Annotated in this window: 108 protein-coding genes, 2 tRNA genes, 1 pseudogene and 2 riboswitches (2 of these 113 running past the window's edge); of the genes and pseudogenes, 66 read left to right on the top strand and 45 right to left on the bottom strand. The window is 68.1% G+C overall.

Going from position 1 to position 112,429, the window contains the following annotated elements; translation table 11 throughout:
- The 5 genes from I0K15_RS06440 to I0K15_RS06420 form a co-directional block, all read right to left on the bottom strand.
- A protein-coding gene (locus I0K15_RS06440; protein ID WP_196104571.1) for a DUF6493 family protein crosses the window boundary here: on the bottom strand, positions 1-1,820 show its 5' portion. The gene continues 871 nt to the left of window position 1, outside the view; 1,820 of the gene's 2,691 nt are visible here — the first part of the coding sequence; the start codon lies at positions 1,818-1,820; its stop codon lies beyond the left edge, outside the window.
- The gene (locus tag I0K15_RS06435) at positions 1,807-3,132 is read right to left on the bottom strand and encodes an SWIM zinc finger family protein (protein WP_230374315.1); all 1,326 of its coding nucleotides are present in this window, start codon (positions 3,130-3,132) and stop codon (positions 1,807-1,809) included. The genes I0K15_RS06440 and I0K15_RS06435 overlap by 14 nt, the downstream gene beginning before the upstream one ends.
- A 174-nt stretch (positions 3,133-3,306) precedes the next feature.
- On the bottom strand, positions 3,307-3,912 hold the full coding sequence (locus tag I0K15_RS06430) for a class I SAM-dependent methyltransferase (protein ID WP_196105391.1): 606 nt from the start codon (positions 3,910-3,912) through the stop codon (positions 3,307-3,309).
- A gap of 29 nt (positions 3,913-3,941) precedes the next feature.
- Positions 3,942-5,177, bottom strand: coding sequence for a BtaA family protein (locus tag I0K15_RS06425; RefSeq protein ID WP_196104569.1), 1,236 nt, complete (start codon positions 5,175-5,177; stop codon positions 3,942-3,944).
- A 1-nt stretch (position 5,178) separates the two neighbouring features.
- Positions 5,179-6,003, bottom strand: coding sequence for a UDP-2,3-diacylglucosamine diphosphatase (locus I0K15_RS06420; protein WP_196104568.1), 825 nt, complete (start codon positions 6,001-6,003; stop codon positions 5,179-5,181).
- A gap of 394 nt (positions 6,004-6,397) precedes the next feature.
- Positions 6,398-6,613: riboswitch (cobalamin riboswitch) on the top strand.
- Between the two features lie 78 nt (positions 6,614-6,691).
- On the opposite strand from I0K15_RS06420, the gene I0K15_RS06415 reads away from it, so the two are divergent.
- From I0K15_RS06415 to cobJ, 7 genes are read left to right on the top strand one after another with little or no spacing between them, the layout of a single operon-like run.
- Positions 6,692-7,105, top strand: coding sequence for a DUF1636 family protein (locus tag I0K15_RS06415; protein ID WP_230374314.1), 414 nt, complete (start codon positions 6,692-6,694; stop codon positions 7,103-7,105).
- Positions 7,102-8,136 (top strand): cobalamin biosynthesis protein CobW, encoded by a 1,035-nt coding sequence (gene cobW, locus I0K15_RS06410; RefSeq protein ID WP_196104567.1) that lies wholly within the window; start codon positions 7,102-7,104, stop codon positions 8,134-8,136. The genes I0K15_RS06415 and cobW overlap by 4 nt, the downstream gene beginning before the upstream one ends.
- A 15-nt stretch (positions 8,137-8,151) precedes the next feature.
- The gene (gene cobN / locus I0K15_RS06405; protein WP_196104566.1) at positions 8,152-11,421 is read left to right on the top strand and encodes a cobaltochelatase subunit CobN; all 3,270 of its coding nucleotides are present in this window, start codon (positions 8,152-8,154) and stop codon (positions 11,419-11,421) included.
- Positions 11,418-12,536 (top strand): precorrin-3B synthase, encoded by a 1,119-nt coding sequence (cobG, locus tag I0K15_RS06400; protein ID WP_196104565.1) that lies wholly within the window; start codon positions 11,418-11,420, stop codon positions 12,534-12,536. Before cobN ends, cobG begins: the two co-directional genes overlap by 4 nt.
- A complete protein-coding gene (locus I0K15_RS06395) occupies positions 12,536-13,165 on the top strand; it encodes a precorrin-8X methylmutase (RefSeq protein ID WP_196104564.1) in 630 nt (209 codons plus the stop codon). The genes cobG and I0K15_RS06395 overlap by 1 nt, the downstream gene beginning before the upstream one ends.
- Entirely contained in the window at positions 13,162-13,902 is a 741-nt protein-coding gene (locus tag I0K15_RS06390) for a precorrin-2 C(20)-methyltransferase (protein ID WP_196104563.1), read from the top strand. The genes I0K15_RS06395 and I0K15_RS06390 overlap by 4 nt, the downstream gene beginning before the upstream one ends.
- A complete protein-coding gene (gene cobJ / locus I0K15_RS06385; RefSeq protein WP_196104562.1) occupies positions 13,899-14,651 on the top strand; it encodes a precorrin-3B C(17)-methyltransferase in 753 nt (250 codons plus the stop codon). Before I0K15_RS06390 ends, cobJ begins: the two co-directional genes overlap by 4 nt.
- Here the strand turns inward: cobJ and I0K15_RS06380 are convergent.
- A complete protein-coding gene (locus tag I0K15_RS06380; protein WP_196104561.1) occupies positions 14,624-15,379 on the bottom strand; it encodes a cobalt-precorrin-6A reductase in 756 nt (251 codons plus the stop codon). The genes cobJ and I0K15_RS06380 overlap by 28 nt on opposite strands.
- Here I0K15_RS06380 and cbiE point away from each other — a divergent pair.
- The 7 genes from cbiE (at position 15,378) to cobF (ending at position 21,544) form a co-directional block, all read left to right on the top strand.
- A complete protein-coding gene (gene cbiE / locus I0K15_RS06375; protein WP_196104560.1) occupies positions 15,378-16,574 on the top strand; it encodes a precorrin-6y C5,15-methyltransferase (decarboxylating) subunit CbiE in 1,197 nt (398 codons plus the stop codon). The genes I0K15_RS06380 and cbiE overlap by 2 nt on opposite strands.
- Entirely contained in the window at positions 16,571-16,936 is a 366-nt protein-coding gene (locus I0K15_RS06370) for a cobalamin biosynthesis protein (protein ID WP_196104559.1), read from the top strand. The genes cbiE and I0K15_RS06370 overlap by 4 nt, the downstream gene beginning before the upstream one ends.
- Positions 16,933-17,709, top strand: a complete 777-nt coding sequence (gene cobM / locus I0K15_RS06365) for a precorrin-4 C(11)-methyltransferase (RefSeq protein ID WP_196104558.1) — start codon at positions 16,933-16,935, stop codon at positions 17,707-17,709. The genes I0K15_RS06370 and cobM overlap by 4 nt, the downstream gene beginning before the upstream one ends.
- Entirely contained in the window at positions 17,702-19,018 is a 1,317-nt protein-coding gene (locus tag I0K15_RS06360; RefSeq protein WP_196104557.1) for a cobyrinic acid a,c-diamide synthase CobB, read from the top strand. The genes cobM and I0K15_RS06360 overlap by 8 nt, the downstream gene beginning before the upstream one ends.
- Entirely contained in the window at positions 19,015-19,734 is a 720-nt protein-coding gene (cobA, locus tag I0K15_RS06355; protein WP_196104556.1) for a uroporphyrinogen-III C-methyltransferase, read from the top strand. The genes I0K15_RS06360 and cobA overlap by 4 nt, the downstream gene beginning before the upstream one ends.
- Before the next feature lie 51 nt (positions 19,735-19,785).
- A riboswitch (cobalamin riboswitch) is annotated at positions 19,786-19,994 on the top strand.
- Between the two features lie 58 nt (positions 19,995-20,052).
- A complete protein-coding gene (locus I0K15_RS06350; protein WP_196104555.1) occupies positions 20,053-20,730 on the top strand; it encodes an energy-coupling factor ABC transporter permease in 678 nt (225 codons plus the stop codon).
- Between the two features lie 61 nt (positions 20,731-20,791).
- The gene (cobF, locus tag I0K15_RS06345) at positions 20,792-21,544 is read left to right on the top strand and encodes a precorrin-6A synthase (deacetylating) (RefSeq protein ID WP_196104554.1); all 753 of its coding nucleotides are present in this window, start codon (positions 20,792-20,794) and stop codon (positions 21,542-21,544) included.
- On the opposite strand, the gene I0K15_RS06340 is transcribed toward cobF, so the two are convergent.
- The 4 genes from I0K15_RS06340 to I0K15_RS06325 all read right to left on the bottom strand — a co-directional run bounded on the left by I0K15_RS06340 (position 21,541) and on the right by I0K15_RS06325 (position 25,167).
- Complete coding sequence (locus tag I0K15_RS06340; protein ID WP_196104553.1) at positions 21,541-22,395, bottom strand: metal ABC transporter permease; 855 nt, start codon at positions 22,393-22,395, stop codon at positions 21,541-21,543. The two genes, cobF and I0K15_RS06340, sit on opposite strands and share 4 nt — an antisense overlap.
- The gene (locus I0K15_RS06335) at positions 22,395-23,285 is read right to left on the bottom strand and encodes a metal ABC transporter permease (RefSeq protein WP_196104552.1); all 891 of its coding nucleotides are present in this window, start codon (positions 23,283-23,285) and stop codon (positions 22,395-22,397) included. The genes I0K15_RS06340 and I0K15_RS06335 overlap by 1 nt, the downstream gene beginning before the upstream one ends.
- Complete coding sequence (locus tag I0K15_RS06330) at positions 23,282-24,172, bottom strand: manganese/iron ABC transporter ATP-binding protein (protein ID WP_196104551.1); 891 nt, start codon at positions 24,170-24,172, stop codon at positions 23,282-23,284. The genes I0K15_RS06335 and I0K15_RS06330 overlap by 4 nt, the downstream gene beginning before the upstream one ends.
- A gap of 89 nt (positions 24,173-24,261) precedes the next feature.
- The gene (locus tag I0K15_RS06325; RefSeq protein ID WP_196104550.1) at positions 24,262-25,167 is read right to left on the bottom strand and encodes a metal ABC transporter substrate-binding protein; all 906 of its coding nucleotides are present in this window, start codon (positions 25,165-25,167) and stop codon (positions 24,262-24,264) included.
- A gap of 254 nt (positions 25,168-25,421) precedes the next feature.
- Here I0K15_RS06325 and I0K15_RS06320 point away from each other — a divergent pair, with 254 nt between their 5' ends.
- The 5 genes from I0K15_RS06320 (at position 25,422) to I0K15_RS06300 (ending at position 29,001) form a co-directional block, all read left to right on the top strand.
- Positions 25,422-26,696, top strand: a complete 1,275-nt coding sequence (locus I0K15_RS06320; protein ID WP_196104549.1) for a hypothetical protein — start codon at positions 25,422-25,424, stop codon at positions 26,694-26,696.
- Positions 26,693-27,442, top strand: coding sequence for a COG3904 family protein (locus I0K15_RS06315; RefSeq protein ID WP_196104548.1), 750 nt, complete (start codon positions 26,693-26,695; stop codon positions 27,440-27,442). Before I0K15_RS06320 ends, I0K15_RS06315 begins: the two co-directional genes overlap by 4 nt.
- A gap of 142 nt (positions 27,443-27,584) precedes the next feature.
- Entirely contained in the window at positions 27,585-28,244 is a 660-nt protein-coding gene (locus tag I0K15_RS06310) for a MotA/TolQ/ExbB proton channel family protein (RefSeq protein ID WP_196104547.1), read from the top strand.
- Positions 28,244-28,624, top strand: a complete 381-nt coding sequence (locus I0K15_RS06305) for an ExbD/TolR family protein (RefSeq protein ID WP_196104546.1) — start codon at positions 28,244-28,246, stop codon at positions 28,622-28,624. Before I0K15_RS06310 ends, I0K15_RS06305 begins: the two co-directional genes overlap by 1 nt.
- A 53-nt stretch (positions 28,625-28,677) precedes the next feature.
- Entirely contained in the window at positions 28,678-29,001 is a 324-nt protein-coding gene (locus tag I0K15_RS06300) for an ExbD/TolR family protein (RefSeq protein WP_230374313.1), read from the top strand.
- A 97-nt stretch (positions 29,002-29,098) separates the two neighbouring features.
- Here the strand turns inward: I0K15_RS06300 and I0K15_RS06295 are convergent.
- The 11 genes from I0K15_RS06295 to I0K15_RS06245 all read right to left on the bottom strand — a co-directional run bounded on the left by I0K15_RS06295 (position 29,099) and on the right by I0K15_RS06245 (position 40,996).
- A tRNA-Thr gene (locus tag I0K15_RS06295) sits at positions 29,099-29,174 on the bottom strand.
- 45 nt (positions 29,175-29,219) lie between these two features.
- The gene (locus tag I0K15_RS06290) at positions 29,220-30,794 is read right to left on the bottom strand and encodes a heme biosynthesis protein HemY (protein WP_196104544.1); all 1,575 of its coding nucleotides are present in this window, start codon (positions 30,792-30,794) and stop codon (positions 29,220-29,222) included.
- 20 nt (positions 30,795-30,814) lie between these two features.
- Positions 30,815-32,401 carry a COG4223 family protein gene (locus tag I0K15_RS06285; protein WP_196104543.1) on the bottom strand — a complete coding sequence of 529 codons (1,587 nt, stop codon included), beginning with the start codon at positions 32,399-32,401 and terminating at the stop codon, positions 30,815-30,817.
- Between the two features lie 44 nt (positions 32,402-32,445).
- Entirely contained in the window at positions 32,446-33,162 is a 717-nt protein-coding gene (locus tag I0K15_RS06280) for a uroporphyrinogen-III synthase (protein ID WP_196104542.1), read from the bottom strand.
- Complete coding sequence (gene hemC, locus I0K15_RS06275) at positions 33,155-34,078, bottom strand: hydroxymethylbilane synthase (protein ID WP_196104541.1); 924 nt, start codon at positions 34,076-34,078, stop codon at positions 33,155-33,157. The genes I0K15_RS06280 and hemC overlap by 8 nt, the downstream gene beginning before the upstream one ends.
- A gap of 45 nt (positions 34,079-34,123) precedes the next feature.
- Complete coding sequence (locus I0K15_RS06270; RefSeq protein WP_196104540.1) at positions 34,124-35,041, bottom strand: DUF5996 family protein; 918 nt, start codon at positions 35,039-35,041, stop codon at positions 34,124-34,126.
- Between the two features lie 523 nt (positions 35,042-35,564).
- Complete coding sequence (locus tag I0K15_RS06265; protein WP_196104539.1) at positions 35,565-36,452, bottom strand: haloalkane dehalogenase; 888 nt, start codon at positions 36,450-36,452, stop codon at positions 35,565-35,567.
- Positions 36,449-36,976 carry a DUF3291 domain-containing protein gene (locus I0K15_RS06260; RefSeq protein ID WP_196104538.1) on the bottom strand — a complete coding sequence of 176 codons (528 nt, stop codon included), beginning with the start codon at positions 36,974-36,976 and terminating at the stop codon, positions 36,449-36,451. Before I0K15_RS06260 ends, I0K15_RS06265 begins: the two co-directional genes overlap by 4 nt.
- A gap of 3 nt (positions 36,977-36,979) precedes the next feature.
- Positions 36,980-37,387, bottom strand: a complete 408-nt coding sequence (locus I0K15_RS06255; RefSeq protein WP_196104537.1) for a hypothetical protein — start codon at positions 37,385-37,387, stop codon at positions 36,980-36,982.
- A gap of 9 nt (positions 37,388-37,396) precedes the next feature.
- On the bottom strand, positions 37,397-39,652 hold the full coding sequence (ptsP, locus tag I0K15_RS06250) for a phosphoenolpyruvate--protein phosphotransferase (protein ID WP_196104536.1): 2,256 nt from the start codon (positions 39,650-39,652) through the stop codon (positions 37,397-37,399).
- A gap of 207 nt (positions 39,653-39,859) precedes the next feature.
- Entirely contained in the window at positions 39,860-40,996 is a 1,137-nt protein-coding gene (locus tag I0K15_RS06245; protein ID WP_196104535.1) for a carboxylate-amine ligase, read from the bottom strand.
- Between the two features lie 286 nt (positions 40,997-41,282).
- Between I0K15_RS06245 and I0K15_RS06240 the strand changes: the two genes are divergently transcribed.
- Positions 41,283-41,861, top strand: coding sequence for a hypothetical protein (locus I0K15_RS06240; RefSeq protein WP_196104534.1), 579 nt, complete (start codon positions 41,283-41,285; stop codon positions 41,859-41,861).
- A 32-nt stretch (positions 41,862-41,893) separates the two neighbouring features.
- On the opposite strand, the gene I0K15_RS06235 is transcribed toward I0K15_RS06240, so the two are convergent.
- From I0K15_RS06235 to I0K15_RS06215, 5 genes are all read right to left on the bottom strand, one after another.
- On the bottom strand, positions 41,894-43,144 hold the full coding sequence (locus I0K15_RS06235; protein ID WP_196104533.1) for an aspartate kinase: 1,251 nt from the start codon (positions 43,142-43,144) through the stop codon (positions 41,894-41,896).
- 61 nt (positions 43,145-43,205) lie between these two features.
- Positions 43,206-43,844: a LysE family translocator gene (locus I0K15_RS06230; protein WP_196104532.1), complete on the bottom strand. Its 639-nt coding sequence runs from the start codon at positions 43,842-43,844 to the stop codon at positions 43,206-43,208.
- Between the two features lie 29 nt (positions 43,845-43,873).
- The gene (locus I0K15_RS06225) at positions 43,874-44,497 is read right to left on the bottom strand and encodes a YdeI/OmpD-associated family protein (RefSeq protein ID WP_230374312.1); all 624 of its coding nucleotides are present in this window, start codon (positions 44,495-44,497) and stop codon (positions 43,874-43,876) included.
- Between the two features lie 97 nt (positions 44,498-44,594).
- On the bottom strand, positions 44,595-45,275 hold the full coding sequence (locus I0K15_RS06220; RefSeq protein WP_196104531.1) for a regulator of G-protein signaling domain-containing protein: 681 nt from the start codon (positions 45,273-45,275) through the stop codon (positions 44,595-44,597).
- Between the two features lie 208 nt (positions 45,276-45,483).
- Positions 45,484-45,894 (bottom strand): DUF1178 family protein, encoded by a 411-nt coding sequence (locus I0K15_RS06215; protein WP_196104530.1) that lies wholly within the window; start codon positions 45,892-45,894, stop codon positions 45,484-45,486.
- A 121-nt stretch (positions 45,895-46,015) separates the two neighbouring features.
- Here I0K15_RS06215 and I0K15_RS06210 point away from each other — a divergent pair, with 121 nt between their 5' ends.
- The 8 genes from I0K15_RS06210 to I0K15_RS06175 all read left to right on the top strand — a co-directional run bounded on the left by I0K15_RS06210 (position 46,016) and on the right by I0K15_RS06175 (position 55,126).
- Positions 46,016-47,317 (top strand): sensor histidine kinase, encoded by a 1,302-nt coding sequence (locus I0K15_RS06210; RefSeq protein ID WP_196104529.1) that lies wholly within the window; start codon positions 46,016-46,018, stop codon positions 47,315-47,317.
- Between the two features lie 132 nt (positions 47,318-47,449).
- Entirely contained in the window at positions 47,450-48,439 is a 990-nt protein-coding gene (locus I0K15_RS06205) for a substrate-binding domain-containing protein (RefSeq protein WP_230374311.1), read from the top strand.
- A 137-nt stretch (positions 48,440-48,576) separates the two neighbouring features.
- Positions 48,577-49,953, top strand: coding sequence for a phosphate ABC transporter permease subunit PstC (pstC, locus tag I0K15_RS06200; RefSeq protein ID WP_196104528.1), 1,377 nt, complete (start codon positions 48,577-48,579; stop codon positions 49,951-49,953).
- A gap of 13 nt (positions 49,954-49,966) precedes the next feature.
- The gene (gene pstA / locus I0K15_RS06195; protein ID WP_230374310.1) at positions 49,967-51,745 is read left to right on the top strand and encodes a phosphate ABC transporter permease PstA; all 1,779 of its coding nucleotides are present in this window, start codon (positions 49,967-49,969) and stop codon (positions 51,743-51,745) included.
- A gap of 38 nt (positions 51,746-51,783) precedes the next feature.
- Positions 51,784-52,572: a phosphate ABC transporter ATP-binding protein PstB gene (pstB, locus tag I0K15_RS06190; RefSeq protein ID WP_422394012.1), complete on the top strand. Its 789-nt coding sequence runs from the start codon at positions 51,784-51,786 to the stop codon at positions 52,570-52,572.
- A gap of 28 nt (positions 52,573-52,600) precedes the next feature.
- Positions 52,601-53,299 carry a phosphate signaling complex protein PhoU gene (gene phoU / locus I0K15_RS06185; RefSeq protein ID WP_196104525.1) on the top strand — a complete coding sequence of 233 codons (699 nt, stop codon included), beginning with the start codon at positions 52,601-52,603 and terminating at the stop codon, positions 53,297-53,299.
- 12 nt (positions 53,300-53,311) lie between these two features.
- The gene (gene phoB, locus I0K15_RS06180) at positions 53,312-54,025 is read left to right on the top strand and encodes a phosphate regulon transcriptional regulator PhoB (protein WP_196104524.1); all 714 of its coding nucleotides are present in this window, start codon (positions 53,312-53,314) and stop codon (positions 54,023-54,025) included.
- Between the two features lie 156 nt (positions 54,026-54,181).
- Entirely contained in the window at positions 54,182-55,126 is a 945-nt protein-coding gene (locus I0K15_RS06175; protein WP_196104523.1) for a TRAP transporter substrate-binding protein, read from the top strand.
- A 306-nt stretch (positions 55,127-55,432) separates the two neighbouring features.
- Here the strand turns inward: I0K15_RS06175 and I0K15_RS06170 are convergent, their stop codons facing one another.
- On the bottom strand, positions 55,433-56,011 hold the full coding sequence (locus I0K15_RS06170) for a GcrA family cell cycle regulator (protein WP_196104522.1): 579 nt from the start codon (positions 56,009-56,011) through the stop codon (positions 55,433-55,435).
- Positions 56,012-56,151: 140 nt separating this feature from the next.
- On the opposite strand from I0K15_RS06170, the gene I0K15_RS06165 reads away from it, so the two are divergent.
- A complete protein-coding gene (locus I0K15_RS06165) occupies positions 56,152-56,961 on the top strand; it encodes an ABC transporter permease (protein WP_196104521.1) in 810 nt (269 codons plus the stop codon).
- Positions 56,962-57,004: 43 nt separating this feature from the next.
- Here I0K15_RS06165 and I0K15_RS06160 read toward each other — a convergent pair whose 3' ends face one another.
- The gene (locus tag I0K15_RS06160; RefSeq protein WP_196104520.1) at positions 57,005-57,442 is read right to left on the bottom strand and encodes an NUDIX domain-containing protein; all 438 of its coding nucleotides are present in this window, start codon (positions 57,440-57,442) and stop codon (positions 57,005-57,007) included.
- 98 nt (positions 57,443-57,540) lie between these two features.
- On the opposite strand from I0K15_RS06160, the gene hslO reads away from it, so the two are divergent.
- Positions 57,541-58,593, top strand: a complete 1,053-nt coding sequence (hslO, locus tag I0K15_RS06155; RefSeq protein ID WP_196104519.1) for an Hsp33 family molecular chaperone HslO — start codon at positions 57,541-57,543, stop codon at positions 58,591-58,593.
- Positions 58,594-58,938: 345 nt separating this feature from the next.
- On the opposite strand, the gene I0K15_RS06150 is transcribed toward hslO, so the two are convergent.
- Both I0K15_RS06150 and I0K15_RS06145 read right to left on the bottom strand, forming a co-directional pair.
- Positions 58,939-59,460 (bottom strand): DUF4329 domain-containing protein, encoded by a 522-nt coding sequence (locus tag I0K15_RS06150; RefSeq protein ID WP_196104518.1) that lies wholly within the window; start codon positions 59,458-59,460, stop codon positions 58,939-58,941.
- Positions 59,457-59,966: a DUF4329 domain-containing protein gene (locus tag I0K15_RS06145; protein WP_196104517.1), complete on the bottom strand. Its 510-nt coding sequence runs from the start codon at positions 59,964-59,966 to the stop codon at positions 59,457-59,459. Before I0K15_RS06145 ends, I0K15_RS06150 begins: the two co-directional genes overlap by 4 nt.
- A 38-nt stretch (positions 59,967-60,004) precedes the next feature.
- Between I0K15_RS06145 and I0K15_RS06140 the strand changes: the two genes are divergently transcribed.
- From I0K15_RS06140 to I0K15_RS06130, 4 genes are all read left to right on the top strand, one after another.
- Positions 60,005-60,628 carry a CoA pyrophosphatase gene (locus I0K15_RS06140; RefSeq protein ID WP_196104516.1) on the top strand — a complete coding sequence of 208 codons (624 nt, stop codon included), beginning with the start codon at positions 60,005-60,007 and terminating at the stop codon, positions 60,626-60,628.
- A complete protein-coding gene (locus tag I0K15_RS06135; RefSeq protein ID WP_196104515.1) occupies positions 60,618-61,772 on the top strand; it encodes a CCA tRNA nucleotidyltransferase in 1,155 nt (384 codons plus the stop codon). The genes I0K15_RS06140 and I0K15_RS06135 overlap by 11 nt, the downstream gene beginning before the upstream one ends.
- Before the next feature lie 71 nt (positions 61,773-61,843).
- A complete protein-coding gene (locus I0K15_RS21025) occupies positions 61,844-62,452 on the top strand; it encodes a LysE family translocator (RefSeq protein WP_230374309.1) in 609 nt (202 codons plus the stop codon).
- Positions 62,449-63,042: a LysE family translocator gene (locus tag I0K15_RS06130; protein WP_230374308.1), complete on the top strand. Its 594-nt coding sequence runs from the start codon at positions 62,449-62,451 to the stop codon at positions 63,040-63,042. The genes I0K15_RS21025 and I0K15_RS06130 overlap by 4 nt, the downstream gene beginning before the upstream one ends.
- 54 nt (positions 63,043-63,096) lie before the next feature.
- On the opposite strand, the gene I0K15_RS06125 is transcribed toward I0K15_RS06130, so the two are convergent.
- The 3 genes from I0K15_RS06125 to hemF form a co-directional block, all read right to left on the bottom strand.
- On the bottom strand, positions 63,097-63,669 hold the full coding sequence (locus I0K15_RS06125; protein WP_196104513.1) for a hypothetical protein: 573 nt from the start codon (positions 63,667-63,669) through the stop codon (positions 63,097-63,099).
- Between the two features lie 21 nt (positions 63,670-63,690).
- Positions 63,691-63,879, bottom strand: a complete 189-nt coding sequence (locus I0K15_RS06120) for a hypothetical protein (RefSeq protein ID WP_196104512.1) — start codon at positions 63,877-63,879, stop codon at positions 63,691-63,693.
- Between the two features lie 67 nt (positions 63,880-63,946).
- The gene (gene hemF / locus I0K15_RS06115; protein WP_422394006.1) at positions 63,947-64,828 is read right to left on the bottom strand and encodes an oxygen-dependent coproporphyrinogen oxidase; all 882 of its coding nucleotides are present in this window, start codon (positions 64,826-64,828) and stop codon (positions 63,947-63,949) included.
- Positions 64,829-64,940: 112 nt separating this feature from the next.
- On the opposite strand from hemF, the gene I0K15_RS06110 reads away from it, so the two are divergent.
- The 3 genes from I0K15_RS06110 (at position 64,941) to I0K15_RS06100 (ending at position 70,807) form a co-directional block, all read left to right on the top strand.
- Entirely contained in the window at positions 64,941-67,067 is a 2,127-nt protein-coding gene (locus I0K15_RS06110; RefSeq protein ID WP_196104510.1) for a Hint domain-containing protein, read from the top strand.
- A 69-nt stretch (positions 67,068-67,136) separates the two neighbouring features.
- Positions 67,137-68,972, top strand: a complete 1,836-nt coding sequence (locus I0K15_RS06105) for an ABC transporter ATP-binding protein (RefSeq protein ID WP_196104509.1) — start codon at positions 67,137-67,139, stop codon at positions 68,970-68,972.
- Positions 68,969-70,807 carry an ABC transporter ATP-binding protein gene (locus I0K15_RS06100; RefSeq protein WP_196104508.1) on the top strand — a complete coding sequence of 613 codons (1,839 nt, stop codon included), beginning with the start codon at positions 68,969-68,971 and terminating at the stop codon, positions 70,805-70,807. The genes I0K15_RS06105 and I0K15_RS06100 overlap by 4 nt, the downstream gene beginning before the upstream one ends.
- Before the next feature lie 42 nt (positions 70,808-70,849).
- On the opposite strand, the gene I0K15_RS06095 is transcribed toward I0K15_RS06100, so the two are convergent.
- The 3 genes from I0K15_RS06095 to I0K15_RS06085 form a co-directional block, all read right to left on the bottom strand.
- Complete coding sequence (locus I0K15_RS06095) at positions 70,850-73,360, bottom strand: methyl-accepting chemotaxis protein (protein WP_196104507.1); 2,511 nt, start codon at positions 73,358-73,360, stop codon at positions 70,850-70,852.
- Positions 73,361-73,427: 67 nt separating this feature from the next.
- Complete coding sequence (gene gltX, locus I0K15_RS06090) at positions 73,428-74,759, bottom strand: glutamate--tRNA ligase (RefSeq protein WP_196104506.1); 1,332 nt, start codon at positions 74,757-74,759, stop codon at positions 73,428-73,430.
- Positions 74,756-75,256 (bottom strand): hypothetical protein, encoded by a 501-nt coding sequence (locus I0K15_RS06085; protein WP_196104505.1) that lies wholly within the window; start codon positions 75,254-75,256, stop codon positions 74,756-74,758. Before I0K15_RS06085 ends, gltX begins: the two co-directional genes overlap by 4 nt.
- Before the next feature lie 75 nt (positions 75,257-75,331).
- Here I0K15_RS06085 and I0K15_RS06080 point away from each other — a divergent pair, with 75 nt between their 5' ends.
- Together I0K15_RS06080 and I0K15_RS06075 are read left to right on the top strand one after the other, a co-directional pair.
- Positions 75,332-75,736, top strand: coding sequence for a metallopeptidase family protein (locus I0K15_RS06080; protein ID WP_196104504.1), 405 nt, complete (start codon positions 75,332-75,334; stop codon positions 75,734-75,736).
- 160 nt (positions 75,737-75,896) lie between these two features.
- Complete coding sequence (locus I0K15_RS06075) at positions 75,897-77,819, top strand: PBP1A family penicillin-binding protein (RefSeq protein WP_196104503.1); 1,923 nt, start codon at positions 75,897-75,899, stop codon at positions 77,817-77,819.
- Positions 77,820-77,829: 10 nt separating this feature from the next.
- Here the strand turns inward: I0K15_RS06075 and I0K15_RS06070 are convergent, their stop codons facing one another.
- On the bottom strand, positions 77,830-78,213 hold the full coding sequence (locus I0K15_RS06070; RefSeq protein ID WP_196104502.1) for a hypothetical protein: 384 nt from the start codon (positions 78,211-78,213) through the stop codon (positions 77,830-77,832).
- Positions 78,214-78,286: 73 nt separating this feature from the next.
- Entirely contained in the window at positions 78,287-79,096 is an 810-nt protein-coding gene (locus tag I0K15_RS06065; RefSeq protein ID WP_196104501.1) for a lytic transglycosylase domain-containing protein, read from the bottom strand.
- A gap of 275 nt (positions 79,097-79,371) precedes the next feature.
- Between I0K15_RS06065 and I0K15_RS06060 the strand changes: the two genes are divergently transcribed.
- The 18 genes from I0K15_RS06060 (at position 79,372) to I0K15_RS05975 (ending at position 96,432) form a co-directional block, all read left to right on the top strand.
- The gene (locus I0K15_RS06060) at positions 79,372-79,575 is read left to right on the top strand and encodes a Flp family type IVb pilin (protein WP_196104500.1); all 204 of its coding nucleotides are present in this window, start codon (positions 79,372-79,374) and stop codon (positions 79,573-79,575) included.
- A 183-nt stretch (positions 79,576-79,758) separates the two neighbouring features.
- A complete protein-coding gene (locus I0K15_RS06055) occupies positions 79,759-79,950 on the top strand; it encodes a Flp family type IVb pilin (RefSeq protein ID WP_196104499.1) in 192 nt (63 codons plus the stop codon).
- Between the two features lie 112 nt (positions 79,951-80,062).
- On the top strand, positions 80,063-80,893 hold the full coding sequence (gene cpaB, locus I0K15_RS06050) for a Flp pilus assembly protein CpaB (protein WP_196104498.1): 831 nt from the start codon (positions 80,063-80,065) through the stop codon (positions 80,891-80,893).
- Between the two features lie 157 nt (positions 80,894-81,050).
- Entirely contained in the window at positions 81,051-82,469 is a 1,419-nt protein-coding gene (locus I0K15_RS06045; RefSeq protein ID WP_196104497.1) for a type II and III secretion system protein family protein, read from the top strand.
- On the top strand, positions 82,456-83,085 hold the full coding sequence (locus tag I0K15_RS06040) for an OmpA family protein (protein ID WP_196104496.1): 630 nt from the start codon (positions 82,456-82,458) through the stop codon (positions 83,083-83,085). Before I0K15_RS06045 ends, I0K15_RS06040 begins: the two co-directional genes overlap by 14 nt.
- A 135-nt stretch (positions 83,086-83,220) precedes the next feature.
- Positions 83,221-83,835: a TadE/TadG family type IV pilus assembly protein gene (locus tag I0K15_RS06035; RefSeq protein ID WP_196104495.1), complete on the top strand. Its 615-nt coding sequence runs from the start codon at positions 83,221-83,223 to the stop codon at positions 83,833-83,835.
- Positions 83,817-84,563 carry a TadE/TadG family type IV pilus assembly protein gene (locus tag I0K15_RS06030; RefSeq protein WP_230374307.1) on the top strand — a complete coding sequence of 249 codons (747 nt, stop codon included), beginning with the start codon at positions 83,817-83,819 and terminating at the stop codon, positions 84,561-84,563. Before I0K15_RS06035 ends, I0K15_RS06030 begins: the two co-directional genes overlap by 19 nt.
- Positions 84,564-84,581: 18 nt before the next feature.
- Complete coding sequence (locus I0K15_RS06025; protein WP_196104493.1) at positions 84,582-85,796, top strand: CpaE/TadZ family protein; 1,215 nt, start codon at positions 84,582-84,584, stop codon at positions 85,794-85,796.
- 30 nt (positions 85,797-85,826) lie between these two features.
- Positions 85,827-87,269 carry a TadA family conjugal transfer-associated ATPase gene (locus I0K15_RS06020; RefSeq protein ID WP_196104492.1) on the top strand — a complete coding sequence of 481 codons (1,443 nt, stop codon included), beginning with the start codon at positions 85,827-85,829 and terminating at the stop codon, positions 87,267-87,269.
- The gene (locus I0K15_RS06015) at positions 87,269-88,231 is read left to right on the top strand and encodes a type II secretion system F family protein (protein ID WP_196104491.1); all 963 of its coding nucleotides are present in this window, start codon (positions 87,269-87,271) and stop codon (positions 88,229-88,231) included. The genes I0K15_RS06020 and I0K15_RS06015 overlap by 1 nt, the downstream gene beginning before the upstream one ends.
- A 2-nt stretch (positions 88,232-88,233) precedes the next feature.
- Complete coding sequence (locus I0K15_RS06010) at positions 88,234-89,241, top strand: type II secretion system F family protein (RefSeq protein WP_196104490.1); 1,008 nt, start codon at positions 88,234-88,236, stop codon at positions 89,239-89,241.
- Positions 89,234-89,821 carry a tetratricopeptide repeat protein gene (locus tag I0K15_RS06005; protein WP_196104489.1) on the top strand — a complete coding sequence of 196 codons (588 nt, stop codon included), beginning with the start codon at positions 89,234-89,236 and terminating at the stop codon, positions 89,819-89,821. The genes I0K15_RS06010 and I0K15_RS06005 overlap by 8 nt, the downstream gene beginning before the upstream one ends.
- The gene (locus I0K15_RS06000) at positions 89,818-90,666 is read left to right on the top strand and encodes a tetratricopeptide repeat protein (protein ID WP_196104488.1); all 849 of its coding nucleotides are present in this window, start codon (positions 89,818-89,820) and stop codon (positions 90,664-90,666) included. The genes I0K15_RS06005 and I0K15_RS06000 overlap by 4 nt, the downstream gene beginning before the upstream one ends.
- A gap of 1 nt (position 90,667) precedes the next feature.
- A complete protein-coding gene (locus tag I0K15_RS05995; RefSeq protein ID WP_196104487.1) occupies positions 90,668-91,153 on the top strand; it encodes an A24 family peptidase in 486 nt (161 codons plus the stop codon).
- Between the two features lie 4 nt (positions 91,154-91,157).
- The gene (locus I0K15_RS05990; RefSeq protein WP_196104486.1) at positions 91,158-92,480 is read left to right on the top strand and encodes an ATPase; all 1,323 of its coding nucleotides are present in this window, start codon (positions 91,158-91,160) and stop codon (positions 92,478-92,480) included.
- Positions 92,477-93,259 (top strand): crotonase/enoyl-CoA hydratase family protein, encoded by a 783-nt coding sequence (locus I0K15_RS05985; protein WP_196104485.1) that lies wholly within the window; start codon positions 92,477-92,479, stop codon positions 93,257-93,259. Before I0K15_RS05990 ends, I0K15_RS05985 begins: the two co-directional genes overlap by 4 nt.
- The gene (locus tag I0K15_RS05980) at positions 93,256-94,032 is read left to right on the top strand and encodes an NAD(P)-dependent oxidoreductase (protein ID WP_230374306.1); all 777 of its coding nucleotides are present in this window, start codon (positions 93,256-93,258) and stop codon (positions 94,030-94,032) included. The genes I0K15_RS05985 and I0K15_RS05980 overlap by 4 nt, the downstream gene beginning before the upstream one ends.
- A 9-nt stretch (positions 94,033-94,041) precedes the next feature.
- Positions 94,042-96,432 (top strand): ligase-associated DNA damage response DEXH box helicase, encoded by a 2,391-nt coding sequence (locus I0K15_RS05975; protein WP_196104484.1) that lies wholly within the window; start codon positions 94,042-94,044, stop codon positions 96,430-96,432.
- A 75-nt stretch (positions 96,433-96,507) separates the two neighbouring features.
- Here I0K15_RS05975 and I0K15_RS05970 read toward each other — a convergent pair whose 3' ends face one another.
- Both I0K15_RS05970 and I0K15_RS05965 read right to left on the bottom strand, forming a co-directional pair.
- Positions 96,508-97,191: a M48 family metallopeptidase gene (locus tag I0K15_RS05970; protein WP_196104483.1), complete on the bottom strand. Its 684-nt coding sequence runs from the start codon at positions 97,189-97,191 to the stop codon at positions 96,508-96,510.
- Positions 97,184-98,425: a polyhydroxyalkanoate depolymerase gene (locus I0K15_RS05965; RefSeq protein ID WP_196104482.1), complete on the bottom strand. Its 1,242-nt coding sequence runs from the start codon at positions 98,423-98,425 to the stop codon at positions 97,184-97,186. The genes I0K15_RS05970 and I0K15_RS05965 overlap by 8 nt, the downstream gene beginning before the upstream one ends.
- A 181-nt stretch (positions 98,426-98,606) precedes the next feature.
- On the opposite strand from I0K15_RS05965, the gene I0K15_RS05960 reads away from it, so the two are divergent.
- On the top strand, positions 98,607-98,936 hold the full coding sequence (locus I0K15_RS05960) for a TIGR02300 family protein (protein WP_196104481.1): 330 nt from the start codon (positions 98,607-98,609) through the stop codon (positions 98,934-98,936).
- Between the two features lie 61 nt (positions 98,937-98,997).
- A tRNA-Ala gene (locus I0K15_RS05955) sits at positions 98,998-99,073 on the top strand.
- 37 nt (positions 99,074-99,110) lie between these two features.
- Here the strand turns inward: I0K15_RS05955 and I0K15_RS05950 are convergent.
- Positions 99,111-99,569 carry a GFA family protein gene (locus tag I0K15_RS05950; RefSeq protein ID WP_196104480.1) on the bottom strand — a complete coding sequence of 153 codons (459 nt, stop codon included), beginning with the start codon at positions 99,567-99,569 and terminating at the stop codon, positions 99,111-99,113.
- A 237-nt stretch (positions 99,570-99,806) separates the two neighbouring features.
- Between I0K15_RS05950 and I0K15_RS05945 the strand changes: the two genes are divergently transcribed.
- The 5 genes and pseudogenes from I0K15_RS05945 (at position 99,807) to I0K15_RS05925 (ending at position 106,707) form a co-directional block, all read left to right on the top strand.
- Positions 99,807-101,174 (top strand): HlyD family secretion protein, encoded by a 1,368-nt coding sequence (locus tag I0K15_RS05945; RefSeq protein ID WP_196104479.1) that lies wholly within the window; start codon positions 99,807-99,809, stop codon positions 101,172-101,174.
- Complete coding sequence (locus I0K15_RS05940) at positions 101,171-102,760, top strand: glycosyltransferase (RefSeq protein WP_196105386.1); 1,590 nt, start codon at positions 101,171-101,173, stop codon at positions 102,758-102,760. Before I0K15_RS05945 ends, I0K15_RS05940 begins: the two co-directional genes overlap by 4 nt.
- A gap of 176 nt (positions 102,761-102,936) precedes the next feature.
- Positions 102,937-103,275, top strand: a pseudogene (locus tag I0K15_RS05935) (cupin domain-containing protein); the annotation flags it as partial.
- 199 nt (positions 103,276-103,474) lie between these two features.
- On the top strand, positions 103,475-104,863 hold the full coding sequence (locus tag I0K15_RS05930; protein WP_196104477.1) for a nucleotide sugar dehydrogenase: 1,389 nt from the start codon (positions 103,475-103,477) through the stop codon (positions 104,861-104,863).
- A gap of 29 nt (positions 104,864-104,892) precedes the next feature.
- Positions 104,893-106,707 (top strand): calcium-binding protein, encoded by a 1,815-nt coding sequence (locus I0K15_RS05925; protein WP_196104476.1) that lies wholly within the window; start codon positions 104,893-104,895, stop codon positions 106,705-106,707.
- A gap of 195 nt (positions 106,708-106,902) precedes the next feature.
- Here I0K15_RS05925 and I0K15_RS05920 read toward each other — a convergent pair whose 3' ends face one another.
- A complete protein-coding gene (locus tag I0K15_RS05920) occupies positions 106,903-107,517 on the bottom strand; it encodes a response regulator transcription factor (protein ID WP_196104475.1) in 615 nt (204 codons plus the stop codon).
- Positions 107,518-107,686: 169 nt separating this feature from the next.
- On the opposite strand from I0K15_RS05920, the gene I0K15_RS05915 reads away from it, so the two are divergent.
- Positions 107,687-108,193 (top strand): putative pterin-binding protein, encoded by a 507-nt coding sequence (locus I0K15_RS05915; RefSeq protein WP_196104474.1) that lies wholly within the window; start codon positions 107,687-107,689, stop codon positions 108,191-108,193.
- Positions 108,194-108,225: 32 nt separating this feature from the next.
- A complete protein-coding gene (locus I0K15_RS05910) occupies positions 108,226-110,727 on the top strand; it encodes a hybrid sensor histidine kinase/response regulator (RefSeq protein WP_196104473.1) in 2,502 nt (833 codons plus the stop codon).
- On the opposite strand, the gene I0K15_RS05905 is transcribed toward I0K15_RS05910, so the two are convergent.
- The 3 genes from I0K15_RS05905 to I0K15_RS05895 form a co-directional block, all read right to left on the bottom strand.
- Positions 110,724-111,254: a YceI family protein gene (locus I0K15_RS05905; protein WP_196104472.1), complete on the bottom strand. Its 531-nt coding sequence runs from the start codon at positions 111,252-111,254 to the stop codon at positions 110,724-110,726. The genes I0K15_RS05910 and I0K15_RS05905 overlap by 4 nt on opposite strands.
- Positions 111,255-111,317: 63 nt before the next feature.
- A complete protein-coding gene (locus I0K15_RS05900) occupies positions 111,318-111,959 on the bottom strand; it encodes a YceI family protein (RefSeq protein WP_196104471.1) in 642 nt (213 codons plus the stop codon).
- A gap of 162 nt (positions 111,960-112,121) precedes the next feature.
- Positions 112,122-112,429 carry the 3' portion of a CaiB/BaiF CoA transferase family protein gene (locus I0K15_RS05895; RefSeq protein WP_230374305.1) on the bottom strand. It continues 745 nt past the right edge of the window, so 308 of the gene's 1,053 nt are visible here — the last part of the coding sequence; the start codon falls outside the window, past its right edge; its stop codon occupies positions 112,122-112,124.

Below are 112,429 nucleotides of genomic sequence, written 5' to 3'. Positions count from 1 at the left end.
AGCGCGGCATCGCTTTCGGGTGTCACAGCGGCGCCCAGCGCGAAGGCGAAAGCGCGCTCTGGCTCCGATGTGCCTTCGAGCCGATCCAGGGCGGCCTGCCGACCCTCGGAGCTCAAGCGCATCAGGGCGAGCGCCAGGTCGCGGCGCGGGATCGAAGCTCCACTATACGCCGCCAGGCGCTCGACCAGATCGGCAGGGTGAACGCGGCCACTCGTGTCGGATGGCAGGGACAGGAGCGGCCCGGACAGGCCAGCGCGCAGGCCGGCGAGCACATCCTGATTGCGACGGGCGAAGACCCAAGTGAAGCCGTCACGGGAGATGCCGTCGTGACACCCCTTGGGAACACGACCGGCCATGGTGTCATCGATGGTCTTCCCCTCCACCCACGCAACACCGGTCGCTGCGAGCGCCGTTCGGAGCTCCACATCACCGGGCCGCTCCAGCAACTGGCGGCAGCGCTTGGCGACGGGAGAGAGCTTGTCACTCGCCAGAGCCTCGACGCCGAACCGGGCGATACCATCGACGGCTCGTTCGACCGTGAAGGGATCGCGGCAGTTCTCCAGCACTTCGAGGAAGAGTGTGATCGCGTCGTCCACCGTCTGCACCGGCTCGATCTGAATGGCCGTAGCGCCTTGAGCGGCGGCAGACGGCAGCGGTTCCGCTGGCTCGCGGAGCGCCGCGCCGACCATCGCGGCAAGGCGGGGTCTTAGCGAGGGCGCAACGGCGTCGAGATGGGCCGCGAGGATCACCTGAAGCTCCGGATCCTGCACGGCATTCAGCCGCTCGATCAGGTCGAGCGCCCGGGCCTGAACGTCCGCGGCCTCGGAAATCAGCGCAGTCGCTGCCAGCCTTGCAACCTCGGACGCGCGATCCGGCGCCCGCTTCACAACCGAGGCGAGGATCTGCATCGCGCCCGTCACGGTGGATTTCTGCCGCGCCTGCAGCGCCGGGCCGATCTCGGCCAGCACGTCGTCGGCCTCCAGCCTGCCCGCCTTCTCCAGCACCTTTAGGGCCTTCAGGACGAAGGACACCGTCGGCGGGATCGGGCTGGAGACCAAACGCAGATAGCGCGCCGAACGCTCGGTCATTTCCTCGAGCGAGGGATCGAGCGCAGTGTGAAAGCGCGAGTACCAACCGGCGCGAAACTGCCCGAAATCGCGCTCCAGCGCGTCGAGCGAGGCGTCGAGCACGCGCGACCGGTCGAGCGTTCCGGCGCGGCTCATGTCCAGCAGAACGGTCGCCCACTGATGCTCCGGCTGGGTATACTTGTCGACCGCGGCGAGGCTGAGATCGCCGCCCCCCTCGACCTCGAAGAACCGCCAGACATCGTGGCTCGCGAAACGCGGCTCCTCTGCGGCGAGCCGCGCACCGCCGCCGTGGGCGTAGTAGCCGAGGATGAGGTGGTCGGTCTCGGGCCGGGTGCACAGCCCCTCCCGCCAGAGCGGAGCGACCTGCCAGACGAGATAGGCGGAGCCCTCGATCAGGTCGGCAACGTAGCGGTCAAGCCAGCTCGGCCGCAGTGCCCGCATCACCTCGACCAGATCGATCTCGCGCGGCAAGCTGTGAAAGCCGTAGGGCTTCAGCTCGGACGGGGTGCCCGTAGCCAGCATCGCGATCCGCAGCGCGTCGTGGTCCCGAATATTCGGCGGTGCTGGAGTCTTGGCCGCGAGGGAGAACTCGGCACGCCAATACGCCTTCCATAAGGCGTTGACGGGCTTGGAGAGCTTCCGCCGCGTCGCCTCGTCCACGGCTGCGAAGCGCGTCAGCGCGGTTGCTGCCTTCGCCGTACTTGCGAGTTCGAGCGCCTCATCTTCCGTCACGTCCGGCCTCCATCGCCATATCGACTGCGAGCGCGTGCTTGCAGGGCCCGCGCGCTGTCTTGTGCTTCGCATGCCAGGGGCAGGTGCAGCTCAGAGCGTCCCCGGAGAGGCGCAACTCGTGGACCACACCGTCGGATGTCACCTTCGCGCTGTCGGTGCCGAGCTCCACCGCGCCCGCTTCGACTAGCGCCCGCGCCGCCTTCAGCCGCGGGTTGAGGCGCTCCATCCGGTCGAGGCGGAAGGGTAGCACCCGGTGGAAATAGGCCCCGGTCGCGAGGTCGAAGCCGACGAGCCCTTCGGCGGCGGCCCGCGCCAGCGCCCGGTCCAGTGTGTCCGCCGCGAGTCCCGTCGCCTCCGCCAGCTCCGCCGGAACAAGTCGGTCCTGCCAGTGGAACTGGGCTCGGAGTGCCGCCACGTCGCTCTCATCAGCTCCGGCGAGGTCCGACAGGAGCCCCCCGTCGCCCGAGAACCCGCGCCACGGCTCGGCATTCAGAACGAGAGTGAGCCGCTGGGCGCCGAGGACGAGTACCCAAGCGGTGCTGCCCGTTGCATCGTCGATCCAGATCTCCATCTCGTCCGCGAAGGGCATCAGCGGCTCGAGCACGCGCAGCCGGTGCCCGCCCCGTAGCGGTACTGCCCCATCGGACTGCCGGGCGGATGTGCGCAGACCGCTCGCGGTCACCGTGATCCACTGCAGGTGGTCGGTCTTGGAACGCGGTTGGGCCCGCAGGAACCGGTGCGCAGCGATGCGCGGCACGTTCGCGGTACGGCGCATCCGCACGAGGTGGACCTGCACTTCGCCGAAGCCGCGGATCCAGCGGAGGGGAAGCGGCACCTTGCGCTCCACGACCGCAGCACTCTCATGCGAGATGCCGACGCTGTCCTCCCCGATCGTGATATCGAGGGTGCTGTCTCGGCGGACACGTGCGAGGGCGGCGCGAAGCTCGGGGCCGAAATCGACATTCGTGGTCCCGTTCCGGTGCTCCGCCACGTCGAGCGCATCGTCGCCGAGGTCGAGCCGGATATAGGCGCTGCAACAGGCGGAGAACCCCTCGAACCGCACCGCACCGGGGCTGACAGTCGCCACGGGATCCGCCTCGCGCAGGATCCGCGCGAGCATCGCGGGCGGCACGTAGAAGCGGGAGCCCACGATCTCGGACACCGCGCGCAGGCTTCGGGCCGTGACATCGGGAGAGAGCGCCCTTGTGACCAGAAAACCTCGGGGAACATCCGACGCGTCGCCCTCGCTCGCGAGCCGCAGCCACGTGCCGGAGGAGGTGGCCTCCAGCTCGGAGCGCGTGCGGTAGGTCAACCGGTGTTCGAGCATGGACGGATCCGTTCGGCGGCAATGACGACCCGGATCTCAGACCAACTTGACCGATCGCGCAACGACGCGAAGCACGTTGAAAGCATTTAGAAACTCGCCGTCGCTTGCGCACAACAACGCGGTTGCGCGGCGCGGTTTTCGAAGGGCCCGATCGAGCCGTCAGCGGGCGAGCACGGCGCTCCACGCATAGCCGCGATAGAGCGGGCGGAAGGTGCAGGTAACGCCGTGGCGTGCGGCGAGGTCAGTCAGCACCGCCTCCATGTCGCCGCGCGGCGTGACGTGGAACTTGGCGAGCCAGGTGCGGAGGATGCTGCGGAACCAGGCCGGCAACCGCGCCTGATCGCCGAAATCGACGATATGCAGCCGACCGTCGGGGCCGAGGTGGCGCAGCGCCTGCTCCACGGCGGCAGGCCAGTCGGGGATCATCGACAGCGAATAGGACAGCACGATCCGGTCGAAACGCTCGACGCCGAAGAGTACGCTGCCGTCAAAGGTGCAGGCGTCCGCGGCAGCGAGCCGCGCCCGGTCGCCCAGCTTCACCTCGGCCGTCCGCAACATCTCCCGCGAGATGTCGAGGCCGTAGAGCGAGACGCCCGGATAGCGCGCCCCGATCCGGGCGAGGTTCCGCCCGGTGCCGCACGCAACCTCCAGCACCGTCTCGCCCTGCCCCGGTGCCAGATCCTCGATCAGAGTGTCGCGGCCGAGCAGGAAGTAGCGCCGGGTCAGGTCGTAGAACCGCCGCTGATAGCGGTAGGTCGCGTCCATCAGGGCGCCGTGGGAGAGGCTCTGATCGCTCACACCTTGGCTCCGAGGCGGTAGAGATGCACGCCGCCATAGATGGCCGAGCGGTCGGCGCGGAAGGCGGCTGCGGAGGCCTCCGCATCGTAGTGCCACTGCCCCAGTACCGCCGGATCAACGCGGCCCGGCAGGATGTCGGCGGCTCCGCCGGTGCGGAAGATCACTCGGGCCCCGGGCCGGGCGGTGCGGGTGATCTCGGACCAGAGGGCCGTGAGCTGCGCGTCGGTCATCCAGTCCTGCGCGTCGAGCAGGACATAGACGCTCTTGGACTCCGCGGGCTGTTCGGCCAGCAGATCGGTGAGGCTTCGGTTATGGACCTGCACGTGCGCCGCGCCCTTGCGAACTGTGCCAAACGCCTCCCGCTCCAGATAAGGCGGGACGGAGCGAGGCTCCTCCCGCTTGTAGCCACGGTTGAAGGCGGCCCAGGCGAAGTAGTTCTCCGCAATCGGGAAATCGCACATCAGCCGCCGCACCCGCTCCCGCAGCACCGGCATAACATTGCCGTCCCCGTCGGCGGCGAGCTTGTCGTATTGCGCCGGCGGAATGCCGAGGCCGAAGAGCGAGGCGCGCCGCCGCCCCAGCCAGCGCACCGCGCGCTTTTCGAAGAGCGGGGCGACCTCCGCTTCGAAGACCTCCCGCTGATCCTCGAGCGTCTTAGCAGACAGCACCCGCCGCAGGTCCGCGCCGCCGAGCCGGGCGAGGAGATGCGCGAACCAAAGCGTCCGGCCGAGCAGGCCGTAGGCGTAGAAGTTGTTGGCGAACATGTTGATGTTGCGCCCGCGCAGGCTCCGCCCTTCCCAGTAGGCCCGTGCCTCCGTATCGAGCCGCGGAGCCAGCTCCTCGTCATAGGTGCGCACGTTCGCGGCCCGATCCGCGTGGCCGAAGAAGCGGTAGAACGTGTCGAAATCCGGCAGGTGCCGCGCGCCCGCGAGCTTGAGCCGCAGCAGCGCCACATGGGCCGCCGACAGGTCCACCGCAGTGATTGAGCGGGGCTCGGCGGTCAGGTAGGACATCACGTTGCAGCCGCCCGAAGCGATGCAGACCATATCGTCCCCACGGGTGAGATCGAGCGCGGCCATGTCGGCCACCGGATCCTCCCAGATCTGGGCGTAGACGAGGCCGCGGAACAAGCGGGAGAAGACGCGCTCCAACAGCCCCTCGCGGCTGAGTGCTGCGTTCTGGTGGACGGCGGCCGCGCGGGTCGCGTCCATGTCCGCGGTCTGGATCGTCATCTCAAGCCTCTTCCTTCTGTCTCGTGCGCCGGCGCTTCACCCGGCGGCCCTCGCTGTCGCGCGGGGCGTCCGCCACCGCCTGCCGCCGCCGGTGGCGCGCGGCCCAGTCGAGCAGGCGCAGCGAGCCGTCCTCGCGCTCGATCACCGCCGTGCAGCTCTCCACCCAGTCGCCGGTGTTGACGTAGAGCAGCCCGTCCATGTCCGCGATCCGCGCGGAGTGGATGTGCCCGCAGACGATGCCGTCATAGCCGCCGCGCCGCGCCTCGTCAGTCAGCACGGTCTCGTACTCGCTGATATAGCTGGTGGCGTGCTTCACCTGCGCCTTCGCCCATTTCGAGAGCGACCAGTACTGCCCATTCCAGAGCCGCCGCGTGTAGTTCACCCAGGTATTGAGCCAGAGCGCCGCGTTGTAGGCGCGATCGCCGACATGGGCGAGCCATTTGGCGTGCATCACGATCGCATCGAACTGATCGCCATGGGTCACCAGCAGGCGGAGGCCCGAGGCGGTCACGTGATCCGCCCGCTCCACGACCTCGATCCCGCCGAAATGCACGCCGTAATAGGATCGCACCATCTCGTCGTGATTGCCGGGAATGTAGAGGATCCGGGTGCCCTTCCGCGACTTTTCCAGCAGGGCCTGCACCACGTCGTTGTGGCTCTGCGGCCAGCGCCAGCCGCGCCGAAGCTTCCACCCGTCGACGATGTCCCCGACGAGGAAGATCGTCTCCGCATCGTTGCCGTTCAGGAAGTCCAGAAGGAGCTCCGCCTGGCAGCCGCGCGTGCCCAGATGGATGTCCGAGAGAAAGATCGTGCGATACCGCGCCATGACCCCCAACCGATAGCTGTGCGCAACCTATGGCTGTGATATGACGGATCAATGACATCCCGGGCGCCATTGCAAGGGCCTCACGAGGAGTTTGGGTGGGGCCTTCTGAACAGCGGACCGGCACGGATCCGGGTGGTGGGCGGTCGGGCGCGTCGGCCTCCATCCCTTTGAGCATCTTGCAGGAGCTCCGAGACGCTCCAAGCAACAATGCGGCCGAGTACCGGCCGAGATCGGCACCTGTGACGCGGAAGCATCAGTATGTGTGCAACCTCTTCTCCTCTGAAAACGGGCTGACGTCACAATTCTCCGCCCGTCGCGCGGCAAACACTCGTCCCGCGCTGCCCGAACCGTACGTTCCAGCCACCGACTCTTGTTGACAAGGCTCCGTCCGACCGGCGATCTAGGCTTTGCTGGTGCCTGTTTGACGCAGGTGAAAAGGGAATGCCGACCGCGGGCCATTTCGCCCAAGGAAACGCAGCCGCCCCCGCGACCGTGACCGGAGAGGGGTCCTCGCACCACTGACCATGAGGTCGGGAAGGTTGGACCGCCGACGGAGCCCCAGGCTCCGACATCCGCAAGCCGGGAGACCTGCCAGCCGATCGATGCCAACCGGACGGGGTGCTCCGGTGACGGGCTGCCGCCGAACCGGCCCGCCATCCTGACCCTGGCCCCCTTTTGAGGGACCATGATGACGACTTCCAACCAAGCCGAGGGCGCGATGCTGACGCCCGTCGAGGTGCTGGTCTGCACCACCTGCCGACAGGAGGGCGCCGTACCGGCCGAGGGCGAGACGCGCCCCGGCGCCATCCTGCTCGACCGCCTTGCGGGGCGCGATGCGCCCGAGGGCGTGACCGTCCGCGCGGTCGAGTGCCTGTCCAACTGCTCGCGCGGCTGCACCGTGGCGCTGCGCGGCGAGGGGCGCTGGACCTATGTCTACGGCAATCTCGACCCCGAGGCGCATGCCGACGTGGTGCTGGAGGGGGCCGCGCTCTATCGCGCCGCCGCCGACGGCCTCGTGCCCTGGCGCACCCGCCCGGAGCACTTCCGCAAGAACTGCATCGCCCGTATCCCGCCCCTCACCCTGCCGGAGGCCGCCGAATGAGCACGCTCGAAAAACTCCCCGTCTCCGTCATCACCGGCTTTCTCGGCTCGGGCAAAACGACCCTGATCCGGCATCTGCTCGAGAACCCGCAGGGTCGCCGCCTCGCCGTCGTGGTCAACGAGTTCGGCGATGTCGGCGTCGATGGCGAGATACTGAAGGGCTGCGCCGATGAGAACTGCCCGGCGGAGAACATCCTGGAGCTCGCCAACGGCTGCATCTGCTGCACCGTGGCCGACGACTTCATCCCGACGATCCAGCAGCTCATGGCGCTCGACCCGCGGCCCGATCACATCCTGATCGAGACGTCGGGGCTGGCGCTGCCGAAGCCCTTGCTGAAGGCCTTCGACTGGCCCGACATCCGCTCCCGCATCACGGTCGACGGGGTGATCGCGCTGGCGGATGCGGAGGCGGTGGCCGCGGGCCGCTTCGCCCCCGATGTGGACAAGGTGGAGGCCCAGCGCCTCGCCGATGACAGCCTCGATCACGAAACGCCGCTGTCGGAGGTCTTCGAGGACCAGATCTCCTGCGCGGACATCGTGCTGCTCACCAAGACCGACCTTGCCGGCGCCGAAGGCATCGCGAAGGCGAAGGGCATCGTGGCGGAGGAAGCGCCGCGCACCCTGCCGGTGATCGAGGTGGCCGAGGGCCGCGTCGACCCGCGCGTGATTCTGGGGCTGGAGGCGAAGGCGGAGGACGACCTCGATGCCCGCCCCTCCCACCACGACACGCCGCACGACCATGACCACGAGGAGTTCGACAGCATCGTCGTCGACCTGCCCGAGCAGACCGATCCGCAGGCGCTGGCCGAGCGCATCGCGAAGATGGCCGAGGAGCAGAACATCCTGCGGGTGAAGGGCTATGCCGCCGTCGCGGGCAAGCCGATGCGTCTGCTCGTCCAGGCGGTGGGCGCCCGCGTGCGCACGCAGTTCGACCGGCCCTGGGCCGCGGATGAGGCGCGGCAGGGACGGCTCGTCGTCATCGCCGAGCACGACGACATCGACCGCGCGCGCATCACCGCCGCGCTGACGTAAGGACGGCCCGCACCCATGCATGTCATCTTCCGCGAGAGCCACGGGCTGGAGGAGACGGAGACGCCCACCGATCTGGGGCAGAGCCCCGCGGATCTGGTGGTGCTCTCCTTCTCCGACAGCGACCTCGGCGCCTTCGCGGCGGGATGGCACCGGGCGCGGGAGGGCGGCAGTCCGCTGCCGCCGCTGCGGCTCGCGAACCTCGCGGCGCTGAAGCATCCGCTCTCGGTCGACACCTATGTGGAGAACACGCTGGATGGGGCGAAGGGCATCCTGATCCGCCTGATCGGCGGCGTGCCCTACTGGGCCTATGGTCTGCAGCAGGTGCAGGCGCTGGCGCGGCAGAAGGGGATCGCGCTTGCGGTGCTGCCCGCGGACGGGCGCGAGGATGCGCGGCTCGATGAGGTCTCGACCCTGCCGCGTTCCACCCTGCGCCAGCTTGCGCAGCTGTGCGACACCGGCGGGCCGGTCGCGGCGCAGGCGGCGCTGGCCCAGTTGTCGTTGGCCGCGGGGCTCTATGCCGGGCCGGTGCGTGGCGCGAAGGTGCTGCCCATGGTCGGCGGCTGGACGCCGGAGTACGGCGCGGGCTGCCCGGCGGTGGCACTGATGAGGGCGGGGAAGCGGCCGCGCCTGCTCCTCACCTTCTACCGCGCCTTCGTCTCGGCGGCCGATCTCGACCCGATCCGCGCGCTCTTCGCCGCGTTCGAGGCGCGGGGTTTCGCCGTCAGCGCCCTCTTCGCGCCGTCGCTGAAGGCGCCCGAGGCCGCCCGCTGGATGAAGCGGCAGGTCGAGGCGCTGGCCCCCGTCGCGATCGTCAACGCGACCTCCTTCTCGGGCAAGGGGGAGGACGGCACCTCTCCGCTCGACGCGGCCGGCGTGCCGGTGTTCCAGGTGGCGCTCGCGACCTCCACCCGGCAGGCGTGGGCAGAGGCGGAGCGTGGCCTCTCCCCCGCCGATCTCGCCATGCATGTCGTCCTGCCGGAGGTGGACGGCCGCCTCCTCACCGGTGTCGCCTCGTTCAAGGAGCCGGGCACACGCGACCCCGATCTCGAATTCGAGCGCTACGCCCACCGGGCCGAGGCCGCGCGGATCGAGGCCGTCGCCGATCGCGTCGCGGGCTGGGTCAGCCTGCGCGGCGGGGCGAAGCGCCCGGCGCTCGTCCTCTCCACCTATCCCGGCAAGCCGTGGCAGATGGCCCACGCGGTCGGCCTCGACGCGCTGGCCTCCGCCGAAGCCATGCTCACCGATCTGGGCGCGCCGGGCGGAGCGCCGTTGCAGAACGCGCTGACCGAGACGCTGAGCTGGCCGCTGGAGGAATATCGAGCCGCCCTCGCCACCCTGCCGGAGCCCCTGCGCGCCGATCTGGAAGCAGTGTGGGGTGCGCCGGAGCATGATCCAGCGGTGCGCAACGGCGCCATCCACTTCGCCGCGGTCCGCCGGGGCGATGCGCTCGTCGCCCTCCAACCCGAGCGCGGCACGCCGGAGCTGCGCGCGGACGAGTACCACGACCTCGCCCGCACGCCGCGGCACGGCTACGTCGCCTTCTACCTCTGGCTCCGCCACGCGATGGGCTGCGATGCGCTGGTCCATATCGGCGCCCACGGCACGCTCGAATGGCTGCCCGGCAAGTCCGTCGCCCTGTCGGACACCTGCTGGCCCGAGGCGCTGACCGGCCCGCTGCCCGTCATCTATCCCTTCATCGTCAACGATCCCGGCGAGGCGGCGCAGGCCAAGCGGCGCGTCGGCGCGCTGACCCTCGGCCACCTGCCGCCGCCCCTGCGCGAGAGCGGGACGCCCGAACGGCTCGCCCGGCTGGAGGCGCTGCTCGACGAGTTCTCCAACGCCGACGGGCTCGATCCGAAGCGGCGCGACCGGCTGCAGGACGACATCCGCATCGAGGCGCAGGCGGCGGGCGTCGAGGAGGATCTGGGGATCGAGGCGACCTCCTGCCCGGCCGAGGCGATCACCCGGATCGACCGCTTCGTCTGCGATATCAAGGAGAGCCAGTTCGGCGACGGGCTGCATGTCTTCGGCCGCGGGCCGACGGCGAAGTCCGCGCTTGATGCGGCCCCCTCTGCGGCGGCCGAGCGCGCAGCCCTTGCGGATGCGCTGAGCGCCCGCCGCGTCGCCCCCGGCCCCTCCGGCTCACCCTATCGCGGGCGGAGCGACGTGCTGCCGACGGGCCGCAACCTCTTCACCACCGATCCGCGCGCCATCCCGACCCGTGCGGCCTATGCCCAGGGCGTCACGCTGGCCGAGGAGCTGCTGCGCCGCCACGTTCAGGACGAGGGCGACTGGCCGCGCGGCCTGATCGTGGACCTCTGGGGCTCGGCCACGATGCGCACCGCCGGAGAGGAGTTCGCGATGGCGCTCCACCTCCTCGGCGCGAAACCGGTCTGGGACAAGGGCTCCGAGCGGGTCTCGGGCATCGAGATCCTGCCGCTGGCCGAGATCGACCGCCCGCGCATCGACGTGACGCTTCGTGTCTCGGGCCTCTTCCGCGACGTGTTCCCGACGCTGTCCGCACTGTTCTCGCAGGCCGTGCGGGCACTTGCCGCGCGGGACGAGGCGCCGGACTACAACCCCTTCGTCGGGAGGGACGAGGCGCGGGTCTATGGCCCGGCGCCGGGCTCCTACGGGCTGGGGATGGGCGCCACACTTGAGGACTATTCCGACGCGGCGCGCCGCGCGGCGGGCGAAGCCTGGCTCGCCGCCTCCGCCTGGGCGCTCGATGGGCAGGAGCCGCGGCGCGATGCTGAGGGGATCGCGGCGCGGGTGGCCGAGGCGGACGCCTTCGTTCACCTTCAGGATCTGCCGGAGACGGACCTCCTGCTCGCCTCCGACTACGCAGCGCATGAGGCGGGTTTCGCCGCCGCGCAGGCGATCACCGGCGGGCAGGCACGGCTCTACCACGTGGACGCGACCGATCCGGAGCGGCCCCGTGCCCGGCTGCAGGCCGAGGAGATCGCCCGCGTGGTCCATGCGCGCGCGAGCCATCCCGGCTGGCTCGCCGGCATGACGCGGCACGGCTTCCGCGGCGCGGCGGAGATCGCGGCGACGCTCGACCACATGGCCGCCTTTGCGCATCTGGCAGGCAGCGTCGCGCCGCATCTCTTCGACCTCTACCACGACGCGACGCTGGGCGACGCCGAGATCCGCGCCTTCCTCGCCGAGGCCAATCCGGGCGCGCTGGCGGCAATGGAAGAGCGCTTCGCCGCCCTGCTCGACGCGGGGCTGTGGCAGACCCGGCGCAACTCGATCCGCGCCGGGCTGGAGCGGTTGGCATGACCCGGCCCGAGGCGAAGGGCTGGTGCCCCGGCGCGTACCGCCCGATGATGTCGGGCGACGGGCTGATCGTGCGGGTGCGGCCGCTGGTGTCGCGCCTGTCCGCCGAGCAGGTGCTGGGGCTCTGCGCCGCGGCGGAGCGGCACGGCTCCGGCGTCATCGAGGTTACGGGCCGCGCCAACGTCCAGCTCCGCGGTGTGCGGGAGGAGACGCATCCGCCGCTCCTCGATGAGCTGATAGCGCTCGGGCTGCTGGACAGCGATCCGGTGCTGGAGCACCGCCGGAACATCGTCGTGACGCCGTTTTCCACGCAGGGCGACGCGGCGGAGGCGATGGCGCTTGAACTGACGACTCGTCTTGAAGAATTGCCCGAGTTGCCCGCGAAGTTCGGCTTCGCGGTGGATATCGCTGAGGTGCCGGCCGAGCTCTCCGCCGACATCACTATCACGCGGACGATTGGAGGCAGGCTGCTGGTGCTGTGCGCCGGTGCCGAGGGCGGGATCGAGGTGACGCGCAGCAATGCCATCGACACGGTCGTCGCGCTCACCCATCGCTTCGTCGAGACCGGCGGCGTGGCGGCCAAGCGCATGGTCCACCATGTCGCACAGATGGGTGAGGTAGGCACCACCCCACCCCGCCCGTCCGGCCAGCCGCCAGCTATCGGTGATACGCCAAGCGGCGCGCTGATCGGCCTGCCCTTCGGTCAGGTCACGGCGGCGCAACTGCGCGAGCTGATGGAGCTGACCAAACCCGCCGCGATCCGCACGACGCCGTGGCGGATGCTCCTGCTGGAGGGCACCCCAGCCCGCGCCGTCCCCGGCTTCATCACGGAACCCGACGACCCCTTGCTGCGCGTCGACGCCTGCCCCGGTGCGCCCTTCTGCACGTCCGCCACCGTCGAGACGCGCGGCCTCGCCCGCCGCCTTGCCGGCCGCACCACCGGAACCCTCCACGTCTCCGGCTGCGCCAAGGGCTGCGCCCGACCCCGGCCCGCCGATGTCACACTGGTCGGGCGCGACGGTCGTTTCGATCTTGTGCGCGGCCAGCGTCCGTGGGATGCGCCCGAACGGACCGGCCTTACGCCGGGCGAGCTGGACGAGCTTTTCGAGACGCCTTGATGCCATACGCTTACGAGACCGACGGGGCCGCGATCTACGCCGAGTCCTTCGCCACCATCCGGGCGGAGGCGGAGCTCGCCCGCTTCGACCCGCTCGACGAGCAGGTGGCCGTGCGCATGATCCACGCGGCGGGGATGGTGGAGCTCGCACCTCACATCCGCTTCTCCCCCGGCTTCACCGCGGTGGCCCGCGCGGCACTGGAGCAAGGTGCTCCGATCCTCTGCGATGCGCGGATGGTGAGCGAGGGCGTGACACGCAAGCGCCTGCCCGCCGGCAACGAGGTCATCTGCACCCTCCACGCGCCCGGCGTGCCGGAGCTGGCACAGGAGATCGGGAACACCCGCTCCGCCGCAGCGCTGGAGCTGTGGCGGCCGCATCTCGCCGGTGCGCTGGTGGCGATCGGGAACGCGCCGACGGCCCTCTTCCACCTCCTCAACATGCTGGAGGATCCGGACTGTCCGCGTCCGGCGGCGATTATCGGCTGCCCGGTGGGCTTCGTCGGAGCGGCGGAGTCCAAGGCCGCGCTCTGGGCCGATCAGCCGGTGCCCTGCTGCGTCGTAGACGGGCGGCTCGGCGGCAGCGCGATCACGGTCGCCGCGATCAACGCCGTGGCGAGCCGCGCCGAATGAGCACGCTCAAGCATCCGGGCACGATCCACGGCGTCGGCCTCGGCCCCGGCGATGCCGACCTGATGAGCGTCCGCGCCGACCGGCTGGTCCGCGGCGCACGCCATGTCGCCTTCTTCCGCAAGAAGGGCCGCCCCGGTCAGGCCCGGCGGATCGTGGAGGGGATGCTGGCCGAGGGCGCAGTCGAGTTCCCGATGGAGTACCCGGTCACGACCGAGATCCCGCTGCACGACCCCGAATACAACCGCATCCTGTCCGCCTTCTACGCCGAGTGCGCCGCGCATCTGCGCGCGCTGGCGGAGCGCGGTGAGGATGTCGTGGTGCTCTGCGAGGGCGACCCGTTCTTCTACGGCTCCTTCATGCACCTCTACACCCGCCTGTCGCCGGGCGTGCCGGTCGAGGTCGTGCCTGCGATCACCGGCATGTCGGGCGCGTGGACCGCGACGGGGCAGCCCGTGACCTGGGGCGACGACGTGCTGACGGTGCTGATGGGCACCCTCGGCGAGGACGAACTGGTGCGCCATATGGCGAGCGCCGACGCCCTCGTCGTCATGAAGATCGGGCGCAATATCGACAAGGTGCGCCGCGCGCTGGAGCGGGCCGGGCGGCTCTCGGCAGCGTGGCTCGTCGAATACGCCACCATGCCGAACCAGAGCGTGATGCCGCTCACCCAGGCCTGCGAGCGCGTGACGCCCTATTTCTCCATCATCATCGTCCACGGGCAGGGGCGGCGGCCGTGAGCGGCTGGCTCGCCGTCGCGGGGCTCGGCCCCGGCGCGGACGCGCTCGTCACACCCGAGGTGACGGCGGCACTGGCCGAGGCGACCGACGTGATCGGCTACATTCCCTACGTGGCGCGTGTGGCTCCGCGGCCGGGGCTCGAACTGCATCCCAGCGACAATCGGGTGGAGATCGACCGCTCCCGCCATGCGCTGGAGCTTGCGGCGGCGGGTCGGCGGGTCGTCGTCGTCTCCTCCGGCGATCCCGGCGTCTTCGCCATGGCCGCCGCGGTGTTCGAGGCGGTGGAGGCGGGACCGGCGGGCTGGCGCGACCTCGATATCCGCGTGCTGCCCGGCATCACGGCGATGCTGGCGGCGGCAGCCCGGGCGGGCGCGCCGCTGGGCCACGATTTCTGCGCGATCAACCTGTCGGACAACCTCAAACCGTGGGAGTTGATCGAGAAACGGTTGCGCCTCGCCGTCGAGGCGGATTTCGCGATGGCCTTCTACAACCCGCGTTCCAAGGCGCGGCCGGAGGGGTTCGGAAAGGTGTTGGATCTGCTCAAGGAACGCTGCGCCGACACCCGCCCCGTCCTCTTCGCCCGCGCCGTCTCGACACCCGAGGAAACGCTGCGCGTCGTGCCACTGCCCGAGGCGCAGCCCGGGATGGCGGACATGCGCACCATGGTCATCGTCGGCTCCAGCCAGACGCGGGTGATCGCGCGGGATAGTGTGCCCTTTGTCTACACGCCGAGATCGGTGGTGACATGATCGAGCCAGGCGAGGACTTCGGCCACGGTATGCGCCTCGCGCCGGGCCGGCACCGGCGGTCGGGCGATCATGACGATCGGCAGTCCCAGCGCGCGGGCCGCCTCGATCTTGGCCACGGCGCCGGAGCCGCCGGCATTCTTCGCCACGATGCGCTCGATGCGATGCTCCCGCAGCAGGACGATGTCGCCTTCGGTCTTGAACGGTCCGCGGGAGATCACGGCGTGGTGCTTCGGCAGCGGGATCGGCTGCTCCGGCGGATCGACGAGCCGCAACAGGTAGTCGTGCTGCGGCTGCGCAGCGAAGGCGGCGAGGTGCATCCGGCCCACGGCGAGCATCACGCGCTGCGGCGGTCCGGCGAGGGCCTCGACGGCGGCGGGCAGATCCGCAACCTCGGTCCAGCGGTCGCCTTCGGTGGACTGCCAGGGCGGGCGGGTGAGCGCGATCAGCGGCACGCCGGCCGCCGCGCAGGCCGCTACGGCATTGCCGCTCATCTGCGCGGCGAAGGGATGGGTCGCGTCCACGACCTCGGTGATCGCATGCTCGGTGAGGTAGCGCGTCAGCCCCTCCGTCCCGCCGAAGCCGCCGACGCGCACTGGAACGGCCTGCGGCGCGGGTCGTGCGACGCGGCCCGCGTAGGAGAGCGTCGCCGGAATGCCGCGCGCCGCCACCGCGTCGCAGAGCGCGCGGGCTTCGGTCGTACCGCCAAGGATGAGAACGTGTCGCGTCATGGATGATCCCTGGCTCACTCTTATCGGGCTCGGCGAGGACGGGCCACAGGGTTTGACATCCACCGCGCGCGAGGCGCTGGAAGCGGCGGAGGTCGTGATGGGCCCGCCCCGCCACCTGGCGCTGCTGCCGGAGCTCGCAGCCGAGCGGATCGAATGGCCGGTGCCGTTCGTGGACGGGCTGCCGCTGCTGGTGGCGCAACGCGGGCGGCGGGCGGTGATGCTCGTCTCCGGCGATCCGTTCTGGTTCGGCGCAGGGCGCGCGGTGGCGCGGACGCTGGAGCGCGGCGAGTGGCGCGCGCTGCCGGGGCCGTCGACCTTCTCCCACGCGGCCGCCCGGCTCGGCTGGCCCTTGGAGGACACGCCCTGCCTCGGCCTGCATGCCGCGCCGCTGACACGGCTTCGGCCCCATCTGGCGCCGGGCCAGCGGGCCCTGGTGCTGCTGCGCGACGGAGCGGCGGTGGCCGAGCTGACCGCCTGGCTGACAGAGCTGGGGTTCGGGGAGAGCACGCTGCACATCCTTGAAGCGCTCGGCGGCCCGCGGGAGCGGGTGCGAAGCACAACGGCCGCAGCCTTGACGCTGACCGACATCGCGCACCCCGTTGCCGTGGGTCTGGAGGTGGCCGGCGACGGGATCGCTATCCCCGCCGCCTCCGGCCGTCCCGACGCGCTGTTCGAGAGCGATGGGCAACTCACGCGCCGTCCCGTGCGAGCGCTGACGCTCTCCGCCCTCGCGCCGCAGCCCGGGGAGCATCTGTGGGACATCGGCCTCGGCGCGGGGTCCATAGCGATCGAGTGGCTCATGTCGCACCCCGCCTGCACCGCCACGGGGATCGAGGCCGACCCCGAGCGCGCCGCCCGTGCCCGACGCAACGCCGATGCCCTCGGCGTCGACCGGCTCCGGATCGTGCAAGGACGCGCGCCGGACGCGCTGCGAGACCTGCCGAAGCCGGACGCGGTCTTCATCGGCGGTGGCCTCAGCGAGGAGATGCTGCGCCACCTCTGGACCACGCTCCCGCCCAGCACCCGCCTCGTCGCCAACGCCGTGACGCTGGAGAGTGAGGCGCTGCTCACCCGCTGGCAATCGGAGGTCGGCGGCGAGCTGATGCACATCGCCCTGTCCAACGTCACGCCCGTCGGCGGCAAGCGCGCCTGGAAAGCCGCCTACCCCATCGTCCAGTGGAGCGTGACCCGATGATCGTAGCCGGCTTCGGATTTCGCGGGGCGGCGACGCGGGCCTCGCTGGAGCAGGCGCTCGCAGCGGCGGGCGGGCCGCCTATCGACCTGCTCGCGGCCCCGGAGGACAAGGCGGACGCCGCCTGCCTCACCGACCTCGCTGCCGCATTAGGCCTGCCGGTGTGCAGCATCGACGCCGCGACGCTCGCGGCCATCGACACACCGACGCAGGCCGAGCGCGTGCTGGCAGCCCGCGGCACCGGCAGCGTGGCGGAGGCCGCGGCACTGGCCGCCGCTGGTCCTGGCGCAACGCTCATCAGCGCCCGCCGGATCTCCGCCGACCGGCTCGCCACCTGCGCCATCGCTTCAGGAGACCCCAGATGACCGTTCACTTCATCGGCGCCGGGCCCGGCGCACCGGACCTTCTGACGCTGCGCGGGCGCGACTTGATCGCGTCCTGCCCTGTCTGCCTCTATGCCGGATCGCTGGTGCCCGAGGAGATCCTCGCCCACTGCCCCGCCGACGCGCGGATCGTGAACACGGCACCGCTCGACCTCGACGCCATCGTGGCGGAGTGCAAGGCGGCGACCGAGGCCGGGCAGGACGTCGCCCGGCTCCACTCCGGCGACCTCTCCGTCTGGTCCGCGATGGGCGAGCAACTGCGCCGCCTGCGGGCCGAAGGCATCCCGGTGTCAGTGACGCCCGGCGTGCCCTCGTTCGCCGCCGCGGCGGCCGCGCTGGGGGCGGAACTCACGCTGCCCGGCCTCGCGCAATCGGTGGTGCTGACGCGCACGCCGGGCCGCGCCTCCCGCATGCCGGAGGGGGAGAGCCTGACGAACTTCGCGGCGACGGGGGCGACGCTCGCCATTCATCTGTCGATCCACAACCTCGCGACCGTCGTCGCCGACCTGACGCCCGCCTACGGTGCCGACTGTCCGGTGGCCGTCGTCTACCGCGCGACCTGGCCCGATCAGCGGATCGTGCGGGCGACGCTCGCGACCATCGAGGGCGCCATGGATGCGGGCATCGAGCGGACCGCCCTGATCCTCGTGGGCCCAGCGCTGAGCGGCGAAGGCTTCGACGAGAGCTGCCTCTACGCCCCCGACTACGACCGCCGGTTCCGGCCGCGCAGCGCGACGGGGGCGAGCGATGCGTAACCCGCCGGGCCTCCTCGTCTCGGCCCCCGGCTCGGGGACGGGCAAGACGACGGTGATGCTGGGCCTCCTCCGCGCCTTGGCGGAGGACGGCCTCACTGTGCAGCCGTTCAAGAGCGGGCCGGACTACATCGACCCCGCCTTCCACCGCGCGGCGGCGGGCCGGGACTCGTTCAACCTCGACACCTGGTCGATGATGCCCGGCCTGCTCGACACCATCGCGGGTGCGGCTCAGGCCGCGGATATCGTGGTCGCGGAAGGGTCCATGGGCCTCTATGACGGCGTCGCGACGGACGGGGAGACCGGGCGCGGCTCCAGCGCGGAGCTTGCCCTGCGCATGGGATGGCCCGTGGTGCTGGTCCTCGATGTCGGCGGGCAGGCACAGTCGGCGGCCGCCGTCGCACTCGGCTTTCAGCGCTACCACCCCGAACTGCCCTTCGCCGGCGTCATCCTCAACCGCGTCGCGAGCCCGCGGCACGAGCGGCTGATCCGGCTGGGGATGGAGGAGGCGGGCCTCACCGTGCTCGGCGCCCTGCCGCGGCGCGGCGACCTCACGCTGCCCGAGCGGCATCTCGGCCTGATCCAGGCGGTGGAGCATCCGGAGCTCGACGCCGCGATCGAGACCTATGCGACTTTCCTGCGCGAGCATGTCGACCTCGCCGCGATCCGTGCGGCAGCGACGGGCGGTGACCGGGCGCTGACCGCAGGCACGCTCCCGAAGCCACCGGCCCAGCGGATCGCGCTGGCTCAGGATGCGGCGTTCTCCTTCACCTATCCGCATCTCTTGGAGGGCTGGCGGCAGGCGGGGGCGGAGCTCCTGCCCTTCTCCCCCCTCGCCGACGAAGCGCCAGACGCGCAGGCCGATCTCGTCTGGCTGCCCGGCGGCTATCCGGAGCTCCACGCCGGACGGCTCGCCGCTGCCACGACCTTCCGCGCCGCGCTGCGCAGCCATGCCGAGACGAAGCCCGTCCATGGCGAGTGCGGCGGCTACATGGCGATGGGTGCGGCGCTGATCGACAAGGAGGGCGTGCGGCACGAGATGGCGGGGCTGCTCGGCCTCGTCACCAGCTACGAGAAGCGCAAGTTCCATCTCGGCTACCGTCACGCGACACTGCAGGCGCCGCTGCCGGGCTTCGCCGCCGGAGCGACGCTGCGCGGTCATGAGTTCCACTACTCCACCATCCTCGACCAGCCCGACGCGCCGCTGGCCGAGGTGCGGGATGCGAACGGCGACGTGGTGCCCGAGACCGGCTCCCGCCGCGGGCAGGCCACCGGCACCTTCTTCCACCTGATCGCCGAGGCGACGTCGTGAGCGGGTTCGTGAGCTTCGTGGGCTCCGGCCCCGGCGATCCGGAGCTTCTGACGCTGAAGGCCGTGGACCGGATGAAGCGGGCCGACGCGATCCTGTTCGACGACCTCTCCTCGGGGCCGATTCTGGCCCACGCGCGGGCGGGGGCCGACCTCGTGGGCGTGGGCAAGCGGGCGGGCCGCCCCTCGCCCAAGCAGGATCATGTGAGCCGCCTGCTCGTCGAGTATGCCTCCACCGGCATCCGGGTGGTGCGCCTGAAATCGGGCGATCCCGGCGTCTTCGGCCGGTTGGAGGAGGAGATCGTGGCGGTGCGCGCCGCGGGCATCCCGTTCGAGATCGTGCCCGGCGTCACCTCGGCCACCGCCGCGGTCGCCGCCGCCGGCATCCCGCTGACCCGCCGCCTCACCGCGCGGCGGGTGCAGTTCGTCACCGGCCACGACGTGATGGGCCGGCTGCCCGACGACGTGAACGTGCAGGCGCTCGCCGATCCGAATGCGACCACCGTAGTCTTCATGCCCAAGCGGACCTTCCCGGCGCTCGCGCAGCTTCTCTTCGAAGCGGGGCTCCCCGAAAACGTGCCCGCCCTGCTGGCCGAGAACGTCAGCCACCACGACCAGAAGCTCACCCGGCTCAGTGTCGTGGAGCTTGCCCGGCGGCTGGGCGAGGAGATGTCGGAAGTGCCCGCCCTCATCCTCTTCGGTTCGCTCGCGGACGGCTAGATCCTGCGTCAACCTGTCCATCCGCTGCTTGACCGGGCCTTCCGATGGGCCTTAACTGATCTCGCTTCTGGTGCCCCGATCCGCATGGACCGGGGTGAAACGGGAAGCCGGTAGACCGCCCTGCGGTCGAAGCCGGCGCTGCCCCCGCAACGGTATGCGAGAAGACCGAGGCCAAGAGCCACTGTGCACACGCATGGGAAGGCGGCCCAGGTGGAGAGACACTCGCGAGCCCGGAGACCGGCCAGAGGTGTGCGGCACGCGTCGCGCTGGTTGAAACAAACGCTGCACGGGGTGTTGCAGCACCGAAAGGACAACATCATGCACATCGAACCCGGCGTCGTGGACGGCGCGAAACTGGCGCTCAGCTATGCGACCGCGGCAGGGGCGGCCGCCTATACCGGCAAGCTGGCCGTGGACTGGCTGAAGGAGCGTTCGCTCGTCTCGCTGGCAGGGGCGACCGCGGCCTCCAGCCTCGCCGTCTTCTTCTTTTTCGAGGTTCTGCCTAAGTTTCCCGTCGGCGTGTCGGAGGTGCATTTCATCCTCGGCTCCACGCTGTTCCTGATCTTCGGCGCTCTGCCCGCCGCGCTGGGTCTGGCGATCGGGCTGCTGGCGCAGGGGCTGCTCTTCGCGCCCATCGACCTGCCGCAATACTTCATGAACGTGACCACGCTGCTGGTGCCGCTCTTCGCCGTGCAGGCGCTGGCGAAGCGCATCATCGCGCCGCACACCGCCTATGTGGACCTGAAGTACGGCCAGGCGCTGGCGCTCTCGACCGCCTATCAGGGCGGTGTCGTGACCTGGGTGGCCTTCTGGGCCCTCTACGGTCAGGGCTTCGGGGCGGAGAACCTAATGGCCATCGGCACCTTCGGTGTCGCCTACATGCTGGTCATCATCGTGGAGCCGCTGGCCGACCTCGCCGTGCTGGCGGGCGCGAAGGCCGCGCGGAACCTGGAGCGGAGCGGTCTTCTGACGCCGCGCCTCTACTCCGCGGCCTGAGCCGGGCCATGCGCTCCCGAGGGGCCGCATCGCCGGCCCCTTTTTGCTGTCTGGACGCATCATGATCGACCTCTTCCTCGTCGGCATCGGCACCGGAGATCCGGAGCATCTGACCCTCGGCGCCATTCGCACGCTGGAGGGCGCGGACCTGATCCTGCTGCCGCGCAAGGGGGGCGAGAAGGCGGACCTGCTCGACCTGCGCAAGACGATCTGCACCGATGTCCTGCGCGCATCCGTGCGGGTCGCCGAGTTCGACATGCCGGTCCGCGATGCCTCGGGCACCTATCTCGACGGGGTAAACTCGTGGCACGACGCCATCGCCGCGGAGTGGACCCGGCAGATCGAGGCGCACCTGCCCGGCGGCTCCGGTCGCGTGGCGCTGATGGTCTGGGGCGACCCGTCGCTTTATGACAGCACGCTGCGTATCGCGGAGCGGCTGTCGGCGGCGGGGACCCAGGTTCGCACCCATGTCGTGCCGGGGATCACGAGCCTCCAGCTGCTGACGGCGGCCCATGCAATCCCGCTCAACACGCTCGGCGGCCCGGTCACGATCACCACCGGCCGCAAGCTGCGCGAGGGCGGATGGCCCTCGGGGGCGGAACGGATGGCGGTGATGCTCGACGGCGACTGCGCGTTTCTGGAGCTGCCGCGGGACGGCCTGCACATCTGGTGGGGCGCCTATCTGGGCATGGCGCAGCAGATCCTCGACGCCGGGGCGGTGGCCGAGTGCGGCGCCCGGATCCGGGAGGCACGCGGCACGGCCCGCGCCGAGCACGGCTGGATCATGGACACCTACCTGCTCGAATACCGCTAGGCGGCGGGACCCGCCACACGCCGCCGCGACATGCGGCGCGTCAGCCTTTGCCGCCGGACGAAAGCCGCGATGAACACCGCCGTCAGGATCAGCACGATCGTCGGCGCCGGGGCGGAGTCGAGGAAGAAGCTCGCGTAAGTTCCCAGCAGCATCGAGCCCATGCAGACGAGCACCGACACCCACAGCATCGTCGCGAAGCGTCGGACCAGCAGGAACGCGATCGCACCCGGCGCGATCAGCAGGCCGATGGCGAGGATCAGCCCCGCGGCTGCGAGCGTCGCCACGATGGTCAGCGACAGTGCTGCCAGCAGCCCGTAATGCAGCCAGTTCACCCGCAGCCCCGACGCCTGCGCCTGCGCCGGATCGAAGCTGTGGAGCACCAGATCCTTCCACTTCAGGAGCAGCGCCGCCCCCACGCCCAGCGAGATCAGCCCGGCGGTCAGCAGCTCATGCGGCTCCACCCCCAGCATGTTGCCGAACAGGATGTGGTCGAGATGCGCATTCGTCTCGACCGAGACGTAAAGCACGATCCCCACCCCGAACATGCCGGAGAAGACGACGCCCATCACCGTGTCCTGCTTGACCCGGCTGTTGGTGGCGAGATAGCCGGTCGCCAGCGCACAGGTCATGCCCGCGGCGAAGGCGCCAAGGATCAGCGGGAACCCCAGGATGTAGGCGAGCACGATGCCCGGCAGCACCGCGTGGCTGACCGCATCGCCCATCAACGCCCAGCCCTTCATCACGAGAAAGCAGGACAAGAGCGCCGTGGGCACCGACACGATCATCGAGATGTAGAAGGCGTTCTGCATGAACGGGAAGCGGAACGGCATCATCAGCGTCTCAAGGTCCATCAGAGCGCCTCCTCCGGCCGTCCCACGGGTTCCTCGGGGCCGCTCCGCAGCGCTGCGTCGGCCCTGCGCCGGGCCGCGAGCAGGCCATGTTTCGGCGCGAAGACGAACGCGATCAGGAACACCAGCGTCTGCAACGTCACGATGATCCCGCCCGTGGCCCCGTCGAGGAAGTAGCTGATGTAGGCGCCGGTGAAGCTGGTCAGCGACCCGATGGCGACCGAGGTCGCGATCAGCCGCGGGAAGCGATCGCAGAGCAGGTACGCCGTCGCCCCTGGCGTCACCACCATCGCGATGACGAGGAACGCGCCCACCGTCTGCATCGCCGCAACGACCGAGGCGGACAGCAGCAGAAAGAACACCGCCTTCAGAAGCTGCGGACGCAGGCCGATGGTCCGCGCGTGGTTCTCGTCGAAAAAGGTGACCATCAGGTCCTTCCACTTCGCGAGCAGCACCGCCAGCGAGACGAAGCCGATGATGGCGAGCTGCAGCGTATCCTCCGGCGTGATGGCGAGGATGTTGCCCATCGTGATCGTCTGGATCGAGATCGAGACCGGGTTCACCGACGCGATAAAGAGCCCGAGCCCGAAGAACGAGGTGAAGATCAGCCCGATGATCACATCGACCTTCAGCCCCGACCGCTCCGACAGGAACAGCATCGCGCCCGCGGCGAGCCCCCCGGCGATGAAGGCGCCCAGCGCGAAGGGCAGACCCAGCAGGTAGGCGCCCGCCACCCCCGGCACGACGGAATGGGCGAGCGCGTCGCCGATCAGGCTCCACCCCTTCAGCATCAGGTAGGCCGACAGGAACGCGCACACCCCTCCCACGAGGGCGGAGACCCACATGGCGTTGGTCATGTAGCCATAGGTGAACGGCTCCAAGAGGACGCTCACGGATCGTCCCTCCGCTGCGTCTTCTCCCCGTACTGGACGAAGGGGCGCTCGTCGTCGGTGAAGATCGTGACCTCGCGCTCGTCCTCGTCGTCGTGCAGGGTCGCGCCGCCGATAGTAAAGTGGCGCAGGACGCCACCAAAAGCCGCCTCCAGGTTCTCCCGCGTGAAGGTCGTTTCGGTCGGGCCGTAGTTCAGCACGGTGCCCTTCACGAGGACCGTGCGGTCGCAGAACTCTGGCACGGAACCGAGATTGTGGGTGGAGACGAGCATCACCCGCCCCTCGTCGCGCAGCTCCCGCAGCAGGGCCACGATCTGCTCCTCGGTCTTCACGTCGACGCCGGTGAACGGCTCGTCGAGCAGGATCACCTGCCCGTCCTGAGCGAGGCTGCGGGCGAGGAACACCCGCTTGCGCTGGCCGCCCGACAGCTCGCCGATCTGGCGCTTGCGGTAGTCCTGCATGTTGACCCGCTGCAGCGCCTGCGCGACTGCGGCGTGGTCCTTCGCCGAAGGGCGGCGCAGGAAGCCCATATGGCCGTAGCGGCCCATCATCACCACGTCCTCGACCAGCACCGGGAAGGCCCAGTCCACGTCCTCCGACTGCGGCACGTAAGCGACGAGGTTGCGGGCCAGCGCCTCCTTCACGCCGAGGCCGAGGATCTCAATCCGGCCTTTCGCGGCTGGAACGAAACCCATGATCGCCTTGAAGAGGGTCGACTTGCCGGCGCCGTTCACACCCACCAGCGCGGTGACCGTGCCGCGCGGGATCTGGAAGCTGGCATTCCACAGCGCCGTGTGGCCGTTGCGGTAGGTCACCGTGACGTCGCGCGCGGCAAGGCCCGTGCCCGCCGCCTCCGCCCTGTCCCGCCTGTCGGCCCGGGAATCCAGCATCTCGTCCCTCTCCTTCAACCGGGGTGGCCCGGTACGGCAGAACCCGCGGCATCGCGCGCCGCGGGTCCGGTCTTCATGTCATCCGTCGCTCAGTTGGTGGCCGTGGCCAGCCCCTCGGCAACGGTCGTGGAGGTTACGCGCAACAGGTCGAGATAGGTCGGCACCGGCCCATCCTCCGTACTCAGCGAATCCACGTAGAGCACCCCGCCATAGCGCGCGCCGGTCTCCCGCGCGACCTGCTCCGCCGGGGCGGTGTTCACGGTGCTCTCGCAGAAAACCACCTCGATATCGTTCTCGTTCACCCCGTCGATCACGGCGCGGACCTGCTGCGGCGTGCCCACCTGATCGGCGTTCATCGGCCAGAGGTAGAGCTCCTGCATGCCGAAGTCGCGGGCGAGGTAGCTGAAGGCGCCCTCGCAGGTCACCAGCCAGCGGCGATCCTCCGGAATGGTGGCGACGATCTCGCGCAGCGGCTCGATGGTGGCGCGCAGCTCGTCCTTGTAGGCCTCGGCATTGGCCGCATAGATCTCGGCATTCTCCGGATCGTGTTCGGAGAACGCGGCGACGATGTTGTCGATGTAGACAATCGCGTTGTCGAGGCCCATCCAGGCATGCGGGTTCGGCAGGCCTTCATAGCTGCCCGAGGCGATCGGGATCGGGTCGATGCCCTCGCTCAGCGTGGCCGACGGGATGTCGCCGAGATTGGCGAGGAACTGCTCGAACCACAGCTCCAGGTTCATGCCGTTCCACAGGATCAGGTCGGCTTCGGAAGCCCGCACGATGTCCTGCGGCGTCGGCTCGTAGCCGTGGATCTCCGCCCCCGGCCGGGTGACCGAGACGACGTCCGCCGCCTCCCCCGCCACGTTCGAGGCCATGTCGGCCAGCACCGTGAAGGTCGTGACCACGGTCAGACGGTCGTCGTCGGCTTGTGCGCCCGTCGCGAAGGCCGCGCTCAGGGCGGCGATGGCGGTGGCGGTCAGAAGTCGGCGGGGCATCGGGGTCTCCTGCAAAAACGGGTCCTGTGGCATCTGTAAATGCAAATCACTCTCAATAGTCAAGCCGTGTTGCGAGTGGTTCTCATTTACGGCTCTGCATCTGCGTAGATAGAACCTGCCCGCCCGTCGGAAAGGGCCATGCGACATGCGGACCTCAAATCTTCGCGGGGCCGTGGGGCGCGCGCCGGAAGCCCTTCGTTAACCTTGTCTTCCCGCCCGGCGATGACCATCCTTGCCGCCGAGGAGGACCGCGCATGAGCCGTGACACCAGGGGCCTGCGCCATGCGCGCGAGGTCGAGACCCATCTCGGCTGGCTCGACAGCTTCACTTCCGCGGCACTCGGCGTGCTGGCGGTCGCCTCGGGCATCTACACCTATCTGGGCGTGCGCGGCCTGCTCGACGACGGCGGCGCGCTGTCGCTGTTCGCGGCCGTCGCCTACAGCGCCGCGGTCTCGACCGGCATCTTCGTGTTCTGGTCCTACCTGATGCGCCTGCTGCCCGCGATGCGGACGGCGGCGACGCGGATGTGGCTGGTCCTCGCCATGGTGGTCGGCTCCGGCGCGATCGTCGCCATGTCCTCCTGGCTCAACGCCGCCGCGCTGGCGGGGTCGGCGGCGGTGGAGCAGCACCTCGCGCGCACCGTGCAGGACTACCAGGCGTCGCTGGAGCGCGCCCACGAGATCACGCTGCAGGGCCAGGCGCTCGGCCTCGATGTGGGGCGCACGCGGCAGAGCTTCGAAGACCTGTCGCAGCAGGAGGCGGGCGGTGGCCTCTCCGGCCTCGCAGGGCGTGGCGCGGTGTTCCGCGTCCTCACCCAGAAATCCGACGAGCTCGGCGCGCTCGAGGAGCTGATCGCCGCGCAGGAAGCCCCTGTCGCCGCCGCCTTCGCCGAGGGCAACGCCATCCTCAGCCGGATGCGCGCGCTGACCGTTGCGCCCGGCCCGGTGGAGGATCGCGCCGTCGAGTTCTCCGAGGAATCGGTGCGTCTCGCCGGCGTCATCACCGAACTGCGCCAGCTGTCCGTCGCGCCCCTGGTGGACCGCGCGGCCCGCGACCTCGCGCAATCGGTGGTGCTGCCCCGCCTCGATGCGGGCGACGCCGGCGGGCAGGCCGCGCAGCAGGCCACAATCACTTCGCTCCTGGAAGTGCTGGCCCAGCGGGCTGAAACCCTGCAGGCGGCCGCCTCCGAAGTGCTCGCCCTCGAACCGGCGGCCGAGGTCGTCTACACGCCGATCTCCACCGCCGACGCGGTCATCCGCTACGCGCGCAACTTCGCGCCCTCCTGGGCCGGGGCCATCGCGATCGACCTCCTGCCCGCCGTGCTGGTCCTGATCGTCGCCGTCGCCCAAGCCGCCATCCGCGCGGGCCGCGACCCGGCCGAGCCCGAGGATGCGATGACCGTCGCCGAGCTACGCGCCGCGGTCCTCGCCCTGCGAGAGGTCGAGGCGGCGGAGCTCAGCAGTCCCCCGGCGCCCACCTACCGCGACGAGCCGCCGTTGCCGCATCCGGGCCGCGAGGCCGCCGAATGAGCGACGCGCCGGACCGGCATCCCAACGCCACCCGGCGCACGCTGCGTTGGCTGCTCGGCGCGCAACTGATGCTGGCCGGGCTGCTGATCCTGGTGGAGATCGCCCCGACAATCCCGCGGCTGCTGGCGCCGTCGTCCCTGCCGGAGCTCGACCTGCCGACGCGGCCCGGCGACCAGACCCGGCGCTACCGACCGCGCAATCCCTCCAACCCGGGGCCGGGCATCGACCCCGACATGCCGCGCCGCCTGCTCGCCGAAGAGATCACGGTGGACGGCCGCCCCGCCCTGCAACTGCGCGGCGCGATCTCGCCGGGCGACGGCGCGCGGATCGTCGAGGAGCTCCGGCGGCTGGAGCCCGACCTCGTGACCCTCGAGAGCCCTGGCGGCAGCGTCTCCGACGCGCTGGAGATCGGCCGCACCATCCGCGGGATTGGGGCCGAGACCCGGCTCGCGGACGCGAGCATCTGCCTCTCCGCCTGCCCCTACATCTTCGCAGGCGGCACCGCGCGGCAGATCGCGGACAGCGCCCGCCTCGGCGTCCACCAGCACAGCTTCGGCGAGTCGACCATCCTGCCCGCCTTCCTCGCGGTCGAGGATGTGCAGCGCGGGCAGGCCGGCGTCCTCGCCTATCTCGACGATATGGGGGTCGACCTCAGGATCATGGGCCCGGCCATGGCCACCCCGGCGGACGAGATCTACATCCTAACACCCGACGAGCTGACCGACTGGAACGTCGTGACGCAGTGAGGTCGCGATGCACGCTTGCCTGCTCCCCTCCGCAGGCCTATAAATCCAACAGATTTCATCGGAATTGGCCGCCAGCATTTGCCAGCCCTCGCCAAGAGGAGCTGACCTGTGCCGCACCTTCACCCAAGCACCCGCCGCTGACATGGACGGCGCCCTTCAGCCCGCCAGCGACATTCTCTCGCAAGGCGGCGTCACGATCTGGATCATCGCGGCCCTCTCGATCCTCACCGCGGCCCTGATCCTGTGGAAGCTGATCCGCTTCGCCCGCAGCGGCGCTTGGGCCGGGGCGACGACGGAGCAGGCGGTGCAGCTCTGGATCGGAGGAGAGCCGGAGGCAGCACAGCAGCTCCTCGCCAACCGCCCCGCCCTCCGCACCCGGCTCGCCACCGCCGCGATGGCCGCCCGGATGAACCCCGCCTTCTCCCCCGACGACGCGCGGGAGGAGACGGAGCGTGTCGCCCGCGCCGCCCTGATGGAGGCCCGCTCCGGCCTCCGCGCGCTGGAGCTGATCGCCACCATCGCGCCACTCCTCGGCCTGCTCGGCACCGTGCTCGGCATGATCGCCGCGTTCCAGGCGTTGCAGGAGGCGGGCACCCGCGCCGATCCCGCAGCCCTCGCCGGTGGCATCTGGGAGGCTCTGCTGACCACCGCCGCCGGGATGGCCGTGGCGATCCCGGCCTCCATGACGCTCACCTGGTTCGAGAGCATCGTGGAGCGGGTGCAGTCGGATATGGAGGATGCGGCGACCCGCATCTTCACCCACACGCCGCCCCGCCTCGCCACGCTCCGGGCGGCGGAGTGATGTTCGCCTTCGCCGCACCACGCATCCGGCGCAAGCCGAGCCTCACGCCAATGATCGACGTGGTGTTCCTGCTGCTCGTCTTCTTCATGCTCGCGGCCCGCTTCGGTATCGACAGCGCGATCCCGCTCACCCTCGGCGGCACGGCGGGGGAGCGCTACTCCGGCCCGCCCCGCCTGATCGACGTGCTGCCGGGGGGGCAACGGCTGAACGGGCGGCCGGTGGAGGGAGACGAGCTGGGCGCCGAGCTCCACCGCCTCACCGACGCGCCGAGTGACACGATCGTGCTCCGCCCGCGCGACGAAGCACCGTTGCAGCGGATCGTGGAGGTCATGGAGATGCTCTCCACCGCCGGCTTCGACACGCTCGTCCTGGTCGAATAGCGATGCGGTTCCGATGCTCTGCGAAACGCTCCCGTGCCGAGAGCGTCGTGCCGATGATCAACGTCGTATTCCTGCTGCTGATCTTCTTCCTGATGACCGCGCAGATCGCCCCTCCGCCCCCGCTCGAAGTCGAACTCCCCTCGTCAGACAGTGACGAGGCGGCGGAGGGTCCCGCCACGCTCTACCTCGCCGCCGACGGCACCCTGGCCTTCCGAGAGGCGCGCGGCGACGCGGTCTTTGCGACCCTTGCCGCCGAACCTCCCGAGACCCTCCTCATCCGCGCCGACGCCGCCGTCCCCGCCGCCCGCATCGCCGAACTCCTGCCGCGCCTCGCTGCGGTCGGCATCACGGAAACTGCAATCGTAACGACCCGCTGACAAAACAACGCAGCTCCCGGGCGCTTCCCGGGCCGACCTGATGCCGGCTGGGGCAGCAGACTTCCGGCGAAACCCTAACGCAGAATACTGGAGGGAGTGGTGCCGCTGAAGGGACTCGAACCCCCGACCCCATCATTACGAATGACGTGCTCTACCAGCTGAGCTACAGCGGCGACGGAGGCCTGATTAGCGATTGCCGGGCGGGCGTGCAAGGGCAATCAGGCGGTTTTCGCGGCCTCTTCGCGCGGGCGATCGGCCATGGCCTCCTGACCGGCGAGATCGGTGCTGTCCTCGGCGGCCACCGTGTCGATCACCGTCTCGTCGCGGGGCTGCACCACCGGCTCCGCTGGTTCGGGCTCCGGCTCCGCGACCACCTCCGCTTCGTCCTCGGGCTCGGCTTCCGGCGCGCTGTCGAGCAGCATGCCGCTGACCACCGGCAGCATCGCGCCGGCCGCGGCCTGCGTCGTCGGGCTCTCGGGGAGGTCGAGCCAGTCGATCGTGTCGAAGCTGTCGCAATTCGAGCAGACGGCGGACCAGTGGGGGTGCACCGTGCGGCAGGTGTTGCAGGTCCATTGCGGGCCGCGCGGCGCGGTAAGCGCCTTGGCGAGCCAGCCGCGAACCACCTTGTCCTCGGCCCCTTCGCCGCGCTCGATCGCCGCCATGATGGCGAGCGCCCGCGTTGTGGGCTCGACCTGCGCGAGGTCGCCCATCGCGCGCCGGGCCGCCGGAAAGTCCTCGTCGGCAATGGCGAGCTCGGCGCGGAGCATCCGCGTCTCCGCATGTTCGGGCTGCGCCTTGAGGAACGGGTCGAAGCGGGAGCGGCGGGCCGAAGGCGTCTCCTCAGACTCCAGCTCGGCAAAGGCGGCGGCGAGCTCCGGATGCGGGGCGAGCTTCCACGTCTTCAGGAGCGCGCGTTGTGCGGCCCGCGGGCTGTTCTGGTGCTGATGGACCTTGGCCACCGCCACCGCCGCGGGCACGTGGCCGGGCGCGAGGCGGTGCGCCTCGACCGCCGCGTCCTTCGCCGTGTCGTAATCGTCCTTGGCGAGCGCATCCTGTGCGGCCGCGAGGTTCAGGATCGCGTCGCGGCGCTGGGCCACGTCCTTGGGCAGAGCGCCGGTGCGGACCTGCTGCGCCAGCGTGCGCCGCGCGCCGTCCCAGCGTTCCTGCTCCGCCTGCAGGGTGAAGAGTGTGGACTGCAGTCCCTGGTGCTTCGGCTTCAGGTCGAACGCCTTCTCCGCGAGCTTCAGCGCCGTCTCCGTCTCACCCTTCGCGAGCCGCTGGCGCATCAGGCCGTGCACACCGACGAAGCGGGTGCGCTGATCGCCGAGCATCGCCTTGTACTGCTCCTCGGCGGCGAGCCGGTCGCCCGCCTCCTCCGCTGCCTGTGCGGTCACGAGTTGCGTCAGCTCCGGCCGGTCGAGCAGGCGGTCGGCCTTGCGCGCCTTTGCCAGCGCCCCACGCCCGTCGCCCGAGGCGTTCAGCATCATGGCATCCGCGAGCGCCATGAAACCCCGCCGCTCCCGCGAGCGGTCGAAGAAGCGCGACAGCGCCGTCTCGTCCCCGGTGATGAAGCGCAACAGCGCGATTAGGAACCCGGCGAGCTGCTGGATGACGACGAAGGCGATCATCGCAAGGACCAGCAGTACCAGCACCTCGATCGGGGCGAAGGGATATTCGCGCCCGCCCAGCGTGACGGTGAGCCCGCCGTCCTGATCCATCACGGCGATGACGCCGAAGGCGGCCGCCGTGACCAGGGCGACGAACAGGACGATCTTCAAGAGCGACCAGAGCATGTTTTCCCGTTCCTCCCGGATCAGTTCACGGCGTCGAGGCGTTCGACCAGCATGCGGTAGCCACCCAGCGCCTGCGCGCGGGCCTGAAGCTGGCCGAACCAGGTCTGAAGCTCCGCGGCGGCGGGCGGCGGCAGGGCGCTTGCCTCCTCCAGTGCGGCGTCGAGATTGCCCTCGCGCAGCCGCGCCTCGACCCGTGACAGGATGGCATCGGCGCCGTCGCCCTCGATCTCCACCAGCGAGCGGCCCGAGACGCGAGAGCGGAAGAAGGCCGACGCACTGCCGAACACGCCGTCCTCCTCGCTCGCGGCGACGTCTGCGCGCACGGCGGCGCGGGCGGGTTCGGCGAAGCCCGCGACGAGCTGCGCCTGCGTGGGCACGCCGGTCTCCGCATGGGCGGCCAGGCCCTCTGGCACCTCGGCAAGTTCCGCGATCCCGGCGAGTGCATCGGCATAGGGCTCACCGGTGTCGAGCGCGCCGGCAATGGCAATCATGTCGGTCTGCTCGGAGGCGCGGGCCACTTCGGCTTCCGCCTCCGCCCGAGCCGTCGCGATCTGCTCCTCGGCCTCGCGCACCTGGCGTTCGGCGGTGGCAGCGACCTCGTCGATGCGCTGGTTCAGCTCACCGTTCTGCGCGGCGATCCGGTCGAGCTCGGCCCGAAGGCCCGCAAGACGCACGTCGAAGGCGCCGATCTGCTCGGCATTCGCGCCGACCACGCCCAGCTCGCCCTCGGCCAGCCCGCTGATCTGCTCCTGAAGGGCTGCAAGCTCGCCCGCCAGCCCATCAAGGCGGACCTCCACCTGGCCGAGCCGCGCCTCGATCGCCTCGCTATCGGCAGCGGCCACCTGGTCGGAGACCTCCTGCACCCGCGTCGTCAGCGCCGTGATGTTGTCGGCGGTCAGCGCCTCGCTCTCGGCGACCGCACCGTCGATCTGGGCGGTGACGCCCGCCGGGGTGAGGCCGGTGTCGAGCGCGTCGATCCGCGCGTTCAGCCGCGCCTCCATATCCTCGACCTGCATCTGGGCGGCACGACGGCCGGGGGTCAGCCATTCGGCGACCGGCTCCATGCCCGCGGGCAGGTGGGGCGCTACGCGTGGCCCGCCCCAAAGCACCAGCACGCCACCCGCGGCCAGCAGGAACAGCCAGAACAGGATCCGCCCGGCGACGGAGCCGCCCTCGTCATGGTCATGCTCGTCGACATACTCCTCGGACGGCTCCGCCGCCTCATGCACCGGCGGCTCGTAATCCGGACTCGACGGATCGGAGGTTGACCGCGCATGGATGTTCGCCGCGGCTCCGCCCCAGGACGCGACGACGGGGGCGACGCGCGCGTCGCTCTCCTCAGGCGTCTCGGCCTCATCGGGTATTTCGGCCTCATGGGGCGTCTCGTCGTCCCGCAGCTCGCCCTCGGCGACGGTCTCGTCGTCCGCCTTCACCTCGTCTTCGGGCGTCTCCGGCTCCGAATCGGCCTCGACCCTCGGCGCGTCCTCCTGAGCGACAACCTCCGCATCCTCCACCGAATCCTCGCGAGGCGGCGCGGCATCCTCTCCCTGAAGGGTTTCAGGGGCTTCCGCGTTCTCTGTCTCGTCGGGGCGTTTCGGATCTGACATTGCGTTTCTGCTTTCCGTTGGGCGGTCACGACCAATAGTAGAAGCTAGCCTTGCGGCTTCTTATGCCAAGTTGTCGCGGAGTGTGCGCCGCTGCGGCGCAGCAGGGCAAGCATACCTTCGGCGGTCGGTTCTTCGGAAATGGCCGCCGCGCGGCGCGGCAGGCCCTCCAGCGGAGCCAGTGCGGCGGCACTGATCGCGAAGTGGGTGAGGGCGGCGAGGTCCCAGCCCGGCGCGATAGCCTCCCGGAACAGGAGCGCGGCCCGCGGCGAGAAATGCGCCACCGCGCTGATCGCGCCCGATGCAAGGCTCTGCGCTGCCTCATCTGTCAGCGGCACGCTCTCGGCAGTGTAGAGCGCCACCCGCGCGACCTCCAACTCCGGCAGCGCCACCACGAGGTCCCCCGCTAGATGCGCCCCCGAGACATGCAGAAGCGGTTCCTCCGGCGGCGCCGCGCGCAACGTCTCCGCCAGCTCCTCCTGCGTCCGCCCGCCGAAGGTCGCGTCGAGCCCCGCCTCCCGCGCCCGCTCCGTCGTCCGCTGACCCACGCACCAGGCGGGCAGGGCGGGGCCACAGGCGGCCTGCCACGCCTCGACCCCGTTCTGCGAGGTGAAGATCAGCCCCCGCGCGTCCGGCAACCCCTCCGGCAACTCATGAAAGACGATCCGGCTGAGCGGGGAGATCACGGCCTCCCATCCCTCCGGCAACCGCGCGGCAAAGGCCTTCGCCTGCCGTTCGGGCCGGGTCAGGAGCAGCTTAGTCAAGAAAGCCGGGTCCTGCGCGCCGCTTCAGCTCCCGCCCGGCCTCGGCGGCCATCTCCACAGCCTCCGCTGCACCGGCCGTCCACCGATCCCGATGCACGGTGCTGCCATCGGGCTTCAGGATCTCGCCGCGCAGCTCCACCGCGCTATCCACCAGCCGTGCCAGCCCGCCGATCGGCGTGCGGCAAGACCCGTCGAGCTCGGCGAGAAACGCCCGCTCCGCCCGCACGCACAGCGCCGTGTCGTCATCGTTCAGGGGCGCCAGCAGCCCGTCCAGATCCTCATCCGCCCGCTGTTCGAGGGAGATCGCCCCCTGCGCCACCGCAGGCAGCATCTCGTCGACCTCGATCGGGTTCATCAGATCCGGCGTGCCGAGCCGCACCAGCCCCGCGCAGGCGAGCAGCGTCGCCTCCGCCAGCCCGGCGTCGAGCTTGGCCAGCCGCGTCTGCACGTTGCCGCGGAACTCCACGAACTGCAGATCGGGCCGCTTCTCTGCCATCTGTGCCCGCCGCCGGATCGAGGAGCAGCCGACCACCGCCCCTTCCGGCAAATCCGCCAGCGACCCGTGCTTGCGCGAAATGAAGCTGTCGCGCACGTCCTCCCGCGGCAGGAAGGTGGTCAAAGCGAGCCCCTCCGGCAGCACGTTCGCCACGTCCTTCGTCGAATGGACCGCGATGTCGATCCGCCGGTCGAGCAGCGCCGCCTCGATCTCCTTGGTGAAAAGGCCCTTGCCCCCGATCTCGCTCAGCGGCCGGTCCTGCACCGCGTCGCCGGTGGTCTGGATCACGGTTATCGCGAAGGCGTCCTCGGGCATATCATGCGCCGCCATCAGGCGCGCGCGCACCTCGTGGGCCTGGGCAAGAGCGAGGGGAGAGCCGCGGGTGCCGATCTTGAGCGGCCGGTCTGGGGAGTAGGTCATGCCCCACCCATAGACCGCCACACCGCTCCGCCGCAATCGGGGATGTCAGGCGGGGCTGACAGCCTCCACCCGGTGCGGCGGCGCCATCGCCGCCTGCTCCCACCCGCCGAGCCGGGCCGCACCCTCGTAGAACCCGTCGAGAAAGTCGAGCAGGACGGCCGGTGGATCTTCCGCCGTCCGCATCGTCTCGTAATCGAGCAGCGCGAGGCTCCCGCCCCCCTGCGCAATGATCTCGCCATGGGGCAGGGCAAGCTCGCGCAGGCCCGCGGGCTCCGGATAGGCATAGGCGTAGAAGGCGGGCTTGCGCACCTTCGCGTCGCCCGGCCAGAACCCGACGCTCACCACCTCGTGGCTGTAGGCCTCACGCTCCACCTGGTTCTCGCTCTCCATCGGCGCGGCGCGGCCGGAGAAGCGGGTGACCACGAGGTCGAAGGAGTGCCAGAAGAGGTGCACCGGCGTCTGCTTGCCCGCAAAGCGCCCCCGCCACGTCTCGAAGATCGATGCGATGGAGCAGAGCGCCTGCCAATAGCGTGTCGCCGCCTCGGTGTCGTAGACGCGCGGTGCGGTATCCTCCTCGAACGGGATAGTGGAGGGGTGCTCGTAGGGTTTCGCCACGATCGGGACCTCGAAGCCGAGATCCTTCATCTCCGTCCGCAACCGTTCGAGAAAGCCCGCCGCACTCAGCCCCGGAATGTCGAAGCCGGTGTGCCGCCCGTCATTCGCCGTCACCCGCACCACGTGGTCGAGCAGATCTAGGTCGATGCGGAACGCCCCGTTGCCACAGGGCACCCGCCCCGTGGTTAGGCCGCGCGTGTCGGGATAGAGCGTCACGTGCCACCAGTGATTGAGCTTCGGATGCGCACCCATCCGCATCTTGCCCACGATCTGGCAGAAGAGATGCAGACTGTCGCGCGTCTCGCGCCATTCGTCATAGGGCAGGGGCGGCAGGCCGGGACGGGTCATGGGACATCTCCGTGACGGGTGGGTCTGAGGAAGATGTAGGGGCCGTCCGCCGGATTTGCCGCCTTGGTGTGATGGTGAATGGCTGTTTGGGGGGGTGTTGGGCTGCGCTTCCGGGGGCGAAAGTTGCTCCCAGATGCGCGAGTATGTCTGAAGATGAGTTCCCGCGCATTTCGTTGTTACCGCCCCGGCCCCCGAGCCGGGGCCGTCCGCCTGCTTTGGTGCCAGCGGCGAAAGACCCCGGATCAAGTCCGGGGCGGTGGAGAATGGAAGCCCCTTCCCGCCCGGCTGACAGGCCGGGCAGCGCCCGACCCTCCCCATGGGAGGGCGCTTTTGCGCCGTCGCAAGCAGCACCTCCCGCACTAGCTTGGCGCGGCTGGTGCCAGGAAGCGATGTCGAGGAGCGCCCACCCAGGGTCGGGCGCTGCCCTCCGCTTCCTGAATGGATCCGGAGGACGCCGGAACAGAGCATGCGGCGTGCTCCCGAACGCAAGCAAACGCCGACCTCTCCGCCTCGAAGTGACGCCTCAGCCCAGCTCCACCAAAGCCTCCCGCGCGATCGCTTCACCCCATTCCTGGGTGAAGTGCCCGGCTTCCGGGCGGGGCACCGGGGGCGGGCAGCCGCGGACCGTGGCGGCCATCGCCTCCATCACCTCCGCGCCGAAGACCGGGTCCTGTGCGCCATAGGTCATCCAGCTTCGGCCCCGCCAGTCCTCCGACAGGAACCGCGCGGCGCGGCGGGAGACGTCTACGCCTGCATCCTCCGGCGTTGTCGGCACCAACTGCGGAAACCGCCGCACCCCCGCCCGGTACTGCGCATCGGGGAAGGGCGCGTTGTAGGCCGCGGCCTCCGCCTCCGTCAGGTGGGGGCAGGAGCGCTGCATCAGCCGGCTGATCGAGAAATCCGGGTTCCCGGCCACGAACGCCCGCCACGCGAGGAAGCCCTCGCCTGGCGCCTCTCCGGTGGCCAGCGTCGTGTTCAGGATCAGCAGCCGGTCAATGCGCGCGTCCTCCATCGGCAGCGTCAGGCCCAGGAGCCCGCCCCAGTCCTGCACGACGAGCGTGATGCGTTTCGCCTGCAACTCCGCCAGAAAGCCCAGCAGCATCCACCGGTGGAAGTCGAAGGTATAGACCGCGTCGTCCATCGGCTTGTCCGACTTGCCGAAGCCGATCAGGTCGGGGGCGACCACCCGCTGCCCGGCCTCGACCAGCACAGGGATCATGCGGCGGTAGAGGTAGCTCCAGGTCGGCTGACCGTGGAGACAGAGCCAGACGCGATCGCCCGCGCCCTCCTCGACGAAATGCATCCGCAGCCCCTCGACCTCCGCCCAATGCGGCGCGAAGGGATAGCCGGGCAGGGCCTCGAACGCCGCGTCGGGCGTCCGAACGATCTCGCCGAACTCCGGATGGGTCATGCCGCCCCCTCCCGATGCCGGCGCCAGTCGCGGGCGAGGCGCATCGGCGCGCCCGCCGTATCGAACGCCTCCTTGAACGTGAAGGCCTGCGCCGTCGCCCCGTGCGCGTCGAGATGCGCGTGACGCGCCACCCCATCCGCCCAGGTCGGCCGCTCGTCGCCTTCATGCCACCACAGCGCGTAGGGCGGCCATTCGGGCGGGCGGAACCACTCGGCCCCGCGCTTCAGCGCCTCGGCATGCATCCCGGAATAGCTGAAGGCAAAGGCCGCCTCCATGCTCTCCCACAACGACAGGGTGGCGGGCGACCAGCCGTCGCCCCGCTCCACATACCAGCGCGGATAGACCTCCGGCCCCCAGGACGCGGGCCCCTCCGGCTCGTCCGCATAGCCCGACCGCGCGATCAGGCCCGGCGCGCGATCCACGATCTCGAAGATCGGGTCGTTCATCTCGCGAAAGCCGTCATTCGCCGGAGCATCCGCGGGGCGGACGAAGATCCCGAAGGTGTAGAGTGCGACACATGCCATCCGTCAGACCTCGACGCTGTCTTCCATTTCGACCTTCCGGGCCTCCCGCGCCGGGCGGCGCATGGAGAACCGGCCGCTCAGCGCGTGCGGCCCGAGGATCACCCAGCGCCCGGTGATGGTCCCCAGATCGGCGCTCGCCGTGCCTTCATAATGGACCAGAGCATGATGACGAAACCGCAACGTGTAGGTCTTGGAGAACGTGACCTCGCGCCCCGTCCGCTCCCCATGCAGGTCGGCGTCGAGCATCTTCGGCCCGCCCGGAACGATCGTGTTGGGCTCGACCACCTGACCGCGGATGGTTCCGTCCTCCTCCACCAGGTCGGCGGCGAAATGCACGGGGTCTGCGAGGCCGCGCGGATAGGCGTAGGTCCCGCTCCAACGTCCCGTGAGCGATGTGAACGCATCGCTCACCGTCGCGGCTCAGATCAGGCCGCGCTCGCGCAGGAAGCCCTCGACCGAGGGCCGCACGCTCTGCGCACCGCTGGTGCGGGCATAGTCGATCACGGTCCGGATCTCGTCGAGGTCCACCTGCCGCAGCAGATGCTTCACCGGCCCGATGCTCGCGGGCCGCATCGACAGCGCACGCAGCCCCATCGCGGCGAAGCACGCCGCCTCCACCGGTCGCCCCGCATCCTCACCGCAGAAGCTCACCGGGGTCTGATGCTCCGCGCAGCGCCCGACGATCTGGCCGATGAAGCTCAGATAGCTCACGTTGAGCGTGTCGTAGCGGCGGCGCACGCGCTCGTTCTCCCGATCCGCGGCGAAGAAGAACTGCTTGAGGTCGTTGCCGCCGATCGAGATGAAGTCGACGAGTTCGAAGAACGCCTCCGGCGCGAAGGCGAGGCTCGGCGTCTCCAGCATCGCGCCGACCTCGACATTCGAGGGCAGGACGTGGCCGAGCTTGCGCTCCCGCTCGATCTCGTCGAGCACCATCTTGCGCGCGGCCTTGAACTCCTCGAACTGCGCGATCATCGGGAACATGACCGAGAGCGGCCGCCCCTTCGCCCCCCGGATGAGGCTCTGCAACTGCATCCGCATCACGCCGCGCCGGTCGAGGCCCAGCCGGATCGCCCGCCAGCCGAGCGCCGGGTTCGGCTCGTCGGCCGGGCGCATGTAGGGCAGCACCTTGTCCGACCCGATGTCGAGGGTGCGGAACACCACCCGCTTGCCCTTGCCCGCATCGAGGATCCGCGAGTAGAGCGCCGCCTGCTCCGCCCGCCGCGGCACCTTGGAGCGGACGAGGAATTGCAGCTCGGTCCGGTAGAGACCCACACCCTCCGCCCCCGATCCGGTGAGCGAGGGCAGGTCGGCCATCAGGCCCGCGTTCATGTGGAGCGAGACGATGGAGCCGCAGAGGGCGGAGGCCGGCAGGTCGCGCAGCTCCGCATATTTCTGCTGCGCCTCCTCGCGCATCGCGATCTTCTCACGGAACGCGGTGCGCACGCTGTCCTCGGGCCGCAGGTGCACCAGCCCCTCATCGCCATCGACAAGGATCGTGTCACCGTCCAGCGCCTCCCGCGCCACGCGGCCGCATTGCAGGACCAGCGGGATCGCGAGCGCGCGCGCCACGATCACGGCGTGGGAGCTGACGGCCCCTTCCTCCAGCACCACGCCGCCCAGCCGCCGGCCGTAATCCAGCAGCTCCGCCGGGCCGATATTGCGCGCGACGAGGATCGCGCCATGCGGCACGCCGCCCTTCTCCGACCGCTGGCCGGAGAGCAGGCGCAACAGCCGGTTCGACAGGTCGTCGAGGTCGTGGAACCGCTCCCGCAGATACGGATCGGACATCCGCGCCATGCGCTGACGGATGGACGACTGCTCCTTCTCCACCGCCACCTCTGCGGCGAGACCCTCGTTGATGCCCTGCTCGATCCGGGCGATCCAGCTCCGGTCACGCGCGAACATCGCGTAGGTCTGCAGAACCTCCGCCGCCTCGCCCGTCTCTTCCACCGCGTCGTCGTCGAGCATGCGGTCGACCTCGCCCCGCAGCTTGTGAAGCGCCACGTGCAGCCGGGCGAGCTCCGCCTCCGGGTCGTCGCTGACGGGCTCCGCGATCACGATATGCGGGTCGTGGAGCAGCACAGGCCCCTCGGCCACGCCCTCCTGCCCCTGTACGCCCTTGAAGAAGACCGGGCCCTGGTGCGGCGTGACGACCGACGCACCGGCGGTGCCGGTGAAGGCCCCCGCCTCCGTCATCTCCGCGATCACCATCGCGATCACTTCCAGCCCGTGCAGGTCGTCGTCCGAAAATGCCCGCTCCGCCTTGTTCTGCACCACGAGCACGCCGAGCGCCTCGCCCAGCCGCTGGATCGGCACGCCGAGGAAGCCGGAATAGATCTCCTCCCCCGTCTCGGGCATGTAGCGGAAGCCCTGGGTGCGCGGGGCGTTCGCCGTGTTCACGGGCCGCCCCGTCTCCGCCACCCGGCCGACAAGACCCTGGCCGAAGCGCATCCGCGTGCGGTGCACGGCCTCCGCGTTCAGGCCTTCCGTCGCGCACAGCTCCAGCGTCCGCGCGTCCCGCCGCAGGTAGATGGAGCACACCTCCGTCTCCATCGTGGCGGCGATGACGCGCACGATCTTGTCCAGGCGCTCCTGGCCACCCTCGCGCGAAGCGAGCACGTCACGAAGCTTCTGGAGCAGGACACGGGAAGAGGCCCCGCGGGCCGGTGCGTTCATCTGCGGGCTCTCACGTTGAGACAAAGGGTGTACGCAGCACTATAACGACGTGCGGCAAAGGGCCTCAAGGCCATCCGTCCAACATCGCCGTGTCGCGGTTTCGGCGAGGACGGGCCGGTTTTCAAGGGCGCAGGGACCGCATCGACGCCAAATGCAACGCATTTGAAGCGATTAGCGGGGGTTCGCCACTGCCACGAGGCATTGCTCTCAAAGCCCCTCGCTGAAATCCGCCACCAGTGCGCGCACGACCTCCCGCAGCGCCTGCGCCCGGTCGGCGCCCGCATCCAGCGCCTCCTGCAGCACGGTTCGCTGTCGCGAAGCACTCGTTCCGCGCGCCAGGATGCCGGTGACGCTCTGCACTTCGGTAAGGCAGCCCAGCTCCTCCGCATGGGGGGCCACCAGCTCGATGAGATCGGCGATCAGCTCGTCGAACGGCACCACCTTCGCCATGCCGAAATCGATCAGCCCGTCCGTCGGCCCGTAGCGCTGGGCCCGCCAGCGGTTCTCCTCCACCAGGAACCGATCGTAGATCCGCCACCGCTGGTTCTGCCGCCGCAGCGCGCAGAGCATGCGAAAGATACTCTGAGTGAGTGCAGCGATCGCGATCGCATCGTCGAGCCGGGGCGTCACGTCGCAGATCCGCGACTCCAGGGTCGGAAAGCGGTCGGAGGGCCGCAGGTCCCACCAGATCTTGGTCGCGTCCTCGATGATCTCCGCCCCGATGATCGCGTCGATCGACCGCTTGTACTCGGCAAAGCTGGCAAAGCGCGGCGGCAGGCCCGTGCGCGGCAGGTTGTCGAACACCGTCAGCCGGTAGGAATGCAGCCCCGTCTCGTTCCCCTCCCAGAACGGAGACGACGCCGACAGCGCCAGCAGATGCGGCAGGAAGTAGGGAAACTGGTTCAGCAGATCGATCCGCAGGTCGTCATCCTCGATCCCCACATGCACGTGCATGCCGCAGATCAGCATCCGGTGCGCGACCCCGGCGAGGTCCTTTTCCAGCTCCCGGTACCGCTCCTTGTCGGTGAAGCGCTGCTTGTGCCAGTCGGCGAAGGGATGGGTGGAGACGGCAATCGGCGCCAGCCCGTACTCAGCCGCCGCATCCCGCACCCCGCGCCGCAGACCCGCCAGATCCTCCCGCGCCTCGGCCACGGTCCGGCACACACCGGTCCCGACCTCGATCTGGCATTGCAGGAATTCCGGGCTCACCTTGTCGCCCAGCCGGTCGAGGCAGTTCGACATCAGCGCCTCGGGTGCCGCCACGAGGTCCATCGTCTCCCGATCGACGAGCAGATACTCCTCCTCGATCCCCAACGTGAAGGAGGGGGTGCCGTTGTCCTTCATCCGATCTCCTTCACTGCCGCCATCATGTTCTGTCCGCCGATCAGGCCCGGGAATGGACCACAGTGCAAGGATCCGGGCTGGAAATGCGGCGCTTTGGCTCGTGAGCGGACTAGACAGTCGCGACAACTCGCCCGCGAAAGGGCGGCTCCACCGGAGATGGTCCCTGGCCAGCCTCGGCACGGCCTCGCCGACGCGCCGCCCGCGGCCTCTCACACCCTGATCACAGGCCCTTCACGGTCATCCGGTATATCGGGACCGACCCGAAGTTCGCATCGAGTTCGGCGCCATGTTCGAAGACGACGCCAATGGCAGTCTTATCGCCAGGATACCGTCGGCCGCACAGATCATAGCGGCCTACATCGTGATGGCGGGAGTGTTGGTCTCGGCCCGTGCGGGGATCAACGTCAGTGCGGCGCTCGCCGGAACGGTGCCGCCTACGACGGGCGTCGCGGCGCTGATCGACCTTCTCATCGACAGTCTCGGTGTGGATGCGCTCGTCTCGTACTTCTACGGATGGCTCATCGAAAGCCAGCGGTCACTGCCCGCGGCCTATATCGAGATTGGCTACTTCATCTTTGCACCGGTCGCACCGGCCGCGGGCGCCATCTGGTTTCGCACGCTGGTGGACCGGCTGGGCCCGCACCGACGGCCCGGCCCTGTCGCGCTCAGGATCGTCGAGTTCGCGGGGATGGTCCTGTGGTGCTTTCTCTTCGGCTGGGTGATCGCCCTTCTGGTCTGGTTCTGGCCACTCTTCGCCTACTACTTCATCTTCAGGATGACGACCTTTGATGAGGGTTCGGTGCTGATGCGGCGGCAATCCCTCAAGGGGGTCGCCATCGTCGTTCTGGGCTTTCCATCGGTATGATGCTGTAGAAGCCGCTCCGGCCGCTGGGAGCGCTACCCCGCCTTCTCCAGCTCGAACTCGTCGTGGAGGGCCTGCACGGCGAGCTCCAGGTACTTGCGGTCCACCAGGACGCTCACCTTGATCTCGCTCGTCGTGATGACCTTGATGTTGATGTTCTCGCGGCTCAGCGCCTCAAACATCCGGCTTGCCACACCCGCATGCGACCGCATCCCGATCCCGACGATGGAGATCTTGGCGACGTCCTCGTCGGTGACCATCGCCTCGTAGCCGAGCGCACCCGACGCCTTGCCATCCTCCATCGCCTTCACCGCCCGCGCGACCTGGTCCACGGGGCAGGAGAAGGTGATGTCCGTGAACCCCTCTTCCGAGATGTTCTGGATGATCATGTCCACGTTCACCCCGGCCTCGGCCAGCGGGCCGAAGACGCCGGCAGCGACGCCTGGCGTGTCCTTTAGGTTCAAGAGCGTGATCTTGGCCTCGTCGCGGCTGTAGGCGACGCCCGAGATGACATTCGATTCCATGACTTCCTCCTCGTCGCAGACCAGCGTGCCCGGCTCGTCCGAAAAGCTCGACCGCACGGCGAGCCGTACCTTGTGCGCCATCGCAAGCTCCACCGAGCGGACCTGAAGCACTTTGGCCCCCAGCGAGGCGAGCTCCAGCATCTCCTCGTAGGAGATCCGGTCGAGCTTGCGCGCCTTCTTCGTGATGCGCGGATCGGTGGTGTAGACCCCGTCCACGTCCGTGTAGATATCGCACCGCTCCGCGCCAAGGGCGGCGGCGAATGCGACGGCGGTGGTGTCCGACCCGCCGCGGCCCAGCGTCGTGATCCGCCCTTCCGCGCTGATCCCCTGGAAGCCCGCGATCACCGCGTGCGTCCCTTGCGCGAACCGGGCGTCGAGCGCCTCGGTCTCGATCTCCTCGATCCGGGCGACGCCGTGGGCCGACGAGGTCTTCACCGGCACCTGCCAGCCGAGCCAGGACCGCGCGTCGATCCCCATCTGCTGGAGCGTCAGCGCCATCAGGCCCGCCGTCACCTGCTCGCCGCTCGCCACCACGCTGTCATATTCCCGCGCGTCGAAGAAGCCGGAGCGGTTGGCGCCCGGCGCCACCGATGCCTCATCGACCCAGCCCACCAGCTCGTTGGTCTTGCCCGACATGGCGGAGACGATGACGGCCACGTCGTAGCCCGCGTCGATCTCACGCTTCACCTTGGTCGCCGCATTGCGGATGCGGTCGATGTCGGCCACGGACGTGCCGCCGAACTTCATGACGAGACGAGGCATGGAAAGGTCCCCCGGAAAACGGTCCGGCGGGTCTTAGCGGAGCCTGCGCGCCCCCGCAAGGTCAGGCCCCGCTGCGCTCCAGCGCCAGCCGCGCGCCCAGGCCCACCAGCAGCGTGCCCCCGATCAGCCGCATCCAGCGCTGCACCCGGTCCGACCGGCGCAGGCGCTGCACCACGCGCGCCGACAGCCAGACCGCCACGAGGTCGGCGGAGGCGAACATGGCGTTCACCACCGTGCCGAGGATCAGGAACTGCACCCACAGCGGGAACGCCGCCGCCGGGTCCACGAACTGCGGCAGGAAGGCGAGGTAGAAGAGCGCCGCCTTCGGGTTCAGCACCTCCACCACGATGCTGTCGAAGAAGGCCCGCCGGGCGGAGCGGGCGGGCAGGATGCCGTCCAGTTCCACCACCTCCCCGCGCCGCCGGATCATCGTGAGGCCGAGCCACACGAGGTAGATCGCCCCCGCGATCTTGAGCGCGGTGAAGAGTACCGGCACCGCGGCGAAGAGGGCGGCGAGGCCGAAGGCGGCCGCGATCACGTGCACGTAGCCGCCCATATGGATGCCGAGGCAGGCCATCAGCCCGGCGCGCCGCCCGCGCGCCACTGTCTGTGCGGCGGCATAGAGCATCGCAGGCCCCGGCATGTAGGCGAAGACCGCGGCGGCGGCGAGGAAGGCGAGCAACAGGTCGGCAGAGGGCATCGGCTACGCTTTCGTTGAGGGTGGTGGGATCAGCGCTCCATCGCGCCCTTGCCCGCGATGATCTTCTCGCGGAACCCGGCGATGCGCTTCACGCGGGTCTCCGGCCGCTTGGCCGACCGGAGGTTGATGACATAGCTCTTGCGACGGCCCGGGGTGAGACCATGAAAGGCCTCCGCCAGCTCCGGATCGCCGTCGAGGGCGGCGACCAGCTCGTCGGGCAGCTCGGGCTCGCTCGTGTTCTTCGGCGGGCGAAGACCCGCTGCGGCATATCCCTTCGCCTCGTCGAGATAGGCGCGGATCACCGCCGCCATCCCGGCAACCGCGTCGTTGGAGGTGAAGCGGATCATGTCGGCATGCTGCGTGTTCGGCCCCTGCCGTTCCAGCACACCCTCCGGATCCGTCATCAGTGCCGCATCGAAGAAGCTGAGGCGGAAGTCGTTTCGCAGCGCTCCGATGATCACGATGTTCCGGTCCGCATGCCGGTAGCAGGGATGGCCCCACCGCACCGCCTCCTCCAGACCCGCGTCCCGGCAGATCGCGCGCAGTGCGGCCAGCCCCGCCGCCCATCGCTTCGTCGAGCAGTCGGGGGTGTCGAAGCGCTCGCAGCGTCCGCATCCCTTCGCGAAATAGTCCTCGATGTCGGTGATCATCATGGGCGCACCACCGGCCGGACGGGCCGCTGCGCGTAAAGCTATCACGTCGCCCGGCGGCCAGAAAGCCGCCGGGGTCGTTGCAAGACGGCATAGCCCGTCAGTTCGGCAGCACCTTCGTCGTCTTCAGGTGTTTCTCCATCCCCGCGAACGGCACCTTGGCGCCCAGGCTGTTCGCCGGCTCGATCCGCTGGATCTTGTCATAGGCGGCCTTCGCCTTCTTGGCGTCGCCGATCAGGAAGTAGGCGGCCATCTGCTGCACGTAGATCAGCAGGTTCTTCTCCTTGATGTTCTCGTAGCCGAGGACCTTGAGCTTCTTCTTGTCGAGCTTCTTCGTCACCTCCGCGATGGCGGCGTTGATGTCGGGTGCCTGCTCCACCACCCGCGGCTTGTGCATCTTGCGGAACGCGTCGGACGCGTAGAAGCCGCTCGATCCATCGAGCCGGTCGTCCTCGATCAGCCTCATCACCTTGCCCTTCACGTCGTTGATGGCCTTGGTCATGGACGGGTCGTTCCAGCCGATCCGACCGGCTGCCACATCCGCGGCGAGATCCATGACCTCCTGACGCTCCGAGCTGGAGATGTTCACCGTAAGCCGGGCGTTCGGATCGATGAAGGTGGCGTAGAGGCGCTGGTTGCTGTCCTTCGACAGAATGAAGAGGAGATCCTCGAAGAGCCCCGATTTCTTGAGATACTCGCCGAGCGCATTGGCGAGCTTGCGGTCCCTCAGGATCGATTTCAGGTCCGTCGGGTAGCTGACGCCGTCGATTGTCTTGGTCATGTTTGCCGTGCTCCATCCCGCCGGCCCGCCTGCGCGCGCCAGCCTGTTCCGTTCACCTCGGCAGCCGCGCGGAAGCGTCTCGGTCCGGGCAGGTCGGCCCGGCTCCCCACACGCGCCGGTTGACGAGGCAGCGATGACCATGAGTGCCGCGCGGGGCGGGCAGGGTTCGGAGGATGAAGGGATTTATCCCGCCGCAGGCGGGCCCGCCTCAGTTCGTGCGGCGCGGGCCGAAGGGTAGGGGCATGACCGGCACGCCATCCTCGACGAGCGCCTTGGCCTCCTTGCCGCTCGCCTCGCCCCAGATCGCGCGCTCGTCGGCCTCGCCCTCGTGGATGCGGCGGGCCTCGGCGGCGAAGTCGCGGCCGACATAGTCGCTCTCCGCCTCGACCTTCTTGCGCAGCTCGGCGATGGCCTGCTCCGCCGGGGAGGCGGGCTTCGACAGCGGAGCGGCCTCGCGCGTCGCGACCCGCGGGGCCATCACGGCCTTCTCCACCTCGGTCGAGCCGCAGACCGGGCACGCGACATGACCGCCTGCGGCGAGCGTGTCGAACGTCTCGCTGTTGGCGAACCAGCTCTCGAAGTCATGCGCGTCGCGACATTTGAGCGAATAGCGGATCATCTCGGCCCGGCTACTGTTGAGGACCAGCGAGAGATATATGACGCGACCATGAATGCAATCCTCCTTCGCCCGGCGCCCTGCGGCGTGTAGAAGCGGAGCCACGCAACCCATTGGGGAGACCATGACCTCGCGCAACTGGATGTTCACCCTCATCATCGCCGCCTGTGCGGTGGGCGCAGCCTATGGGGCGCAGCGCGAGGCTGGGGCGTTCGGCGTGGTGCTTTCCATGTTCATCGTCGGCGGGCTCACCGCGATCGGCATCGCCGTGCTGGCACCCGAGCCCGCGGCGGAGACGGGGATCGCGAGCCCGGAGGAGAGCAAGCTGCCCACCGGCTTCGGCCGCCAGCTCCTCGACCTCATCCCCACGCCGCTGTTCCTGTTCGATGCGCGCGGGCGGGTGAGCTACGCCAATGCCGCGACACGCGCGCTCTTGCCGCGGCTGGAGCCGGGGATGCACTTCTCCCTCCTCTTCCGCGCGCCCGCCTTCGTGCAGGCGGTGACCGAGGTGATCGACGGGTCCGCGCCGCGCAATGTCAGCTTCTCGGCCCACCTGCAGGGGATGGAGGTCCAGCTCGCCGCCCGGGTCGCCACGCTGCCCACCGGGGGCGATTTCGGACCGGGCCGCCAGGTCATCGTGCAGCTCGACGATCATACGCAGCGGCTGGCGACAGAGCGCATGCGGTCGGACTTCGTGGCCAACGCGAGCCACGAGCTGCGCACGCCGCTCGCCTCCATCATCGGCTATATCGAGACGCTGCGCGGCCATGCGAAGGACGACCCCGACGCGCAGGCGCATTTCCTCGGCATCATGGACCTGCAGGCCGCGCGGATGCAGCGGCTCGTCGACGACCTCATGTCCCTCTCCCGCATCGAGATGGACGCGCACACCGCTCCGGCCGAGCTCTGCGATCTCGATGATCTGGTGCAGGAGACCGCGGACGGCATGCGCCCGCTGCTCAGCCGCACCGCCGCCAAGCTCGACGTCGATCTCGCCGGTCTGGGCGCCCAGGTCCGCGCCGATCGCCACCAGATCGCGCAGGTCGTCACCAACCTCATCGACAATGCCGTGAAGTATGGTGGCGAGGGCGTCCACGTCGCCGTCTCCACCGCTCCGCCGGACGTGCGCTTTCCCGGCATGACCGGCATCACCGTCACAGATGACGGCCCCGGCATCGCGCGCGAGCACATCCACCGCCTGACCGAGCGGTTCTACCGCGTGAACGCCAAGCAAAGCATCGAGCGTGGCGGCACGGGGCTCGGTCTCGCCATCGTCAAGCACATCCTCGCGCGGCATGGCGGCGAGCTCGACATCAGTTCACAGGTTGGACAGGGCAGTCGATTCACGATGTGGCTGCCGGTCGCGGAATATGCGGAATCTGACCTAAGGGCAGATGAGGAAGTCCGTTTAACATCAATGACATGAACTGTCATAATTCCGAAACTGGCGCTCTGTAGAACACCCGCAACCGTGAGGGACTCACGGGGTATCATGTGACCTTTTGGTCATAGACAAGTCAGGACCCGCAGAGGTCCGAAACAAGCGGAGTTCATTGCTGTGAAAATCACCAGCATCATCGCGCTCGCAACCGCCGGCCTCGTCGCCGCTGCGGCAGCCAACGCACAGTCGCGTGAGCAGATCCAGATCGTCGGCTCCTCGACCGTGTTCCCCTTCTCCACGGCTGTGGCTGAGCGTTTCGGTAACACGACTGATTTCCAGACGCCGATCGTCGAGTCCACGGGCTCCGGCGGCGGCATCCGTCTGTTCTGCTCCGGCGTCGGCGTCGAGCACCCGGACATCACCAACGCCTCCCGCCGCATGAAGGGCTCCGAGCTGGAGACCTGCATGGAGAACGGCGTGACCGAGGTCACCGAGGCGAAGATCGGCTACGACGGCATCGTCGTTGCAAACGATCGTTCGGCTCCGGTCTACAACGTGACCCGCGCCCAGCTCTACCAGGCGCTGGCCGCTCAGGGCGACCTGCCGACCATGTGGAACGAGATCGACCCGTCCCTGCCGGCGGTCGAGATCGAGATCTTCGGCCCGCCGCCGTCCTCCGGCACCCGTGACGCGTTCGAAGAGCTCGTGATGGAAGAGGGCTGCGAGGAAGCAGGCGTCGCAGATTGCGAGAACGCAGCAGAGATCCGTGACGACGGCGTCTACGTCGACGCGGGCGAGAACGACAACCTGATCGTGTCCCGCCTCGAGGCGAACCCGCAGGCGCTCGGCATCTTCGGCTTCTCCTTCCTCGACCAGAACTCCGACGCCATCCAGGGCGCCGTGGTCGACGGTGTCGAGCCGACCTTCGACGCGATCGCGTCGGCCGAGTACCCGGTGGCCCGCTCGCTTTACTTCTACATCAAGAACGCGCATGTGGGCGTCATCCCCGGCATGCAGGAGTTCGCGGACATGTTCATGTCCGAGGAGATGATCGGCGAAGACGGTCAGCTCATCGACATCGGCCTGATCCCGCTGCCCGAGGAGGAGTTCCTCGACGTGCAGAGCCAGGTGAACAACCTGACGGCCCTGCAGTCGGGCGATCTCTGAGCCGGAACCGCGTGATGCGGTTCCAACCAAATTCGCAGGGGCGCCGCATGGCGCCCCTGTCTCACTTCTGAGACTCCGGTCGAACCGGGGCAGTATGGCGGTCCGCAGGGGCGGATCGCGCGTTTTATGAGGGCAAGATGCTTCTGATAGCGTTCGTTCTGGTGATCGCTCTGTCGATCGCGGCATACGGGATGTCGCGCCAGCGCGCCGTGTCGTCCGCAGGCGGGAACCTCGCGGTCCTGCACTCGCGTCCCAGCTATCACGGCACCTACTCGATGCTGTGGGTGCTGATCGTGGGCATCGCAGTGCTGCTGATCGTGGGCGAGGGCTGGATCTTCCTCAACCGCTCGATCTATTTCGGCATCATTCAGGAAGCGCGGCCCGACGCGCCCTTCATCGAACAACAGCTCATCCTGTCCGACGCCTGGTCGATCCGGAATGGCGGCATCCCCTCGCGCACCGACGAGCTGCGCACCAGCCTTGCGGAGACCATCGGATCGCTCGACTCGTGGAGGCTTTACGTCACCTCCGCCCTCGCGATCCTCGCAGCCGGGGCGACGGCCTTCATCACGCACGGCAAGATCTCGATCGACTGGCGCGCGCGCAACCGGTCCGAGACGATCATCCGCACCATCCTCATGGTCTGCGCCGTCATCGCGATCCTGACCACGATCGGCATCGTGCTCTCGCTGATCTTCGAGACGCTGAGCTTCTTCGAGAAGCTGGGCTGGCGCATCGACAAGTTCCTGTTCGGCACCACCTGGTCGCCGCTTTCCGGCGTCAGCGAAGGCGCCATCGACCGCGAGCGCGTGGGCGCCGTCCCGCTCTTCGCCGGGACGTTCATGATCACCATCATCGCGATGCTGGTCGCCGTGCCCATCGGCCTCTTCGCCGCGATCTACCTCTCCGACTTCGCATCGAAGCGCACCCGCTCCTGGGCAAAGCCGATGCTGGAGGTTCTGGCGGGCGTGCCCACCGTGGTCTACGGCTTCTTCGCCGCGATCACCGTCGCGCCGGCCATCCGCGACCTCGGCACGTGGCTGGGCCTCGGCGTCGACAGCTCCTCGGCCCTCGCAGCCGGCACCGTGATGGGGATCATGATCATCCCCTTCATCTCCTCGCTGTCGGACGACGTGATCAACGCGGTGCCGCAAAGCTTGCGCGACGGCTCCTTCGGCCTTGGCGCCACGCGGGCCGAGACCATCCGCCAGGTCGTGCTGCCCGCCGCCCTGCCGGGCATCGTGTCGGCCATCTTGCTCGGCATCTCCCGCGCGGTGGGTGAGACGATGATCGTGGTCATGGCCGCGGGGCAGGGGGCGAACCTCACTTGGAACCCGCTGGAGGCCGTGACGACCGTCACCGTGCAGATCGTCATGCTCTACACCGGTGACACGGATCTGGAGACCGCCTCCGGCCCCGTCTTCGCGCTGGGCTTCACGCTGTTCTGCGTGACGCTGCTTCTGAACGTGATCGCGCTGCGCATCGTGCGCCGCTATCGCGAAATGTACGATTGAGGAGGCCGCAGACATGGTCGCCATGAACGAACTCAGCGCGGTGCACGGCTCGGATGCCTCGCAAAGGCGTCTCAAGAAGCGTCGCGCGGCGGAGATGCGGCTGAAGGCCTACGGCATCGCCGCGATCTTCCTCGCCGGGGCCGCGCTCGTCACCCTGATGTGGTCGGTGGTGGGCAACGCCCGCTACGCGCTCAGCGAGAGCTATATCACGCTGCCCATCGAGCTGTCGGCGGAGGAGCTGGGCGTTGACCCGTCCGATCCCTCGACCCTGCGCGGTGGCAGTTACGAGCGCCTCGTGCGCGACGAGGTGCGCGAGCGTTTCGACTATGTCGAGGGGCGCACCCTGCGCCGCGAGCTCAGCGATCTCTACTCCGCCGCCGCCGCTTTCGACCTGCGCGACATGGTCATCGCGGATCCGGACCTGATCGGACAGACCATCGACGTGCGGATGCTCGCCTCCGACGTCACCGACCTATACCTCAAGGGCGAGTTCGGGACCCTGCGCACGCCGGACACCGACGCCGATCTCGACTTCACCTTCGACGAGGAGGACAGCGTCGCGATCGAGGCATCCGCTCCGATCTTCGAGGACATCCTGCGCGACGTGCAGCGCGATCTCGTCCAGCTCTCCAACCGGCGTGAGCGTGAGGCCGGCCGGCAGGAGGCGGGCCGCGTCGAGTTCGAGCGCCGCGCCGAGGCGGCCGAGACCGAAGAGGAGCGCACCCGCAACCTTGAGGAAGCGCAACGCCGCGCCGACGCGCGCGACGCCCTGCTCGCCGAGGTCGAGGATCTGCGCGCCCGCGCCGATGATCCCGAGGGCTTCGAGGAGCTGACCGAGAACAACGAGAGCGTGCTGATCCAGGTGAACGGCGGCTGGCTGAAGGCGACCGCCGTCAGCGCCTCGACCGCCACGGCCGAGATCCTCGTCCCGCTCGCCGACCGCAACCTCGCAGGCGCTGACTACACCCTCTACGTCCAGCCGGTGCCCGCCATCGCGCGCCCGATCTCCGACGAGAAGATCGTCTGGATCGAGGAGCTGCGCGGCGACGGCGCGGTCGAGCAGGTCTTCAACTGGCGCCTCTTCTCCGCCGGCGACAGCCGCGATCCGGAGCGGGCGGGCATCTGGGGTGCCGTCGTCGGCTCCTTCTGGACGATGATCGTCACCTTCGTGCTCGCCTTCCCGGTCGGCACGCTCGCCGCGATCTATCTGGAGGAGTTCGCGCCGAAGAACCGCTTCACCGACTTCGTCGAGGTGAACATTAACAACCTCGCCGCGGTCCCATCGATCGTCTTCGGCCTGCTGGGCCTCGCCGTGTTCCTCGGCTTCTTCGGGGTGCCACGATCCGCGCCGATCGCGGGCGGGATCGTGCTCGCGCTCATGACGCTGCCCACGATCATCATCGCCTCGCGCGCCGCGATCCGGGCGGTGCCGCCCTCGATCCGGGACGCGGCGCTGGGCCTTGGTGCCTCGAAGTTGCAGACGAGCTTCCACCACGTGCTGCCGCTGGCGATGCCCGGTATCCTCACGGGCACGATCATCGGCATGGCGCAGGCGCTCGGCGAGACCGCTCCCCTGATCCTGATCGGCATGGTGGCGTTCATCGTGGACATCCCCGGCGGGATCACCGACCCTGCAACCGTGCTTCCGGTTCAGGTCTTCCGCTGGTCCGACTTCCCCGAGCGGGCCTTCGAGGCACGCACGGCGGCCGCGATCTGCGTGCTTCTGATCTTCCTCGTGCTCATGAACGCGCTCGCCGTGTTCCTGCGCAAACGTTTCGAGCGGCGCTGGTGACGCCAATGGCCGAAGAAGGACAACCCGACATGACCAACATGCGCCTCAACGAAAAGAACATCTCGAACCGCGAAGTGAAGATCGCCTCGAAGAACGTGGACGTCTTCTACGGCGACACCCACGCGATCAAGGACGTGGACGTCGACATCCTCAACAACACCGTGACGGCCTTCATCGGCCCGTCGGGGTGCGGGAAGTCGACCTTCCTGCGCTGCCTGAACCGCATGAACGACACGATCGACATCGCACGGGTGGACGGGCAGATCCTGCTGGACGGCGAGGACATCTACGACAAGTCCGTCGATCCGGTGACCCTGCGCGCCCGCGTCGGCATGGTGTTCCAGAAGCCCAACCCGTTCCCGAAGTCGATCTACGACAACATCGCCTACGGCCCGCGGATCCACGGCCTCGTCAACAACAAGGCCGACCTCGACGAGGTGGTGGAGAAATCGCTGCGCCGCGCGGCGATCTGGGACGAGGCGAAGGACCGCCTGCAGGAGCCGGGCACCGGCCTCTCCGGCGGTCAGCAGCAGCGCCTGTGCATCGCGCGCGCCATCGCAACGGCCCCCGAGGTGCTGCTGATGGACGAGCCGTGCTCCGCGCTCGACCCCATCGCGACGGCCCAGATCGAGGAGCTGATCGACGAGCTGCGGCAGGACTTCGCCGTCGTGATCGTGACGCACTCCATGCAGCAGGCCGCCCGCGTCAGCCAGAAGACCGCATTTTTCCATCTCGGCGTCATCGCGGAGTATGGTGACACCAACCAGATTTTCACCAACCCCCAGGACAAGCGCACCCAGGACTACATCACCGGGCGCTTCGGCTAGGAGTTTTTGACGGGAGGACCGGTACGCCATGGGTCCGCACATCGTTTCCGCCTTCGACGACGACCTGATCGCCGTCCAGGCCCGAATTTCCGAGATGGGAGGCCTCGCCGAGGACCTCCTGTCCTCCGCGCTCGAAGCGGTTAAGAACCGCGATCCGCAGCTCGCGCAGGAGGTCATCGCCCGCGACAAGCGCCTCGACGCGCTCGAGGTCGAGGTGGAGCGGCTGACCACCCGCGTCATCGCGCTGCGCCAGCCGATGGCGGGCGACCTGCGCATCCTGATCTCTGCGCTCAAGATGGCCTCGACGCTGGAGCGGGTGGGGGATCTGTCGAAGAACATTGCGCGGCGCGCCGTCTACCTCGCCAGCGTGCGCCCCGTGAAGATCAGCTCGTCCATCGTGCGCATGGGCACGCAGACCCTCGGCCAACTGACCGAGGTGCTCGACGCCTATACCTCGAAGGACACGGCACTCGCGGTCGCCATCTGGCGCCGCGACGTGGAGATCGACGAGATCTACAACTCCATCTTCCGCGAGGTGGTGACCTACATGATGGAGGATCCGCGGACCATCGGCCTCGGCTCGCAGCTCCTCTTCATCGCAAAGAACCTCGAACGCATCGGGGACCACACCACCCATCTCGCCGAGATGGTCTACTACATCGTCGAGGGCGAACCGCTCGGCGATGACCGCCCCAAGGGCGAACCGATCGGACTGGAAGGACTTTGAGGGGACAGCACGATGGCAAAGGTTCTGGTCGTCGAGGATGAAGAGGCGCTTTCCGAGCTTCTGAAATACAACCTCGTCAAGGAAGGCTTCACGGTCGCCGTCGCGTCGGAGGGGGACGAGGCGCTGGTGGCGGTCGAGGAGGACGCACCCGACATCATCATCCTCGACTGGATGCTGCCCAACGTCTCGGGCGTCGAGATCTGCCGCCAGCTTCGCGCGCGCCAGCAGACCAAGGACATCCCGATCATCATGCTCACCGCCCGCGGGGAGGAGGAGGACCGCGTCCGCGGCCTCGAGATCGGCGCCGACGACTACATGACCAAGCCCTTCTCCATGTCGGAGCTCGTGGCCCGGATGCGCGCCGTCCTGCGCCGCACCAGCCCGACCGTGGCGGGCGATGTCGCGACCTTCGCCGACATCTCCCTGGATCGGGAGACGTGCCGCGTGCGCCGGGGCAACCGGGACGTGCATCTCGGGCCCACCGAGTTCCGCCTGCTCGACGTGCTGATCCAGCGCCCGGGCCGCGTGTTCAGCCGCGAACAGCTGCTCGATCGCGTCTGGGGCCACGACGTCTATGTCGAGATCCGGACCGTGGACGTCCATGTCGGCCGCCTGCGCAAGGCGCTGAACCGGCGCGGCGAGGCCGACCCGATCCGCACCGTGCGGTCGGCCGGGTATGCCCTGGATGAAACATATGCCGGAGGAGCGGCGGCAAAGGCGTCCTGACATTTTGACGCCATCTTTCAAGGCGAGTTATCATGCAAAACGCTTATAAATCGTTCAGGATAACGTATGACCATCAAACGTCGTAGCCTTCTGGCCGGCAGCGCGGCAGGTATGGCCGCCCTGGCCGCTCCCGGGATCCTCCGGGCTCAGACTCAGGTGTTTCGCCTCTCATCCTGGCTGCCCCGCCAGCACACCGTGCCCTACGACATCCTCGATCCGTGGATCGAGATCGTGGCGCAATCGACGAACAACCGCGTGCAGATCGAGATCCTCGATGCGCCGCTCGGTCCGCCGCCCGCGCATCTCGGCCTCGCCCAATCCGGCGAGGCGGACATCGTCTACACCCTGCACGGCTATTCGGGGCAGGAGGCGTTCCTGCGCTCGCAGATCGGCCAGTTCTCCTTTCTCGGCGACAGCTTCGGCACCGCCATCGTCTTCTCCGACATCTACCGCAACGACCTGAACGCGGCGGCGGAACACGAGGGCGTGGAGCTTCTGGGCCTCTGGACCCACGGGCCGGGCCTTCTGTTCCTGAACGGCGTGCAGATCCGCACGCTGGACGATTTCCAGCAGCTTCGCGTCCGGACGCCCGGCGGCTACATCACCGAGATGGTGACCGAGCTCGGGGCGGAGAACCAGTTCCTGTCCCCTGGCCAGATCTCCGACGCCTTCGTGAGCGACCAGATCAACGCCGCGACCTTCCCGTGGGAGGCCGCACCCGCCTTCAACTTCGCGGACAAGGTGACCACCGGGCTCGAGATGCCGGGCGGGATCTACAATGCGACGTGGATGCTGGTGATGAACTCGGATGCGTGGAACCGCATCTCCGACCGCGACCAGCAGATCGTGCAGCAGGTCTCGGGCGAGGTCATCGGCCTGCTCGCCGGCAAGTCGTGGGACGAGGCGGATTACCTCGGCAAGCAGCGCTGTGCGGATATCGGCATGACCATCCAGCGCGCCTCCGACGAGCTGATCGCCGACTTCGCGGATCTTGCCAGCGGGTACGAGCAGCGCTGGGCACAAGCGGTCGCGGCCGAGGGCTTCGACGGCGACGGCGCGCTCGACCTCCTGCGGCGGCGCACGAGCGTGCAGCAGCTCTGAAACGGGCGGGGCGCTGTGCCCCACCTCTCGACACATGATCGCCGGGCCCGCCCCGGCGATTTTTTTGCCCGGAAGAAACGCCCGGATCGGGTCTCGGGCATGACGGTCGTGCGAGCACGCCTGTGCCAGGACGTACGTCATCGTCGGACTTGATCCGACGATCCTGATCTCAGCTGCGGGAGATGCCCGGATCAAGTCCGAGCATGACAGATGGATAGGAAAGCGCCCCGATCACTCCGCCCCGGAGCGTCATCGTCGGGCCTGACCCGACGATCTTCCACCCTCAAAGCCGCGAGAACCCTCCGCTCAGCGGCTCGCCGAGCGCCGGTCGCGGCGGGAGGACATGGGCTGGAACGCGACCGCCGTATGCGCCTCGCAATAGGGCTTGCCGGCCTGGCAGGGCAGGCCGCAGAACCAGAACTCCTCGGTCGCCGGATCGCCGATCGGCCATTTGCAGGTCCGCTCGGTGAGCTGCATCAGGTTGAGCTTGCGCGCCTTCTTCTCCACCTCGGCGAGGTTGGCCAGCGCCTCGGCACTGATCTCGTTGGCCGAGGGTTGCGGCGGCAGCGGCTGACCGGCGGTGATGATCGGCTTGCGCGGCGGCACGGGCGAGTTCGCCGGTTTCGGCTCCGGCTTCGGTGCGGCCTGCACCGGTTCCGCCTTCTTTGGCTCCGGCTGCGGCGAGGGCTCCGGCTTCGGCGCCTCGGCGGCCGGTTTCGCGGTCGAGGATGCAGCCGCGGTCCGGTTCGACAGGCCCAGGCGATGCACCTTGCCGATCACCGCGTTGCGGGTCACGCCGCCCAGCTCCTTCGCGATGACGGAGGCGGATTTTCCCTCGGCCCACATCTGCTTCAAGATCTCGACGCGCTCATCGGTCCAGGACATCGGCCGCTCCCACCTTCCAAAAACAAAAACGCGGTCCATATTGACCGCTGATCAGACATACCGTTTGGCAGAGCCCATATTATGGTCTCCGGCCGACCAGATACAAGAGCACGGCCCACCTCACCGGCCGGAAGGACATCATGGCAGAGACAGATCACCGCCCGATGGGCGAGCGTCGCTTCGGGCGCTGGAACACCCTCGGCATGCAGACCCTCGCAATGCGGGAGATCCGGCGCTTCACCAATGTCTGGACCCAGACGCTGGCGGCCCCCATGGCGACGGCGCTCCTCTTCATGCTGATCTTCGTCCTCGCCCTCGGCGACCGGCGGGGCGAGGTGATGGGAATGCCCTTCGCCGCCTTTCTCGCACCGGGCATCGTGATGATGACGGTGATCCAGAACGCCTTTGCCAACACCTCCTCGTCCATCGTGATTTCCAAGGTGCAGGGCAACATCGTCGACACGCTGATGCCGCCCCTTTCGCCGATGGAGATCATGGTGGGTTATGTCGCCGGTGGCGTCGCGCGCGGCGCGTTGGTCGCGGTCTTCGTCGCCCTCGTCGTCTTCCCCTTCGGCGGGGTCGGCGTCGCGCACCCGCTCTGGGCGCTCGTCTTCGTCCTGCTGGGCGCGACCTTGCTCAGCCTCGTCGGCATCCTCGCAGGGGTCTACGCGGACAAGTTCGACCAGATGGCCGCGATCACCAACTTCGTGGTGACGCCGCTCAGCTTCCTGTCCGGCACCTTCTACTCGCTGGAGACCTTGCCGCCGCTGATGCAGGCGATCAGCCACGCCAATCCGATCTTCTACGTGATCGACGGGTTCCGCTTCGGGATCCTCGGCGTGTCGGACTCCTCCCCCTGGTTCGGCGCGGCGGTCTGCCTCGCCGTGATCGGGGCGCTGTGGTGGGTCTGCTGGCGGTTCTTCGTTACGGGGTATCGGCTGAAGAGCTGAGCGCGCGATATGTTACAGGATCGGCACGAGCCTCGAAATCCTGTCACAGATCGAAGAGCTGCCGGACCGCGTGCCGCTCCGCCCCGACGGAGAGCATGCGGACCGCATCGCGCGCATGCATCCAGACGGGCTCGTGATCGGGTTCCAGCGGACGCGCCAGCGCCGCAACCGGCCGCGCCACGTAGAGCGAGCAGACCTTCCGCGCGTGGTACCCGTATTCCGGCATGTAGGTGAAGCGCTGATAGGCGCCGATCCGCCGCGGCGCGCCGATCCGCCAGCCGGTTTCCTCCATCACCTCGCGGTGCAGCGCGCGCAGCGGGCTCTCCCCCGGATCGATGCCGCCGCCGGGCAGCAGGAAGTCCTCGCCCGCGTTCGTCGTCTCCGCGACAAGCAGCCATGCGCCCTCCGCAATGATCGCGTAAGCGCCTGGCCTGTCGCGATAAACGGGGTCGGGGGCGGGCGGTTCTCCGAAACGGCGCATCGGCGGCTCCATGGTCCGGGGTTACATGGCGACCCCCGCCATACTATGTGGCAACCTCATGTGAAAAGGCTGGCACACCACAGAAAGGGGACCCGTTCATGAGTACCGCTGCGACGATCGCGTGGGACGACGCGATTCTGCCCTTTCAGCTCGACAAATCCGACATGCGCGGCCGCGTGGCGCGGCTCGACGCGACCCTCGACACGATCCTGGGGCAGCACGACTACCCGATGCCGGTGGCCGATCAGGTCGCGCAGGCGGTGATGCTGACCGCGCTGATCGGCCAGACGATCAAGCTGCGCTGGCGTTTGAGCCTTCAGATCCGCGGCGACGGGCCGCTGCGCCTGATCGCGACCGACTACTTCGCGCCGAAATCGGACGGCGATGCGGCCGAGATCCGCGCTTACGCGAGCTTCGATGCGGAACGGCTTGATGTGGAAGCGGATCCGTTCAGCCAGATCGGCCGCGGCATGTTCGCCATGATCATCGACCAGGGGCAGGGGATGCAGCCCTACCAGGGCATCACCCCGCTGGCCGGCGGCTCGCTCGCGAGCTGTGCGGAGACGTATTTCGCGCAGTCCGAGCAGCTTCCCACCCGCTTCGTGATCGGCGCGGCGCAGGAGCAGGGCGAGAGTGGGCTGAACTGGCGCGGCGGCGGCATCATGATCCAGCACATGCCCGAGAAGGGGATGCATGTGCAGGGCGAGGAGGGCTCGGGCGAGGGCGGTCTGCTCGCGGCCAACGACCTCATCGACAAGGATGCCGAGGAGGACTGGAACCGCGTGACCACGCTGGTCGAGACCGCTGAGCTGACCGAACTGATCGGCCCGCACGTGACGCCCGATCGGCTGCTGTTGCGCCTGTTCCATGAGGAGCAGCCGCGGGTCTTCGACGCGCAGCCGGTGCGCTTCGGCTGCACCTGCTCGGCGGCGAAGGTCGTGCAGACCATGTCGATCTACGGGCCGAAGGACATCGAGAAGATGACCACCGAGGACGGCACCGTGACCGCCGACTGCCAGTTCTGCGGGGCGCATTACGTGCTGCCGCCCAACGTGCTGGGCTTCGAGGCCGACCCGGACGAGGCTGCGGCGGCGGCCGAGGAGGCGCTGCCAAGCTGGCCGGGCCGCCCGGCGCGCAGCGCGCAGCGGTAGGTGAGCTTGGGGCGGGGCAGCAATTAGCTGCCCCGTTCGCGTTTCGAGTGCTGCGGTCAGCTGGCCGGGGGGCGCCCGGCCCGCAAAGGCAAGTGACTTCGAGAGCGGAACGGCTTCCGACTTTCCCACCCTGCGGCACCGCCAGGCCGCGCCCGTTTGGGGCTCCGCCCGTTCCCGCCTCAGACGCTCCACCGGAGCGTTTGCAGGACGGCGTTTACCCTCCCCCCGGAGGGCGCGTTGGCGGTGCCTATCGCCGAACGAGCGATGTGGATGCTTGAGGGCGCGGACCCATCACTACGGTCTCGAAAGCGCCCTCCAGGTCGGGCGCGGCCCTCGGCACTTCGCCTAGCCTTCCTCGAACCGCGCCTCCAGGGCAGGCAGGTCGTACCTTGACCGCACCGGTCCCCAGATCCCGGGTTCGAACTCCGGATCGCTGGGCAGGCAGTCGAGGCCGCAGAGCAGGGTCGCGACCTCCGTGTCGGGATCGATCCGCCAGAGCCGCCCGCCCGGCGTGGAGACATAGCCGATCGTGCCGTCGCCGATATCGCCGAGCATGTCGTCGATCGAGGGCACCTCGGCGTCGTATTCCAGCGTGAAGCTGCCATGGGTGTGGAAGGAGGCGAGCAGCTCCTCGTCCTTGCCCGGCTCGCTGTAGGTGCAGGTGTCGAAGGTGCCGCGCCGCGCGGGGCTTGCCCGCAGCTCGCCCGAGGACTGGCGGGCGATGTAGCCGCAGAACTCCACGTCTTCCTCGAAGGACTTCGTCTGGAGGCCCGCCAGCACCGCGCGGGCGAGCGCGTCCGTCTCCAGCGTCTCGGTCCCGGGCGCGCAGGCGCCCAGAGCCAGCAGCAGGACGGCCGCGCCCCTCATTCCCCGAACCGCTTGCTCAGCGAATTCAGCGTGTAGCTCTCCCGCACCGGGGCGCTGCCGCGCGCTGTGAAATTCGGGTCCTGGTAGAGGCAGCCGAGGCCGCAGAGCTGCACCGCGACCTCGCGCTGGTAGTCGAAGAACCAGATCCGCCCGCCCGGCGTCGCGATGTAGCCGTTGGTGCGCGCATCGATGTCCGAATACATGTCCTGGGTCGAGGGGACCTCGTCATCGTAGCGCTCCGTCCAGCCGCCATGGGTGTGGTAGGAGGCCGTGATGCGCCAGCCCGGCGGCGGCTCCTTGATCCGGCAGCTCGCATGGGTCCCCGGCCCGGGCACCGTCGCGCGCAGGAAGCCGCGATTGTCGTAGCCGATGAAGCCGCAATACTCCCGGCTCTCCGAAACGCTCTGCTGCTGGATGGAGGAGAGGACCTGCCGCGCGAGCGCATGGGTCGGGTTCTTCTCCTGTGCAACAGCAGGCAGGGCGAAGAGCGCGAGGACGATCGCCAAGACTTGCCAGCCTGCCCGGCGCGGGGCATCAAGCGGCGATGGATACGCCATTGTCACATCCTTCGGTTGATAACATCCGGCAGGCATTGGCCCGTGGGATCGCGGGCCCCTCATCGGACTACGACCTGAACGCCGAGGTCAAGAATTTGCTCCCGCCCGGGCGCAAACTGCGACAGGCTGCCGTACTTTGCCCCCTTGTCGAGCGCTCCGGCACGCTGAACGTGGTGCTCACGCGCCGTTCCTCGCAGTTGAAGCACCATCCCGGACAGGTGGCGTTTCCGGGCGGCAAGGTCGATCCCGGGGACGCGGATGCCGAGGCCGCTGCCCTGCGCGAGGCGCGGGAGGAGATCGGGCTGGAGCCGGGTTCTGTCGAGCTGTTGGGCGCGCTGCCGGTGCATGAGACGGTGACCGGCTTCATGGTCCATCCCTTCGTCGGCCGCATCCCGGCGGATTTCGCGCCGGTGCCCGAGGCCGGTGAGGTCGAGGAGGTGTTCGAGGTGCCGCTCGCCTTCCTGCTCGACAGCGCTAACCGCACGGTACAGTCGCGCGACTGGCGCGGGCAGGAGCGGCGCTATTACACCATTCCCTACGGCCCCTACTACATCTGGGGTGCCACGGCGCGGATCCTGCGCACCTTTGCGGACCTGATCCATGCACGTTGAAGGCTCCTGGCGGACCACCCCCGCCACCGTGCGGGTGATGTCGGTGCTGGGCGAGGCCTATTTCGTGGGCGGCTGTGTGCGCAATGCCGTGCTGGGCGAGCCGGTCTCCGACATCGATATCGCGACGCCCCTGCGGCCCGAGGAGGTCGTGGCCCGGATGGAGGCGGCGGAGCTGAAGGTCGTGCCCACGGGCATCGAGCATGGCACCGTCACCGTGGTTGCCGACAGCGTCCCTTACGAGGTCACGACCTTCCGTCGCGATGTGGAGACCGACGGCCGCCGCGCCACCATCGCCTTCGCCGATGACATTGCCGAGGATGCGGCGCGGCGCGACTTCACGATGAACGCGCTCTATGCCCGCGCCGATGGCGAGGTGGTCGACCCGCTGGGCGGGCTGGAGGATGCGCGGGCACGCCGGGTGATCTTCGTCGGCGATGCGGAGACGCGGATCCGGGAGGATTACCTGCGGATCCTGCGCTTCTTCCGCTTCCGCGCGTGGTACGGGCGGGGCGAGGCCGATGAGACGGCGCTTGCCGCGTGCACGAAGCTTGCAAACGGGCTCGACGGCTTGTCGGCGGAGCGGGTGACGGCGGAGTTCTGCAAGCTGCTGGCTGCCCCCGATCCGACGCCGGTGCTGGAGGAGATGGTGGGCGCGGGCGTCCTGAAACGGGTGCTGCCCGATGCGCAGCTCGACCTGATCGCGCCGCTGATCCGGGCCGAGGACGGCCGGGCGCCGCGCTGGCAGCGGCGGATGCTGGCGCTGAGCGGACGGCGGTCGCGGCTGCGGCTGGCGAAGCGCGATGCGCAGGGGCTGATCCTCGCCGAGGCCGCACTCGCCCGACCCGAGACGCCTGCGGTGCGCGCGCGCCGCTATGGTTCCGACATCGCCCGCGACCTGTGCCTGATGGAGGCGGCGATCCTCGGCCGGAAGCCGTCGCGCAAGGTCGAGGCGGAGATCGCGCGGGGTGCGGCCGCGAGCTTCCCATTGAAGGCCGCCGACCTGATGCCACCCTTCTCTCCGGGCCCCGAGCTGGGGGTGGAGATGGAGCGGCTGCGTACGCTCTGGCATGCGAGCGACCTCAAGCACAACAAGGCGGCTCTTCTGCGCCAGCGGCGCGAGCCCGGTCAGCGGCGCGGGGCGTGAGGGTACAAACCCGCGATTGACCGCGCGGGGCGTCCCGCGGAATGTACCGCTCCGCACGACCGGAGCCCCGCATGACGCCTGAGACCCTGATCGCCATCTTCGTGCTCGCCGCCGCGACCGTCTGGACGCCGGGGCCGAACAACGCGCTGCTGGCGTCCTCGGGCGCGCGCTTCGGGTTCCGCGCGACGCTGCCGCATGCGCTGGGCGTGGCGCTGGGCTTTCCGCTGATGTGCTTTGCCATGGCGCTGGGGCTGGGCGGGGTGTTCCTCGCCACGCCGCTGCTGGGCGAGGCGCTGCGCTGGATCGGGGCGGCGCTGCTGCTCTGGATTGCGTGGAAGACCTTCAACGCGAAGCCGCCGGGCGAGGGGGCGACGAACGCGCGGCCCTGGACGTTTCTGGAGGCGACGGCGTTCCAGTGGGTGAACCCAAAGGCGTGGCTCATGGCGATCTCGATGATCTCGCAATTCGTGACGGGCCGCGCGCCGCTGCTGGAGGCCGCCGTGGTCTCGGGCGTCTATGCGCTGGTGGGGCTGACCTCGGCGAATGGATGGGCCGGGTTCGGGGCGGCGTTGCAGCGGTTCCTGCGCACGCCGTTGCGGCTGCGGCTCTTCAACGGGGTGATGGCGGGGCTGATCGTGATGACGGTGTTCGGCCTGCTCTTCGCGGATCTGCGGCCGTGATCCTGGGGCTGATCCCGGTCGAGCTCGCGGTCTTCGTCTTTGCCGGGCTGTTCTCGCCGGGGCCGAACGTGGTGCTGCTCACGGCTTCGGGCGCGCGGTTCGGGTTCCGGGCGACCGTGCCGCACGTGTTGGGCGTCGCGGCCGGGGTCGGGGTGACGGCGGGGCTGACGGGGCTCGGGCTCGGGGCGCTGCTGCTGGCTTATCCGGCGCTGACGCTGGCCCTGCGGCTGGTGGCAGCGGGCTGGATCCTGTGGCTGGCGTGGAAGCTGTTCCGGGCGACGCGCACCAGCCGGGCGGAGGCGGGCGACCGGCCCTTCACCTTCATCGAGGCGGTGGCGTTCCAGTGGGTCAATCCGAAGGTCTGGGCGGTGGCGCTGGCGGCCTCCGCCTTCGTCGCGACGCGGGGACCGGCGGAGGCCGGGGCGGCGCTTGCCATAGCGTTTTCGTGCATCAACCTCGGCGTCTGCCTGTTCTGGTCGAGCGCGGGGCACCTTCTGGGACGCCTGCTGTCGGACGAGCGGCTGTGGCGGGCGTTCATGACCGGAATGGCGGCGCTGATGGCGGCCTCGGCGGCGCTGATCTTCGCCTGAGGGCAACGATCTTCATCCGAAGATCGTTTGGAAGAGTTTTCGGGCCGAAAACTCTTAGGCGGCGCGCAGGGCCTGCCACCACGGGTCGGTGGTCAGCGCGCGGCGCAGGGGCGTCATCGTGGTCGACGGCGCCTCCTCGATGTAGCGGTGCGCTTCGGCGAGGCTCTCGCCCTCCAGCGTGCGGAGGTAGTCCATGCCGCGCTTCACGCTGAACGGCACGCCGCGGGACAGGAGGAAGTTGGGCTCCAGGTCCGTCCAGACCGCCCCGTCATGCCCGCTCATCCGGCACCAGGCCATGACTGCTTCGTTCACCTCCGGCAGGCGGCCATGTGCGCCGTCCTGGGTGCAGCGGCCGATCAGGTCTTCCGGCGCGCGTTCCCGCCGGGCGAGGTCGCTGACCGCATCGGTGAGCCGGGCGCGGGTCGAGCGGATCGCGTGGGTCGGGCAGGCCGCGCCGTGCTGCGGGTCGAGGCAAACGACGAGGCCCATCTTCCGCTTCGGCGAGATGCGGGAGAACTCCATCGGCAGCTCCGGCCCGCCGCGCATGTGCCAGTCGCCCGCCACATGCGGCTCCAGGTTCTCGATATCCCAGATCAGGGAGCCCCAGCCGAGGATGGCGATTTTCATGATGCAGAGACAGGACCGAGACTAGACGAGGAGCTTCGTGACGGCTGTCGCGACAGCCACCATGACCGCAGCAAAGACCGTGAAAGGCACATAGAACCGCTCACGCATGATCTTGGCGGTTTCCGCATTCAGTTTTGCGGTCGTCGCAATGAGGCTCGCGATTTCCGCGCGCATCTTCTCGTCCGCGAGATCCTGCTCTTCCCGTGTCATGTGGCAACTCCTCCGTCCGTGTCGCCGCCGATCTCAAGGTAATACGCTTAAGGAAGAATTGCGATCTTCATGGCCAGGCGGCGAGGGGGGGCAGGCTCATCAGCACTGCTTCCGGGTTGTGCCCCGTTTGCAGGCCGAAAGTCGTGCCGCGGTCGTAGACGAGGTTGAACTCCGCATACCGTCCCCGGCGGAAGAGCTGGTGGGCGCGGTCGTCCTCGGTCCAGTCCTCGAACATCCGCTTCTCGACGATGGGGACGAAGGCCTTGAGGAAGGCGCGGCCCACGTCCTGGGTAAAGGCGAAATCCGCCTCCCAGTCGCCGGAGCAGTGGTCGTCGTAGAAGATGCCGCCGACGCCGCGCGCCTCGTTCCAGTGGCGGATCATGAAGTACTCGTCGGCCCATTCCTTGTAGCGCGGGTAGAGGTCCGCGCCGTGGGGCGCGCACGCCGCCTCCTGCTGCGCGTGGAAGAAGGCGGTGTCCTCGGCGACCTCCCGCATCGGGTTGAGGTCGGAGCCGCCGCCGAACCACCAGCCGTGCGGGGTCCAGAACATGCGGGTGTTCATGTGGACCGCCGGCACCTTTGGCGAGCGCATGTGGGCGACCAGCGAGATGCCCGAGGCCCAGAAGCGCGGGTCCTCCGCCATGCCGGGCATGTCCTTCCGCGCGGCCATGGCGCGTTGTGCCCCCTCGCCCAGCGTGCCGTAGACCTCTGAGATATTGACGCCGACCTTCTCGAAGCAGCGCCCGCCGCGCATCACGCTCATCTCGCCGCCGCCCGCGTCCGAGCCGTCGCCGGAGGCGCGCTCGGTCCGCTTGCGCTCGAACCGGCCCGGTGCGAGATCGGCGAAGGGGCCGGAGGTCTGCGCGTCCTCCAGAGCCTCGAACGCGGCGCAGATCTCGTTGCGCAGCTCGCGAAACCATGAGGCGGCGCGGTCCTTTTCCGGTCGCATTTCAGTGTTCATACAATCTCAGCCTTTTGCGGAAGGTGGCGTTTGCGCGGCGAAGCCCTTAAACCACGCAACCCAGTGGGATGAGAAGTGTCTGGAGTGAGTGGGGGCCGTCATGGCCACGATCGATGGGGGCGTCGGTCAGGATAGCCTGACCGGGACGGACGCCGCCGACAGCATCAGCGGAGGGACCGGATCCGACACGCTCGACGGGGCGGGTGGGAACGATACCCTGCGCGGTGACGCCGGGGGGCCGGGCGACGGGCCACCGGGCTTCCTGTTCTTCGAGTTCTTCAACTTCGCCTTCAACCCCGACACGGTCGACGACATCCCCACGAGCGGGGCGGACGCCTTCGGCTTCGTCGACGATTTCGACGTGGATGCGCTCGCAGCGCTCTACGACAGCGAGGGCAACTCCAACCAGTTCGGCATTCGCTACAAGGGCACGATCGAGATCGGGGCGGGGGATGCGGGGACCTACACCTTCTCCACCGCCTCGGACGACGGGTCGAAGGTGTTCATCGACGGAGTGGAGGTCGTCGACAACGACGGCCTGCACGGGGTGCGGACCCGCTCAGGCACCATCGACCTGACCGAGGGCACCCACGACATCGAGATCCTGTTCTTCGAGAACAGCGGCGGGGAGAGCCTCGTCGTCAATGTCTCGGGTCCGGGCACGAGCGGCACGCAGGATCTGTTTGCATCCGGCCTCGTCGGGGATCCGGACGACAATACCGAAGTCACGCCCGGCAACGACGTGCTGATCGGGGGCGACGGCGACGATCAGCTCTTCGGTGAGGAGGGCGACGATTCGTTGGCCGGGGACGACGGCGCGGCGGGCACGGGGCTGAACTTCGAGTTCTACAATGTCGGCTCGGACATCGATTCCGTGAACGACATTCCCGAGACGGGGGCCGACGCCACCGGTTTCGTCAGCGAGATCGACATCGTGGGTCTCGCCACCGCCAACGGGACGGTGTTTGCCAACGGCTCGAACCCTGAGCAGTTCGGCATCCGCTATTCCGGCGAGATCACGATCACCACCGGCGGGACCTACACGTTCGAGCTCACCTCCGACGACGGGGCGGTGATCTATATCGACGGCGTGCCCGTCGTCTCCGACGACAGCCTGCACGCGCCGCGGACGGTCAGCGACACGACCACGCTGACGCCGGGCAGCTATACGATCACCATCGAGTATTTCGAGCGGACCGGGCTGAACGTGCTGGGTGTCGCCGTCAGCGGGCCGGATACCGGTGGCAGTCTGGTGGAGCTCACCGATTCGGGGCTGGTGACCTCGACCAATCCCAGCCCGGCGGAGGGTGATGATACCCTCGACGGCGGCGCGGGTTCCGACACGCTGACCGGTGGTGCCGGGGCGGACCGGTTCGAGGCGACGAGCTTCGGCGGCGGGGCCGGGGTCGAGGACGTGGTGACCGACTTCCAGCCGCGCGTCTCGGGCGGGGACATCGTCGATTTCATCAATCTCGAGCCGTTCTTCGACCGCTTCTCCGACCTGGAGGATGCGGCGACGCAATCGGGTGCCGACCTGCTGGTGACGCTGCCCGACGGCGCGGTGATCCGGCTGCAGGACGTCACGATCTCCGACCTCGAGACGGCGAACACGGGCGTGCCGCCCTGCTTTGCCACCGGCACGCCGATCACGACGGTGATCGGGCCGCGGCGGATCGAGGAGATCGCGGTCGGCGACCTCGTCGTCACGCAGGATCATGGGCCGCAGCCGGTGCGCTGGATCGGGCGGCGGCACCTGACCGGGGCGGAGCTGCGGGCCGCGCCCGCCTTTCGCCCGATCCGCATCCGGCGGGGCGCGCTCGGCCCCGGCCGCCCGGCGCGCGACATCGTGGTCTCGCCCCAGCACCGCCTGCTGGTGCGCCGGGCCGAGCCCCTGGCGGACGGGGTCGAGATACTGGTTCCGGCCGTGCATCTGGTGAACGGATCCAGCATCCGGCAGATCGATGTGGAGGAGGTGACGTATCATCACCTCCTCTTCGACCGGCACGAGATCGTCTTTTCCGACGGACTGGCGAGCGAGAGCTTCCACCCCGGTGCTCAGACGCTTGGCAGCATGGATCACGCCGCGCGGCTCGAACTGCTCGCCCTGTTTCCGGAACTGCTGCACAAGGGCTACGGCACGACGGCTCGGCCCGAGCGGCGGGGGCGCGAGGCCCGTCATCTTGTCAGCACCCGTTGCACGAGCGCGGCTCTGCGTTACATGGGGTAGGGCGATGCCGGGTGTCAGGCCCGACGGACAGTTCGGGCTGCGCGCCCGGTAGAACGAGAGCCCGTTCCCATGTTTGGCTTTTTCGAGCGGCTGGTGGATCCCTACCAGCCCTATGCCGACCGCGACACTCCGCCGGACCGGTTGGGTCCGTTCCTGTTCGAGTACCTGCGCCCCTTCCGCAAGGTCCTGATCTACGTCACGCTGTTCACGCTCGTCGTCGCCGCGGTGGAGATCGGACTGATCTACTATGCGGGCCGGGTGGTGGACCTGCTGGAGGGCTCGACGCCGCAGACCTTCATCGCGGAGCACGGGCTGGAGCTGCTCTTCATCGCGCTCTTCATCCTGTTCCTGCGGCCGATCGCGCAGATCGTGGACACGATGTTCCTCAACCAGTCGCTGCTGCCCAATCTCGGCACGCTGGTCCGGTGGCGTGCGCACCGGCACGTGCTGCGCCAGTCGGTGGGCTGGTTCCAGGACGATTTCGCGGGCCGGATCGCGAACCGGGTGATGCAGACGCCCTCCGCGACCGGGGAGGCGACGTTCCAGGTCTTCGACGCGCTGGTCTACGCGGTGATCTACCTTGTCGGCGCGCTCGTGCTGCTGGGCGGCACCGATCCGCGGCTGATGCTGCCGCTCGTCATCTGGTCGATGATGTACATCTCGCTCTGCTTCTACGTGATCCCGCGGATCGCGCAGGCGTCCAAGGAGTTCTCGGACGCACGCTCGGCCATCACGGGCCGGATCGTGGACAGCTACACCAACATTCAGACCGTGAAGCTCTTCGCCCACACGCGGGAGGAGGAGCTGTTCGCCGGCGAGGCGATCGAGGAGGCGCGCCAGAAGTTTCAGAAGCAGATGCGCCTGATCTCCTTCATGGAGCTGGGGCTGCTGCTCATCAACGGTTTGCTGATCGTCGCGGTGATCGGTTGGTCGGTGGTGCTCTGGCAGCAGGGCACGGCCTCGGTCGGGACGGTCGCTGCGGCCTCCGCGCTGGTGCTGCGGCTCAACGCGATGACCGGCTGGATCATGTGGGCGCTGTCTTCGCTCTTCGAAAACCTCGGCGTGGTGCGGGAGGGGATGGACACCATCGCCCAGCCGATCGAGCTGACCGACAGCGACGGGGCGGCCGATCTGCAGGTGGCCGGCGGCGCCATCGCCTTTCGCGACGTGAGCCACCATTACGGCAAGGCCTCGGGCGGCTTGGAGCATGTGGAGCTGGAGATCCCGGCCGGGCAGCGCGTTGGCCTCGTCGGCCGGTCGGGTGCGGGCAAGTCCACCATGGTCAACCTCCTCCTGCGCTTCCACGATGCGGAGAAGGGCCGGATCGAGGTCGACGGCCAGGCGATCTGCGACGTGACGCAGGACAGCCTGCGCCGCGCCGTGGGCATGGTCACGCAGGACACCTCGCTGCTCCACCGCTCGGTCCGCGACAACATCCGTTACGGCACGCCCGGTGCGAGCGATGCCGAGATCGAGGCGGCGGCGCGCCGGGTCGAGGCACACGACTTCATCCTCGAGCTTGAGGATCCGCAGGGCCGGCGCGGCTACGACGCCCATGTCGGCGAGCGCGGCGTGAAGCTGTCGGGCGGCCAGCGGCAGCGGATCGCGCTCGCCCGCGTGGTGCTGAAGGACGCGCCGATCCTCGTGCTCGACGAGGCGACCTCCGCGCTCGACAGCGAGGTCGAGGCGGCGATCCAGGGTGCGCTCTACGGCATGATGGAGGGCAAGACCGTGATCGCCATCGCGCACCGGCTGTCCACCATCGCGGCCATGGATCGGATCTTGGTGCTGGACGGTGGCCACGTGGTCGAGGACGGCCCGCACGAGGCGTTGCTGGCGCAGGGCGGTCTTTACGCGCGGCTGTGGTCGCGGCAATCGGGCGGGTTCCTGGCGGTCGCCGAATGAGGCGGTTCTTCACGGAGCTGATGGACGCCTTCGCGCCCGCCGACGGGCCGCCGCCGCGCACGCTCTGGCCGTTCCTGCGCTGGGCGCTGCGGGGCTCGGGCCCGGTGATCGGCGTGGCGGCGTTGCTCGGGCTGTTCCTCGGCGTCAGCGAGGCGTTCGGTGCGTGGCTCGTCGGCTACCTCGTGGATCTGGTGGCGAGCGAGAGTTCGGACGGCTTCGTCGACCGGCATCTGTGGACGCTGGCCGGTGCCGCACTCTTCTTCATGGCGCTGCGGCCGCTGATGATGGGCGTGACCTCGGCGGTCAACTCGCTCGGCGTCATGCCCAACACCTCGACGCTGGCCATGGTGCGGCTGAACCGGCACACGCTGGGGCAATCCCTCCGCTTCTTCGAGGAGGATTTCGCGGGGCGCATCGCGCAAAAGCAGATGCAGACGGTCTCGGCCATCTCCAACATACTGAACGAGCTGGTGAACTCCGCGACCTACGCGCTGTCGGTGCTGATCGGCGCGGCGCTGCTGCTGTCGCAGGTCTCGGGCTGGCTCGGGCTGCTGCTGGGCGGCTGGTTCGTGGTCTACGCGCTCTACATCCGGGCGTTGCTGCCGCGGATCCGCAAGCGCTCCCGGGCGCGGGCGGCGGCGCGGGCGGCGCTGTCGGGCCACGTGGTCGATACGGTGTCGAACATCGCGACGGTCAAGCTCTTCGCCCACGCCACGCGGGAGCGGGACACCGCCGAGGATGCCATGGCCCGCCTGCGCGAGCGGATGCAGGATTTCGGGGTCGTGTCCGTGCAGTTCCGGCTCGGCCTCGGCGTGCTGGCGGGCGCGCTGCCGGTCATGCTGCTGGGGGCCGGTATCTGGCTGTGGCAGGGCGGGCAGGCCACTCCGGGCGATCTCGCCATGGCGGGGCTGCTAGCGACGCGGATCGGGCAGATGTCGTTCTGGCTGAGCTTCGTGGCCATGGGCGTGTTCACCAATATCGGCGAGATCGAGGACGGGATGCGCACCCTCACGCCGCCCCACGATCTGCTCGACCGGGCCGACGCCGCGGCGCCCGAGCGGGTGGCCGGCGCCGTCGCGTTCGAGAACGTGGAATTCCGCTATGGCCGGCGCGAGGGCGGCGGGCTCGACGGCCTGTCGCTGCGGGTCGCGGCGGGGGAGAAGGTCGGTCTCGTCGGCCGCTCGGGTGCAGGCAAGTCGACGGCGCTGGAGCTGCTGCTGCGGCTCCGCGATGTGGAGGCGGGGCGCATCACCCTCGACGGTGGCGACATCCGGGAGCTCACGCAGGACGGGTTGCGCGATGCGATCGCGACGGTCCGGCAGGACACCTCGATGTTCAATCGCTCCGCCCGCGACAACATTGCCTACGGGCGGCCCGATGCCACGGACGCGGAGGTCACCGCCGCAGCACAGGCCGCGCAGGCGCATGAATTCGTGATGGCGCTGCACGATCATGACGGCCGCACGGGCTATGACGCGCGGCTCGGCGAGCGCGGCGTCAAGCTCTCCGGCGGGCAACGGCAGCGGGTGGCGATCGCGCGGGCGTTCCTGAAGGACGCGCCGATCCTCCTGCTGGACGAGGCGACGGCCGCGCTCGATTCGGAGACGGAGCAGGCGGTGCAGGCCGCGCTCGAGACCCTTATGGAGGGCCGCACCGTGATCGCCGTGGCGCACCGGCTGTCGACGCTGGCCCGCATGGACAGGATCGTGGTGATCGACGAGGGCCGGGTGGTCGAGGAGGGGCGGCACGACGTGCTCCTGGCCCGCGGTGGTCTCTACGCTTCGTTCTGGGCGCGTCAGTCCGGTGGCTTCCTGCAGGCGGACGCGGCCGAATAGGGCCCGTCCGTGCGCCGATCGCCGCGCTGCCGGTTTTCCTGTTTAGTCTTGGGTTGCCGAGGCGTCGTCTTCGGCGTCCGGTTTCTGATCGCCACTTTCGTGCTCGGGCTGAACCTCCGGCCGCGGGACGAGGCGGAAATGCTCCATGCGGTTCCTCAGTTGCATTGCACTCGACTGCAGCGACTGGGCCCGCCGCGCGCCCGCTTCGGCGAGCCGCGCCTGACCTTGGGTTGCGTCGTCCATTGCCGTGATGGAGCTCGTGATCTCGGTGACCGAGGTCGACTGCTCCTGCGCCATGTCGGAGATGCCGACCATCGCCCGGTTCATGTCGTCGAGCGTGGTGGAGATGGCGGTCAGTGCTTCGTTCGTGCGGGTCACGCGGACGCTGCCGGTCTCGATATGCGCGCCGCTCTCCTTGATGAGGGCCGAGATGTCCGCGGCAGCGTTGGCAGAGCGCTGGGCGAGGTGGCGGACCTCGGCCGCGACGACGGCGAAACCGCTGCCGCTGTCGCCGGCGCGGGCCGCTTCGACGGCCGCGTTCAGGGCCAGCAGGTTGGTCTGGAAGGCGATGGAATCGATGACGGAGATGATCTCCTGCATGCGCCGCGACGCGACCTCGACCTCGCCCATGGCGACGCGGGTCTCTTCGGCCACGGCGGCCGCGGCGCGGCCCTGTTCGGCGGCGCGGGACGAAAGGTCGCGCACGTCCTGGCTGTGCGACGACGTGGTGGCGATGGCGACCGACATCTCCTCCATCGTGGCGCTGCTTTGCTGGAGGGCGGCGGCCTGCGCGTCTGCGTCTTCGGAGAGGGTGGCGGCATCTTCCGTCACCTGGCGGCTGAGCTTTGCCAATGCCTCGGCCGTGAGGTGGATGTCGCTCACCATCTCGCCCAGCGTGGCGAAGGACTTGTTGATGTCGCTTTGCAGGCGGGCGAAGGCGCCGGTGAACTCGCCCTCCATCCGGTGGGTGAGGTCGCCCGCGGCAAGGGCCGCCAAGGCGCGGGTCACGGCGGCGAGCCCCTCTTCGAAGACGGCGCACATCCGGTTGAGGGCGTGGGCGGCGTCGGCGAGATGGCCGCCGCCGGTCACATCGACCCGATGGGTGAAGTCGCCGTCCATCGCGGCGCCGACGAGATTGGTGATCTCCATCTGGAGGAGCCGGGCCTCGGTCCGGTCCTGCCATTGCAGCACGACCACGTCGATCGTTCCGTCATCGGCGAGGATCGAGCGAACCCGTAGGTCGAAATGCCGTCCGTGGCGGGTGTCGGCGAGGGCGATGTCGTGCTCCTCGCAGAAGCAGCGGTGCACGTCGGGGTTGGTCTCGACGAGGTCATGCAGCGCGCCGGAGCAGTCGTCGCCCAGAACCTCCAGCGCGCCGCGGGTGGCGTAGACCACGGCGTCCGGCGCGCTTGCGATGACAAAGACGACGCCGGAACTGTCGAGCGCGTCCTGGATGCGCCGGGCCATGCGCCCGCGCTCGTCGATGCGGCGGATGCTGCGGGCCATGTCGCCGTATTCGTCCGTCCTGTCGTCGGGGATGGTGCGGGCGGGCTGGTCCGACGCGATGTCGTTGACGGCCCGGTCGAGCCGGGCCAGCGGGACGAGCAGAGACCGCACGATGATGACGGAGACCATGATCGCCGCCGCCATGATCGAGGCGACGAGGACCAGGATGCGCGTCTGCAGCACCGACACCTTTTCCTGCCCGCGCTGCCCCGTGGCCTGCTGATCAGCGACGAGGCCCGTGACCAGCCGGTCGAGGCTGTCATGCGTCTCCTCCCGCATGAACTGCAGCGCGTTGATCTTGGTGGGGAAGATCGAGGTGCTGAGCTCGTGCAATTCGGCGAGCCGGGGCGGGATCTGCGGCAGCGCCTCGCGCAGCGTGCCGACCTCCTCGCTCAGCGACGAGGGCGCGAGCGCGCGCAGTTGCGAGACGTCGGCGGTGGCGAGGCTCAGGAGGCGCAGCACCTCCTCGTCCGCGCCGTTGACGATGGAGACGGGCTGCTCGCGCGCCAGCGCGTCGGAGAGGTGGTTGGTCAGGCGCTGCGCGATGTTCTCGAGCGCGAAGTTCTCCTCCGCCGCCGGCGAGGTGGCGATGCCCGCGGCGATCTCACGCAGCGCCTCCATCTCGGCCACGATATCGGCGGTAGAGGTCTCGATCCGGGTGCGTAGGTCGACCGCATCGGCGTAGACCGAGCGATAGGCGCCCACATCGGCGACGATGTCGCGCATCGCCGCGATCCGCTGCTCATCGAAGTCGCCGGAGATCGCGCCGGGGCCACTCTCCTCCTCGATCCGGGCGAGCTCCCGCTCCGCGAAGTCGCGCAAGGTGTGCTCGTCGGAGAGCAGATCCTGGATCGCGGCGCGGTCGGCCTCGGCAAAGTCGTCGCGCAAGGCATCGACGATCGTCATCGCCTCGACCCGCTGGAGCTGGGTTTCGAACTGTCCCTGCACGCGGCCGAGCGACGTCCGCACGTCCAGGACGAGGGCCAGCATCATCGGGATGACGACGATATAGCCCAGTGCGATCCGGCGTTTGACCGTGAGTCTCATTCGATCGGGATCCCTTCATGCCCGCATGGCAGAGGGATCCCTTAACCCCGAAGGTCTTAATCGGGGCCTAATTCGCCGGGTCGAAGGCCGGGTCGTGCTTGAGGAGCGGCATGAACTTGGCCATGTCGGGCCCGCGCTCCATGCCGGAGATCGCCTTGCGCAGCGGCATGAAGAGCGCCTTGCCCTTGCGGCCCGAGCGTTCCTTCATCGTGTTGGCCCAGTTGGACCAGCTCTCCTGCGTCCAGGGGCGCGGCGGCAGGTTGGCGAGGGCGTCCGCGATGAACTCGGCGTCCTCGTCCGCGACGAGCGGCGTGGCCCCCTCCTGCGTGATGGTCCAAAGGGGAACGGCGTCGGCGAGGACCGTCACGTTCTCCCGCGCCATGTCCCAGAAGGCCGGCGCGTCGTTACCCGTGATGCCATGCGCGGCGAGGCGGTCGGCGACGGCGTCGTAGTCGAGGCCGTGCAGCGTGCGGGCGGTCAGCGGCTTCAGGTCCTCCGCATCGAACTTGGTCGGAGCGGCGCCGAACTTCGAGAGGTCGAAGCCGTCGATCAGCTCCTGATGCGTCGTGCGCAGCTCCACCGGGTCGGCGGAGCCGAGACGGGCCATGTGGCTGAGGATCGCCATGGGCTCGATCCCCGCCGCGCGCAGGTCGCGCAACGCGAGCGTGCCGAGCCGCTTGGACAGCGCCTCGCCCTGCGGGCCGGTCAGCAGGGAATGGTGGGCAAAGGTGGGCGCGGTGTACCCCAGCGCCTCGATGATCTGGATCTGGGTCGCGGTGTTGGTCACGTGGTCGGAGCCGCGGACCACGTGGGTGATGCCCATGTCGGTGTCGTCCACCACGCTCGCCATGGTGTAGAGCATCTGCCCGTCGCCGCGGATCAGCACCGGGTCGGAGACGGAGGCCGCGTCGATCGAGATCGGGCCGAGGATCGCGTCCTCCCACTCGATCCGGTCGTGATCGAGCTTGAAGCGCCAGTGGCCGCCACGCTCGGCACGCAGGCGGTCCTTTTCCTCCTCGCTCAGCTCCAGCGCTGCGCGGTCATAGACCGGGGGCTTGCCCATGTTGAGCTGCTTCTTGCGCTTGAGGTCGAGCTCGGTCGGCGTCTCGAACGCCTCGTAGAGACGGCCGTCGGCGCGCAGCTTGTCCGCGATCTCCTCATAGCGGCCGAGGCGGGAGGACTGCGTCTCCTCCCGATCCCAAGTGAGGCCGAGCCATTCGAGATCCTCACGGATCGCGTCCTTGTACTCGTCCTTCGACCGCTCCGGATCGGTGTCGTCGAGCCGCAGGATGAACGTCCCGCCCGCCTGTCGCGCGATCAGCCAGTTGAAGAGGGCTGCGCGCAGGTTCCCGATATGGAGGTAGCCGGTGGGCGAGGGGGCGAAACGGGTGACTGTCATGGACGGCTTTCGGCTCTGAACGATTGCGCGGCCTCCATAACGGTTTCGGCCGGGGCATTTAAGTAGGAATGTGAGATCACGATGACGCCGAGCCCGCCGTTGAGCGCCATCTGGCAGCGCGCGAGGAGCGGCAGCGTCTCCGGCCGCCGCGGGGTGAGGCGCAGGCCGCCGCCGCCGCTGTCGATCACCGCGACCTCCACGATCTCCCGCCAGGGCAGGGGACCGATGGAGTAGGCGGGGACCTCGATGCCCGTCTCGTCGAGGATGAGGCTCGGCCGCCCCATCGGCCCGACGATCAGCCCGGTGAGGATGCCGCCCGCGCCGACCCCGGCCAGCGCGAGGAAGGCGGGGGCCGCGACCAGCCCGGCCCAGCCCGAGAAGACCAGCCACAGCCAGATCGGCGTGGCGAGCCCGATCAGCAGCACCAGCGCGCCGCCCGGGATCAGGAGCGCGCGGATGCCCGGCGAGGGCGTGAAGCTCATGAAGGATCGGGTCATGCCGCAGCGGAGCGCACCGCGCCCTGCGCCGTCAAGCGCCCTTGCGCGCGCACCCCGCTTGCCTATCGTCGGGACATGGACGAACCCGACATCCTGCCGCCCGGCCTCGCGGAGATCGAGGCGATGGCGCGCCGGGCGCTCGACGCCCTGCCGGCGGAGATCCGGGAGCAGTGCGGTGACGTCGCCCTGAGGATCGAGGATTTCGCGGAGCAGGAGGTGCTCGACGGTCTCGGCATCGAGGATCCGTTCGAGCTGACGGGGCTCTATGACGGCGTCGCCCTGACCGAGAAGTCGGTAGCGGATCAGCGCGAGGGGCCGGATCAGGTCTTTCTCTACCGCCGTCCGATCCTCGAGGAGTGGATCGACCGCGGCGATGTGGGGCTGGAGGAACTGGTGTCCCACGTCCTCGTTCACGAGATTGCGCATCACTTCGGATGGTCGGATGAGCGCATAATGCAAATCGACGACTGGACGCGGTGACGTAGCGTTCGGTCACACTTGGCGAAAAATCGCCGATTTTTAGCGTGGCGCAACGCCGGTGGCATGGAAATGCGTCAGTCTGAGCTATCTGCGAATGCCGTGGGGCATTTGATGCAAGTCACGGTTCTATAAAGAGATTTTCCATGGGGGCGACACGCCAATGATTATCCGCCGGTTGATCGGGGCGATCTTTCGGACCTTCTTTTTCCTTCTGATCCTGGCCGTGGTCGCCGTGGGCGGCGTGCTCTACTGGGGCCTTCGCGATCTGCCGATCGACGACATCCTGAGCCGCACCAACAGCCCGATCATCGCGCTGGAGGCGACGGATGGCACGCCGCTGGTGCGCCGCGGGCCTTCGCGTGGCGTGCCCACACCCTATCGCGACTTCCCGGAGCATCTGGTGCAGGCGGTCGTCGCGGTGGAGGATCAACGCTTCTTCTCCCACTACGGGGTCGATCCGCAGGGCATCGCGCGGGCGTTTCGGGAGAACCTGATCGAGGGCCGCGTGGTGCAGGGCGGCTCCACCATCACGCAGCAACTCGTGAAGAACGTCTATCTCGACGATGCGCAGACGCTGAAACGCAAGGTGCAGGAGGCGGTGCTCGCCGTCGTGATCGAGCGGCGGATGTCGAAGGAGGAGATCCTCACCCGCTATCTCAACAACATCTATCTGGGCGCGGGCTCGACCGGGGTGCCCGCGGCGGCGCGGCGCTACTTCAACAAGCCGGTCTCCGAGCTCACCCTGCCCGAATCGGCGATGATCGCCGGGCTGATCCGCGCGCCGTCGCGGCTCAACCCGATCTCCAACCTCGAGGCGGCGCGGGCGCGCAGCCTGATCGTGCTCGACCTGATGGTGGAGAACGGCGCGATCACGGCGGAGGAACGTGACGCCGCCCGCGCCACGGTGGTTGAGCTCGACCCGACGGAGCCGGACCTCGGCGCCGGGGGCTGGTTCACCGACTGGGTGATCGGCGAGGCGCGCGAGGTGGCGGGCGGCTTCGGCGGCGCCATGACCTTCCGCACCACGCTCAATCCGCGCCTGCAGCGGATCGCGCAAGGCGTGGTGGACGAAGCGCTCGACGAGTTCGGGGAGGAGATGGGGGTGGAGCAGGCTGCCCTTGTTGCCCTGCGCCCCGACGGCGCGATCCTCGCCATGATCGGTGGGCGCGACTACCAGGCGAGCCAGTTCAACCGGGCGACGCAGGCGGAGCGGCAGCCGGGCTCGACCTTCAAGATGGTGGTCTACTACGCGGCGCTGAAGGCGGGGTACTCACCGAACTCCATCGTCTCGGACCGGCCGGTGGCGATCGGCGACTATGAGCCCGGCAACTACAACGACCGCTTCTTCGGCGACGTGACGCTGGCCGAGGCGCTGGGCCGGTCGCTCAACGCGGCGACCGTGAACCTCGCCATGGAGGTGGGGCTGGAGAATGTGGTCGACGCGGCGCGGGAGCTCGGCATCGACGCCGATATGCTGGCGACGCCTTCGGTGGCGCTCGGCACCTCCGCGATCACGCTGCTGGACATGACCGGCGCCTATGCCTCGATCCGTGCGGGGCGCGCGCCGATCGAGCCCTGGGGCATCGAGAATTTCGAGGTGGACGAGACCGGCCGCGTCTTCCGCGTAGGGCCGTCGCGGCGGCCGCAGCACGACCTCTCCCCGGTGCTCGTCGACATCACCGGCATGCTCGCCATGGTCGTGGAGCGCGGCACCGGGCGGCGCGCGCAGCTCGAAGGGCAGTTCGTGGCGGGCAAGACGGGGACGACGCAGGATTACCGCGACGCCTGGTTCATCGGCTTCAACGCGCCGCTGATCGTGGGGGTGTGGGTCGGCAATGACGACTACACGCCGACGGAGGATGTGACGGGCGGCAGCCTGCCCGCGATCATCTGGAACCGCTTCCTGACCGAGGTCCAGACCGACGAGACCATCGATCCCGCGGAGCTCGCCGTGGCGGAAGAGGATGAGAACGCCGCACCCATCTGCAACGTCCAGCTTTGCGCGCAGACCTACCGGTCGTTCCGCGTGTCGGACTGCACCTTCCAGCCCTATTCGGGCCCGCGGCGGCTCTGCACGCGGTAGGCGCCGCGGCTCAGAGGCCGTTCGCCTCCAGCAACTGCGCGTATTCCGCCGGCGTCAGCCCCTCGGGAACGCTGGAGGCGCGCGCGACCTGCGCCTGCGTCCGTCGGATCAAACGCGCGGGCTGCACGTCGATGGTCTGGATGCTGTTGAGATCGGCCAGGCGCGGCGTGTCGAACGCCTCGCTGTCGATCAGGTCGCGGGCCTGCATCGGGGCCTGCCACGCCGTGTAGTCGAGGTTGTTGCGGGTGAGCCGCGATTCCATCCGGCGATTGTCCTCGATGAACTGCGCCGCCCGGGCGTAGGTCACCGGATCGTCGAAGCCTTGTGCCGCCACCGGCGCGCCGCCAAGCGTCGCCAGCGTGATGACTGCGGTAGAGAGGGCCTTGGTGAGCATGGGTGAGCTCCTCGTTTCGACGCCATAAGCCATTGCCTGGCCTGACGAACTAACGAACGAGCTGCCGGATCGTTCAGTCGGCCGCGGCGATTTCCGCCTCGCTTTCGCCATCGGGATGGGCCGTGACGAGATCGAGCACGCACTCGGCCCGAGGCGCCACCGGCGGGTCGAGGCACAGATCGCGCGCGACCGCGAACGCGGCGAGGACCTTCGGAACGTAGGCTCTCGTTTCGGCGAAGGCCGGGACGCCGCTGGCGCGATCGACCGCGCCTGGACCTGCATTGTACGCCGCGAGCGCCAGAATTGCATCGCCCTCATGAGCGAGGAGTTGCCGACTTAAGTAGCGTGCGCCGCCCGCGATGTTCTGCGCGGCGTCGAGCGGGTTCTCCACCCCGACTTCCCGCGCCGTCCCCGGCATGAGCTGCATGAGCCCGACCGCACCCTTCGGACTGATCGCATCGGCCCGCCCGGCGGACTCGGTGGCGATAACGGCGAGCAGCAACGCCTGGGAGAGGCTGCTGCGCGCGTAGGCCCGGTCGAGCGCCGCGCGGTTCTCCGCCGCGATCCGGGTGAGCGTCGCGGCACTGGGGCGTCCGACGGGACCTTCGGCGGCGGCGCGCCAGGCCTCCCCGAACCTCATCCGGTCGGCGGCGGCGCGCTGGGGCGACATCACCTCCCAATACCAGGGCGCTGAATCCTGCGGCCGCGTGACGGACGGGCTGGCAGGTGCGCCCCCGAACAGATCGATGACCCCACCCCGCGGCCGGTTCGCAAGCTCAGACGAGACCGACCGGAACTGGATCGACGATTGCCCCAGTGCGGGCAGGGCTGTCACTGCAATCCCAAGCGCAGTGACGAAGATGCGCAGTACTGTCCTGACCATGGTGGAAACGTCCCTTGGACAAAGCTCTTACATCTCAGCGTGTCACATACGATGACGCTACGTGAGAGTTGTTTTCCTTTTCGTCAGACTTTGAGTCGCGAGCGCCACATTCAGGCCGCATTTCCCAGGAAATTTCACCCTGCGATTGAGTTCATGGGCCTGTGGGGACGCCCAATTCAGGTCACAAAGCCTGGTTAAGAATCTCTCAGTCGCCGCTGACACAGCCAAAGGCAATCGGCGATAACGTGAAACGGGATCTCTTGGAGGGGATACAAATGTTCAAGTTCATCAGCAAGTTCCGCAAGGAAGAGTCCGGCGCCGTGACCGTGGACTGGGTTGTGCTCGCGGGCGCTGTTGTGGCTCTGGCCATCGGTGTGGTCGCAACGGTTGAGGGTGGCCTCGAGACTGCAGCAACGGGTGTGAACAACCAGCTGAGCAACGCGGTTAACACCCTGCAGGATCAGAACCTCGGCAGCTAATTTCGCGTCCCAATGTAGTCATCACCGCTTTTGTGTTTCTCACGTGGGGTTGCGGTGGCCTACATGATGCGATCCGAGTCCAATCTACCTAATTGCCGCCGCCTTGCGGCGGCAATTTTTATGAATGCTGGAGGCGGGGGCGCCAGCCGTTGAGGTCTGTGAGGCGGCATGGAGCTATCGGCCATGAAGCAAGAACTGTCTTCCTTTCTGCGCGACACGGATGGGGCGGTTACCGTCGACTGGGTTGTGCTTGCTGGTGCCGTGGTTGCGCTTGCAATCGGAACCGTCGCGATCGTGGAGCCCGCTCTAGATGAAAGTGGGCAGGTCGTGAGCGACAGAATTGAAAACACTGTGGATACCATGTTTGGATCCTAAGGCTTCAGTCTCTGTGCCGCTGGCGTTGGAGCCCTGACCGCAAGCGATCCGGTTTCAGCCCCAGCAACACAGAGCTGATCTCGCCGTCGTTCGTTACGATTTGGGGGTAGTAATGCGACTCGTCTTTCTTCTTTTCCTCGTCGCGGGTCTGGGGCTCGCCGGATTTGCCGTCCTTGCAGCGAAGCAACGCTTTGATAGCTACGAAGAGGCGCTCGCGCGCTCGCAGCAGGCAGAGCAGCAGCAGCAACAATACGTTCCTGTGGTGGTCGCACGTCGGCAGCTTGCTTACGGCGCGACGCTAACGCCGGATATGGTGGGGATCTTGAATTTTCCGCAGCAGGCGGTGAACGAGGACTGGTTCAGCTCGCGCGAGGAGATCTTTGGCGAGAGCTCGGAGCCGCGGCAGGTCCTCCGTGTCATTGAACGCGGTGAACCGATCATGAGCATGAAAATCACAGGTTTCGGGCAACAGGCGGGAATGGCCGCTCGCCTTGGTGAGGGTTTTCGGGCCTTTACGATCCGCGTCGATGTCGCATCGGGCGTTTCGGGTTTCCTAAAACCGTCAGATCGTGTGGACGTGTTCTGGTCAGGTCGCTTTCGGGGCGAGGCTGTGACCCGGCTGATCATCGAGAATCTCGAGCTTATCGCCATCGACCAAATCTCCGATTCCGATCGCAACCGACCGATGGTCGCGCGGACGATCACCGTGAAGGTAACGCCCGAACAAGCGGCGACGCTGGCCCAAGCCCAGTCGTCCGGCGCGCTGTCGCTCAGCTTGCGCGGCCTCGGGGACGAGACCGTCACCGGCGATCTGGAGATCAATCTGGATGATGTCGTGGGTTACGTAGCACCTGAGCCGGTTGCAGCACCCGCACCGGTTGAGCGCCGCACTGTAACGATCCGTCGCGGCACGGAATCCTCCGATACCATCACCGTCGACTAAGGCCCACTTCCGGGCTGTTGCTGAAATCCCATAGTAGAGTCTCCCCCTAACCTCTTGATTCTTGCCTTTTTTCGGAAATGGGGCACGATCAAGCCATCGAGACGCCTCACAAGACGGGCGTAACACTACAGGTTGTGGGTCAGGAGAATTCGGCAACATGTCCTTGGGGAAATTGATTCGAGGCGGCGTGCTCTGCATCGCAACCGTCCTCGGTACAACAGCAGCTGAGGCCCAGTCGGGAACGGTCCTCAGCGTCGTGCGCGGCGCGGTGGCGGAGAACATCGCCGTCACTGTCGACCGCGCGATTGTCGTCGAGACCTCGGTGCCGGTCAGTGAGCTCAGCCTCGCCAATCCGCGCATCGCAGACGTGGCGGTTCTCAACGAGACGAGCCTCTACGTGCTGGGCCGTGCGGCCGGCCGGACGACGCTCACGCTCATCGGCATCAACGGGCAGCTGATCACCAACGTGGAGATCCGCGTCACCCCCGACATCGCCGAGTTCAAGGAGCGTCTGGCCGACATCCTGCCCGGCGAGCCGATCGAGGTTCGCACCGCAGGCGCGGGCATCGTGCTCTCGGGCCGTGTCTCCGGCGCGCGCAAGGTTGCGCGGGCGATGGAACTCGCGAACCAGTATGCGCCCGAGAATGTCACCAACCTCATGACCGTGGGCGGCACGCAACAGGTGATGCTCAAGGTCCGCTTCGCCGAGATGAACCGCAGCGTGAGCCAGCAGCTCGGCTTCGGGATCGGGGTGGCCGCATCCGCGGGTGACTTCGGGGGCATTCTGGGTAGCGGCAGCCTTTCGGGCGGTCCTGATGCAGTGCTGAACAACGGCTCCGTCGGTGACGGAAGCCCAATCACCTTTCCGATCGGAGCGGATGCCTTCGGCGGTCTTGGTGTGGCGTTCCGAACCGGTGACGTTGCAATCGATCTCGTGATCGACGCGTTGGAGACCGACGGCCTGGTTCGCACTTTGGCAGAGCCCAATCTTATCGCCCTGTCCGGCGAAAGCGCAGAGTTCCTAGCGGGCGGCGAAGTGCCGATCCCGGTTCAGGACGAAGATGGAATCACGATCGACTACCGTCCGTTTGGCGTTCAGCTCGGCTTCACGCCGCTTGTAATCGATGACGACCTCATCAATCTGTCGATCGCGACCGAGGTCAGTGCAATCGACTCCAACGTCGTCGTGACGTCGGGCGGCACGACGGTGAATGGGTTCTCTACCCGTTCTGCGTCAACCACGGTCGAGATGCGTGACGGGCAGACCTTCGCCATCGCGGGCCTGTTGCAGGACGACTTCGCAGACAGCGTCGCGCAGGTTCCAATTCTGGGTGACATCCCGATCCTCGGCACGCTGTTCCGCTCGGCCGAGTTCCAGCGGAGCCAAACGGAGTTGGTGGTTCTCATAACGCCCTACCTGGTTTCACCGACCGATGGCGAACTGCTCGCCCTGCCGACCGATCGCGTCCGCATTCCGAACGAGCGCGAACTGTTTCTGCTCGGCCGCGTTGCGGGTGAAGGCTCCGCTATTGCATCTCAGGACTTCGAGGGGGACTATGGCTATGTCCTGGAATAAAATCTGTTTGCCTATTTTCGCCGCTGCGGCTCTGGGTGCGTGTTCCTATGACGAGGCGGGGCTCACCAGCACGTCGCCCGGCTTTGGCGAGGCTGTTGCTACGAACCACGCGGTCCAAGTGGGCTACGCCACCGAAGGCGCGCTGTTCGATGCCCTGTCCGCCCGGTTCGAACAGCAGGTTCCCACCACGGTGAACTTCGACTTCAACCGGTCGACGCTGGGCCCTGAGGCGCGTGCGATCCTTGATCAGCAAGCCAACTGGCTGCGCAACCATCCGGAAGCGCGCCTGCGGGTTGAAGGTCACACCGACCTCGTGGGCGGTGAGAACTTCAATCTCAGTCTCGGCCTGCGTCGCGCCGAATCTGCAGTGGCTTACCTGGTGAGTCGCGGCGTGGATCGGAGCCGACTCGATGCGGTCTCGACCTTCGGCGAGACGATGCCGGTTGTTGCTACGGAGCAACGTGAGCGGCTCAATCGTCGTACCGTTACCCGCGTGGCGGGTATTGCGGCGGAACTGGCGGGCAGTGGTTTCGATGGTAAACGCGCCGTCAACATCTACGATGCCTATGTCAATAAAGACGCCATCGTCGATATTGAGTTCGCTTCGGGCGAATAATCGCATCAGGACTTGCCGATGAGTTGTGTCGGCAAGTCCCTTCTTGTTCAGCTTGTTTTTTGGGCAAAAATCCGCCTATGGTTGTAGCTACTAGCGCCTGGTCCGGTGCTTGTGGCAAATGTGGGGGATCAAAAGGTGCTGAAGACACCCTTTGATCGGTTGCGGACCTTTCTCGGTGACGCGCGGGGGGCGATCACCGTCGAATTTGTGGTCACGCTGCCGATTCTATTGGCTGCGCTTGGCTTTGCCGAGCAATATGGAAATGCGATGCGGGTTCGCAACTCGATGGACGTTGCGGCGCGAGACGCTGCGCGCTTCATCTCGCGGGCGCCAATCAACGAAAACACGCGTACTGTGGATGATCAATTCATATGCACGGCGCGTCAGATTATCACGCTGCGCTTGGCCGGTCGTGTGACGCTGTCGGATGGGTCTGGTGATGGGCGATCGGCAGCAGGGTGCACAGGCCTATACACCGACGACTCGACGGGTGAGCTCTCAACGGGCCTCGACGGTGAATTTCTGTCGGACTCGATCCTCATCCTGCCATCGGAGACGGAAACGATTGTAGCCATTGTCGCTGCCGTCGAATTTCCCTTCGTCAATCTCATCGGGTTTCGCGAGAAAGACGTTTCGTTCTCGGTCACCGCGGGAGGCGCAGCCCGGATCGATTACATCGACCTCGTCGTTCGCGACATTCCGGAAGGTATAGCGATGACCGCGATCGAAACGTGGCCGAGGACGGACTGATGATCGCGCGTATTTCAGCTTTTCTGCGCCGGCTTGCCAAAGATGAGCGCGGATCGTCGACGGTCGAGTTTGTCATCATCTTTACGCCGCTGATTATGCTAATCTTCCTAATCCTGCAGGTCTCAATTTCGTACCACTGGGCATTGAGTGCTCAGAAGGGCGTCGAGATGGCAGCGCGCATGGCGTCGGTGCAGCCTCCCTTGGCAACGAATTTGGTTCAGGAGACCGGTTTGGGGACGTTTCCCATAAACCGAACGCCTGAGGATGGTTTTGAGCCAGGCGACCCGTGTGTGAGTGGGGCCTGCGCTCCGATCGCCAACGTTGTTTGCAGTGGGGCAGCTATGATTGCCGCCGTGGGTCCACTCGATCCTCTTCGTGGCACTGGCGCCGTCGCAAACGGTTGCTCGGTCGATCGCTTTCTCGATCTCTACAACGAGATTGACCGGTTCGCGTATCAGCTCGCCCATGACAGCTTCGCAGTGTCCTATGTGGACTCCGGACTGGGGAATGCGGGCCAGCCTTACATTCCGCTTATTATTCTAGCGATCAATCCAGACGAAACTCCGGTGGTGCTGAGTTTCTTCAGCGGCAACACAGCGACTTGGTCCGAGGACTCGGAGGGCAACGCAACGGCAACAATCGAGCAGCGGAGCGCCGAGCGCACCGACGTGCAGATGGACATTCCTCAGATCATCGCCACGATTGTCGCCGAAGATCTGGGAATTTGAGCGAGTACGACGTCCGAAATGGCATTGCTTAAGAAAGAGACCCGCCCTGTCGAGGCTCTGGCGGTCGCGCGCAGCATCGAGGAATTCGATCTGCTGATCGAGGATCTGGACGCGGAGTATCCGGGTGCATGGAGTTCCGCGACCCTCGACGGTGCGCCGAACGCGGTGGAGCAGCTCGACCTCGATATCGTCGATGTGCTGATCGTCGCCGTGCAGCAGGAGGACGAGAACGCGCTTGAGCCGTTCGAGACCGTGATCGCCGCCGGCAAGCAGCGCGGCATCGCCGTGCTTCTAGTGGTCGACGAGGTCTCGCCCACGACCATGCACCGGTTGGTGCGCGGTGGGGCAGACGACTTTGCACCCTATCCGATGGCCGAGGGCATCCTCGCGGAGACCCTGTCGCGGATGCGCGAGCGTCCGGCGACCCCGCAGGCTGGTGGCGGAAATGGCGCGGGCCGGAACGGGATGGTCCTGCCGGTCTACGGTGTTGCCGGTGGTGTGGGCGCCACGACCTTCGCGGTGAACCTCGCCTGGGAAATGGCGCAAGCGCCGCGCAAGGTGGATCGCAAGGTCTGCCTTATCGATTTCGACCTGCAGTTCGGCAGTGTGGCGACCTATCTCGACCTCGCCCGGCGCGAGGCGACGATGCAGCTCCTCGCGGAGCCCGAGGGCCGCGACACCGCGGCGATCGTCGACGCGATGGCGACCTACAAGAACAAGATGTCGGTCCTGACCGCCCCGCCCGAGGCAGTGCCCTACGAGATCATCGAAGGGCCGGACGTCCAGCAGATCCTCGACGTGGCGGCTGCCACCCATGACTTCGTCATCGTGGACATGCCCGGAAGCCTCGTCGGCTGGTCCAGTGTCGTGCTGGAGCGGGCGGAAACCTACTTCACGGTCATGGAGATCGACATCCGGTCGGCGCAGAACATGCTGCGCTTCCTCCGCGCGCTGAAGGCGGAGGATCTGCCGATCGAGAAGCTGCAATATGTGCTCAACCGGGCACCATCGGGGATGGGAAGCGGCAAGTCGCGGGTCAAGCGCATGGCCGAATCCCTTGGCATCGAATACAACGTAATGCTTCCGGACGGTGGCAAGGCCGTGCCCAATTCCTGCGATCAGGGCGCACCCTTGTCCGAAACGTCGGGAAGCAATGCACTGCGCAAGGAAATCCGCAAAGTCGCACGCTCGCTGGTCGAACTGGCAGATCAGCAGAAGGCGGCTCGGGTCTAGGGCAGCTCGCGGGGGGAGTTAGAGTAAGCCATGTTCTCACGCTATCAGAAGTCCGGGCAGACCGTCCGCCCGCAAGCCGCACCCGCGCTGGAGAAGAAGGCGCCGGTGAACCCGTCGGCCACGCCGGCGCCGCCGAAGATCGCGCGGCCCAAGGCCGCCTCGCCCGCTGATGACGCGGATCGTGAGCGCGAAACGCGGCGCCGCGCGCGGCTTCTCGACATCCGGATGGAGCTGCACAAGCGGCTCTTGGAGACGCTGAACCTCGCCGTCATCGACAAGGTGGGCGAGGGCGACCTGCGCCGCGAGATCAGCTCGATCGTCCGCGAGGGTCTGCGCGACCAGGGCATCGTCCTGAACGCGGGCGAGACCGAGCAGCTCAACAACGACCTCTATGACGAGGTCACGGGCCTCGGTCCGCTGGAGCCGCTGCTCAAGGATCCGACGGTCAACGATATCCTGGTGAACTCGCACCGGCAGGTCTTCGTCGAACGGGCCGGTAAGCTGCAGCTCACCGACACCGTCTTCAAGGACGAGAAGCACCTGCTGCGCGTCATCGACAAGATCGTCTCCGCCGTGGGCCGGCGCGTGGACGAGTCCAACCCCTACGTCGACGCCCGCCTGCCCGACGGCTCGCGTTTCAACGCGCTGGTCCCGCCTTGTGCGGTCGATGGCCCGCTCGTCTCGATCCGGAAGTTCTCCAAGGACAAGCTGTCGATCGACGAACTGATCGGATTCGGCGCTTTCACCGAGGAGATGGCCGCCTATCTGCAGGCCGCCGTGTCCACCCGCCTCAACATCATCGTGTCGGGCGGTACGGGTTCGGGTAAGACGACGACGCTGAACGCGCTGTCCTCCTTCATCGACAATTCCGAGCGGATCGTGACGATCGAGGATACGGCGGAGCTTCAGCTCCAGCAGGTCCATATCGGCCGCATGGAAAGCCGCCCGCCCAACGTGGAGGGCCGCGGCGAGGTCACGCAGCGCGACCTGTTGCGCAACGCGCTGCGGATGCGTCCCGATCGCATCATCGTGGGGGAGACCCGCGGTGACGAGGTCATCGACATGCTGCAGGCCATGAACACGGGCCACGACGGCTCGATGACCACGATCCACGCGAACTCCGCCCGCGACGCGGTCTCCCGTCTGGAGAACATGATCGCGATGACCGGGGTCGAGATGCCGATGATCGCGTCGCGGACGCAGATCGCGGCGGCTGTGAACCTCCTCGTGCAGGTCAGCCGTCTTCAGGATGGTTCGCGCCGCATGCTCTCCATCACCGAGCTGACGGGCATGGAGGGCGAGATCGTCTCCATGCAGGAGATCTTCAAGTTCAAGCGCATGGGCCTCAACGAGGACGGCAAGATCGAGGGTTATTTCACCGCGACCGGCCTGCGTTCCACCCATTCCGAGCGTTTCAAGCATTGGGGCTTCGAGTTGCCGAACTCGATCTACACCCCCGTGAGGACCGAGTAATGAGTTTCGAACCGCTTATCTATGCAATGATCTTCGTCGGCGTTCTGCTGAGCGTCGAAGGTCTCTACCTCCTCATCTTCGGGAAGTCCGTCCGCCTCGACAGCAAGGTGAACCGGCGTCTCGACCTTCTGGAGAAGGGCGAGGATCCCGAGGACGTGCTGGAGACGCTGCGCGCCGAGCGCGACCAGCACCGGCGCAACACCGGCATCCCGGTCATGGCACCGCTCTACGAGCGGGCGGCCCAGGCCAACATCGCCTTCACGCCCACCGGCATCATGATCGTCATCGGCGTCATGGCGGTGATGGTGTTCGTGGCGCTCACCATGTTCTCCTCCGCCGCGCTGATCCTGCGGATCGGCCTGTCGGCGCTGATGGGCTACTCCGCCGTCTATCTGTGGCTCAACAACAAGGCCAAGAAACGGATGGAGCTCTTCGAGGAGCAGTTGCCCGACGCGGTCGAACTGATCGTCCGCTCCCTGCGCGTCGGCCACCCGTTCTCCTCCTCTATCGCCATCGTTGCGCAGGAGATGCCCGACCCGCTGGGCACCGAGTTCGGCATCATCGCCGACGAGGCGACCTACGGCATGGACATCAACGAGAGCCTTCAGCGCATGTCCGAGCGGATCAACGTGCAGGATCTGCGTTTCCTTGCCGTCGCGGTGTCGATCCAGTCGCAGTCCGGTGGTAACCTTGCCGAGGTGCTCGCAGGCCTCGCGGCCGTGATCCGCTCGCGCTTCAAGCTGTTCCGCCGGGTGAAGGCGATCACGGCGGAGGCGCGCTGGTCCGGCTGGTTCCTGTCGATGTTCCCGGTGATGGCGATCATCATCATCCAGCTCGTCGAGCCGGACTACTACGATGATGTCGCCAACACGTCGATGTTCACGCCGGCCATGATTGCGGTTGGCGTCTTCCTTGTGGCCAACGTTCTGTACATGCGGGCCATGGTGAACATTAAGGTCTGATTATGCTCGACTCGCTTACCACCAGTCTCGACACGATCTACAGCTTTCTGGAAGCCGCCTTCGGTCCGCTCGGCCCGCTCTACGCCGCCGTGGCCTTCGTCTTCCTGCTGCTGGCGCTTGCGGCACCCTTCGCCCTGCGCCGTCCGGCCGACCCGATCGACAAGCTCGTTCTGGACGGCGGCGGCGCCCCGACGCCGAACGCGCCGGTGGAGAAGGTGCCCCAGTCCAATGGCCTGAAGCTCCGGCACGAGGGGCAGTCCGGCCTCGCCGCACTCGCCCCCTACCTGGAGCCGCAGGATCAGAAGGAATTCTCCGCGATCCGGCTGAAGCTGACGCGGGCGGGCTACCGGTCGCGCTCCGCCGTCTCCAGCTTCTATTTCCTGCGCGTGGCTCTCGGTGTCGGTCTGCTGGGCGCAGGTCTGATATTCTACCTGATCACCAAGGGTGAAGCGAACGACCCGATGAAGATGGCGCTCTATGTCGTCGTTCCGGGTCTGATCGGCTACATGGGCCCCAACTACTGGGTGACCCGTCGCCTGCAGGAGCGGCAGGAGGAGATCACGCAGGGTTTCCCCGACGCGCTCGACCTCATGCTGGTCTGCGTCGAGGCGGGCCAGTCGCTCGACCAGGCGATCCTGCGCGTGGCGACCGAGATCCGGGTCGGCTACCCGACCCTGGCCGAGGAGTTCGAGATCGTCGCCAATGAGATCCGCGCCGGTAAGGACCGCGTCACCGTGCTGCGCGACATGGCGGAGCGCTGCGGCGTATCCGATGTCTCGAGCTTCGTGACGGTGCTCATTCAGTCCGCGAGTTTCGGTACGTCGATCGCATCCGCACTGCGGGTCTACGGCTCTGAAATGCGCGACAAGCGCGTCATGCGCGCGGAGGAGAAGGCGAACGTCCTGCCGACCAAGCTGACGCTCGGCACGATGCTGTTCACCGTTCCGCCGCTCCTGATCATCCTCGTGGGCCCGTCGGTCTATGAGATCATTACCACGCTCGGTGGCTGATCTGCGCGTAGTGGCGCTGCTCACGGCGCTGCTCGTGAGCGGGTGCGAGCCACCCGAATTGCGCCCGTTTCCCGAAGGCACGCCCACGACCTCCTTCGATGTGGACGGGGTCGACGACCCGCTCGCCTTCGGCGACCTGTTGATGGAGCGGGGGCAGTTCGACCTCGCGCTGCGCGCCTACACCCGCGCCTATCTCGACGCCGATCCCGACGATATCGGCGCGATCGAGCTGGGGCTGGGGCAGGCCAATGCGCGGCTCGGCCGGCTGTGGCGCGCGCGCCGGCATCTGGAGCGCGCGATCTCCGCCGATCCGCGCTCCACGGTGGCGTGGAACAACCTCGGTGTGGTGCAGATGAGCCTCGGCGAGTTTCCCGCGGCCCGGAATGCGCTGGAGACGGCCTTCGCGCTCGCCAGCGGACAGGACGACGTGGTGCGGGCGAACCTCGCGCGGCTCGGCGAGCTCGAAGGTGACTTTGCGGACACAGACGCCATCACCGCGGAGGACTTTGAACTGGTGCGACGCGGGTCCGGCAGGTATTTTCTAAGCGAGGCGGTCGAAGAACCGGGAGCAGTCGAATGATCCGAGTGAAGCAAGCCGTCCTGGCGACGGCGGCGGTTGCCGCATTGGCGGCGTGTGATCGCAAGTTGGACGAGGACGCGCTGCAGCCCGTCAACGTCATCGATGCGGCCAACCTGACCGACGTGATGCTGACGAGCGCCGACCCCGATGCCGCGGTCGAGTTCTTCCGCGCGTCCCTGGTCGACGAACCGGACCGCGTCGATTTCCAGCGCGGCTATGCCGTGAGCCTCGCGCGGGCCAACCGCAACGACGAGGCCGCCATCGCGTTCGAGGAGCTGGACGAGGAAGGCAAGCTCGAACCCGTCGACCGGCTGTCCTACGCGCAGGCGCTGCTGCGGCTGGGCGAGTGGGACCGGACCGAGGCGCAGCTCTCCCTAGTGCCCGAGGCGCGGGACAACTACCGCTGGAACCTGCTCAACGCCCTCCTGTCGGACAACTACGGCAACTGGGACGACGCTGATCGCTACTATGCCGCGGCCCGCGGGCTCACCTCGCAGCCCACGCAGATCCTGAACAACTGGGGCGTCTCCAAGATGTCCCGCGGTGATCTGGAAGGCGCCGAGCGGCACTTTACCGAGGCCGTCCGCTTCGACGTGCGCGCCTTCGAGCCGAAGAACAACCTTGCCATCGCGCGCGGCCTGCAGGGCAACTATGCGCTCCCCGTCATCTCGATGACGGAGGAGGAGAAGGCGCAGATCTACCACAACCTCGCGCTCGTCGCCCTCCGCCAGGATGAAACCGACATCGCGCGCGGCCTGCTGGAGCAGGCCGTCGAAACCCATCCGCGCTACTTCGAAGCGGCGGCGGACAAGCTGGCGGCGCTGCAGTCCGTCGTGGAGCGCTGACATGACGTCCGAGACCGCCACCATCTTCCTGATGCTCGTCGCAATCCCGGCCGTGATCGTCATCTGGCAGGACCTGCGCGAGATGAAGATCTCCAACAAGCTGTCGCTGGTGCTGCTCGGCCTCTTCGCCGTGTCCGCACCCTTCCTGCTGACGGGGGAGGAGATCCTGTGGCGCGTGGTGAGCTCCGCCGTGGTCTTCGCTATCGGGCTGATGCTCTACATGATCCGGCAGATGGGGGCAGGGGACGTGAAATACGCGACCGTCATCGTGCTCTTCGTCGCCCCGCTGGACATCACCCTCTTCATGCGGATCCTCGGCGTGCTGGCGCTTGCGGGCCTTCTGACCCACCGCATGTTCGGGCGCATTCCAGCGGCTCGCGCGGCGGCGCCCGACTGGGTGAGCTGGGACCAGCCGACCTTCTCCTACGGCATGGCGCTGTCGGGGGCGATCCTCTACTACCTGACGCTCGTCGCGCTCGCGGGGTGATGTCATGAACGCGATGATCCCGCCGCCCGCGCGGCAGCCCGCCCCGCCGATGCAGCTCAGCGAGACCGGTCTCGATACCACCTTCGCGCGCGACCTGCTCATCAAGACGATCTTCCGGATGAGCCTGCAGACGCCGACGGAGATGGCGAAGGCGTGCTCCGTCGTGCCGCCGATCGTCGAGACGTTGATCGACATCTGCCGGACTGAGAACCTGATCGAGACGCTGGGCAACCGCGGGGCTTCGACCGCCGCGGAACTGCGCTACCAGCTCACCGACAGCGGCCGGGCGCGCGCGCTCGATGCACTCGCGCAGTCGGAGTATTACGGCACCTTCCCCGTCCCGCTGGAGATGTTCGAGGCGCAGAGCCGCCAGCAATCGATCGGCGAGGTCGCGATCCGGCGCGAGAAGCTGGAGGATGCGTCCAGCCACCTCGTGATGCCCGAGGGGCTGCTGGCCAAGCTCGGTCCCGCGGTGAACTCCGGCCGGTCGATCCTGTTCTACGGCCCGCCGGGCAACGGCAAATCGGTGCTGTCCGAGGCGATCCGCGACGCGCTCGGCGATGCGGTCTTCATCCCGCGCACGCTGGTGGCCTTCGGTCAGACCATCGGCCTCTTCGATCCGATCGTGCATCAGGTCGTGGAGACGGCGGATCACGATCCGTCCGGCCTGCGCGCGCGTCCGCCTTACGATCCGCGCTACGTGCTCTGCCGCCGTCCGTCGGTGATCACGGGCGGTGAGCTCACGCTGGACATGCTCGACCTCGGCTACAACCCGACAAGCCGGACCTACCAGGCGCCGTTGCAGCTCAAGGCGACCGGCGGCGTCTTCATCGTAGACGACCTCGGGCGCCAGCGGGAGAGTGCGCAGGCGCTCATGAACCGCTGGATCGTTCCGATCGAACAGCGCTACGACCTCCTCAGCCTCCAGTCGGGGCAGAAGTTCACTGTGCCCTTCGACACGCTCGTGATCTTCTCCACCAACTTCCAGCCGACCGAGCTCTTCGACGGCGCGGCGCTGCGGCGGATCTACTACAAGATCAAGATCGACCGCCCGAACCAGTCGGACTTCCTCAAGATGTTCGTGCTGATCTCCCGCAAGTTCGGGATCGAGCCGAAGGAGGAGGTGATCGCCCACCTGCTCAACAACCTCTACCCGACGCCGAACGGCCCGTTCGCCGCCTATCACGCGCCCTTCCTGATGAGCCAGATGACCTCCATCTGCGACTACGAGGGGATCGAGCGGCAGATGAGTGTCCCGCTGGTCGAACGGGCCTGGTCGAACCTCTACGTCGATGCGGATGACAGCGCCGCGAAGGGCACGGGATGACCACTGACCGCGTCACCGTCGAGATCGCCGATCGGGTCGCCCATGTGACGCTGAGCCGGGCGGACAAGATGAACGCGCTCGATCCCGCGATGCTGGAGGCGATCGTCGCGGCCGGTGAAGAGGTCAACCGCGACGACGTGCGCGCCGTGGTCTTGTCGGGCGCGGGCCGGGCGTTTTGCGCCGGGCTCGACGTGGCGAGCTTCCAGGGCCTGATGGCCGATCCCTCCTCGATCAACGAGCGGACCCATGGTCGCTCGAACCTCTGGCAGCGGGTCTCGATGATCTGGCACGAACTGCCGATGCCGGTGATCGCCTCGCTGCACGGCACGTGCTTCGGCGGCGGGCTGCAGATCGCGCTCGGCGCCGATATCCGCATCGCGCACCCCACCACGCAGATGAGCGTGATGGAGATGAAATGGGGCCTTGTCCCCGACATGGGCGGCATGGTCCTTCTGCCCAAGCTCATGCCCGCCGACATCATGCGCCGCCTGATCTACACGGCCGAAATCTTCGACGCACAGCACGCCGTGGGCTGGGGCCTCGTGACCGAGGTGGCGGACGAGCCGCTGGCCCGCGCGCAGGACCTCGCGGTGGAGATCGCGAGCAAGTCTCCGAGCGCCATCCGCGCCGCCAAGGCGCTGGCCGCGATCGCGGAAACGGATGGGCCCGAGGAGGTGCTGCTCGCCGAGTCGCGGCTTCAGGCGAGCCTCATCGGCCAGCCCCATCAGATGGAGCAGGCCATGGCCAACATGCAGAAGCGCGACCCGGTCTTCGAGTGAAGGTCGCCGTCGCGGGTTGCGGCCGCATGGGCGGCCCGATGGCGGCCGCGTTGCACGAGGCCGGGTTCGATGTAGCGGGCTTCGACGTCGTCCCGAAACTCTATCCCTTCATGACCGCGGACCTGAGCGACCGTGAGGTGATCTTCACCGTGGTCCGCGACGCGGCGGAGACCGACGCGCTCCTCTTCGAGGATCAGCGCATCGCGCGCCTGCCGCATCTCACCGACCTCGTCATCTGCTCCACCCTCTCGCCCGCCTATACACGCGCGCTGCGGGGCAGCGTGCCCGCGCATGTCCGCCTGATCGACGCGCCGATGTCGGGTGCCGCCATCGCGGCGCAGGAGAAGCGGCTCACGTTCATGTTGGGCGGCCATCCGGCCGATCTCGACCGGCTGCACCCGCTCTTCGCCGCCATGGGCACGCGCTTTCACCGTATGGGGCCGTTCGGGGCGGCGATGACGGCGAAGGTCTGCAACAACCTTGTCGCGGCAAGTTCCACCGCCGCGACCCGCACCGCGCTTGCCTGGGCCGCGGCGAACGGGCTCGACCGCGACGCCCTGCTGAAGCTGATGCATGACAGCTCCGGCCAGACCTGGTTCGGCTCCAACTTCGACACCATCGAGTTCGCCCGCGACGGTCACGCCGCCGACAACACCATCGGCATCCTCGCGAAGGACGTGGCCGCCGCCCTCGACGCCGCCCCGGAGGACGCCGACACCGCGCTCGCCGATGCGCTGATCCGCACCCTTCGCAATCTGGAGCCTCTGGATTAACTCCACCCCATGGAGTTGCCCAAGCTATTCACCGACTGGTTCGCCGGGCAGGGCTGGCAGCCCCATCCGCACCAGCTCGCGCTGCTGGAGGCGACGGACCCCGCCATGCTGCTGATCGCGCCGACGGGGGGCGGCAAGACGCTGGCGGGCTTCCTGCCTTCGCTGGTGGAGCTGAGCCAGGGGCCTCACGAGGGGATGCACACCCTCTACGTCTCGCCGTTGAAGGCGCTGGCCGCCGACATTCGCCGCAACCTGCAGCGCCCGGTGGACGAGATGGGCCTCGACATCCGCATCGAGGACCGGACCGGCGACACCAAGCAGTCCCAGCGCCAGCGCCAGCGCGTCGATCCGCCCGACATCCTGCTGACGACGCCGGAGAGCCTGTCGCTGCTTCTCTCCTACCCCGAAGCGCCGAAGATCTTCGGCGGTCTGCGCCGGGTGATCGTGGACGAGATCCATGCGCTCGCCGAGAGCAAGCGGGGCGACCAGCTTACCCTCTGCCTCGAACGGCTCGCGACACTGGCACCCGACATGCGCCGCGCCGGGCTGAGCGCGACGGTGGAGGATCCGCCCGCGCTTGCCCGCTTCCTCGGCCCCGAGACGCGCATCCTCCTCGCCGATCCCGGCCCGGATCCGGATATCCGGATGCTCCAGGCCGAGCTGCCCGCCCCCTGGTACGGACAGGGCGGCCGCCACGCCGCGCGCGACGTGATGGAGATGGTGCGCCGGCACACCACCACCATCATCTTCATCAACACCCGCGCGCAGTCCGAACTCTTCTTCCAGGAGCTCTGGGCGCAGAACCACGAGAACCTGCCGATTGGCCTCCACCACGGCTCCCTCTCCCGCGAGCAGCGGCAGGGGGTGGAGGCGGCGATGGCGAACGGTACGCTGCGCGCGGTCGTGGCCACCGGCTCCCTCGATCTCGGCATCGATTGGGGCGACGTGGACCTCGTGATACAGGTGGGTGCGCCGAAGAACGTGAAGCGGCTTGTTCAGCGGATCGGGCGCGCGAACCACCGCTACAACGCACCGTCCAAGGCGCTGCTCGTCCCCGCCAACCAGTTCGAGATCATCGAATGCCAAGTGGCCTTGGAGGCGGTGGAGGAGCGCGACCTCGACGGCGATCCGCGCCCCGACGGACCGCTCGACGTGCTCTGCCAGCACATCCTGTTGACCGCGTGCTCCGCCCCGTTCGACGCCACCGCGCTCTACAGGGAGGTGAAGCGCGCGGGGCCCTATCGGGGGCTCACCCGCGCCGCCTTCGACCGCTGCCTCGATTACTGTGCGACGGGGGGCTACGCGCTGCGCGCCTATGATCGCTATCAGCGGCTGGTGGAGCGGGGCGGGCTCTGGCAGCTCCGCGATCCGCGCATCACCCGCGACCTGCGGCTGAACATCGGCACCATCATCGACTGGAACAACCTCAAGGTCTCCTTCCGCGGCGGCAAGCCGCTGGGCGAGATCGAAGAGGGGTTCGCCGCCACCCTCTCCCCCGGCGATACGTTCCTGATCGGCGGGCAGGTCGTCCGCTACGAGGGCATGCGGGAGATGACGGTGCAGGTCACGAAGTCGCCTGGCAAGGACCCGATGATTGCGACCTTCGGCGGCACGAAACTCGCCATGTCCACCAAGCTCGCGCACCGGGTGGTGGAGTTCCTCAACGACCGCGAACGCTGGCGCGTCCTGCCGCACCACACCGCCGAATGGCTGAACCTTCAGACCGAGGTCAGCCGCATGCCCCAGGCCGACCGCCTGCTGGTGGAGACCTTTCCGCGCGGGCCGAAGTGGTTTTCCACCTGGTACGCCTTCGCCGGGCGCAACGCGCACCAGACCCTCGGCGTGATCCTGACCCGGCGGATGGAGGAGGCGGGGCTCTGCCCCATGGGCTTCGTCGCCAACGACTACGGCCTGCTGATCTGGAGCCTCGACCCGGTCAACGATCCCGGTGCGCTGATCGAGGGAAAGGACCTGCGCGAGGCCCTCGACACCTGGTTCGCCTCCAACATGATGATGAAGCGCACCTTCAAGATCCCCGCGCGGGTGGCGGGGCTGATCAGCCCGAACCTGCCTGGGCAGCGCAAGACCGGGAAGCAGGCGACCTTCTCCACCGACATCCTCTACGACACTCTGCTGCGCTACGATCCCGACCACCTGATGCTGGAGGTCACGCGGGACGAGGCGATGCGCGGCCTCGTCGATTTCGACCGGGTGGAGGAGATGCTGGCCCGCGTCCAGGGCCGCGTTGACCATGTGCGGGTGGAGCATGTCACCCCGATGGCCGCGCCCCTGATCCTCGAGGTCGGCCGCGTGCCGGTGAAGGGCGAGGCGGAGCGCCGGCTTCTCGACGAGGAGATCGGGCTGGTCCTCGCTGAAGCGGGCATCGGCGCCCCGGCCTGAACTGTCGGGTATTTGCGTATTTGGACAAAGAAGAAGCGGGCTTTCGGATTCGCCTAAATATCCACGTTGGTCCGCTCAGTCGAAGCGCCAGCCGTGGAGCGACGCACCCTCCGCCCGCAACCAGTCCCGCTGCACCTGCCAGCCGGGGTAGAGCCGTTCGACGATGGCCCAGAACGCGGGCGAATGGTTCATCTCGACCAGATGCGCGACCTCGTGGGCGGCGACATAGTCCAGCACCTCCGGCGGTGCGAGGATCAGGCGCCAGGAGAACATGAGGTTCCCCTCGCTTGTGCAGCTGCCCCAGCGAGAGCGCGGGTCGCGCAGGGTAATCCGTGTGACGGTCCGGCCCAGCTTGGCAGCATGATGATCGCAGCGGGCGGCGAGCCGGTCGCGGGCGCGGGCCTTCAGCCAGGCGGCCAGCGCCGGGCCGGGGGCGCGTCGGGGCAGCTCCAGTGTGCCGGGGCCCTGCGCCACGCCGCGCCGCGCGGCCAGCGAGACGACATGCGGCGCGCCCTCGACCGGGAGCACGGTGCCGTCCGCGATGCCGGCAGGTTGCGGCGTGCGAGAGAGGGCGGCGCGCAGCCACTCTTCGCGTTCCATCAGGAAGTCCTCGACCACGGCATCGCGCACGCGCGGCGGTACGGTCAGCACCGGGTCGCCCCCGATGGACGGGACCCGCAACGTCAAGCGCCGCGCCCGGGTGGCGCGGCGCAATTCCACGGTGATCGGCGGATCGCCGACGGTCAGGCGGTCAGGCAACGTCCGCGCGGTGCGTCGCAATGAACTCCGCGACTTTCGGCTGGATGAACTGACGCCAGCGCGAGCCGTTGAAGACGCCGTAATGGCCGACCTTCTCCTGCACGTAATGCATGCGCTTCGCCTTGGGCAGCTTGGTGGTCAGCGTATGCGCCGCCTCCGTCTGGCCCAGACCGGTGATGTCGTCCTTCTCACCCTCGATCGTCATCAGCGCGATGTCGGTGATCGCCGACGGCTTCACGATCTCGCCGCGATAGGCATATTCGCCGACCGCCAGCAGCCGCTTCTGGAACACCCGCTCGATGGTCTGGAGGTAGAACTCCGCCGTCAGGTCCATCACCGCGAGGTATTCGTCGTAGAAGGTCCGGTGCTGCTCCGCCGAATCGCCGTCGCCCTTCACCATGTTGCGGAAGTGCTCGACATGGGCGTTCACGTGGCGGTCGAGGTTCATCGACATGAAGCCCGAGAGCTGCAGGAAGCCTGGATAGACCCGCCGCAGGAAGCCCTTGTTGGGCCAGGGCACGGTGACGATCACGTTGTTCTCGAACCAGCTCAGCGGCCGCGAGGTCGCCAGCTCGTTGGGCTGCTTGGGGTTCTGCGTCACGTCGATGGGCGAGCCCATCAGCGTGATCGAGGACGGCCGCGCCGGATCCTTGCGCTCGGCCATCAGCGAGGCGGCGGCGAGCACCGGCACACCCGGCTGGCAGACGGCGAGGACTGCAGGCCGCTCCCCATCGCTGGCCAGATGCTGGCAGAACTCGATGACGTAATCCGCATAATCGTCCAGATCGAAGCGGCCCGCGGTCAGCGGCACGTCGCGCGCGTCGATCCAGTCGGTGATGTAGACGTCGTGCCCGGGCAGCATCTGCTTGACCGTGCCGCGCAGCAGCGTGGCGTAGTGTCCCGACATCGGTGCGACGATCAGCACCTTGGGTTGATCCGCATCAACCTCAGGCTTCTCGAAATGGAGCAGATTGCAGAAGGGCAGCTCCAGAACCACTTCCTCCACCACGGGGGAGGACGCGTTGCCGACATCGACCATCTCGATGCCGAAGGTCGGTTTGCCATAACGCCGCGTGGCGTTGATGAACATCTCGCAGGCCGCGGCTGTGGCCCGCGCCTGGTAGGTTTCCGCGAGCGGATTGAAGGGAGAAGTCATCAACTCCTGCCCCATCCGTGCGGCCTGCCGCATCGGCGAGATGGCGGCGTGTGTGAACTCGTAGGCGTGATACAGCATGCTGTTTTCCCATCATTGCCGCTGCGGCCGCGAAGGTGCGCCTTTTTGTCCGGCAGCGCAACATGGACCAAAGACGTGCATCCCGTTGCATTGCAGAAATGTGTCACCCAAAGCCTTTGACAACGATGTGACTGTATGGCAGAGCGCGGCAGCTTAGCATCACGCAGATGAAGGATTGACGATGCCCGAACCGGAATGGGGCACGAAACGCCTTTGCCCCAACTGTGCAACGCGCTTCTACGACCTCAACAACGACCCGACGACCTGCCCGAATTGCGGGGCGGTGCACGAGCTGTCGGTCTTTTCGCTGACCAAGGCGAAGGGCGCCCGCGCCGAAGCGGCGAAGAAGGCGAAGCCCGAGCCCGCGGAGGCCGAGGTCGATGACGCAGACGTGCTCGATGATGATGATGACGATATCGACAGCGACGACACGGTGCTCGACGACGACGATGATGACGACAACGTGTCGCTCGAGGAAATCGCCGACGTCTCGGATGACGACGACGACTGATTTTTAGCTTGCGCGCGCCGGGCGGCGGTTTTAAACCCCGCCCTGTCGCGCAGGCGACCTTGGGGCCTTAGCTCAGTTGGGAGAGCGCTTGCATGGCATGCAAGAGGTCAGGGGTTCGACTCCCCTAGGCTCCACCAAACCCCTCACCATTGAAACGCATGCCGGTAGCTGCCGCTACGTGTCGTGGTCCGGATGTTGGTGCGACACGACCGATGAGTTCCAGCGCTCGTCGGCCTCACGCTGGGCCTCGGGCTTCTCGGGCAGTGCGGCGAGGCTTTCGAAACACCGCCGTCTGTACCGCGCATTCACCTGAACCTCCGGCATCGCGCGGTCCGGATCGTCCAGCGCACCGATCGCGATCTCGATACCGCCGTCATGCTCGTAGGTCAGCGGCGTGCCGCAGGCCGAGCAGAAGCCACGCCAGTTCGTGTCCGAGCTGTGGAAGATCGCCCGTTCGCCGCGGGTCCACACCACATCCTCCACCTCGACGAGAGGCGCGAAGAGCCCGCCGAAGGCCTTCTGGCACATGCGGCAATGGCAGATGGAGGCCTTGCCGAGGCGCCCGATCCTGAAGCGGACCGCGCCGCACTGGCAGCCGCCGGACACCCCTACCGGATCCCGATCCTCTTGCATCCCGAATGCCCCCGCTGCTTCCACATTCTCAGGGTCGAGCCCCACGCCATCCGATGTCAATTCCGGCCTCACGCTCCTGTCCGCAACCGCGCCGGACCTATCCCTTCGGATAGGCGCCTCGCCTTCTGCGCCGCCAGCTACCCTCCCGCAACGCTGCATGTGATGGTTAGCGCGCCTAGAAAGGAGGTGTCCCAACCCCCGATAGGCCAGCTCATGCGCATCCGCCACGAACGCCCGATGTCCGATCTCGACTTTGCGGTCACAGCGCCGCTTGCCCTGACCCTTCCGGGCGGGCGCGAGGTCGCCGTGCGGCGCTGGACGCTCGCCTGGGCGGAGCTGGACGAGAGCTTCGACCTGCCGGTGGAGCGGGCGGAGCTCGCGATCCCGTTTCAGGGCGTCGACATCCGCTTTCCGGTCGAGCTCGCCGCGGGCGACGCGCCCGGCCGCTACGTCTTCCGCAACCTCACCGGCCGCCAGCGGGAGACGCTGGCGCTGTTCCACCGCTCGATCCTCGCGGGCAAGATGGCGGCGACCGATGAGGTCATCACCGCCCTCGACACCCCGGTCGACCTCGTCCCGATGGAGGAGACGGAGGAGGAGAAGACCGCCGCCACAGCCGGCAAGACGCCGCGCCTCTTTCGCATCATCTGGAACGTGCTCGCCTACGCGCTCGCCGCCCTCGTCATCTTCGGCGTGATCGGCGGGCAGATCTGGGGCCGGCTCAACACGATCCCGCTGGAGAACGGGCGGATCGAGGCGGCGCTCGCCCCCTACACGGTCGCCCGCGACGCTTATGTCGACGAGGTGCTCGTCGCCCCCGGCGACCGGGTGGAGCAGGGCGAGACGCTGGTCACCCTGAGCAATCCCGAGCAGGCGGGCGATCTGGAGGAGTTGCGGCGGGAGATCCGCCTGGCCGAGCGCCGCCTCGCCGAAGCCGAGCGCCGTCTCGCAGCCCATGTCGGCCGCCGCACCGACCTGCGCGGCCAGGCGGAGCGTGAGTATCGGGCCGCGATGACCGCACAGGCCGCGCCCGGCTGGTTCGGTGCCCACGACCCCGCCCGCATCGAACTCGCCTGGGCCGCGCTGATCGCCGCCCGCGCCGCCGAGCTCACCCCCGACGACCTGATCTATGACGAGCTTGCCGCGCTGGAGGAAGAGCGCGCCGCCGACCTCGCCCGCCTAAAGCGGGAGCTTGGCGCGTTGAAGGACGCCGTGGAGGCTGCGAACATCGTGGCCCTCGAAGACGGCATCGTGCGCGAGATCACCGTCGCCCCCGACCAGTTCGCCACCCGCGGCACGCAGGCGGTCATCGTCGAGGGGCTGAGCCCGCGGGAGGCGATCGGCTGGCTGCCCGCCCGCCGCGCCGCCTCGGTCTACCCCGGCATGGCGGCCGAGATCCGCTGGTCCGACGCCTCCGGCCCCCGCCGCGTCATCGCCCGCATCGCGGAGCTGACCGCCGGGCCGGACCCGCTGCGCCCGCAGGAATTCGGCATGATCGTCCGGCTCGAAACCGACCTGGAGGCGGAGGAAAGCCGCACGCTCTTCACCCCCGGCCAGCCGGTCCGCCTGACGCTGGAGCGTGACCTGCTCGGATGGCTGCGGTGAGCGCGCCCGAGACGGAATACGCCTTCGACAAGGATCTGACCGTCCGGCTGCGCGAGCTCACGAGGCCCGCCCCGACCGGCCTCGCGAAATGGCGGCCCTCCCAGCTTCTGGGCCTTGCCGCCATCGCGACCATCATCGGCTGGCTGCTGGTCCACACCGTCAACCGCTTCGTCGATCCCGCCCTGATGCGCGTGACCGTCACGCTGGGCGCGCTGGGCTTCTGGCGCTTCGGCTGGTGGTTCACCCATGCGGTGCGGGCCGAGCACTTCGCCCGCGCGATCTGGCCGCAGAAGCGCGCCGCCGCCAGCGCCCTCTGGGCCCGGGGCTGGCGCCCGCGCCGGCTCCACATCCAGATGACGACCTATTTCGAGGAGCCGGCGATCACCAAGCGGGTCATCGGCTCGATCCTTAGCCAGATCCGGCGGGAGCGGATCCCCACGACGCTCTATATCGGCACGGGCTCCGCCTATGACGAGCTCATCATCCGCCAGTTCGTCGAGACCTATGCCCAGGACATCCCAGACGACCTCGCCGAGCTTGTCTTCATCCGGCAGAACCAGCCGGGCAAGCGGATGGCGATCGGCCTGATCCTGCGGGCGATCAACCGCGCGAGCGTGCATCCCGACGACCTCGTCATCTTCATGGACGGCGACGCGCTCTATGGCGGCGACGTGCTGGAGAAGACGCTCTCCATGTTCGGGGCGGATCCGGAGCTTCAGGCGCTGACCACCAACGAGGAGGTCATCTGCTACGGCCCCAAGTGGATCGCCAACTGGCTCGACATGCGCTTTGCCCAGCGGCGCCTCGCGATGCAGAGCCACGCGGTCGCGGGGCGGGTCCTGACGCTGACCGGGCGCATGAGCGTCTTCCGGGCGAAGCACATGACCTCCGAACGCTTCATCCGCACGATCGAGGCCGACCACCTCGACCACTGGCTCTGGGGCCGCTTCCGGTTCCTGTCCGGCGACGACAAGTCGACCTGGTACCACCTGCTCAGCCGCGGTGCGAAGATGACCTACGTGCCCGACGCCACCGTCTACACCATCGAAGTCATCAAGGAGAACGGGCTGGAGCGGATGATCCAGAACTTCCGCCGCTGGTCGGGCAACATGCTGAGGAACGGCAGCCGCGCCATCGCGCTCGGCCCCCGCGCGATGCCCTTCTTCATCTGGTGGTGCCTCGTCGATCAGCGCATCGCGATGTGGACCATGCTGGTCAGCCCCGTCATGGCCGTGCTCGCCGCCTTCACCACGCCGGAATACCTGTGGTCCTGCCTGATCTGGGTGATCGCGTCGCGGGTGCTGCTCTGCCTCTTCCTTTATCGCTATTCGCGGAAGGTGGACCTGAGCTGGCCGTTCATCCTCTACCTCAACCAGGTCATCAACGCCTCGGTGAAGGTCTACATGATCTTCCACCTGTCCAAGCAGAAGTGGTCGAATCGCGGCAATCAGAGCGCGGGCGGCGGGGCCGGGCTGGTCGCGCGCATCCAGAACGCCACGGCCAAGGCGCAGCTCTACACCGCCGTCGCGGGCTTCGTCCTGGCGCTCGCGACCTATGCGGGCATCGTCCAGCTCCCTTCGCTCTAGGGACCTATCCTTTCGGACAGGAGGGGCTGCGCCTTTGCGCCCCCGCGCACTCCTCCCGGACAGAAGATCGAGGCGGTCCAGCGGGTTACAAAGCTCTTACCCAACGTAACCCGCCCCCGGAAAGGAGCACCGCCATGACCCTCGCAATTGCCATCGACAATGCCCCCGAGATCCACAGCCGCCCCTGGGGCCACTACGAGACGCTGACCCGCGGTCCCCGCTACCAGATCAAGCGCATCGTGGTGGAGCCGGGCGCGAAGCTCAGCCTGCAGTCGCATCACCACCGCTCCGAGCACTGGACCGTGGTCGAGGGCAGCGCCTTCGTCACCGTGGACGAGAACCGCACCCTGCTGACCGAGAACGAGAGCGTCTACATCCCCCTCGGCGCCGTGCACCGGCTGGAGAACCCCGGCAAGTTGCCGATGGTCCTGATCGAGGTGCAGAGCGGCTGCTACCTCGAAGAAGACGACATCGTCCGCTACGAGGACATCTACGATCGGTTCGAGGCGGCCTGACATGAAATAAAAGACCCCTCCATCGGTTACTTGACAGCCCGCGAGCCCCCTTCCTCGCGGGCTCTTTTTTTGTTTAAGATTTGAGGTATCCGAAGGGATAGTTTGCAGCGACCTTTGCGCGCCGATCTATACTTTCCCCGAAATGCCTGAGCGGCATCAAGCGGTTACACCGGTCTCCAGCAAAACAGGAGACCATCACATGCTTCATCTCGCCCCCCAGGCCACCGCCAACGCCCTTCCGCTTCACCTCGTCGAGACGAAGGCCGCGATCTCCATCGTCGGTCTCGGCTATGTCGGCGCCGTGTCCACCGCCTGCCTGTCGAGCCTCGGCCACCCGGTCATCGGCGTCGACATCGACCGCACCAAGGTCGAGAGCATCGCCGCGGGCGAGGCCCCGATCCACGAGGCCGATCTCGGCCGCCTGCTGGCCGAGGGTGTCGAAGCCGGGCTGATCTCGGCCACCGACGACCTCGCCCAGGCGGTCCGCGAGACCGACGTCACCTTCGTCTCCGTCGGCACGCCCACCGCCGCCGATGGCGGCTGCGACTACCGCTATATCGAGGCCGCGGCCCGCGCCATCGGCGAGGGGCTCACCGGCAAGGACGGCTTCCACGTCGTCGCCATGCGCTGCTCCATCCCGCCGGGCACCACGATGCGGGTGATGACCCCGATCATCGAGCAGGTCTCGGGCAAGGTCGCAGGCCGCGACTTCGGTGTCTGCTTCAACCCGGAATTCCTGCGCGAGGGCGTGGCCGTCGCCGATTTCCACGCACCGCCCAAGACCGTGATCGGTGCCACCGACCCGCGCACCGGCCGCATCATGGAGAAGATCTACGCCCCCGTGGACACCAACCCCATCGTCACCTCGATCGAGACGGCGGAGATGGTGAAGTATGTCGACAATGTCTGGCACGCGACGAAGGTCTGCTTCGCCAACGAGGTCGGGCGGCTCTGCAAGTCCCAGGGCGTCGACAGCCACGACGTGATGGACGTGTTCTGCCAGGACACGAAGCTCAACCTCTCGCCCTACTACCTCAAGCCCGGCTTCGCCTATGGCGGCTCCTGCCTGCCCAAGGAAGTGCGCGCCGTCGCTCATATCGGTGCCGAGGCGGGCGTGTCCCTGCCGCTGATCGACAGCCTGCAGACCTCCAACCGCGCCCAGATCGACGAGGCGCTGGCTCTCGTCGCCAAGACCGGTGCGAAGCGGATCGGCGTCCTCGGCCTCGCCTTCAAGCGGGGCACCGACGACCTGCGCGAAAGCCCGATCCTGGAGGTCATCGCGGCCCTCGCCGAACAGGGCGTCGAGGTCGTCGTCCATGACGAGGCGATCACCCGCGATACCCCGCTCGACGGCCAGCTCGGCTACGTCCGCCACGGCAGCCCGGGCCTGCAGAAGCTCGCCACGAGCCTGCCCGCGATGCTGCGCGACGACCTCGACGAGGTGATGGAGGCCGACGCCCTCATCGTCACCCATGCGAGCCCCGCCTACCGCACCGCCTGCGCCGCGACCGACCGTCCGGTCGTCGACGTGGTGCGCCTGTTCAACGAGATCCCGGCCACCGACGCCTATCAGGGCATCGGTTGGTGACGGGGTAAACCCAGAAAAGGAAACCAGAAATGACCATCACACCCCTCATCACCCCGCTGTTCGGGACGTCGCGGGACGACGCCCTTTACGGCACCCACCGGTCGGAGATCGCCTCCGGCCGGGGCGGCGACGACACGATCTACGCCAGCTCGGGCTCCGACATCGCCTATGGCGGCTCGGGCGACGACTACATCGCAGGCGGGCGCGGCGACGACGTGCTCTATGGCGGCGGCGGTCCGAGCTATGCGGCGAACGGCCCCCTCACCATCGCGGAGGACTACACGGGCCGCGTGACCTTCCTCAACGAGGGTGCGGGCTTCCGCAACACGCTCGGCATGTACCGCGTGGACGAGACCGGCACGATCACCGGCGTCGAGATCCTCTTCGCCAACGCCTCCGCCCTCTATTCCGGCGGCAGCCTGATCCGGGGCGAGAGCCATGTGGACGTGGAGCTCAACGCCGGGGATCGCGTCGGCTTCTTCGTCGCTTCCAACGCCTACGGTCACAACGGCAGCGCGCTGGAGACCGGTGCCTACGTGATCCGCGACGCGGCGGGCAACCCCGCGACGCTGGAGACCACGGGCCAGACGACGCTGTTCCGCGTCGCCGAGGACGGCTCGGAGACCGCGGTGCGCACGCAATACGGCACGTCGCTCTTCCACTCGGCGGCGGATCCGTCCAACGGCTACGGCCTCAACCCCGACAGCTATCCGCACACCGTGGGTCGGATCGAGGCGGAGACGGGCACCGTGATCCTCGGCTTCGAGGATCTGTGGCGCGGCGGGGACAAGGACTATGATGACGTCGTCCTCTCCTTCGATGTCGGCCAGTCCAATGCCCGCGTCTTGGATCCGAACCTCGCCTATGGCGAAGGCGGCCGCGACTGGGTCTACGGTGAGGACGGCGGTCGCTACGACGCCGACGGCAATCGGCTGAAGTCCGAGAACGACGAGCTCGACGGCGGCACCGGCAACGACAAGGTCTACGGCATGGCCGGCCACGACGATCTGTCGGGCGGCGATGGCGACGACCTCGTCAAGGGCAACTCCGGCGACGACACGCTGTCGGGCGATGCAGGCAACGACACCCTGTCCGGGGGCAAGGGCGATGACGAGCTGCGCGGCGGCTCGGGCAACGACATCCTCGACGGCAATTCCGGCGACGACTTCATCTTCGGCGGCTCGGGCGACGATGTGCTGAAGGGCTCCAGCGGCGCCGACGCCCTGTCGGGCGAGAGCGGCAACGACCAGCTCGACGGCGGCTCGGGCGACGACGTGCTGTCGGGCGGCGAGGGCAACGACGCCCTGCGCGGCGGCACCGGCGATGACCAGCTCGCGGGCGGCTCCGGCTCCGACGTGCTCGATGGGGCGAAGGGCAACGACGTCCTGCTCGGCGACGGCGGTTCCGACCGGCTGAAGGGGGGCTCGGGCAACGACACCCTGTCGGGCGGCGAGGGCAAGGACCACCTCAACGGCGGCTCCGGCGACGACCTCCTGAACGGCGGGGCGGGGTCGGATCGGGTCTATCTCGGCGCAGGCGACGACATCGCCTTCGGCGGGGCGGACAGCGACCGCTTCGTGTTCCGGTCCGAGGATCTGGATGGCGCCACCGACCGCATCGCCGACTTCCGCCATGACGGTGTCGAGCAGGACATCCTCGACTTCCGCGCGCTGTCGCTTCTGGTCGATGAGAGCGGCGCGGACTGGATGGCCCTCAACGCGTCCTTCGACGGCAACGGCGATCTCGGCCTCGACCTCGGCGAATGCACGCTGGTCATCGAGGATCACCGCGACATCGGCGAGGCGCTCTACGCGGAGGTCTTCGACTCCATCCTCTTCGCGTAAGCCGATCCGTCCGCGCGCCGGGGGGTGGCGCGGACGATGGCGCAGGTGTCCGCCCCACGGCCCGCCTGCGCAAGGCCCCGCCGCCTGCCCACGCGGCGGGGCCATCCCCGGCCCCGGAGCGCAAACGCGCCCCTTCTTCTTTGTCGAAATACGCCCGCCGGAGGCATCCGACCGCGCAATCCGCGCGCGGTGGCTTCAGAAAAGCCCCGCCTCCTTCGCGATCATCGCGGCCTGGGTGCGGTTCTTCGCCTCCAGCTTCCGGCACAGCGTCTTCACGTGCAGTTTGATCGTCACTTCCTGCAGGTCGAGCGTCCGGGCGATCTCCTTGTTCGACTCGCCGCGGCACAGCCCCTCCAGCACCTGCAGCTCCCGCGCGCTCAGCGTCTTGGCGAGCGGATGCTCGGGCCCCTCGGGCTCCTCGGCCATCAGCGCAGCCGGGATGAAGACCTCGCCCATCGCCATGAAGCGCACGGCGTTCATCAGCGAGGTCGCTCCCATGGTCTTCGGCAGAAAGCCGATAGCGCCGGCCTCCACCGCGTCCTGTGCCACCTTGCGCGGGGCCGTGCCCGACAGGATCGCTACCGTCTTCTCGCCGTTGGCATCGATGGTCTGCCGCAGCCCGTCGAGCCCGCCCATGCCGGGCATGTCCCAGTCGAGGAGCACCAGGTCGAACGGCCCGTCGGCGCCCACCTTCTCCAGCACCTGGGGCAGGGAGGTTGCCGTCGCCGTCTCGACCTCCTCGCTCTGTCCGAGAAAGGCCGCGATGGTGTCGCGGACCAGGTCGTGATCGTCGGCAATCAGCACACGCATAGGCACTCCGAATGGCTCGCACCCCCATCTTGTTCCCCACGAACGGAGGGCTGTCGCCTGTTCTGACACAAAACCTATACGAAAGGATAGTGCGGTAGCCTCATGCTCAGATGACGCAGACCGCAGGACGTGTGACAACGGCGCCAGTCACAACCGCAACGAGGCCGTCATGTTCAAAGTACCCCACCACTTGCTGGCGGTCTGCGTGCTGGCGGCGCCTGCCTTCGCGGAGGAACCCCTCCAGACTCCCACAGGCGAGGTGCTGCTGACCGTGACCGGCGCCATCGAGAAGACCAACACCGATGGCGCCGCCCTTTTCGACCTCCAGATGCTGGAGGGGATGCCGTCGACAGAGTTCGAGACAGAAACCATTTGGACCATGGGGGGCCAGGTCTTCATGGGTGTCGAACTCGGGGACCTGTTGTCGGCATTGGGGGTCGAAGAGGGCACGCTGACCGCCACCGCGATCAACGACTATTCGGTCGAGATTCCGGTGAGCGACGCCGTCGAGGGCGGGCCGATCGTGGCCTATTCGCTCAACGGCGCGCCGATGTCCGTGCGCGACAAAGGGCCGCTCTGGGTCGTCTATCCGTATGACTCGGATGAGGATTACCAGAGCGAGGTGATCTACTCGCGCAGCATCTGGCAACTCGACCGGATCGTCGTGGAGGATTAGGTTCGGGCGACCCCGCCCGGAGCCTGACCTAATTGAGCCAAACCTCCCGTTCCAGACGCCGCGCCCTGCGCTACGGCCTCATCGCCGCGATCATCGCCCTGTTGTCGGGCGGAATCGTGTGGCTGGCCAATGACGTCTCGCGGCAGATCGACGACCTCGCGACGGCCAATTCGGACAATCTCGAATACGCCCTGTCGCAGGTCGAGGTGGAGTTCTTCGCCCTCGAAAACGCCGTCCTGCGCGCCCGCACCGATCCGGGGCCGGGGGAACTCGCCCAGGTTCGCCGCCGCTTCGACATCTTCTACAGCCGCGTCTCGACCCTGCGCGACAGCGCCCTCTACGCCCCCCTGCGGCAGGAGGAGGATTTCCAGGCCGTCATCGACGACGCCTGGGCGTTCCTGCAGCTCTACGTGCCGGAGATCGACGGCGACGATGCGCGCCTCGCCGCGGCCCTGCCGACGCTCGACCGGGATCTGGCGGCACTCCGGCCGGACCTCAGAACGCTCGGCATCCGCGGCATCGCCCGCTTCTCGCTGGAGGCCGACAGCCGCCGCGCAGCGGTGGGTGCGACGCTCCAGCAGGTCGCCTTCGTCGCCTTCGCGCTGATGCTCGCCCTTCTGGGGCTGGTCGTCACGCTCCTCGCCCTGATCCGGCGCAGCCAGCGCGCCGTGACGCGGACGCGCATGACCTCCTCGCGCCTCTCGGCCGTGATCTCCACCTCCCTCGACGGCGTTCTGGTGGTCAACCGCCAAGGCCTGATCCTCGATTTCAACGGCGCGGCCGAGACGATCTTCGGCTACCCGCGGGAGGAGGCCATCGGCCGCCCCATGGCCGAACTCATCGTCCCCGACCACATGCGCGCCGCCCACGACGCGGGCATGAAGCGCTACCTCGACACCGGCGAGCGCAAGGTGATCGGCGCGGGCCGTGTCCAGCTCGAGGCCATGCGCAAGTCGGGCGAGGTCTTTCCTGTCGAGCTCTCGATCTCCACGGCGCAAAGCGAGGTGGGCGAGATCTTCGTCTCCTTCATCCGCGACATCTCCGCCCGTGTGGCGGCCGAGCAGGAGCTGATGCGCGCCCGCGACGACGCGCTCGCGGGGGAGAAGGCGAAGGCGGACCTCCTCGCCGTCATGAGCCACGAGATGCGCACGCCGCTCAACGGCCTCCTTGGCACCATGGAGCTGCTGGACGGCACCGCCCTTGACGCAGCGCAGCGCAACTACCTGCGCATCATGGGCACGTCCGGCGAGCTTCTGCTGCACCACGTCAACGACGTCCTCGACATCTCCCGCCTCGATTCGGGGATGACGCGGCTTGCCATCGCGCCCTTCCACCTGCCGAAGCTCCTGCAGGACCTCGTCGACGGTCAGCGCGCGGCGGCGGAGGCGGCGGGCAACCAGCTCACGCTCGCCCCGGTGCATGACGGCATTGCGAACGTCCAAGGCGACGCGATGCGGCTGCAGCAGGTGCTCCTGAACCTTGTGGGCAACGCCATCAAGTTCACCCGCAACGGCGAGATCGCGGTGGAGGTCGACCACGTCCCCGCGACTGGAGAGCTGGAGTTCCGCGTCACCGACACCGGCATCGGCATTCCGGAGCATGACCTGGAGCGCATCTTCGAGGATTTCGTGACCCTCGACACGTCCTATAGCCGCCGGACGGGCGGCACCGGCCTCGGCCTCGGCATCACGCGCCGCACGGTCGCCGCCATGGGCGGCACGATCGGGGTGGAGAGTGAGGCGGGCGAGGGCAGCCTCTTCTGGGTCCGCCTGCCGCTGCCCGCTACGACCGCCGACACCGCCGTCGAGGGGGAGGACGCGCTGCCAGAGCCCGAGGTCTGCGACGTGCTGATCGTGGAGGACAACGCCATCAACCGCACGGTCGCCCGCGCCATGCTCGAACGATTCGGCCACCGGGTGGACGAGGCGGAGGACGGCGCGCAGGGCGTCGCAGCCGCCGAGCGCTGCGCCTACGACCTTATCCTGATGGACATCTCGATGCCCACCATGGACGGCGTGCAGGCGACAAAGGCGATCCGGGAGGGCGATGGCGCCTCGCGCAATGCCCGCATCGTGGCGCTCACCGCCCACGCGCTGCCCGCCGATATCAAACGCTTCCGCGCGGCGGGGCTCGATGACACGCTGATCAAGCCGATCTCTCGCCAGGGCCTCGCCCGCATCCTCGGCGGCACCCACGCGGCGGAGGCGGCGGCCGGGCCGCCCCTCATTCGGGAGGACGTCGTGATCGACCTCGCCGACCAGCTCGGCGACGCTCATGTCGCCCGCCTGATCGACAGCTTCCTCGCCGAAGGCGACGCGACCGTCGCCGCCGTGCCGGAGGATCTGGAAAAGGCGGCCGCGGCGCTCCACCGCCTCGCAGGCTCCGCCGGGGTCTTCGGCGCCGCGCATCTCGGCGACCACCTCGCCCGGCTCGAGACGCTGGCGCGCGACGGCCGCAGCGATGCCTTTGCCGCGGCCCTGCCGGCGCTGCAACCGATCTGGGAGCGGACCCGCGCGGCGCTCGAGGCGCGTTAGCGCGTCGCCACCACCCGCGCCGTCACCGTCACCTCGCCCCCGGCCGTCGCATCCCCCGCGCCGCCACCCACGCCATGCGCCCGCCGGTCGAGCGGCGCGGTCATCTCCGCCATCGCCGTGTCGCCCTCGACCACCAGCGTGCCCGACAGCTCCAGCGGCACCGCCACGCCCTTCAGCGTCAGCGTCCCGGGCAGCATGAAGCTGTCATCGTCGCCGAGGATGAAGCCCGCCCCCTCGAACCGCGCCTCAGGAAAGCCCGGCACGTCGAACCACTCCGCCGCCGGCAGCGTCTGCGCCGCCTGCGCCATCGAGGACGTTACCGAGCCCATGTCGATCACGATCACAACCGATCCCTCGCCGGGTGCTGCGGGATCGAAGGCGATCTCCCCGCTCCACGTCTCGAACCCGCCGGTCAGCGGCTGCCCGTTCACCGACACCTCGAAGCCGAGGCTGCTGCGGCCATGATCGATGGTCCACGCCTGCGCCACGGAGGGCAGGGCGAGGGCAAAAAGGACGGCAAGGCGCATCGGCAGGCTCCAGGCTTGAAACGGGCGCAAGACCGGCGGGCGCCGGTCTCGCCACGGTGCGGGTTACTCGCGGCCCCAGTTACACGGGATATTCGTCTCCGGCATTCCTTCGCAATCGACAAGGTCGAAATGCAGGTCCGCCGTCACCACAAGCCCCACCGGCGCACCGACAAAGCCCACGAAGTCCATTCCGTAGTCGAGGCGGAAGATCTCCGCCTCGGCCTCGAAGCCGACAGTCCGCACTTCGTCATAGTTTGGAACGTAGTCCACATACGGGGCGTCCTTGACCATCTCGAACGGGATCTCGATCGGATTGGTGACGCCGAGCATGGTCAGATCGCCATGCAGGATGCCCGTGGTCGGGGTCAGCATCCGGACCGACGTGCTCTCGAACGTGATCTTGGAATGGCTTTCAACGTCGAGGAAGTCGGCATTGCGCAGATGCGCATCCCGCTCCGCGTGGTTGGAGTCGATCGAGGCGGCATCGATCGTGAAGCTGATCCGCGAGTTCTCCGGCGTCCCCTCGTCGATCAGGAACGTGCCGTCATAGCTGCGGAACTCGCCGACGGTGCGGGAGTAGCCCAGATGGTCGATCTCCCACCCCACATAGGCGTGGCCGAGGTCGAGGGTGAACTCCTTCGGCTCGGCCACGGCAGCACTGGCGGCGAGCGTCATCAGGAGGGCGGGGCGGATCAGGTGGTTCATGGCTCAGGTCTCCGGTCGCGGGCGTCGCTGCCCGTGCCCGCATCCTGATCCCTGCGCCAAACCCGAAACAGGCCGCCGCATGCATCGCATCCATGCGGATGACGCACGAATGCGCTTTCGTCTTTCCCCAAATACGCAGATCCGACCGCAGCAACCGGCGCCTCACCCGAATTCGGCGCGCAAAGCCTCCGTCTGCGCGCCCACCTCGGGCACTCTACGATCCCGCCGCTCCGCCGGTCCGGTCGCGGGCTCGGGGAACTCGAACGGCCCGTTCGGGGTCACGACCTGCTCCCACCGCAGAGCCGGATGCTCCAGCGCGGAGGCGACGTCCCGGAGCCTGGCATGGGCGGTGCCGCACTCGGTCAGCAGCGCCTCGGCCTCCGCTGCCCTCATCGCCCCGATCCGCGCGGCAATCAGTTCGTCCAACGCGTCCCGATGCGCCACCCGCTCCACGTTCGAGGCAAAGCGTG

It is taken from the genome of Pontivivens ytuae, from assembly GCF_015679265.1.
Taxonomy (GTDB): Bacteria; Pseudomonadota; Alphaproteobacteria; order Rhodobacterales; family Rhodobacteraceae; genus Pontivivens; species Pontivivens ytuae.
Note: the sequence above shows the minus strand (reverse complement) of the source record. Positions and strands in the feature narration are given on the sequence as shown.

Bases quoted from the DNA above. Each gene is read 5' to 3' on its own strand.
- I0K15_RS06430 (WP_196105391.1), bottom strand. From the start codon at position 3,912: ATGGACGCGACCTACCGCTATCAGCGGCGGTTCTACGACCTGACCCGG.
- I0K15_RS06425 (WP_196104569.1), bottom strand. From the start codon at position 5,177: ATGACGATCCAGACCGCGGACATGGACGCGACCCGCGCGGCCGCCGTC.
- I0K15_RS06420 (WP_196104568.1), bottom strand. From the start codon at position 6,003: ATGGCGCGGTATCGCACGATCTTTCTCTCGGACATCCATCTGGGCACG.
- I0K15_RS06415 (WP_230374314.1), top strand. From the start codon at position 6,692: ATGACGACTTCCAACCAAGCCGAGGGCGCGATGCTGACGCCCGTCGAG.
- cobW (WP_196104567.1), top strand. From the start codon at position 7,102: ATGAGCACGCTCGAAAAACTCCCCGTCTCCGTCATCACCGGCTTTCTC.
- cobN (WP_196104566.1), top strand. From the start codon at position 8,152: ATGCATGTCATCTTCCGCGAGAGCCACGGGCTGGAGGAGACGGAGACG.
- cobG (WP_196104565.1), top strand. From the start codon at position 11,418: ATGACCCGGCCCGAGGCGAAGGGCTGGTGCCCCGGCGCGTACCGCCCG.
- I0K15_RS06395 (WP_196104564.1), top strand. From the start codon at position 12,536: ATGCCATACGCTTACGAGACCGACGGGGCCGCGATCTACGCCGAGTCC.
- I0K15_RS06390 (WP_196104563.1), top strand. From the start codon at position 13,162: ATGAGCACGCTCAAGCATCCGGGCACGATCCACGGCGTCGGCCTCGGC.
- cbiE (WP_196104560.1), top strand. From the start codon at position 15,378: ATGGATGATCCCTGGCTCACTCTTATCGGGCTCGGCGAGGACGGGCCA.
- I0K15_RS06380 (WP_196104561.1), bottom strand. From the start codon at position 15,379: ATGACGCGACACGTTCTCATCCTTGGCGGTACGACCGAAGCCCGCGCG.
- I0K15_RS06370 (WP_196104559.1), top strand. From the start codon at position 16,571: ATGATCGTAGCCGGCTTCGGATTTCGCGGGGCGGCGACGCGGGCCTCG.
- cobM (WP_196104558.1), top strand. From the start codon at position 16,933: ATGACCGTTCACTTCATCGGCGCCGGGCCCGGCGCACCGGACCTTCTG.
- I0K15_RS06360 (WP_196104557.1), top strand. From the start codon at position 17,702: ATGCGTAACCCGCCGGGCCTCCTCGTCTCGGCCCCCGGCTCGGGGACG.
- I0K15_RS06350 (WP_196104555.1), top strand. From the start codon at position 20,053: ATGCACATCGAACCCGGCGTCGTGGACGGCGCGAAACTGGCGCTCAGC.
- cobF (WP_196104554.1), top strand. From the start codon at position 20,792: ATGATCGACCTCTTCCTCGTCGGCATCGGCACCGGAGATCCGGAGCAT.
- I0K15_RS06340 (WP_196104553.1), bottom strand. From the start codon at position 22,395: ATGGACCTTGAGACGCTGATGATGCCGTTCCGCTTCCCGTTCATGCAG.
- I0K15_RS06330 (WP_196104551.1), bottom strand. From the start codon at position 24,172: ATGCTGGATTCCCGGGCCGACAGGCGGGACAGGGCGGAGGCGGCGGGC.
- I0K15_RS06325 (WP_196104550.1), bottom strand. From the start codon at position 25,167: ATGCCCCGCCGACTTCTGACCGCCACCGCCATCGCCGCCCTGAGCGCG.
- I0K15_RS06320 (WP_196104549.1), top strand. From the start codon at position 25,422: ATGAGCCGTGACACCAGGGGCCTGCGCCATGCGCGCGAGGTCGAGACC.
- I0K15_RS06315 (WP_196104548.1), top strand. From the start codon at position 26,693: ATGAGCGACGCGCCGGACCGGCATCCCAACGCCACCCGGCGCACGCTG.
- I0K15_RS06310 (WP_196104547.1), top strand. From the start codon at position 27,585: ATGGACGGCGCCCTTCAGCCCGCCAGCGACATTCTCTCGCAAGGCGGC.
- I0K15_RS06305 (WP_196104546.1), top strand. From the start codon at position 28,244: ATGTTCGCCTTCGCCGCACCACGCATCCGGCGCAAGCCGAGCCTCACG.
- I0K15_RS06300 (WP_230374313.1), top strand. From the start codon at position 28,678: ATGATCAACGTCGTATTCCTGCTGCTGATCTTCTTCCTGATGACCGCG.
- I0K15_RS06290 (WP_196104544.1), bottom strand. From the start codon at position 30,794: ATGCTCTGGTCGCTCTTGAAGATCGTCCTGTTCGTCGCCCTGGTCACG.
- I0K15_RS06285 (WP_196104543.1), bottom strand. From the start codon at position 32,401: ATGTCAGATCCGAAACGCCCCGACGAGACAGAGAACGCGGAAGCCCCT.
- hemC (WP_196104541.1), bottom strand. From the start codon at position 34,078: ATGACCTACTCCCCAGACCGGCCGCTCAAGATCGGCACCCGCGGCTCT.
- I0K15_RS06270 (WP_196104540.1), bottom strand. From the start codon at position 35,041: ATGACCCGTCCCGGCCTGCCGCCCCTGCCCTATGACGAATGGCGCGAG.
- I0K15_RS06265 (WP_196104539.1), bottom strand. From the start codon at position 36,452: ATGACCCATCCGGAGTTCGGCGAGATCGTTCGGACGCCCGACGCGGCG.
- I0K15_RS06260 (WP_196104538.1), bottom strand. From the start codon at position 36,976: ATGGCATGTGTCGCACTCTACACCTTCGGGATCTTCGTCCGCCCCGCG.
- ptsP (WP_196104536.1), bottom strand. From the start codon at position 39,652: ATGAACGCACCGGCCCGCGGGGCCTCTTCCCGTGTCCTGCTCCAGAAG.
- I0K15_RS06245 (WP_196104535.1), bottom strand. From the start codon at position 40,996: ATGAAGGACAACGGCACCCCCTCCTTCACGTTGGGGATCGAGGAGGAG.
- I0K15_RS06240 (WP_196104534.1), top strand. From the start codon at position 41,283: ATGTTCGAAGACGACGCCAATGGCAGTCTTATCGCCAGGATACCGTCG.
- I0K15_RS06235 (WP_196104533.1), bottom strand. From the start codon at position 43,144: ATGCCTCGTCTCGTCATGAAGTTCGGCGGCACGTCCGTGGCCGACATC.
- I0K15_RS06230 (WP_196104532.1), bottom strand. From the start codon at position 43,844: ATGCCCTCTGCCGACCTGTTGCTCGCCTTCCTCGCCGCCGCCGCGGTC.
- I0K15_RS06225 (WP_230374312.1), bottom strand. From the start codon at position 44,497: ATGATGATCACCGACATCGAGGACTATTTCGCGAAGGGATGCGGACGC.
- I0K15_RS06220 (WP_196104531.1), bottom strand. From the start codon at position 45,275: ATGACCAAGACAATCGACGGCGTCAGCTACCCGACGGACCTGAAATCG.
- I0K15_RS06215 (WP_196104530.1), bottom strand. From the start codon at position 45,894: ATGATCCGCTATTCGCTCAAATGTCGCGACGCGCATGACTTCGAGAGC.
- I0K15_RS06210 (WP_196104529.1), top strand. From the start codon at position 46,016: ATGACCTCGCGCAACTGGATGTTCACCCTCATCATCGCCGCCTGTGCG.
- pstC (WP_196104528.1), top strand. From the start codon at position 48,577: ATGCTTCTGATAGCGTTCGTTCTGGTGATCGCTCTGTCGATCGCGGCA.
- pstA (WP_230374310.1), top strand. From the start codon at position 49,967: ATGGTCGCCATGAACGAACTCAGCGCGGTGCACGGCTCGGATGCCTCG.
- pstB (WP_422394012.1), top strand. From the start codon at position 51,784: ATGCGCCTCAACGAAAAGAACATCTCGAACCGCGAAGTGAAGATCGCC.
- phoU (WP_196104525.1), top strand. From the start codon at position 52,601: ATGGGTCCGCACATCGTTTCCGCCTTCGACGACGACCTGATCGCCGTC.
- phoB (WP_196104524.1), top strand. From the start codon at position 53,312: ATGGCAAAGGTTCTGGTCGTCGAGGATGAAGAGGCGCTTTCCGAGCTT.
- I0K15_RS06170 (WP_196104522.1), bottom strand. From the start codon at position 56,011: ATGTCCTGGACCGATGAGCGCGTCGAGATCTTGAAGCAGATGTGGGCC.
- I0K15_RS06165 (WP_196104521.1), top strand. From the start codon at position 56,152: ATGGCAGAGACAGATCACCGCCCGATGGGCGAGCGTCGCTTCGGGCGC.
- I0K15_RS06160 (WP_196104520.1), bottom strand. From the start codon at position 57,442: ATGCGCCGTTTCGGAGAACCGCCCGCCCCCGACCCCGTTTATCGCGAC.
- hslO (WP_196104519.1), top strand. From the start codon at position 57,541: ATGAGTACCGCTGCGACGATCGCGTGGGACGACGCGATTCTGCCCTTT.
- I0K15_RS06150 (WP_196104518.1), bottom strand. From the start codon at position 59,460: ATGAGGGGCGCGGCCGTCCTGCTGCTGGCTCTGGGCGCCTGCGCGCCC.
- I0K15_RS06140 (WP_196104516.1), top strand. From the start codon at position 60,005: ATGGATACGCCATTGTCACATCCTTCGGTTGATAACATCCGGCAGGCA.
- I0K15_RS06135 (WP_196104515.1), top strand. From the start codon at position 60,618: ATGCACGTTGAAGGCTCCTGGCGGACCACCCCCGCCACCGTGCGGGTG.
- I0K15_RS21025 (WP_230374309.1), top strand. From the start codon at position 61,844: ATGACGCCTGAGACCCTGATCGCCATCTTCGTGCTCGCCGCCGCGACC.
- I0K15_RS06125 (WP_196104513.1), bottom strand. From the start codon at position 63,669: ATGAAAATCGCCATCCTCGGCTGGGGCTCCCTGATCTGGGATATCGAG.
- I0K15_RS06120 (WP_196104512.1), bottom strand. From the start codon at position 63,879: ATGACACGGGAAGAGCAGGATCTCGCGGACGAGAAGATGCGCGCGGAA.
- hemF (WP_422394006.1), bottom strand. From the start codon at position 64,828: ATGCGACCGGAAAAGGACCGCGCCGCCTCATGGTTTCGCGAGCTGCGC.
- I0K15_RS06110 (WP_196104510.1), top strand. From the start codon at position 64,941: ATGGCCACGATCGATGGGGGCGTCGGTCAGGATAGCCTGACCGGGACG.
- I0K15_RS06105 (WP_196104509.1), top strand. From the start codon at position 67,137: ATGTTTGGCTTTTTCGAGCGGCTGGTGGATCCCTACCAGCCCTATGCC.
- I0K15_RS06100 (WP_196104508.1), top strand. From the start codon at position 68,969: ATGAGGCGGTTCTTCACGGAGCTGATGGACGCCTTCGCGCCCGCCGAC.
- I0K15_RS06095 (WP_196104507.1), bottom strand. From the start codon at position 73,360: ATGAGACTCACGGTCAAACGCCGGATCGCACTGGGCTATATCGTCGTC.
- gltX (WP_196104506.1), bottom strand. From the start codon at position 74,759: ATGACAGTCACCCGTTTCGCCCCCTCGCCCACCGGCTACCTCCATATC.
- I0K15_RS06085 (WP_196104505.1), bottom strand. From the start codon at position 75,256: ATGACCCGATCCTTCATGAGCTTCACGCCCTCGCCGGGCATCCGCGCG.
- I0K15_RS06080 (WP_196104504.1), top strand. From the start codon at position 75,332: ATGGACGAACCCGACATCCTGCCGCCCGGCCTCGCGGAGATCGAGGCG.
- I0K15_RS06075 (WP_196104503.1), top strand. From the start codon at position 75,897: ATGATTATCCGCCGGTTGATCGGGGCGATCTTTCGGACCTTCTTTTTC.
- I0K15_RS06070 (WP_196104502.1), bottom strand. From the start codon at position 78,213: ATGCTCACCAAGGCCCTCTCTACCGCAGTCATCACGCTGGCGACGCTT.
- I0K15_RS06065 (WP_196104501.1), bottom strand. From the start codon at position 79,096: ATGGTCAGGACAGTACTGCGCATCTTCGTCACTGCGCTTGGGATTGCA.
- I0K15_RS06060 (WP_196104500.1), top strand. From the start codon at position 79,372: ATGTTCAAGTTCATCAGCAAGTTCCGCAAGGAAGAGTCCGGCGCCGTG.
- I0K15_RS06055 (WP_196104499.1), top strand. From the start codon at position 79,759: ATGAAGCAAGAACTGTCTTCCTTTCTGCGCGACACGGATGGGGCGGTT.
- cpaB (WP_196104498.1), top strand. From the start codon at position 80,063: ATGCGACTCGTCTTTCTTCTTTTCCTCGTCGCGGGTCTGGGGCTCGCC.
- I0K15_RS06045 (WP_196104497.1), top strand. From the start codon at position 81,051: ATGTCCTTGGGGAAATTGATTCGAGGCGGCGTGCTCTGCATCGCAACC.
- I0K15_RS06040 (WP_196104496.1), top strand. From the start codon at position 82,456: ATGTCCTGGAATAAAATCTGTTTGCCTATTTTCGCCGCTGCGGCTCTG.
- I0K15_RS06025 (WP_196104493.1), top strand. From the start codon at position 84,582: ATGGCATTGCTTAAGAAAGAGACCCGCCCTGTCGAGGCTCTGGCGGTC.
- I0K15_RS06020 (WP_196104492.1), top strand. From the start codon at position 85,827: ATGTTCTCACGCTATCAGAAGTCCGGGCAGACCGTCCGCCCGCAAGCC.
- I0K15_RS06015 (WP_196104491.1), top strand. From the start codon at position 87,269: ATGAGTTTCGAACCGCTTATCTATGCAATGATCTTCGTCGGCGTTCTG.
- I0K15_RS06010 (WP_196104490.1), top strand. From the start codon at position 88,234: ATGCTCGACTCGCTTACCACCAGTCTCGACACGATCTACAGCTTTCTG.
- I0K15_RS06000 (WP_196104488.1), top strand. From the start codon at position 89,818: ATGATCCGAGTGAAGCAAGCCGTCCTGGCGACGGCGGCGGTTGCCGCA.
- I0K15_RS05995 (WP_196104487.1), top strand. From the start codon at position 90,668: ATGACGTCCGAGACCGCCACCATCTTCCTGATGCTCGTCGCAATCCCG.
- I0K15_RS05990 (WP_196104486.1), top strand. From the start codon at position 91,158: ATGAACGCGATGATCCCGCCGCCCGCGCGGCAGCCCGCCCCGCCGATG.
- I0K15_RS05985 (WP_196104485.1), top strand. From the start codon at position 92,477: ATGACCACTGACCGCGTCACCGTCGAGATCGCCGATCGGGTCGCCCAT.
- I0K15_RS05975 (WP_196104484.1), top strand. From the start codon at position 94,042: ATGGAGTTGCCCAAGCTATTCACCGACTGGTTCGCCGGGCAGGGCTGG.
- I0K15_RS05965 (WP_196104482.1), bottom strand. From the start codon at position 98,425: ATGCTGTATCACGCCTACGAGTTCACACACGCCGCCATCTCGCCGATG.
- I0K15_RS05960 (WP_196104481.1), top strand. From the start codon at position 98,607: ATGCCCGAACCGGAATGGGGCACGAAACGCCTTTGCCCCAACTGTGCA.
- I0K15_RS05950 (WP_196104480.1), bottom strand. From the start codon at position 99,569: ATGCAAGAGGATCGGGATCCGGTAGGGGTGTCCGGCGGCTGCCAGTGC.
- I0K15_RS05945 (WP_196104479.1), top strand. From the start codon at position 99,807: ATGTCCGATCTCGACTTTGCGGTCACAGCGCCGCTTGCCCTGACCCTT.
- I0K15_RS05930 (WP_196104477.1), top strand. From the start codon at position 103,475: ATGCTTCATCTCGCCCCCCAGGCCACCGCCAACGCCCTTCCGCTTCAC.
- I0K15_RS05925 (WP_196104476.1), top strand. From the start codon at position 104,893: ATGACCATCACACCCCTCATCACCCCGCTGTTCGGGACGTCGCGGGAC.
- I0K15_RS05920 (WP_196104475.1), bottom strand. From the start codon at position 107,517: ATGCGTGTGCTGATTGCCGACGATCACGACCTGGTCCGCGACACCATC.
- I0K15_RS05915 (WP_196104474.1), top strand. From the start codon at position 107,687: ATGTTCAAAGTACCCCACCACTTGCTGGCGGTCTGCGTGCTGGCGGCG.
- I0K15_RS05905 (WP_196104472.1), bottom strand. From the start codon at position 111,254: ATGCGCCTTGCCGTCCTTTTTGCCCTCGCCCTGCCCTCCGTGGCGCAG.
- I0K15_RS05900 (WP_196104471.1), bottom strand. From the start codon at position 111,959: ATGAACCACCTGATCCGCCCCGCCCTCCTGATGACGCTCGCCGCCAGT.